Consider the following 115,343-nt stretch of genomic DNA (forward strand, 5'->3'; position numbering starts at 1 on the left):
GCTACCGCTTCGAGCGAACGGGAGAGATCAGCTTCCGGACGCCAGATTCAATATACAAGTAACCAAAGAAAGCAGCTCCCGATACGCCCGCGGTCACACGCAATTTGGGTAGTCCTCTCGTCCATCGTGGGCTGCCTAAAGAGTGCCCTCAAACACCTAATCGGGCTTGGCTCGCGCACGGTCTGTCACATCGCACCACACAACAAGGTGGTTCAGCACCAAATAGCTCCGGCCCGCTTCGCGGCCGATGGGTCAATCGGGGATGCATGTGCTTCTCTACTAACGTCTCCATCTCACCGCAAGTGCCGCACGTTGGTTTCCCTTGCATACCTGGCGGCAGCGCGTAGCGCTGTGCCGAAGCCATTTCGTGCTGAACCAGTGTCCTCAGCGTTTTCGGGCGGCGGACCGCGCGCGATCCAAGCCCCGTTATTGTGATGAGGGCACTCTTTAGGCGAGTGCCACCGTGGACGAGAGGACTACCCAAATTGCGTGTGACCGCGGGCTTAACGAGCTGCTTTCTTTGCTTACTTTCTTTGCAGCAGCAAAGAAAGTGAGTGCCGCCCCGCACAGGGGCAGTGCTAATAGACCGACGCGAAACCGGGATCCGGCGAAAAGCGAAGGCAAGAGCGAAAGCAAAAGAAAAAGCGAAAGCAACAAGCGAAAGCGAAAAGCAAAAACCAAAAACCAAAAACCTAAGCCTTAGGCACCCCTTCCTCAACAAGCAAAGCCACCGGCATAACCCCAAGCGCATCGCGCAAAAACAACCTCGCCCCATCGGCTTTAGGCGCATTAGGACTGAGCCAGTCAAACAAAGCCCTTGAATGCAGCGCTTCTGGCAACACGATGGCGGTATCGCCCCAACGCTCGGCCTCGACAAGCGGCACGTCGCGCCCGACGTCCAGCAGCGGCGCTGCAAGCCGCGTCGCAACAACGACAGCAAACGCGCTCCCCGCATGCCGCGCATACGCAATCACGCGCCCCGCATGCTCGCCCTCGACCTCGAGCGGCAAATACTCGCCCTGCGCAAACAACGACTCGCAATGCTTGCGCAATGCCAAAGCTCGCCGCACGATTGCAAGCTTGACGCGCCCATCGCGCCAGTTCGCCAATTGCTCCGAAGGCGGCCCTTGCTCTTCGATCTCGAGAAGCCACTTGCGACGCAACTCATAATCGACAGGCCGACGATTGTCCGGATCGACAAGACTGAAATCCCACAACTCCGTGCCCTGATAAAGGTCCGGCACGCCCGGCGACGTGAGCCGCAAAAGTGTTTGCTGAAAGCTGTTGATCGCGCCGAGCGGTCCGAGCCGCGTGATGAACGCCGATAACTCACGCAGAAAGCCATCGCGGCGCTGCGGCGCGACGATATCGAACAGAAAGTCCCTGCACGCGTTCTCATACGCTTCGTCGGGTGCAAACCAGCTCGTGCGCGTCTTCGACTCGCGCAGCGCCTTCAATTGCCATCCGGCGACACGTTCGGCGAGTTCGCGAACGCCCGCTTCGTCATCGGGCGCGAGTGTGGTCGGCCAGCATCCGACGAGCGTCTGATACAGCATCGCTTCCGCCGCCGGCCCCGGCGCCCAGTCGTCGATACCGGTGGTTTCGCCATGTCCGCCGCTCGGGCCGCGTCGCAATGGTGTGTTCAACGTCGACCATTGCCTGAGCGTCGCGGCCCATTCGTCGGGAATTTCGCTCAATGCAGCGATGCGCGCGCGCACGTCCTCGCCGCGCTTGTGATCGTGCGTCGCCGTGCAAAGCATCGCGTGCGGAAACGCATCGAGGCGTTCGCGATTGCCCGCGTGAAACGCATCGACGGACAACGCGAACTCGCCCGGATCGGCGCCCACTTCGTTGCGCGAAATCAGCCGTCCGTAGCGATAACACGCCGTATCCTCGACCGCCTTCGCCGCCACGGGCGATGTCAGCTGCGAGAACAGCGTCTGCGCCGCGCGACGCTGCGAGCCGCTCGACGACGGGGGATTCGGCCCCGCCTGCGCCTGATTGCGATCGCGCTCACGTTCGCGATTGCGCTCCGCCGCGCGATCCCGGCCGCGTTCGGGACGGTCGTTGCGTTCGCCACGCTCGGGCTGCGGCAGTTCATCGGGCAGCTTGCCGCCGAGCCATTGCGCGACCTGATCCAGCACCACATGGTCCGCACGCGCGAGCACCGCGCGCGCGGCTTCGAGCGCCTGCGCGAAAAAGTGCTCGTCATCGGGGCTGCGCACGCCGCCCACGGGATAGATGCGATACACCGGAAACTGCACGACGAGTTCCGCGACCGCGCGCCGTATCGACGTGAATGTGAAATCGCGCGTGGTCTGCGCATCGCGTGCAATGCGATGCAGCGCGCGCGTCACGCGATCCAGTTCCGCCGCAAGATTCTCCGCGAGTATCTTGCGGCGCGCGGCGAGCGCTTCGTCGGCGAAGCATGCGCTTTTGCCCGTGATCTCGGCCCAAAGCGCGGCAAGCGGCTCCGCGCCCGCCGGATCGTGCAGCAGCGCGCCGACATCGTTCATGAAGTCGTAACCGGTCGTGCCATCGACCTGCCAGTCGCGGCGCAACGGCTCGCCGCGCGCAAGAATCTTTTCGACGACGAAATACGTGCGCCCATTGCCATGCCGCAACGCCTCGGGCCGTTCCGCCGCCAACTCTTCGAGCCGCGCGCGCAGGCGCTGGCAATACTCGCGCGGTTCGGCGAGACCATCGACGTGATCGACGCGCACACCATCGATCAGGCCTTCGGTGAAGAGCCGGAACACGAGCGCATGCGATGCCTCGAACACTTCAGGCCGCTCGACGCGCACGCCGCCGAGCGTGCTCACATCGAAGAAACGCCGCCAGTTCACTTCGTCCGCGGCGGTGCGCCACCATGCCAGCCGATAATGCTGGCGCTCCAGCAGCCGATGCAGCCGGTCGCGACCCGCCGACGTATCCGGCGAGTGCGCCGCGAGAATCGCTTCGATCGCGGCCTGGCCGCCTTCCGTCTGCGCGATGGTGATGAGCGCGGTGCGCGCATCGGCGGCGCGCGGCTGATCGGCGGGCTGCGTCGTCAGGCCGACGAAGCGTTGCGCGAGCTCGGGCGCTTCCTGGAACACGGCGGGGTAATCGACCGGACAGACTGGAAACACGTTCGAGTAATACTCGATGACGAAGCGCCCTTCATCCGCGCGATACGCGAGCTTGATCTTGCCGCCCTGCAACTCGTCGCCGTAAGACGCGCCGAGAAACGGCGCGAGCACCTTGCCGCGCAAGGCGGGATCGGGCGAATGCCAGTCGACGTCGAAGAAGCGCGCATGCGCGGCATGCCGTCCCCATTCGAGGATGTCCTGCCACCACGCGTTCTCCGAGCCGCCCACGCCCATGTGATTCGGCACGATATCGACGATCAGTCCCATCTCGTGCGCGCGCAGCTTCTCGACGAAGCGCCGCAGGCCGTCCTCGCCGCCCAGTTCGGGATTGACCGCCGTGTAGTCCACGACGTCGTAGCCGTGCGTGGAGCCGGCGGTCGCGGTCGTGATCGGCGAGACGTACGCGTGACTCACGCCGAGCAGCGCGAAGTAGTCCACGAGCGCGGCGGCATCGTCGAAAGTGAAGCCCTTGTGAAGCTGAAGCCTGAGCGTGGAACGCGGTACGGTCATGGTGATTCGGGTTTCGATTTGGGTTCGTTCGGTTGCGCGGAACGCTTGCGCGCGGCATCGACGGCGAGCAGGCGATCGGCGAAGGCATCGTCGAGAAACAGTTCGTCGACGGGCCGCGTGATGCGCCTTCTCCAGTTCGGATGCTCGTCGATGGAGCCGGGCAGATTCGGCTGCTCCACGAGCGCGAGCAAATCTTCGAGCGGATAGGTGACGAGCGGCGCGGGCGTCGCGGCGACGAAGGCGAGCGCCTCATCGACGGGCGCATTGTCGATATCGGGCGCCTCCACGTCATCCGGTGCGATGCCCGCGTCCTGAAACGCGCGCCACAGATGCGCGCGATCTTCGCCGCGTTCCTCGAGCGCGGCTTCGACGGCATCGCGGCCATCGGCGCGCGCCATCGTCTGGCCGATCTTCGAGCGCCACACGATGTCCTCGCCGCGCCACCATCCGGTGACGGTCGGCAGATCGTGCGTCGTCGTCGTCGCGGTGACGCCGCTGTCCCATTCGCGCGGCGGTTTGAAGCCCGGCCCGTCCACTTCGCGCTCGAACCACAGCACACGAATGCCAAGCAAGCCGTGCTCCTGCAAGCGCTCGGTAAAGCCGGGCGGCACGGTGCCGAGATCCTCGCCGACGACGATCGCGCGATGCCGCCACGATTCGAGCGCGATCAGCCGCAGCATGTCCTCGAGCGGATAGCGCAGATACGCGCCGTCCTTCGCGCTTTCGCCTTCGGGCACGAGCCACAGCCGGCGCAAGCCGAGTATGTGATCGATGCGGATGCCGCCCGCGCATTTGAACGCGCAACGCAGCATGTCGATGAACGCGGCGAAGCCTTGCGTACGCATCGCGCGCGGCGAGAACGTCGTGAGTCCCCACGATTGCCCGGCCTGGTTGAATAGATCCGGCGGCGCGCCGACCGACACGCCCGTGAGCATTTCATCGCGATACGACCATGCGTGGCTGCCCGCGCTGTCGCAACCGACGGCGAGATCCGCGACGAGCCCGACCGCCATGCCCGCATCGCGCGCGGCGTGTTGTGCGTGCAGGAGTCCCTTCGCGGCAAGCCATTGCGTGAAGAGATAAAAATCGACCTCGCGGCGATGCGCATCGGCGAATTCCGTCACCGCGTCGCTGCGCGGATCGCGCAACGATTCGGGCCAGTTGCGCCAGTGACCTTCGCCGTTTTGCGCGATCTGCGCGGCCTGCAGCGCTTCGAAGCGCGCATGGTCTTCGAGCGGACGTCCGCCTTCCTCGACGAATGCGGCGAAGTCTTTCGCGAAGGGCGAATCGCGATCTTCGGAAAACGCGTCGAAGAGGGCGCGCAGAATCGCGAGGCGCGCTTTCGATGCGCGCGGCCAGTCGATCAGCGTCAGTCCTTCGAGTTCGGCGAGTTCCTTCGCGACGCCCGCTTTGTCGATCGCGGCGCGCGCGGCAGGCGCACCGAGCACCGCGGCAGGATCGACGTGCGCGATGTTGAGAAAGAGCCGCGACGACGGCGAATACGGGCTGAACTTGTTCGGCTCGGCGCTGAACATCGCGTGCATCGGGCTGATCGCGACGGCATGTCCGCCGCGCTTCGCAGTTTGCGTCGCGAGCGATGCGAGCGCGGTGAAATCGCCGATGCCGCCGTCGCCGTCACGCCGCAAGCCATACACTTGCGCCGCGACGCCCCACAGCGGCGGCGCCTTCGCCGCATCTTCGTGCAGCGTGCGCCACGCATCGTCGATGGTGTAGCAGCGCGCGGGCGCGACCGCGAGCGTCGTGCGATGGTCGTTGATGACGAGCGTGTGATAGCCCGGCTCCGCGATCGGCGAGAGCAGCGCGGTCTCGCCCTTCGGCGACGTGAAGCGCCCGTCGATCACTTCGCCGCTTTCCAGTTCGATGCGATAGCGCGCGCCCTGTTTCGCCGCCGACACCGGCAGCGCGATGCCGCGATCCACTTCGGCGGTGATGAGCGGCGGCAGCTTGCGGCCGCTCATTTCGGCATCGACGGCGTTCATGCTCTGCTTGATCTGCGTGGCGTTGCCACACGGCAGGCCGAGCTTCTCGAGCAGGATGCGCAGCGTCGTTTCAGGCACGCGCTGCGTGTTCTTGTGCGCGTCCTGCCATTCGATCTCGAAGCCCGCGCGCTCCGCGAGCGCCTCGATGCTGCTCACGGAACGCGTGGCGCCCGTCTGGGTCGTTTTCGTCGCGGCGGCGTTCACGAGACTTTTCCTTCCGCGGATGCCGGTTCGAAGCGGCGCGCGTCGTGCGCAATCGCATATTCGTTCACTTCGCCGGTGATCCACGCGAGGAACGTGCGAGCGCCGAGTTCGCCGTTACGCACGCGATCCTGCGCGCGCGCCGGCGTCTCAAAGATGATCTTGCCCGGCGGCTGCTTGTCGAGCGCGACAGCCGCGTCGCCGAGATTGAGCGCGATGTAGAGCGTTTCGCCGTCGCCGAGCTTCCAGCGCGCGACGAGCGCCTTGTCGCCGAGCACGTCCGCGCCGAGCGCTTTGGCGCCCTTCAGACGCGGCGTGATGAGCTTCGCGCGCACCGTCAACGCCGATCGATAGAAGTGCAGCCATTCGAGCCGGTCTTCTTCGTCCTGCTTGTCGCTGATCTTCGGCGAGGACATGTCGAACGTTTTCTCGTCGTTCGGATCGGGAATCTGCGCGCGGCGCTTTTCGTCGGTGAATGCGGAGAACTTCGCGAATTCCTTGCGACGGCCTTCGCGCACCGCATCGGCGAGTTGATCGTGATAGTCGGTGAAGAAGAGGAACGGCTGCCTCGATCCGTATTGCTCTTCCATGAAAAGCAGCGGAATCTGCGGCGAAAGCAGCAGAAGACCGGTTGCGGCGAAGAGCGATTCGTCGTCGGTCAATGCGCGCAGGCGATCGCCCATCGCGCGATTGCCGATCTGATCGTGGTTCTGCAGGAACGCGACGAAGCGCGTGGGCGGCAGATGCGCGCTCGGTTCGCCGCGCGGCTTGCCGTCATGAATCGGCGACGGATCGCCCTGATACGCGAAGCCTTCGCTGAGAATGCGCGCGAGCTTTTCGATCGGCTTGTCGGAATACGCGCCGTAGTAGCTCTCGTCCTCGCCGGTCAGCAGAACGTGCAGCGTGTTGTGCGCGTCGTCGTTCCATTGCGCGTCGAAATGCGCTTCCAGCAGATTCGCCGTGTTGTGCTCGTTCTCGAGCACGAGATGCACATGACGCCCCGCCTCGACGGAACTGCGGATGCGATGCGCCAGTTCGCGCAGCCATTCGTCATCGTTGATCGCGTGCACCGCGTCGAGGCGCAGGCCATCGAAACGATATTCGTTGAGCCAGTACAGGGCATTGTCGAAGAAAAAGTCGCGCACTTGCGGGCGCTCGAAGTCGATCGCCGGGCCCCACGGCGTGTTCACGCCTTCGCGGAAGAAGGTTTTCGCATACGCGTGCAGATAATTGCCGTCCGGTCCGAAGTGGTTGTAGACGACATCGAGAAAGACCATCAGGCCGAGACCGTGCGCGGTGTCGACGAGCCTCTTCAGATCTTCGGGACGGCCATACGCCGAGTCAGGCGCGTAGGGCAACACGCCGTCGTAGCCCCAGTTGCGCGTGCCGGAGAAATCGTTGAGCGGCATCAGCTCGATGGCCGTCACGCCGAGTTGCGCGAGTTCGGGCAGGCGCGCGGTGACGCCCGCGAAACCGCCCATCGCCCCGACGTGCAGTTCGTAAAGCACGGTTTCTTCCCACGGCCGGCCGTGCCAGTTCGTGTGCGTCCATCGATACGCGCGCGGGTCGATGACTTCGCTCGGTCCATGCACGTCCTGCGGCTGATAGCGCGAGGCGGGATCGGGCACGGCGAGGTCCTCGTCGAGCCGATAGCGATACAGCGTGCCCGCGCCGCCATCGGCTTCGGCTTCGAACCAACCGTCGCCGGTCGGCTGCATGTCGACGCGTTCGGGCGTGCCGCCCGCGCGCAGGATTTCCACTTGCACGGCATCGCGCGATGGCGCCCAGAAACGAAAGCGCGTGCGCGGATTGTCGCGTGCGGCGCCCGTCAGATGAGCGCCGAAAGGAAGGCAATACGCATATTGATGCTTGTGCGGATCGATCGGACGTTCGGACATGATTTCCTGCCTCTAATGCTGCGGTGGACTGCGTATGGGTTGTGCGTCAGTGAGGCGAATCGATCTCGGAATCGCGATGCGAGGGCATCGTGCCCGGATCGGGCGGCAATGCCGTCAGAAGACGCGGCCCCTGATGCGCGCCCGCCATCCAGACCGCTTGCCAGTCGGCATCGCCGGTCGGCTCGGCCAGCATCACCACGACGCTGTGCGCGGCCACTTCCAACTCGCTGCCGACGAGAGGCCGCGTCACCGAATCGGGCTCCGCGCTATCCAAGAGCACGTTCCATTCCAAGTGCGGCGCGGGCGGTGTGAACACGAGCGTTTGCGACGATGCATTGAACATGAGCAGCAGCACGTCGATTTCACCGTCGACGCCCGGGCCCGCGCGCCGCAGCGTGAGCGCGCGGCCTTCCGGGTCCTGCCATGCTTCGATCGCGAGCGCGTTGCCGCGTTCATCGAACCAACTGACATCGTAGAGTCCCGGCAGCACTTCGCGGTCGCCGTAAAGGAAGCGCGTTTCGCGCAACACCGGGTAGTTTTTGCGCAGTGCAATAACTTTCGCGACGAACTCCGCCATCTCGACGCCGGCGGGGCTTTGCGCCGCGTCCCAGTCGATCCACGAAATCTCGTTGTCCTGGCAATAGGCATTGTTGTTGCCCTGCTGCGTGCGGCCGAATTCGTCGCCGCTGAGAAGCATCGGCGTGCCGAGCGAGAGCAGCGTCGTCGCGATCATCGAGCGGGCGAGACGCGCGCGCACTTCGAGAATCGCGGGATCGTCGGTCGGACCTTCGATGCCCCAGTTCGCGCTGCAATTCTCGTTGTGGCCGTCGTTGTTGCCTTCCTGATTCGCTTCGTTGTGCTTGTGCGAATACGCGGTGACGTCCGCAAGCGTGAAGCCGTCGTGCGACGCGACGAAGTTCACCGACGCCCATGGTTTCCTGAAGCGCCGGTTGAAAAGTTCCGCCGAGCCGGTGAGACGCGCGGCGAGATCGGGGCGCATGCCGGCATCGCCGCGCCAGAAACGCCGGACGCCATCGCGATACTTGTCGTTCCATTCCGCGAAGCCCGGCGGATGATTGCCGACCTGATAGCCGTCCGGCCCGATATCCCACGGCTCGGAGATGAGCTTGCGCGTGGAGAGAACGGGATCCTGGCGCACGGCATCGAAGAAGCCCGAGCCGGGATCGAAGCCGTGGCCTTCGCGGCCGAGCGTGACGCCGAGATCGAAGCGGAAGCCGTCGATGTTGAACGCCGTGCACCAGTAGCGCAGCGAGTCCATCACCATCTGCAAGACGCGCGGATGCGACAGATTCACCGTATTGCCGCAGCCGGTTTCGTTGATGTAGTGACGTTCGTCGCCGGGAATGAGGCGGTAGTAGCTTGCGTTGTCGAGGCCGCGCCACGAGACGGTCGGGCCGAGTTCGTTGCCTTCGCAAGTGTGGTTATAGACGACGTCGAGAATCACTTCGATGCCCGCCGCGTGCAGTTGACGTACGGCGATACGCATTTCGTTGAGCCGATGCGTCGACAGATAGGAAGGCTCGGGCGCGAAGAACGCGGCGGTGTTGTAGCCCCAGTAATTCCTGAGACTGCGTTCGACGAGAAAGCGGTCGTTGAGAAACGCGTGCACCGGAAGAAATTCGACGGCGGTGATGCCGAGCTTCTGCAAGTGCTCGATGAACCAAGGCGACGATAGCGCGGCGAAGGTGCCGCGTTCGTGCTGGCGGATGTCGTGGCGCATCATCGATGCACCGCGCACGTGCGTTTCGTAGACGATGGTTTCGCCCCAGGGCGTGTCGGGGCGCACGTCGCGCGACCAGTCGAAGGCGTCGTCGGTGACGATGCATTTGGGCATCGCGGGTGCGGAGTCGCGGCGATCCATCGACATGTCGAGGCGATTCGAATGCACGCGATAGCCGAAGAGGGCGTCGGACCATCGCCAGGGGCCGACGAGCTTTTTCGCGTAGGGATCGAGCAGCAGCTTGTGGGGATTGAAGCGATGACCTTGCTGCGGCTGATACGGGCCATGCGCGCGAAAGCCGTAGACGGTGCCGGGGTGCGCGCCGGGGAGATAGCCGTGCCAGATTTCGTCGGTGCACTCGGGCAGGTCGAAGCGCATCAGTTCCTTGCGGCCGGTGCTGTCGAAGAGACATACCTCGATGCGATGAGCATTCGATGAGAACACCGCGAAGTTGACGCCCAGACCGTCCCAGTTGGCTCCAAGCGGGTAGGGCGCGCCCGGGAGCAACTTGTCGGGGAGTGCATTTGCCATGTTGGCGCATCCTTTTGGGGTTTTTCTGCCTTTGCTGTTTCCTGCTCTTGTTCTTCGTATTGCTTGCGCTTCTATGGAATCCCGGTTTCTTAGTGGTCTATCAGCACTGCCCCTGTGCGGGGCAACGCTGATAGACCGACGCGATTACGGGATCCGGCGAAAAAAAACCATCAATCGGCCCGCAACACGATGGTTGCCAACGGCGGTAATGTCAACGCCGCCGACTGCTCCCTCCCATGACTCGGATAGTCATCCGTATGAATCACCCCGCCATTCCCCATATTCGACCCGCCATAAATGGAAGCATCGGAGTTGAACACTTCGCTCCACCGCCCGCGCCGCGGCAACCCGATCCGATAAGCCAGACGAGGCACCGGCGTCATATTGCACACCACGACGACATCGCGCCCTTCGGCATCCGTACGCCGATACGCATAAACGCTATTCGCGTTGTCATCCCCGACGAGCCATTCGAAGCCGCGCGAATCGCTATCCAGCTTGTGCAACGCCGGCTCGCTCGTATAGAGATGATTCAGATCGCGCACGAGCTTCTGCAACCCGCCATGCATCGAATCATCGAGCAGATGCCAATGCGGCGATTCATCGTGATTGAACTCCGCGAACTGGCCGAACTCGCCGCCCATGAACAGCAGCTTCTTGCCCGGATGCGTCCACATGAAGCCAAAGTAAGCGCGCAGATTGGCGAACTTCTGCCATCGGTCGCCCGGCATCTTGTTGATCAAAGACCCCTTGCCATGCACGACTTCATCGTGCGACAAAGGCAAGACGAAGCGCTCGGAATACGCATACACCATCCCGAACGTGTACAGATGATGGTGATACTGCCGATACACCGGATCTTCCTGCATGTAGTGCAGCGTGTCGTGCATCCAGCCCATGTTCCACTTGAAGTCGAAGCCGAGTCCGCCGCTCTCGACATTTGCCGTCACGCCCGGCCATGCAGTCGATTCCTCCGCAACCGTGATCGCGCCCGGAATCTGCCGCACTTCATGATTCAGCCGCTTCAGGAACGCAATCGATTCGAGATTCTCTCGCCCGCCGTAAATGTTCGGCACCCACTCGCCGGCCTTGCGCGAATAGTCGCGATACAGCATCGACGCAACCGCATCGACACGCAAGCCATCGACGTGATAGCGCTTCAGCCACGCCAGCCCCGATGCGATCAGGAACGCGCTCACCTCGTTGCGGCCGAGGTTGTAGATCATCGTGTTCCAGTCCTGGTGATAACCCTCGCGCGGGTCGGCGTGCTCGTACAAAGGCGTGCCGTCGAACTGCACGAGACCGTGCGCGTCGTTCGGAAAATGCGCCGGCACCCAGTCGATGATGACGCCGAGCCCCGCCTCGTGCGCGCGATTCACGAACTCCGCGAACTGCTCCGGCGTGCCGAAGCGCGCGGACGGCGCGAACTGCCCGAGCGGCTGATAACCCCACGAACCGCCGAACGGATGCTCCGCGATCGGCATGAATTCGAGGTGCGTGAAGCCCATGCCCTTCGCATACGGAATCAGACGCTCGGCCAGCTCGTGCCAGTTCATGCCGCGATTGTCTTCCTCCGGCACGCGCAGCCACGACTCGGCATGCGCCTCGTATATGGTGATCGGCGATTGCGGCGTCTGCTTGCCGCCGCGCGTGTTCATCCACTCGGCGTCGGTCCATGCGTAATGATCGATCGCATCGGCATCCGCGACGACCGATGCCGTCGACGGCGGCTTCTCGCTCTGCATCGCGCACGGATCGGCCTTGAGCGGGAGCGTATGACCGTCGCGCGTGACGATCTCGTACTTGTAACGCGTGCCCGCGCCGATGCCCGGAATGAACAGCTCCCACACGCCTGCGTTGTGACGCAGGCGCATCGGATGGCGCCGCCCATCCCATGTGTTGAAGTCGCCGACCACCGAGACGCGCCGAGCATTCGGCGCCCACACCGCGAAGCGCACGCCCGCGACGCCGCCATGCGTGATGGGCCGCGAGCCGAGGCATTCGAGCACCGCATACGGATCGGCTTGCGAGAGACGGTGGAGCCATTCGTCGCTGAGCACAGGGCCGAACGAATACGTGTCGTGCGTTTCCTGCGGCGTGCCGTGCCAGTCGATCTTCAGGCGATACGCCGCCGGCCTCGTGACGAAGCCCGCGTAAAGCCCCGCATCGTGGATGCGCGCGAGCGAGCCGAGATGCTCGCCGTTGCCCGCATCCGCGACGCTTACTGACGATGCGCCCGGCAGGAACACGCGCACGACGTGCCCCAGATCGGTTTCGTGCAGGCCGAGCATCGAGAAGGCATCGGGATGCCGGGCCTCGACGAGTGCGTCGATATCGAGCGGATTGAGGCCGTGCGCGGGGTTCCTGGTATCCGCCGGATCGCTACGAGTGTTCATGGTGAGTTCCATCCGGATTGTCCTTGTTGGCTCCGAATACGGGTCGCGTGCCCGGAGCGGGCGGCTCGCCCGTATCTCCCAGCAGGCGGCTCGCGAGCGACGCGAGACCCCGCAACGGAAGGCCGATCCAGGTCGGCCGGTTCGCTGCTTCGTAGCGGATTTCGTAAGCGGCCTTCTCGATCAGGAAAAGATCGAGCAACGGCTGAAACACGTCTTCGGCCGCGATCGTTTCGGGCGACGTGGCGATCGCCCCGGTGTACTCCCGCAAAAAGCTCTCCTCGGCGAACGCGCGCAGGCGTTCGAACAGCGCCCGCTTGCGATCCGCCGTCTGCGCGGGCGCGTTTTCCGTCGTCGATTGCGCTGCCGCGCTCGCATACGACAGCGAACGCAACAGGCCCGCGACGTCGCGCAGCGGACTCGTCTTTTTGCGGCGTTCGTCGAGCGGTCGCGCGGGCTCGCCTTCGAAGTCGATGAGATACGCATCGCCTTGCGCCATCAGCACCTGGCCCAGGTGGAAATCGCCGTGGATGCGGATGCACAACGCATCGGCATCGGGCGCGACGAGCTTCTTGACCGTATCGACGAGCAGTTCACGCCGGTCGAGCAGGCTTTGCGCGAGGAAACGGTCGTGCTCGTTGAATTCGCCGATCTTCTGCGCGAGGATGTCGAGCGCCGATTCGAGCAGCTTCAGCGTGCCGTCGATCCAGCCCTCGACGTCCTCGGCCGATGCGCGCTGCGGCGAGAACGCTTCGTCTTCCGTCGGCGATGCGAGCGCGACGTGCAGTTCGCCCAGCCGCTTGCCGATGATGCCCGCGATGTTGCCGTAGCCCGCTAAACCTTCCGCCTGCGCGTCGCGTTCCTGCGCGTGCTCTTCGGATTCGACCGCGACCGCGAGCTCATCGACGGTGCGGCGCAGATAGTCGAGCGCGTAGTTCCACGCATCGCCCTGATTGTCGATGTAACCCTGCAGGATGATGAGCGTATGCGGCACGCCCTGCGGATCGACGCGCACGACTTCGCCGTAGAGCGGGCCGGTGTTCGCGTAGCCGAGTTGCGTCAGATAGCGGCTCATTTCCGCTTCGGGGTGAATGCCGCCCACGACGCGACGCACGAGCTTGAGCACGATCTTGTCGCCGATCACGAGCGAGCTGTTGCTCTGTTCGGCGGCGAGCCAGCGGATCTCGGGCGGATCGGCGGGATAGAGATTGAGCGTGTCGAAGAGCTCGGTCGGAATGAAGCGGATCTCGCTCTTTTGCACCGTCGGCACGACCGCGCGCTCCTTGAGCTTGCGGATCACGCCATAGGTGAATTGCGGCACCGAGAACGCATCGGTCAGATGCCCGATGTTGCGGTTGCGCCGCACGCGCGCGAGCGCGAGCTGCATGTAGAGCGGCGACGTCGTCTCCGTGCCCCACGCGATCGACAGCGGCAACACGTAGCGCTCGCAATGATCGCCGACATCGGCTTCGATCTCGGTGAACGCGAAGCCCGCGCCTTCGATCGTGGTCAGCGCGGCGAGGCGCACCGCATGCAGCTTCTGATCCTTCGATGCGAACCAGCGGCGCTTGCTCAGATAGTTCGGCAGCACTTCCGATTCGAGCAGCCGGACGTTTTCCGGCGTCGGGCCGGTCTGGCCGGCGCGAATCACCATCGTGACGAACTCGGGCAATTGCTCGGACGGCGCCTGCGCCCACGCGGGCCGCATGTTGCCCGGGCAAAGCTGGAACCACAGGAAGCCGTAGGGCGGGAACGTGAGCAGATACGTGAGCTTGCCGATAGCCGGGAACGGCGAATCGGCGGTCATTTCGAGCGGCACGGAGCCGTCGAATTCCGACAGATCCAGCTCCACCGCTTGCGGCGCACGCGAAAGATTCGCGACGCACAGGATCGGCGGCTCGCCTTCGAGTTCGCGCAGATACGCGAGGATCTTGCGATTCGCGGGCCGCAAGAAGCGGATCGTGCCGCGGCCGAACGCATGCTTCGAGCGCCGCACCGCGAGCATCTTGCGCGTCCAGTTCAGCAGCGAATGCGGATCGCGGCTTTGCGATTCGACGTTCACCGCGTCATAGCCGTAGAGCGAGCCCATCACGGGCGGCAGCACGAGTTGCTCGGGATCGGCGCGCGAGAAACCGCCGTTGCGGTCGGACGACCATTGCATCGGCGTGCGCACGCCGTCGCGATCGCCCAAGTGGATGTTGTCGCCCATGCCGAGCTCGTCGCCGTAATAGATCACGGGCGTGCCGGGCATCGACAGCAGCAGCGAATTGATGAGCTCGATGCGGCGCCGGTCGCGTTCCATCAGCGGCGCGAGACGGCGGCGAATGCCGAGGTTCAGGCGCGCGCGGCGATCGCTCGCGTATGTGTTCCACAAGTAGTCGCGCTCGGAGTCGGTGACCATTTCGAGCGTGAGTTCATCGTGATTGCGCAGGAAGATCGCCCATTGATTGGTTTCGGCGAGGTCCGGCGTCTGCCGCATGATGTCCGTGATCGGAAAGCGATCCTCGCTCGCGATCGACATATAGATGCGCGGCATCAGCGGGAAGTGGAACGCCATGTGGCATTCGTCTTCGTCGCCGAAGTATTCCTTCACGTCTTCCGGCCACTGATTCGCTTCCGCGAGCAGCATGCGGTTCGGATACTCCGCGTCGATGGTGGCGCGAATCTTTTTGAGGATCTGGTGCGTCTCGGGCAGATTCTCGTTGTTCGTGCCTTCGCGCTCGACGAGATACGGCACCGCGTCCAGCCGCAGCCCGTCGATGCCCATGTCGAGCCAGAAGCGCATCACAGAGAGCACTTCCTTGATGACCGCCGGGTTATCGAAGTTCAGGTCGGGCTGATGCGCGTAGAAGCGATGCCAGTAATACTGGCCCGCGACCGGATCGTGCGTCCAGTTCGAAGGTTCCGAGTCGATGAAGATGATGCGCGTCTCTTCGTACTTCTTGTCCGTGTCGGACCACACGTAGTAGTTGCGATGATTCGATCCCGGCTTCGCATGACGCGCGCGCTGAAACCACGGATGCTGATCCGACGTGTGATTGATGACCAGTTCGGTGATCACGCGTATGCCGCGCGCGTGCGCTTCCTGAATGAAGCGCTTGACGTCCGCGATGGTGCCGTAGTCCGGATGCACGTTGCGATAGTCGGCGATGTCGTAGCCGTCGTCGCGGCGCGGCGACGGATAGAACGGCAGCAGCCAGATCGCATCGACGCCCAGCTCCGCGATGTAGTCGAGCTTCGCGAGCAGGCCGGGAAAATCGCCGATGCCGTCGTTGTTCGCATCGAAGAAAGACTTGATGTGAACCTGATAGATGATCGCGTCCTTGTACCAAAGCGGATCGTCGTTGAGAATCGACGCCTTCTTGTTGCGCTTCACCCTTGTATCCACGTTTCGCTCCAATGTTCTTGGTGTGCTTTCGTACGTCGATGAATCACGCTGCGTCAGGCTGCGGCTTCGGCAAACCCCATGTCGGCGATATGCGCCAGATCGCGAATGGCAGCGAATGCGGATTGAGCCGCACATGCTGGCGCCGTCCGCGCCATTCGAATTGCTCGCCCGTCACCTGATCCTCGACCGCGATCGCGTCCCACTCATGCACGCCCCAGCGTTCGAGCGTCTGCCACGGCAGTTCGATATCCGCGCCTTGCTCGTTGAACGGATCGAGGTTGATCGCGACGAGCACGACGTTGTCGCGCGATGCGTTCGCCTTTTCGAAGAACAGGATGTGATCGTTATGCGCGGGCAGGAAGTTGACGCCCAAATGCGTCTGCAACGCGGGATTCGCGCGGCGGATGCGATTGAGCGCGGTGATTTCCGTGACGATGTTGCCGGGCCGGTTCCAGTCCCACGCCTTCAGTTCGTACTTCTCGGAGTCGAGATACTCCTCGCTGTTCGGCAGCGCCGCCGATTCGCACAGCTCGAAGCCGCTATACACGCCCCACAATCCGGATAGCGTGGCCGCCAGCGCCGCGCGAATCACGAAACCCGGCCGTCCGGAGCTTTGCAGGAAGCGCGGATTGATATCCGGCGTGTTCACGAAGAAGTTCGGGCGGAAGAATTCCTTCGCATCGGTCTGCGTGAGATCGTGCATGTACTCGAGAAAATCGCGCTTGCTCTCGCGCCAGGTGAAGTACGTGTACGACTGCGAGAAGCCGAGCTTCGCGAGACGGTTCATCACGCGCGGCCGCGTGAACGCTTCGGCGAGGAAGATGACATCGGGATGGCGCGCGCGCACGTCGCCGATCACCCATTCCCAGAACGGGAAGGGCTTCGTATGCGGATTGTCGACGCGGAAGATTCGCACGCCCGCCGCGATCCAGTGCAGGAACACGTCGCGCAACGCGAGCCACAGATCGGGTTTCGCGTCCTGCGCGTAGAAGTCCGGATTCACGATGTCCTGATACTTCTTCGGCGGATTTTCCGCATAACGCAGCGTGCCGTCGGGACGCCATGCGAACCACGTCGGATGCTCCTTGAGCCACGGATGATCCGGCGAGCATTGCACCGCGAAGTCGAGCGCGATCTCGAGCCCGTGTTCGTGCGCGGCTTCGAGCATGCGCTTGAAGTCGTCGAGATTGCCGAGTTCGGGATGCAGCGCGTCGTGGCCGCCTTCCTTGCCGCCGATCGCATATGGGCTGCCGACATCGCCCGGCTGCGCGGTCAGCGAGTTGTTCTTGCCCTTGCGGTTCGCGACGCCGATCGGATGGATCGGCGGAAAGTACAGCACGTCGAAGCCCATCTCGCGGATGCGCGGCAGCTTGCCGATCACGTCGATGAACGTGCCGTGACGATTCACGTCGTCGCTCATGGAACGCGGGAAGATCTCGTACCAGCTCGCGAAGCGCGCGGCGGCGCGTTCCGAATCGATGCGGTACACGACCGGATCGCGCGACAGGAACGGACGATGCCGCGCCGCTGCAACGGCTTTCGCGGTCGCGCTCGCGAGCACGAGTTCGAGCTTGCGCGCGTCGTCGGCCTTCGTGAATTCCTTGACGATCGCTTCGAGCGGCGCGCTGTCGCTGTCGGCATCGTCGGAGGTTTTGACTTCGGCGAGGATCAGCGCGAACAGATGCTTCGCTTCCTCGACTTCGAGCTCCACCGTCTGACCGGCCTTCAGCTTCTTCTGCATGTGATCGACGAGCGACGCGTAATCGTCGCGCCACGCCATCACGACGAATTCATGGCGGCCCACGCGTTCGAGCGGAATGCGCGTGCTCCACAGATCGAGGCCGGCGGGCTGCACGGCGGTCATCGGCGCTTCGTGCCACTCGGTTTCATCGGCGGCGCGCCATTGCACGGCGGCGGCGATCTTGTCGTGGCCTTCCGCGAAGATCGCTGCCTGAATCTCCACCGCCTCGCCGACGATGCGCTTCGCCGGAAAGCGTCCGTGATCGACCGAAGGCGTCACGCTCTCGATCGACACGCGCGGCGCGGCGATCGCCTCGGCGACGGACTTCTTGTCGGCGGCCTTCGCGCCGCGCTTCACTTGCGGCTGCGCGAGCAGGATGAACGGCTCGGCTTCCGCGCGATACAGGCGCACTTCGCCCGCCTTGAGCGTGAAGGGCGCGAGGCGCTCGGGCTTGCCCATCGTGTCGTCGATCAGCGCGAAGCGCGTGTAGTTGCCCGGCACCGATTCGAGCAGATGCAACGTATCGACGTGCACGGGCGCGACGAGATCGGGATTGATGACGGCGAGCACGGCGTCGCTGCTATGGCGCAGATCGCCGCCATCCGCGCGAATCAGCGCCGCGTAGGGCGTGCCCGCCCCCGTCAGCGCGCGCAGTTCGCCGACGCTCGCGAGCGTGCCGACGTTGCGCTGCAACTCGTTCGCACGCCGGATGCGCGCGGTGAGATCGATGCGCTTCTCGCTCTTCGCACGCTCGTATTCCGCCGCGATGCCGTATTGCGGCGACATCGGCAGGGCGACGCCGTATTCGAAGCCCATCGGCACCATGATGCCGGTGCCGAGCGCGGCGGCGGTGTCGAGCGCGCGCGTGTAGGCGCGTTCGACGAGCGCGGTGTCGCTCGTATCGGCGAGATCGCTGATGAGCCGCGCGCCGAACGGATCTTCCGGAAACGCGATGGGCGGTGCGATGCGCGACAGCGCCGCGTGCTCGTCGAAGAGCCACGCGCTCTTGAAGTCCCACCAGCGCGTCGATGCGAACACGGCGTCGAAACCGGCGTCGGCGAGACCGTGCAGATCATGCCGCGTGACGCCGACGGTCCACGCGAGCCAGCGCGTCTCCGGATGCTTTTCGCGCACCGCCGCGCCGAGCCTGCGCCACACATGCGCGGGCACCGCGTCCGGCGCATCGAAGCGAAACCCGCCCACGCCCGCATCGGCGAGCAGGTTCAGCTCGCGCGCCCACCATTCGGTCAGATGATGCGCGGCCTCGCCATCGGCGAAATTCGCCCACGCGACGTCGCGCTGACGCGGCGGCTTGCGCGGATCGAGGCGCGCATCCGCGCTTTCGAACGGCTGAAACCAGTGCTTGTTGTCCTGATAAAGCCCGCCTTCGGCGCTCACGCGGTCGATCACGATATCGACGAGCAGCGTGAGCTTGTGCTTTTTCGCGGCGTCGGCGAGCTGGCGCAGGCCGTCCGATGCGCTCGCATCGGATTCGAAGACGGAATGCAGCCGATGATGATCGGCGACCGCCTCGCGATGCCCGTTGCTGCCGGGCGTGAAGGGCGAGCCGATCAGGACGTGATCGAAGCCGAGCCCTGCCGCGTGCTCGAACTGGGCGGGCCAGTTCGCGAGCGGGCCGACGAGCAGGGGATCGATGAAGTAGATACGCGGCGCGTACGCATGAGGAGCTTGATGGTTTTCCATCGTTCGTCTTTTCCAGAGTCGTCCTGCGGTGGCGGGGATGCGGGCATCAATCGCGATCACGCTCACGGGCCAAACTGGCTGAAGAGCTGGTCCGCGCGTCACGAATCACGCGAACTCTCAGGCGGAACTCAGATTACACCTTGGCGCCGGATTTCGACGCCTGCCTGGCCGCGTTGTCGCGATGCACCGTGCATCGAATGCCTTCTTGCATCACGGTGGGCGCCACGGTCCCCAAGTGATTTCCTTCGGGCTCATGCACGGGCGGGACAGCACGTTGCGTGCCGCGCCCGGTTCGAACCCTGGTCGTTACTATGGAGCAACTGCCGCCGGCACGCTCACGCGGTGCGCGCCATCGAATGCGCGTCCTGTGCCCGTGCGGGCGTCGGCATGACATCGGCCACGCGGCGCGCACGCAATGCGGTGCGGCTCGGACGCGCGCCGCTCAGGCCGACGTACAGTGCGACCATCGTCGTCACGGCTTCGTTCCATCCGAAATCGCAGGACATCGCGTTGCGCTGCAACGCGCGCCACACTTGCGGACGCATGTAGGCGTCGAGCGCGCGGCTCGCGGCGTAGACGATATCGTCCGCGCGTTCGCCATCGAAGAGAAAGCCGGTAGGCGCGTGCGAGGAGCGCGGCGCGGGGACCGGCGCGACAGGCAGATCATGCGTGCCGTCGCGCAGCCGCGCCGATGGACGGAGCACGTCGCGCATGCCGTGCAGTTCGTTTTGCGCCGCATCGACGATCGTGTCGGCGAGGCCGCCCACGCGCGATGCGACCGGCAGCGTGCCGTAGCGCATCGCATACATCTGCGTGAGGCCGCACGGCTCGAAGCGGCTGCCGTGCAGAAGGATGTCCGCGCCCGCGTGCAGGGCATGGGCGCGCCGTTCGTCGTATCCGATATGCACGCCCACGCGATCCGGCCATTCCTGCGCGAGCTTCCTGAAACCGGCTTCGATATGCGCCTCGCCCTTGCCGATCACGGCGAGCTGCAGACGCGGATGTCGCGCGAGCAGACGCGGCAGCGCATCGAGCACGACATCGGCGAGTTTCTGACCGGTCATGCGGCTGCCGATCGCCATCAGCGGCGCGAACGGATCGACGGGCAAGCCGAACATGCGTTGCAGCGCGCGCTTGCACGCGTGCTTGCCGCGCATATCGTCGAAGGAATAGGTGCGTTCGATGAGCGGATCGGCGGCGGGATTCCACGTTTCTTCGTCGATGCCGTTCACGACGCCCGACAGCTTGTCGGCGCAGCTTTGCAGCACGCCTTCCATCAGATGACCGAAGCGCGGCGTGAGAATTTCGCGCGCGTAAGTTTCGGAGACGGTCGTTACGCGATCGGCGTGGACGATGCCCGCTTTCATCAGACTCAATGCGCCATAGAACTCGATGCTCTTCGGGTCGCTCAACGCATGCACGAGCCACTTTTCCGGCACGCCGAGCGACGCACCAAGCGAGAGCGCGTAGTTGCCCTGGAATGCGAGATTGTGGATCGTGAATACGCTCTTTGCGTGCACGTCCGCGTGCTTCATCAGAAGCGGCGTCAGGCCCGTGTGCCAGTCGTGTGCATGAACGATGTCCGGCTTCTTCACGCCGCGCACGCCTTGCGCGATCCGCACCGCGGCGGCGGAAAGCGTCGCGAAGCGAAGCGCGTTGTCCTGATAGTCGCGGCCCTGTTCGTCCTGATAAAGCCCGTCGCGCGCGTAGAGCGTGTCGCAGCGCAGCAGCAGAACCGGCACGCCGGTATCGGGCATGCGGCCGCGCAGCAGCGCCGCGTTGCCGCCGGGCAGGCCGGTGAGCGTGCCGATCTTGCTCAGGCCTTCTGCTTGGGCAATAGCGTTCGGATAGGCGGGAAGCAGGATGGTGGCATCGACGCCGGCTTCGCGCAGCGCGGCAGCATAGGCGCTGACCATATCGCCGAGTCCGCCGGTCTTGGCGAGCGGGACGGCTTCGGAGGCGACCAGCAGAACGTTCAAAGGCAAAATGGGCTCTCCTGTGCATGCGGAACGCACGAGCGCGAGGCCGCGCGAGCGAGTGCTGATCCGGGTTTCTTCTGATTGGGCTGGCGCAATGCAGCAATCGCTGTGCCACCGAGCGGGGGCGTGTGTGCGCTGCGGCACGTTCATTTCCGCCTATGGCAGGACGAGACCGCCGGCGCCCACGTCCCGCAGAGCAAGAAAGGCACGAACGTGCCGCGTGTAAAACTGACTGCGGCGCGCGCCGCGTTTTTACACGGCGCGTTCGATGAGCCGTTCGTCGAGCTTATGGCGCGCGCGTGACAGCGTCGTTTCAGCCGCCGACCATGCTCGCGGCGATGTTGATCGAAAGCCCGAGCACCGCGAGATTGAAGAAGAACGACAGCACCGATTGCGCGAGCGCCGTGCGGCGCGCCGACGTCGATGCAAGCGCGATATCGGCGGTCTGCGACGCGACCGCGATCGTGAAGGAGAAGTAGAGGAAGTCCCAGTAACCCGGCTTCAGATGACGGTCGGGAAATCTCAGCGCGGTATCGTTGTCCGGCGACTGATAGTAGTGCCGCGCGTAGTGGAGCGTGAACATCGTCGGGATCAGGAACCATGCGCCGAGCATCGTCGCGCCGGTGAGCACGTAATGCAGCACCGCGCCGGCGCCCATGTGCTTCGCGGTCGACAGCTCGACGACGATCGCCACGATGCTCGCAATCGCCGCGACGCTCACGACCATCAGCACGGTCGCGGCGTTTTCGTCTTCGCGCTCGGCGAGTTCCTGCACGTCGCTCTGGCGCGCGGACGCCATCTTCACCCAGATGAGCGCGAGGTAGAGCCACACGGCCGAGTCCCAGCCGATCAGCGCGCGCGCCGTCGGCCGCACGTGCGCCGGAACCAAAGCGGCGGCGACGCAACCAACAGCCAGGCCGATCAGCGCGCGCGGCCGGTTGCGCAGTACGGGCGGGAAGATCGGCTTCATTTCGTTTTGTCCGCATGTGAGGCAGGCATCGCCCGACGCTGCGATTATTGCCCGATCGCCTTTCAACAAGCTGAGTGCCAGAGATGACGTCGTTTGCGATGCGAAGGGGAATCATGGCGGGCGCGTGCGCGCTGCTCGTGCCGGCGCGCGCTCAGGAACCGCCCGCGAGCGGAATCGGCGCGTTTCTCGCCGTGTCGATGAAACTCACCGGCCGCACGCACTTCGATCCGCTTCTCGCCGAACGCGTGCACGCGGCGCTCGTCCGGCACGACGCGGACTTCGCCGCGAAGATCGCCGCGCTCGACAAGTGGATCGCGACGCACGGCGGCACGCCCACCGACATCATCACCGCCGCGCTCGAAGCCACGCGTCCCGAGCTTGCGAAGACGGTCGGCAGCGTGATGCGCGCGTGGTATCTCGGCGTCGTCGACGAGCCGCCGCATGTCGAAGTCGTTGCGTACGAACGCGCACTGATGTTCGATCCCGTCGGCGACATGCTCACGGTTCCCTCATACTGCCGCGGCGAGCCGGCCGACTGGGCGAAGAAGCCCTGAGCGCCGCGCATCGCCATTCAAGACAAGGGCACGCGCATGGCGGGTTCCACTTCGGCGGACGTCGTGGTCGTCGGCTCGGGCGTGGCGGGCAGTCTCGTCGCGTACCGGCTGGCGAAAGCGGGCGCGTCGGTGATTCTGCTCGAAGCCGGGCCGCGTCTTGCGCGCTGGCAGATCGTCGAGAACTTTCGCCGCGCCGCCGACAAGCGCGATCTCTGCGCGCCGTATCCGCTCGTGCGTCACGCGCCGCGCCCCGAGCCGATGAATCCCGGCGCCTATCTCGTCGATCGCGGCGCGACGTCGTACCAGCCGCAATATCTGCGGCTCGTCGGCGGGACGACGTGGCATTGGGCCGGCGCGGCGTGGCGCCTTTTGCCTTCTGACTTTCGCGTGAAAACGCTGTACGGCGTCGGGCGCGACTGGCCGTTTCCCTACGAGACGCTCGAACCGTGGTACGGGCAGGCCGAAGCCGATCTGGGCGTCGCGGGACCGGACATCGATCTCGGCTCGCCGCGCTCGACACCTTATCCGATGGACGCGCTGCCGCTCTCGTGGATGGACCGGCGCGTCGCCGAGGTGCTCGGCGCGCAGTCGTATCGCGTGGTGCCCGAGCCGATGGCGCGCAACAGCCGTCCGTACGACGCGCGCCCCGCGTGCTGCGGCAACAACAATTGCATGCCGATTTGTCCGATCGGCGCGCTGTATCACGCAGCGTCGCACGCCGACAAGGCCGAACGCGCGGGCGCGGCGCTCGTCGCGCAGGCGGTCGCGTATCGCATCGAGGCGAACGATCGCGGCGAGATCGTCGCGATCCATTGCAAGGACCCGAACGGCCTCTCGACGCGCGTGACCGGCAGGCGCTTCGTCATCGCGGCGAACGGCATCGAGACGCCCAAGCTGCTTCTGATGTCGACGTCCGCGCGGTTTCCGAAGGGCATCGGCAACGGCGCGGATCAGGTCGGGCGCAATCTGATGGATCATCCCGCCGCGAGCGTCAGCTTTCTCGCCAACGAGGCGCTGTGGCCGGGACGCGGGCCAGTGGAGATGTCGTCGATCGTCGATTTCCGCGACGGGCCGTTTCGCGCGCAGCAGGCGGCGAAGAAGCTGCATCTGTCGAACGCGGCGCCGACGCTCGCCGTCACCCGGAATCTGCTGGATAAAGGGCTGACCGGCGGCGAGCTCGACCGGCAGATTCGCGAGCAATGCGCGCGCAGGCTCACGTTCGGCAGCTTTCACGAGCAACGGCCGTCGAGCGAAAATCGCGTGATGCTGTCGGCGCAAAAGGACGCGCTCGGCTTGCCGCGCCCGGAAATCGCGTATTCGATCGACGATTACGTGCGCAAGAGCGCCGCCGACACGCACGCGCAGTTCGCGCGCATCGCCGGGATTTTCGAGGGCACGGAAATCGAGCACGACGATTCGCTCGGCGCGAGCAGCCACATCATGGGCACGGCGATCATGGGCCGCGATCCGAACGATTCCGTCGTCGATGACGAATGCCGCGCGCACGATCATCCGAACCTGTTCATCGCCGGGAGCGCGGTGATGCCCGCGGGCGGCTCCGTCAACTGCACGCTGACGATCGCGGCGTTGTCGCTGCGGCTCGCCGGCACGATCGAGGCGTCCCTGCGATGAAGGCGCGGCTCGCGTGCCTGATCGTTCTGCTGGCGTGCGCGTCCGGCGCCGCCCAGGCGCAAACCAGAGTCGAGCAAGGCGAATACCTCGTGCGCGCGGGCGGCTGCATGAGCTGCCATACCGCCCGCTCGGAATCCGCGCGGCCGTTCGCGGGCGGCAGGCCGATCCCGACGCCGTTCGGCGACGTGTTCGCGCCGAACATCACGAGCGATCGCGAAACGGGCATCGGCGCATGGACCGACGCGCAGTTCATCCGCGCGATGCGCGAGGGCATCGGCAGGAACGGCGAGCGGCTTTATCCCGCGTTTCCGTACACGTCGTACACGCTGCTTTCCGACGCCGATCTGCTCGCGATGCGCGCCTATCTCGCGACCGTGCCGCCCGTGCGGTCCGCGACGCCGCGCAACACGCTCGCGTTTCCGTTCGATCAGCGCTGGCTCATGGCGCTGTGGAATCTTCTCGAGTTTTCGCCGCGGCGCTTCGTGCCCGATCCGTCGAAGAGCGCGGAGTGGAATCGCGGCGCGTATCTCGTCGAAGGGCTCGGGCATTGCGGCGAGTGCCACACGCCGCGCAACGGCATCGGCGGGCTGATGGGAAGCAAGCGGCTTGCCGGGGCGACGGTCGCGGGATGGCAGGCGGGCAATCTGACGCCGGATCGCGTCGCGGGCATCGGCGCGTGGCGCGACGACGAACTGCTGCGCTTTCTGTCGACGGGCGCCGCGCCCGGCCGTGCCTATGCGCTCGGACCGATGGCCGAAGTCGTCGCGACTGGCACGCAGCATCTGACGCCCGCGGATCTGCGTTCGATGATCGTGTATCTGCGCGCCGTGCCGCCCGTCGCGGCGAAAGACGCGCGCGTGAGCGACCCGGCGCGGGCGGACACGACATCGATCGATTCGGAAGGCGTGCGTCTTTACGCCGCCGCGTGCGCCAGTTGCCACGGCGCGACAGGCGAGGGCAGCAAGCCGTTTCCGCCGCTCGCGCGTGATGGCGGCGCGGCGGCGGCGAGCAATCTCGTTCTCGTGATCCTGCGCGGCGTGAATCGCAAGACCCGCGATGCGCACGCGCTGATGCCCGCATTCGACCCGCAATTCACCGACGAGCAGATCGCCGTTCTGAGCAACTTCGTGACGCGTCAATTCGGCGATCCACGCGCGTCGATCGATGCGAAAGCCGTCGCGCGGCTTCGCGTCATCGGGCAATAACTGCGTTGCAAAAAGGTCGGGAACAGCACTTTTTACGTCGACCGGACGCGCCCCGGTAACGCCGCTGTAACGAGTGTGCGCGCGGCTTGCGTATTGCTTGCAAAAGCGATCCACCCCGCACACGGCGTCATTGACGAGCGCTATCATCGGCGCATGAATGGTCCTACCTATCCTATCGTCTGCAGGCATCCCGCCAATGATCTCGGCCGCGATTTCGTGGTCGGGGATCTGCACGGCTGCGTCGATGCGCTGCGTTATCTTCTGCACGAAATCGGTTTCGACGGCGCGCGGGACAGGCTGTTCTCCGTCGGCGATCTGGTCGATCGCGGCACGGATTCGCTCGCGGCCATCGATCTCATCGACAAGCCGTGGTTTTATCCCGTGCTCGGCAATCACGAGGATGCGCTGATCGCGGTCGCGACCGGCGCGATGCGCCGTCAATCGTGGTACGCGATCGGCGGCGCGTGGGCTGAAACCGTCCCCGACGATCAGCTTGCCGCGCTCGCCGCGCGGCTCTCGACGCTGCCGCTCGTGCGGATCGTCGGCGAGGGCGAGCGGCGCTTCAACGTGCTGCACGCGGAGTTCTTCGGCAACGACGCCGAACTCGATGCCGGCGACTATCACGAAGACGTCCGCGGGCAGATCCTTTGGGGCCGCAGCCTTGCGCTCGGTCACGCGGACCCCGGGCTGCAATTCGGCCTGTCGCCCACTTACTGCGGCCATACGCCGACGCGCGCGGTGAAGCAGATCGGCTCGCAGATTTACATCGATACGTGCGCGTTCGCGCCCGAAGGCCGGCTCACGATCGTGCAGGCCGGCACCGACGAGCGCTGGTCCGTAAAAGAGCGCTGGGCGTCGTCCGAAGGCGCGCGCGAACTCGCGCTGCCGTGACTCCGGTGCAACGCGGCACGCACGTTGCTCGAATCTTCGCCATCGATAGAAGACCAATCAGGCGAGGCGCGCGGTGGCGAAAATCGGAACGAACAACGAGACAGGCGGCGGCGCCGGCGACCGCCTGACGGTCGACGTGCAGGGCTGCCCGGATGATTTGCCGCCCGGCCTGCGCTACGTGGACGATTCGCGGCGCGGCTATACGCGCGAATGGATCGACGGCGCGTTCGCGTACTTCAACACGCAGGGCAAGCGCATCGACGACGAAGCCGAGATTCGCCGCATCAACGCGCTCGCGATTCCGCCCGCTTACACCGATGTGTGGATTTGCCCCGACTCGCGCGGCCATCTCCAGGCGACCGGACGCGATGCGCGCGGTCGCAAGCAATATCGCTATCACCTGCAATGGCGCGAAACGCGCGACGCGAACAAGTACGAACGCATGCTCGCGTTTTCGGCGGTGCTGCCGAAACTGCGCTCGCGGGTTACGCGCGATCTGGCGCTCGACGGCATGCCGCGCGACAAGGTGCTCGCGACCGTGGTGCGTCTGCTCGATACGACGCTGATCCGCGTCGGCAGCGAGGAATACGCGCGCGAAAACCGCTCGTACGGACTGACGACGTTGAGAAAGCGGCATCTGAAAGTGTCGGCGGGAACGTTGCGGTTCAAGTTTCGCGGCAAGAGCGGCATCGAGCACGATGTCGCCGTGAGCGACGCGCGGGTCGCACGCATCGTCAAGCGCTGCATGGATCTGCCGGGGCAGGATCTCTTCCAGTATCTCGATGAGGACGGCGAGCGCCATTCGGTTTCTTCATCCGACATCAACGAATATCTGCGCGAGATCACCGGCGCGGATTTCACGGCGAAGGATTACCGGACGTGGGCGGGCAGCGTGTTCGCGCTCGCGGCGCTGAGAAAGCTGAAATGGGAGACGGTGACCGAGGCGCGCAAGCATGTCGTCGGCACGGTGAAGGAAGTCGCGCAACTGCTGCGCAATACGCCCGCCGTGTGCCGCAAATGCTATGTGCATCCGGCCGTGATCGAGGCGTTCGAAGCCGGCGAGCTCGCCGAATCGATGCCCGCGTCGCGCCGTCACGGTCTCAAGACCGATGAAGCCGCGCTCGCGATCTTCCTCGAAAAGGAAGCGAAACGCCGCACGCGCGAGGCGGCGCGCAAGAACCGCAAAGGCGCGACGCCAAGCGACGCGCGCCTGACCCGGCTGCTGGGCGAATCGAGCCGCAAGGCGCGCGCGGGTGCGCTGAAATCGAGCGGCAAGAACGCGGCGTCGCAGGCGCTCGAGCAGGTCGGCAAGAAAGCGGCGAGAAAGGCGGCGCGCCCGGCGTCGAAGAAGCTCTCGCGCACGCGCACCGAAACGGCTGTGGCGATCGGCTCGGGAAGGTGAAACGTTTGCCCGTTCAGCCGACCTGATTCAGCTCGAACACGTAGTCGATCGCCTCGCCGTTCCAGTTGTATTCGAGATACGCCGCGTGCCGGCAGTCGCGCAGCATCGTCGTGCGCAGGGCGGCGAGGCATTCGCCCTGCGGATCGCGCACCGAGGGATACACGATCCCCGGCGCACCGGCCGCCCGCACCGCGCGTCCGAGCGCCTTGCCCGGGCCGTAGTCGTCCGGCGCGAGGATGCGCGGATCGAGGCCCGTTCGCGCGATCGCGTCGCCGCGCAGATCGACGACATCGCCGTGCGCCCGCACTGTGTAGAGACGCATCTGCTGGCGCGTCGGCGCTTCGTTCGTCGCGGCGAGAAAAAGCCCGGAGTGATAGCGCGTTTCCGCGATCGCCGTCTGCCGGTCGCGGCCGCAGTAAAAGACGCCGTAGCTGCCGTCCGAGAAACGGCTGCCGTTCGGATTCAGATGCGTGAACGCCGCCATGATCGGCCCGCAGCCCGGCCCGAAACAGCGCTCTTCCGCGGGCACGAGATCGAGTTCGCCGATTTCGGTGCGCAGGCGGTCGTTCGTCATCGCCTCCAGTGCGTAGAGCGCTTCGAAATCCTGCGGCGACGCCACGCGATCGAAGAGATTGACGGCAGGAAAGCGCGTGGGAATCACGCGATACGCCGGCGACCAGTCGAGCAGACTGTGCGGCCACTGTTCGCGCCAGTTCGGTGTGTCCTTGCTGAATGCAATTCCCATCACGCCCAGCCGCCTCGCATCGCGTCGAGATATTGGCGCACGGCGACGAGATCGCTGATATTGCCCGCCAGCAGCCGATCGAGCGCCGGACGCCCGCCGAACGGCGGCGCGGCATTGGGGCGGCGGATCCAGGTATCGGCGGCTTTCGGATCGGGGAGAAGGATTTGCAGCGCCTTGTAGATGCCGAGAATCAGCGAAAGGCGCTCGAGCGTGTCGCGAGCGAGGCGGGCGGATTCGGGGTCCTGCTTCCATTTGAAATAGGTGGAGCGCCCCGGCGAGCCGAGCAGCGTGATCTGCTCCTCGGCGGATAGCGCCCAGTCGCGGGCGATATTGAAGAAGGCGCGTAGACCGGCAGCGGATAGATCACCCGAATCCAGCGCCGGACGCGGCACCGGACGGCCGGCCGACGCATGTTCGGCGCGTGCGGCGTTGGGCATGTCGTTAAGTCTCCAAAGGAACTTTGCAACAATATTAGTCCACATTTGGATTAATGCAAGCCCGCCATGCGCTTTTTGACTCGAAGCGCCGGATCAGTCTTCGTCGTCGGTCGGGCCGTAGCGGCGGCCCGGTACGTGGGATTTGAGCGCATCGGCGATTTGCGACGGCGTGCAGTCGGCGGGAAAGACGCGTCGCTGCACGCGCTGGTCGGTCTTCGACGCCCATTCGACCATTCGGTAAGGCGCGCCCCACGGCGGCTCGACCGGCAGGGAAAGACGGCATTCGCGCAGGGTGAGCGCGTATTGTTTGCGCATCGTCGGAGCGAGATTGGCGAAGCTGCGGCGCGCGGCGGTGTTGGCTGGCATGGCACGTTCCTCACGGTGATGGCTCGGCCGTCCGGTGCGGACGGCGGCAACGGAGCCGGATCGCGAGACGAGTGTGTCGGCGCAGAATTAAGAGGGACTTAATCGCGCGCGACGCCGCATCGATGCGCGGCAAAACGCCGCTGCACGCCGCCGAAGGCCGATGCATGCGCCGGTCAAGAGGCGCTTCGGCATTTTCGCCACGACGCGCGCCGCCTGTTTGCCGCGGCGTCGGCTTACTGTATATTCGTACAGCTTGTCCGCAACAGGAGCTCGCCGATGAACCCACGCAACGATCCGCTCGAAGCCGCTGCGCTCGAACGTTTCATGCGCGCGACGCGCGCGGTCAACGTGGCGTTCGACGCCACGCGCGGCGAGCCGGATTTCGAGCGGGACGGGCGCTCCGTCGCGCGCTCGATCGAGCGTCTCGACGCCGCGTTGCTCGAGCTGGAAACATCCGAGCAGACGCTCGACGCCATCCTCTCGCGCAGAGCGGGCCACTAACCGTTGGAGCGAATCACTTGAAGCGCGTATTCCTGATCGTCGTTCTTCTGATCGGCTCGTCGTCGCTTTTTGCGGCCGAGCGCTACACGGAAGTCTGGAATCCTCCCGAAGCACAGTCCGTCAAGGGCAAGAGCAAGACGCACGCGGCGCCGCAGACGGCAGCCAAAAAGAAGCACAAGGGCGCCACGTCCGTGAAGCAGGTCGCCGATAAAGCCGCTATCGAACAGGCGCCGGTCACGCCGCGTTCGAAGGCATCGTCGCCGAAGCAGAGCGAGCCGGTCATCCCGCGCAAGATCGAGCCGAACGGCCAGGTGATGCGCGTCTAGACCGCGGCCGCAATTGACAAAAAGGGGCGTCCCGCCGGGAGCGCCCCTTTTTTCTTACGCGGCCAACAACAGCCGCGCGATGTCACAACCGACCCATCAGCAACAGAACGATCACTACGATCAGCACGACGCCGACGATCCCGCTCGGCCCGTAGCCCCAACTGCGGCTGTGCGGCCAGGAAGGAATGGCGCCGATCAAGAGCAGGATCAGGATGATCAGCAGTATGGTTCCGATCGTCATTTCGACTTCTCCTTATTCAAATGATCGCGTGACGGATCGGCGTCCGGCGCAGCCTCCCAACTGTCATCGACAGTCATGCGCCGAAGGAGCGGCGGTTCGTGGCCGCCGGCACGATCAGTCTTGCGATCGACGACTGCATACGAGCAATGGCCGTGCCAGTAGCGACGAAAGCCCGCGGCATCAGGCATTGCGGGCAGTGAGCGAACGTGCGCCAGCGCAGACGAATGTCGAAAAGGAGAGGCGAAACGAGGCGGGACGGGCAAAACTTGCACGGCGCGCGAAAGCCTTCGCGCGCCGCTTTTTACGCAAGCGATCCGCTCAGAATAGGCCGCGGAACGCCCAGAACAGCAGGCCCGCGAGCGCGATCGAAACCGGCAGCGTCAGGATCCACGCGAGCGCGAGGCTGCGCACGGTGCGCCATTGCAGGCCGGAGCCGTTCGCGGCCATCGTGCCCGCGACGCCCGACGACAGCACGTGCGTCGTGCTGACGGGCAAGCCGTAGACATCGGCGGCGCCGATGGTCAGCATCGCGACGAGTTCCGCCGACGCGCCTTGTCCGTACGTCAGATGCGTCTTGCCGATGCGCTCGCCGACCGTCACGACGATCCGCTTCCACCCGACCATCGTGCCCAATCCGAGCGCGACGGCGACGGCGACCTTCACCCACGTCGGGATGAACTTCGTCGCGTGGTCGAGCTGCTTCTTGTAGTTGCCGAGCACGGCGTCGTCGTCCTTGGAAAAGGCGGGCGCTTTCTGCTTCTCCATGATGCGCAGTGCCTCCGACGCGATGTACATCTCGTTGCGCACGTTGCGGACGTTGCCCTGCGGCACTTCGGCCATCGTTTGGCTCGGGCGGATCTGCGCTTCGATCGAGTCGACGACGCGCTTCAGCGACGCGATCGTGTCCGGCGCGAGCGTCTTCGTCTGCACGTATTTCTCGACCTGGGCGCGCGCGTCGGCGGCGGGCGGAGCGCCGTTGCTGTAGCGCTGCAATACGTCCGATGCGCTGCGGCTCACCGCGACGAACGTCTGCGTTTCGCTCGCCGTCACGGCCTTGTTCAGCGCGTAGGCGGTCGGCACGGTGCCGATCAGGATCAGCATGATGAGGCCCATGCCTTTCTGGCCATCGTTCGAGCCGTGCGCGAACGACACGCCCGTGCATGTCAGGATCAGCAGACAGCGGATCCAGAACGGCGGCGGCGTGTTCTTCTCCGGCTCTTTGTAGAGCGCGGGCACGCGCACGACGAGCTTCAGCACGTAAAGCAGAAAACCCGCGAGGATGAAGCCGACGAGCGGCGAAAACAGCAGCGACTTGCCGACGGACATCGCCTGGCTCCAGTCGACGCCCGACGTGCCGTTCGTGCCGTGCAACAACTGGTTCATGAGGCCGACGCCGATCACCGAGCCGATCAGCGTATGCGAACTCGACGACGGCAGGCCGAGCGCCCAGGTGCCGAGATTCCAGATGATCGCCGCGATGAGGAGCGCGAAGACCATCGCGAAGCCCTGCGAACTGCCGACGCCGATGATCAGTTCCACCGGCAGCAATTGCAGGATGCCGAACGCGACCGCGCCGCTCGAAATCAACACGCCGATGAAATTCCATGCTCCCGACCAGACTACCGCTAAGTTTGGCGTCAACGAGTGCGTGTAAATTACAGTGGCGACAGCATTCGCCGTGTCATGAAAACCGTTGACGAATTCGAAGCCGAGCGCAATCAGGAGCGCGACGCCGAGCAGAATGTATGGAAACGCCGACGATTCGCGCACCGGCGCGAGATCTTCGAGCAGATGCAGGACGCAGTACACCGCGCCCGCGCCGATGGCGAGCAGAAAGAGCAGTAGCGCGAGGCGTTGTCCGAGCGTGCGGCCCGTCTGGGATTGAGGAAAGGCAATCTGGTTCATGAACGCGTCCTTGGGGCTGGTCCTGCGCGAGGTCGTATCGGAAAGGTGAAAAAGCAGACGAGAAGCGTTTCAGAAGCTCAAATGGGCATGTTTCCCGGCGCGTGTGTCGATTTCATGAATCGGGAAACGGCAGCCATTTCGTATGAATTGACGGGCGGCGTCAGATCGCCCGGGGAGACTTCATGACGATGTGGATCGAGGTGACGCTGCACGCGCATCGATCGGACGATGGAGCCGAGGACGCGCTGCATCGCGTGGCCGCATTCGCGGGCGCGGAACCCGTCCGGACGCGCTTCACGACGCGCGAGATTCCGCTGAAAACGCCGCGATGGCGGTTGTCGATCGAAACGCTCGAGGGCGCGCGCACGCTGTGCGCCGTGCAAAAAGAGAGCGTGCCGATGCCCGGCTTCACGCGCTATCGGACTTTCGCGCGGCCCGCGGGTGAGGATCTGGCGGCGTCGCTGGTCGAATTCGCGCATGCCGACGACGCGCTCGCCGAGCCGCTCGCGAACGCGCATCGGGATATGGCGGCGGACTCGGAAGCCGGGCGCGAGATCGAACGCATCGAATGGCGCGTCGATGCCGGCGGCGCGGACATTCTCGCGTCGCTCGAAACTTCGGAAGAGGAACCGCCGATCTTGCGGCTCGCGGCGCCCGCGGTGAACGGCGCGCTGGACGCCGTCTTCGGGCTCGCTGGCGAGGTGATCGACGCCGCGCCGTTTTTCATCGCGCCGGACGACGAGCACGCATCGCAAGCGGAACCTGTGCATGCCGCGAAACTCGACCTGCCGCGCACGGCGACGCGCCGCGAAGCGTTCGTCGCCATCGCGGCGTCGGTGGCGGGGCAGTGGTTCGGCAACGCGGCCGCGTCGCGCGCGGGTCTGGGCGACGAGCACGTGCATCAGTTGCGCGTCGCGCAGCGTCGGCTGAAGACGCTGCTGAAGCTCTTTCGCGACGATATCGACGACACGTGGAATGCGTGCATCGCGCCCGATCTGAAGTGGTTCGGCGACCTGCTCGCCGATGCACGCGACTGGGACGTCTTCACCGACAGGACGCTGCCTGCCTACGCCGAATCGGACGACGACGCCACGCGCTGGCAACCGGTCATCGCCGCTGCGGACGTGAAGCGCCGCGTCGCGCGCGACAAGGTGCACGACGCGCTGGCGTCGAAGCGCCATGCACGCCTGATGCTCGCGTTCGTCGAATGGCTCGCGCGGTTCTCATCGCAGGAAGACGAGTCGCCGATGCGCTTTGTCAGCTTTGCCGAAAAACGCATCCGCAAGGACTACCGGCGTATCGCGCGCGCGCCCGATCTCGCGTCGCTCGAAGCGCATGAGCGGCATCGCGTCCGCATCCATGCCAAGCGCCTGCGATATGCGCTCGAATTCTTCCGCTCGGTGACGTCGCGGAGAACGCGTACCGACACGGCGAAGCTGCTCGGCGAATTGCAGACGGTGCTCGGCGAAGCAAACGATGCAGCCGTCGCCGCCGATCGGCTCGCGGCGCTCCCCGAAGCCACCGATTATCAGCGCGGTTTCGCGCGGGCCTGGGGTGCGGCGTCGGCGCGCAAGGACGCGCGCGAAGGCGAGCGGCTGCTGCGTTCGATGCACCGTCCGCGTGCGAAGGCATCGATATAATCCGTCCCATTGTTTCAGCACGATCACAGAGGCTAGAGATGAGTAAAACAGCACCGTCGAAGGTGCGCGATCCGCTGGAACTCGGTGGCTCCGTATGGCTGCGCAGCGGCACGGAGACGCTCGGGGGCGCGGCGCGCATTGCGCTTCTGGCCGCGATCCGCGACACGGGATCGATCACCGCCGCGGCGAAGGCCGTGGGCATGAGCTACAAGGGCGCGTGGGACGCCGTCGACACCATGAACAACCTTGCCGGCGAACCGCTCGTGACCAGCGCGGCGGGCGGCAAGGGCGGCGGCGGCACAACGCTCACGCCGTCAGCGTTGCGTCTCATCGACACGTATCACGCGATCGAACGCGAGCATCGGAAATTTCTGGAACGGGCGGGCGCGGCCATCGAAGGCTTCGCCCACGATTGGGAACTGATCGGAAGATTGGGAATGAAAACAAGCGCACGCAACCAACTGGCCGGCAAGGTGACGAAGGTCACGCGTGGAGCGGTGAACGACGAAATCGAACTCGGCTTGCCCGGCGGGCAGACGATCGTCGCGGTCGTCACGCACGAGAGCACGCAGGCGCTGGGCCTGAAGGAAGGCAGCGATGCGTTCGCGCTTATCAAGGCGTCGTGGGTCATGCTGATGGAAGACACCGGCGCAAAGCTGTCGGCGCGCAACCAGTTGCGTGGCACGGTTGCCAGTCTGACGAAGGGCGCGGTGAACGCGGAGGTTTCGCTGTCGCTCGACGGCGGCACGACCATCACCGCGATCATCACGAACCAGAGCGCGGACACGCTCGGCCTGACGCAAGGTCAGAAGGCCGTTGCGGTGATCAAGGCGTCGAGCGTGATTATCGGCGTGAACGATTAAGGCATCATGCAGTGAACGCAGCGGCCGCGTCAGGCGGCCGCGCGGTCGTCCTGCGGCAGTTCAGTGCGGCGTTCCGGCGCGCGAAATTTCTTCGACTTCCAGCTTGCCCGCACATACGGACGCTCATGGCCCGACAGCCCGAGCGCGATTTCCGTGATCCATTGCTGCGTCGGCACGGGCACGCCGTGCAGCGCCACGACGACCGCCGCGAGACTCGCGGCGACGGGCGCCGGCGCGAGCCTGCCGGACTCGGCGCGCCACGTGAACCACACGAACGCGAGCGCGACGACCGCGCCGAGCGCGCAACCAGCGACCACTTCCGATACCGAATGCGCGTCGAGCACGACGCGCGACACGCCCACCCATACGCCCAGCAACAGACCGAGCGCGACGCCGATGGCGCGCCACGCGCCGCGCGCCGGCAACAGCGCGACGAAAATCGCGACGGGCAGCACCGCTGTGGACATCAGCGCATGTCCGCTGACGCCGGTGAAGTCGAGATGGCGCACGCCGATACCCCAGCCGATAAACGCGATCTTGCTCAACGCGACGAGGCCGCTCGCCGCGCCGAGCAGTGCGAGCCACGCGACAGAATATTTCCATCGATAGCCGACGGCGAGCCATGCGGCGACGATGAGGGCCACCGGCCCCATCACGCCGACGCTGCCGAGCGCGGTCACGGAGATCCAGGCGGAAACGGGTAGGTCTACGGTCATTGGTTTTCTGGGAATAAGGGTTGCTGCAGTGCGGCAGCGGCGAGGGGGCCGTTCTGCCGGCGGCTGGCGCTTCGACACGCTGCCGCAAATTCGCTCCAGTATAACGCTTGGGAACATACTGAATTATCCGACATTGCTTAAAGCGAGTTGACGGTTACATCGCGTAACTATCGTCTAATTTCGGGTATCTTCGCGATTTGCTGTTAATTCATCCCGAGATCTGTACGCTCAAGGCAGGTAATCCAGCCGTTTTGATGTTATTGTGCAATGCACAACACGGCGCGCGTTTTCGTCGCGCCATCCCATTGCATGAAGTGGAGGACCCAGCCGAAATGTCCAAAAGCCTTACCAAGCTCTGGTTGCGCGGCTTGAGACGCCTGGTCGCCGGCCAAGTCGAAGCGATCCGCACACCCAAGCCCCGTGCGGCGGCCAAGCCCGCGCGCGCGAAAACCGTCAAGTCGAAACTGAAATCGGGGGCGTCTGCGAAGGCGGCAACAGCGCCCCGCGCCAGCGCGCGTCCCGTGCCGCGCGAATCGCGTGTGCGTCCGCGCGCGTCGGCGTGGGCGCGCGGGAAGTGGGCGCGCTCGTATCATTCGGCCCCGCCGACGAGCGGCCGCTTCGTCAATCACATGTCGTACGCGCTCTATCTGCCGCCGAAAGCCGGGTCCGAGCCGGTTCCGCTCGTGGTCATGCTGCACGGTTGCAAGCAGAACGCCGACGAATTCGCGCAAGGCACGCGCATCAATCTGCTTGCCGATCGATACGGATTCGCGGTGCTGTATCCCGAGCAATCGAAGCACGATCACGCGCATCGCTGTTGGCGCTGGTATGACGATTCCGGTAGCGCCGGCGGTGGCGAAGCTGCGTCCGTCGTCTCGCTGGTGAACGCGATGGTCGAGCAGCACGATCTGGATCCGGAGCGCGTCTATCTTGCGGGCATGTCCGCCGGTGCGGGACTCGCGGCGCTGCTCGCCGTGCGTTATCCGCACGTGTTCGCGGCCGTCGGCCTGCACTCGGGCGTGGTGTTCGGCGAGGCGCGTTCGGCCATCGGCGCGATGGACGTCATGCGCCGCGGCGCGCGCAGCGATCCCGTCACGCTCATCGACGCGGCTGTCGACGTTCGCGATTATCCGGGCATGCCGGCGATCATCGTGCACGGAGAACTGGATTCGGTGGTCGCGGCCGCGAACGCCGAGCAGCTCGCCAAGCAGTTTCTGCGGCTGAACGGCTTCATCGACGCCGCAGGCAATCGCCGCGCGGGCGAGGCGCGCGAGGAAGCGCATCCGGATGGTGTCGTGACGGACTATTTCAAGAACGGCCGACGCGTGGTGAAGACGTCGATCGTGCGCGGCCTGGGCCATTCATGGGCCGGCGGCGACGATACCGTCGCTTTCCACTCGTCCAAAGGACCGGATTCTTCAGCGGTGATGTGGGAGTTTTTCAAGCACCAGCGGCGTCCGAGCGAGGCCGCGCGCGATGCGTACGTCGCCTGACGCCGGGCGCGCGGTGTTGCAGGTGTTGCAATTTAGTCTTTAGTATCAGCGTTCTAGCGATTAGGGCTGGCGTTGGATCAGGGATTACCCTATAATCCGCTTCATAGGTAGTAACCCCAGTATTCAAGCGAGGCCCACCATGTTCCTGCTCAGCCGCATTTTCCTGTTCCTGACCAAATCCGCCGATGAACGCGATCGCGCGCGCGACGACGCTTATCTCGCCGAAGCCACGGACATCTACGATCTCGAATATCGTATGAAGAAGCTGGATCAGCGTGCTACGGCGCGTCACCCGGCGTGGATGTCGAACTAAGCTCTGCCTTCGACGGTTCTCGAACATGCCGGCCTTTTAGGCCGGCATTTTTGTTTCCGCTCGCGTCGTCTCAGACGAGCTTCACGCGCACATCCACGTTGTTGCGTGTCGCGTTCGAGTACGGGCAAACCTTGTGTGCTGCATCGACCAATGCCTGAGCGTCGGGCGCGTCGAGGCCCGGCAGCGACACGCGCAGCTCGATATCGAGCTTGAATCCGCCTGCATCGTTGGGACCGACGCCCACGTCCGCCGTTACGCTTGTATCGGCCGGCACTGCGCGCTTTTGCTGACCCGCGACGAACTTCATCGCTGAGAGAAAGCAGGCGGAATAGCCCGCAGCGAACAATTGCTCGGGATTCGTACCCGGTGCGCCCGTTCCGCCCAGTTCCTTCGGCGCGCTCAACTTCACATTCAATTGCTCGTCCGAGGAAATGGCGCGGCCATCGCGTCCGCCGGTGCTGGTTGCCGTCGCCTTGTACAGGATGCTCATCGTTTCTCTCCTTATGTTTCGGTAGTCAGATCAATGTTGCGTTCACCACGGCGTAAATATATCGCGCTATTAATTAGTGTGCAAATTAAAATTCGACGATGGGGCCGTTAGCGTGTTGCTATCGGTTCGGATCAGTTGTCGATGTACTCGCCGAGGGAGGCGCGCAGCCGCACCAGATCGTTGCGCAGACGCAGCATCGCGTCGATGTCCGAACCGGAGGCGCAGTAGATTTCGCTGGGAATCGCGCGGGCGGCTTGTTTCAGCGCGGCGCCGGCGTCGGTCAGTCGGATGTGAACCTGGCGCTCGTCTTCCACGCCGCGCACGCGCTCGACATAGCCCTGCGCTTCGAGACGCTTGAGAAGCGGTGTCATCGTCGCGGAATCGAGCGAGAGACGCGCGGCGATTTCCTTGACCGTGAGGTCGTCGGATTCCCAAAGCACGAGCATCGCCAGGTATTGCGGATACGTCAGCCCGAGCTTCTCCAGCAGCGGCTTGTACGCCTTCGTCATCGCGAGCGAAGTCGAATAGAGCGCGAAGCACAACTGCTGATCGAGTTCGAGCGGAAACTCAGGCAAAACGTTTGACGAGGTCATGACAGAGGCGCGGCGAAAGGCCGGGATGGCCGATCTCGCTAGTGTACGTGCAATGCTTCGCGCACGAATCATCGCCGCGCCCGTTCGAAGAGCGCGGCATCCGGTCAAGCCTTGGGCGTGCCCGGTGCGTCGGGAATGTCCGGCGAATCGGGGGACTGCACGCCGAAACAGCCGCGATAAGTCGCGTAGAACGAGCAATACAGCGCGGTCGTGACGATGATCGATGCCGGCATCAGCACCGCGAGCGCCATTTCCTGTCCCACGCCGAGCGCCTGCATCAGCGTGGTCAGGCCGAACGAGACCGCGAGCGCGATCACGATCCACAGCACGCCGTAAAAAATGAACGCGCCGCGATTGCGCCAGCACGAGACGAGGCTGAAGAACAGCGCCTTCGCGGGCGGCACGTCGTGCCACGCGACGAGGATCGGCGCGAACCAGAACAGCATCGCGATCGGGACATAGCACGCCATCGCGACGAGCACCGCGAGCGGACTGAAGCTCGCGGCAACCGTTTCCGGATCGCCGCTCGGGCCGTCGCCCATCATGATGCGGAGCAGCGTGCCGCCATCCACGAGCGCCGACGCCATGAAGATGACCATCATCGCGACGATGTACAGCGCGCCCAGCGCGAGCAGCCTGCGCGCGACGACGCTGCCGTACGAGCGGAATCCGTCGACGAGAATGGTCGGCCAGACGGGCTTGCCCGCGATCGTGTTGCGGCACGCCGCCATGAAGCCGACCGCGACCCCCGGAATGAACAGCAGCGGCAGCAACGGGCCGACGAGCGGCACACGGGAGATCAGCGTCATCACGAACAGATACGCGAAGAACACCGTGAGGAAGGCAAACGGGTTGCGGCGGAACAGCCAGATGCCCTGACGGAACCACACGTAGCCGGTCTTGGCCGGAACTTCGATCAGTCGCATGTTGCTGGTTATCGATTGGCGGGAGAAGCGGCTTTGACGCGTTCGCGCAGAATGCGTTCGAAATGGCCGGGATCGTGCGCTTTGAGCATTTGGGCTTCGCGCGGGCGATGAAAGTCGAAAAGGCGCGAAACCCAGAAGCGCATCGCGCCGGCGCGCAGCATGTCGTTCCAGTGACGCTCTTCGGCGGGCGTGAACGGACGCACCGTCTGATAGGCGCGCAGCATCGCATCGACGCGCGCGGGATCGAGCACGCCGGTGGCGAGATCGATGCACCAGTCGTTGACCGTTACGGCGACATCGAACAGCCACTTGTCGACGCCCGCGAAGTAGAAGTCGAAGAAACCGCCGAGGCGCGCGTGCTCGCGGCCGTGCGCGAACAGCACGTTGTCGCGGAACAGGTCGCAATGGCACGGGCCTTCCGGCAGCGACGCGTAATCCGCCGAGCCGAAAAATTCAGCCTGATGCGCGAGTTCGTCTTCGAACAATGCCCGCTGCTCGCCGCTTAAAAATTCGGCGATCGACGGCGCCTTCTGCTGCCACCATGAAAGGCTGCGCAGATTCGGCTGATGCTGCGCAAAGTCGCGCCCCGCGAGATGCATGCGCGCGAGCATCTGCCCCACTTCGATGCAATGCGCGGACGTCGGCGCGAGTTCGGGCGCGCCTTCGAGCTTCGTCACGATCGACGCGGGCTTGCCATGCAGCATGCCGAAGAGCGAGCCGTCGCGGCGCGGCATCGGATCGGGCACGGGCACGCGATGCGAAGCCAGATGGCGCATCAGATCGAGATAGAACGGCAGTTGCGTTGCCGTGAGATTCTCGAAGATCGTGAGCACGTACTCGCCGTGCGTCGTCGTGAGAAAGAAATTGCTGTTCTCGATGCCCGACTGGATGCCGCGAAATTCGACGACATCGCCGAGATCGTAGTCTTGCAGCCAGTCGCCGAGGTCGGCGTTGGTGACGGGAGTGAAGACGGCCATGCGGGAAACGTCGGTCAGGTTGGACGGCCAGGAAGAGGCCGGTGAACGGTGGCGCCGGGCATGCAGCCACGGTGCCGCGACCCGCCCGGAAAGAGCGGGTCCGAAGCCATCTTTAAGTGATCAGTAATGCAGGTTGATCGACGGCAGGCGCGTACTGGCCTTGCCGTTGTCGCGCACTTGCGGCGACGTGTCGGCGGGCGCGCTCATCTGATAGCGCGTGCCGAAATTGGAACGCACGTCGATTTCGACGGGCTTGCCCTTGTCGCGGAATTCGGTGATCTCGGTGCCGTTGGTGCTCAGCTCGTGATAGCTCGGTGTGCGCGGCGGCGAAATCTCGACTTTCGAGCTGACGTTCGCGGGCGGACGGTTGATGGATTTCAGATCGGGCAGGCCCGCCGCTTCTTCCGGCGACATTTTCTGCACCGCCGGTTGGGGTTCTGCGTTCGCGGCTTGCTGCGCCGGCTGCGCGAATGCGCCGAAGCTTGCTGCGGCGAGGACTGCCGCGGCGGCGGCGCAAAGGTGCGGCTTCATGATGGTTCTCCAGGCGATGGCCGGATTCTAACAAAACGGTTGCTGACTGAGCGGCGCGCGCGCAGCCAACGCCTTATTTTGCGCCGCTTTCGCGAAATTTGACTTCGAACGTCAAAAACGTGTTGCGAGGTGTGATCGCACGCACTCACGTGAGGAGGGACTTCATGGTCCGCACATTCTTCCGTGTTAATGTCGATTCATTACGAGGGCATCGAAGAAAGACACAAGATCATGACAAACGACCGGACTCAAAGCACGCAGGGCACGCCTGCCAACGATTTTCCGACCGAATCCTTCGAAGATCCCGCTGCGGCGGTCGCGCGTCTGTCGGCGATCTATGAAGCGAATACCGCATTTCTGCGCGATGCATTCGCGCGCTATCGCCGCAACGAGCAGTTCACGCATCGCGTGCGCGCGTGCTATCCGTTCGTGCGCGTGCGTACCGAGCTCAACTCGCAGATCGATTCGCGGCGCTCATATGGCTTCGTGGCGGGGCCGGGCATCTACGAAACGACGCTGACGCGTCCCGATCTTTTCGGCGATTACTATCGCGAGCAATTGCGACTGCTGACGAAGAACCATCACGTCGGGCTCGAAGTCGGTGTGTCGGCGCATCCCATTCCGATTCACTTCGCGTTCGCGGAAGGCATCCATCTCGAAGGCGATCTCGATCGCGACCGGCTGCTCGCGATGCGCAATATCTTCGATACGCCCGACCTCGCGCTGCTCGACGATCGCATCGTCAACGGCACGTACGAGCCGGGGCCGGGCGAGCCGCACCCGCTTGCTCTCTTCACGGCCGCGCGCGTCGATTTCTCGCTGCATCGGCTGAGGCATTACACGGCCACGTCGCCCACGCACTTCCAGAATTACGTGCTGTACACGAACTACCAGTTCTATATCGACGAGTTCGTGAAGCTCGGCCGCACGATGATGTCGCGCGCCGACGACGAGGAAACGCGCGCGTATCGCAGCGCGTATTCATCGTTCGTCGAACCGGGCGATGTCGTCACGTACAACGCGAATCTCGGCGAGCAGCCGGAGGAAGGCGCGCAGCCCGCGCGTCTGCCGCAGATGCCCGCGTATCACCTGAAACGCGCGGACGGCAGCGGCATCACGATGGTGAACATCGGCGTGGGGCCGTCGAACGCGAAGACGATCACGGATCACATCGCGGTGCTGCGTCCACATGCGTGGATCATGCTCGGACATTGCGCGGGGCTGCGCAATACGCAGCGTCTCGGCGATTACGTGCTGGCGCACGGCTATGTGCGCGAGGATCACGTTCTCGATGACGATCTGCCGCTTTGGGTGCCGGTGCCTGCGCTCGCGGAAGTGCAGGTTGCGCTGGAGCGCGCGGTGGCGCAGGTGACGCAGCTCGAAGGCGTCGAACTGAAGCGCGTGATGCGTACGGGCACCGTCGCGAGCGTCGATAACCGCAACTGGGAGTTGCGCGATCATCGCGAGCCGGTGCGGCGTTTGTCGCAAAGCCGCGCGGTGGCGCTCGATATGGAGAGTGCGACGATTGCGGCCAATGGATTCAGATTCCGCGTGCCGTACGGAACGCTGCTATGCGTGTCCGATAAGCCGCTGCACGGTGAATTGAAGCTGCCGGGAATGGCGGATCAGTTCTATCGCGCGCAGGTGGATCAGCACTTGCAAATCGGCGTCAAGGCGATGGAACTGCTGCGCGAGAATGGGTTGTCGAAGCTGCATTCGCGGAAGTTGCGCAGCTTCGCGGAAGTGGCGTTTCAATGATGCCTTCTGCGTGAGACGATGCGAGCGGTTCATGAAACCGCTCGCATCGAGTCTCGATTAAAGATAGAACATCCGATCCTCATCCGACTTGCTCTCAGCCGGCTGTTCGACCGATTCCTCGCGATCCTCATAGAAGCGCAACACGGCTTCGAGCACCTGATCCGGATCGTCGATGACTTGCATCAGGTCGAGATCCTTTTCGCTGATGACGCCGTTGGTCAGCAACGTGTTCTTGAACCAGTCGAGCAGGCCGGCCCAGAACTCCGCGCCGACGAGCACGATCGGAACGTGACGTGACTTCTTCGTCTGGATGAGCGTGAGCACTTCCGCGAGCTCGTCCAGCGTACCGAAGCCGCCCGGCATCACCACGACCGCGTCCGAGTTCTTCACGAACGTGACCTTGCGCGTGAAGAAGTGACGGAAGCGGAGCGAAATGTCCTGCCACTGATTGCCCGATTGCTCGTGCGGCAACTCGATGTTCAAGCCGACCGAAGGCGACTTGCCCGCGTGCGCGCCTTTATTCGCCGCTTCCATGATGCCCGGCCCGCCGCCGGATATGACGGCGAAGCCCGCGTCGGAGAATTTCTGCGCGATTTCGATCGTGAGCTGATAGTACGGCGACTCCGGTTTCAGACGCGCCGAACCATAGATGCTGATGGCAGGGCGGATCTCCGAGAGGTACTCGGTCGCCTCGATAAACTCTGCCATAATCGTGAACATCTGCCACGATGCGCGAGCCTTCTTGGCCGTCGCGCGCTCTTGATCTGCGAGCGATCGCAGACTCGGAATCACTTTTCTCTTGTTCATAATGCCTGAAGAACTAAGTCTTGAAGGTAAGACCCTGCTATTGGTCGACGGTTCTAGTTACTTGTACCGGGCCTACCATGCAATGCCGGACTTGCGAGGCCCCGACGGCGGGCCCACCGGCGCTCTGTATGGAATGATCAACATGCTGCGGCGCTTGCGGCGCGAAATCAATGCAGAGTATAGCGCGTGCGTATTTGATGCCAAAGGCAAGACTTTCCGCGACGACTGGTACGCCGACTACAAGGCCAACCGCCCTTCGATGCCCGAAGACCTCGCGAAGCAGATCGAGCCGATCCACGTCGCCGTGCGCGCGCTCGGCTGGCCGCTCGTGATGATCGAGCGCGTCGAGGCGGACGACGTCATCGGCACGCTCGCGGTCGAAGCCGAAAAGCGCGGCATGAAGGTGATCGTGTCGACGGGCGACAAGGATCTGGCTCAACTCGTGACGGATCATGTCACCCTCATCAATACGATGACCAACGAAACGCTCGACCGCGCCGGCGTGCTCACGAAGTTCGGCGTGCCACCGGAGCGCATCGTCGACTATCTGTCGCTCATCGGCGATACCGTCGACAACGTGCCGGGGGTCGAAAAATGCGGTCCCAAGACAGCGATCAAATGGCTCACGCAATACGAAACCCTTGATGGCATCGTAGAGCATGCGAACGAGATCAAGGGTGCGGTAGGAGACAATCTGCGCAAGGCTCTGGACTTCCTGCCGATGGCGCGAAAGCTCGTTACCGTGCACACGGAATGCGACCTCACATCGCAAATCGAATCGATCGATGCGACGCTTCAATCGCGTCCCGAGTCGCGCGACGAACTGCGCGACGTGTTCCTGCGTCACGGCTTCAAGACGTGGCTGCGCGAAGTCGAAATCGCCGATGCCGTCGAAGGCCCGACCGATACGCCGCCCGCCGAAGTCACCGAAATCGTGCATCACTACGAGACGGTGCAGACATGGGAGCAGTTCGATGCGTGGCTCGAGCGCATCAATGAAGCGGAGCTCACATCGTTCGATAGCGAAACCACGTCGCTCGATCCGATGACCGCGCAGATCGTCGGCATGTCGTTCTCGGTCGAGCCGGGGCATGCGGCGTACATTCCGGTCGCGCATCGCGGGCCGGACGCGCCCGAGCAACTGCCGCGCGACGAAGTGCTCGCGAAACTCAAGCCGTGGCTCGAAGATGCATCGAAGAAAAAGGTCGGGCAGCATCTGAAGTACGACGAGCAGGTGCTCGCCAATTACGGCATCGAAATGCGCGGCGTCGAGCACGACACGCTGCTGCAATCGTACGTGCTGGAATCGCATCGTCCGCACGACATGGACAACCTCGCGTTGCGTCATCTCGGCGTGAAGACGATCAAGTACGAAGACGTCGCGGGCAAGGGCGCATCGCAGATCGGCTTCGATGAAGTGCCGCTCGACAAAGCCTCCGCGTATGCGGCCGAAGACGCCGATATCACGTTGCGTCTGCATCAGGCGCTCTATCCGCAAGTGGCGCAGGAGGAAGGCTTGTTGCGCGTGTATCGCGACATCGAAATGCCGACTTCGCGCGTGCTGCGCAAGATGGAACGAAACGGAGTCCTGATCGATCGCGAACGGCTCGAAGCGCAGAGCAACGAGATTGCGAAGCGGCTCATCGATTTGCAGGCGCAGGCGTACGAATTCGCGGGCGGCGAGTTCAATCTCGGCTCGCCGAAGCAAATCGGCCAGATCTTCTTCGAGAAGCTGCAATTGCCGGTCGTGAAGAAAACGCCGAGCGGCGCGCCTTCCACCGATGAAGAAGTGCTGCAGAAGCTCGCCGAAGACTATCCGCTGCCGAAGGTGCTGCTCGAGCATCGCGGGCTGTCCAAGCTCAAGTCCACTTACACGGACAAGCTGCCGCGCATGGTCAACGCATCGACGGGACGCGTGCATACGAACTATGCGCAGGCCGTCGCGGTGACGGGGCGCTTGTCGTCGAACGAGCCGAACTTGCAGAACATTCCGGTGCGAACGGGCGAAGGGCGGCGCATTCGCGAAGCGTTCATCGCATCGCCGGGCTGCAAGATCGTATCGGCGGATTACTCGCAGATCGAGCTGCGCATCATGGCGCACATTTCCGGCGACGAATCGCTGATGCGCGCGTTCAGGGAAGGCGAAGACGTGCACCGGGCGACGGCGTCGGAAGTGTTCGGCGTCACGCCGCTCGAAGTCGACAACGATCAGCGCCGCATCGCGAAGGTCATCAACTTCGGCCTGATCTATGGCATGAGCTCGTTCGGGCTCGCGTCGAATCTCGGCATCACGCGCGATGCGGCGAAGCTTTATATCGACCGCTATTTCGCGCGTTATCCCGGCGTTGCCGCGTACATGGAAAATACGCGCGTGATCGCGAAGGCGAACGGCTTCGTCGAAACTGTGTTCGGCCGGCGTCTGTGGCTGCCCGAGATCAATGGCGGCAGCGGGCCGCGCCGTCAGGCGGCGGAGCGCGCGGCGATCAACGCGCCGATGCAGGGCACCGCCGCCGATCTCATCAAGCTCTCGATGATCGCGGTGCAGGACTGGCTCGAAGCGTCGGGCATCGGCGCGAAGATGATCATGCAGGTGCACGACGAACTCGTGCTCGAAGTGCCCGAAGAGGCGCTGCCCGAGGTCAGGAAGCGCTTACCTGAACTGATGTGCGGCGTCGCGAAGCTGAAAGTGCCGCTCGTCGCGGAAGTGGGCGTCGGCACCAACTGGGAAGAAGCGCACTGAAATTCCCGGTGCAAGGACATATGCGCGGATGTCGCATATGTCCGACATGTTGGTGACTCGCTTGTGACTGTCACCGAAGCTCCGCACAATGTTTCAATCGAGGAAGATAAGCACGAAGGCCGATCGAATATAAAAGCACAGGGAGAGTTCCATGCATCGCTTCATCATCATCGGCGGAGGCGCAGGCGGCCTCGAACTCGCAACTCGTCTCGGCGACCGTTTCGGCTCGACGGATTCCAAAACGCCGCCGAAAGCGCAAGTCACGCTCGTCGACCGCAACCCGACGCATATCTGGAAACCGCTCCTGCATGAAGTCGCGGCGGGCAGCATGGATCCCTTCACGCAGGAACTCGAATACGCGGCACAAGCCCTGTGGCACGGCTTCGAGTTTCAGCAGGGCGAACTCGTCGGACTGAATCGGGCGGCGAGGCGCATCACGATCGGCGCGTTGCGCGACGAAGAAGCCGGCGAACTGCTGCCCGAGCGCGAGTTGGAGTACGACACGCTCGTCATCGCGATCGGCAGCACGACGCATTTCTTCGGCGTCGAAGGCGCGCAGCAGAATTCGATCGCGCTCGATACCGTCGGTCAGGCGGAGCTCTTCCGCAAGCGCCTGATCGCGGCCTGCATGCGCGCGGAGCATTTCGCACCGGAACCCGTCGCGGCGGGCGTGGACGAAGTCGACGAAGAGCCCGGCGTCGATCCCGTGCCGCGCATTCAGGTGGCGATCGTCGGCGCGGGCGCGACGGGCGTCGAATTGTCGGCGGAATTGCGCAATACCGCGCAAGTGCTTTCCGCATACGGCTTGCACAAGCTCGATCCGAAGCACGATATCGGCATCGTGCTGATCGAGGCCGGGCCACGCATTCTGCCCGCATTGCAGGAACGCGTGTCCAGCGCGACGGCGGAACTGCTGATGAAGCTCGGCGTAAAGCTGATGACGGGCGAAACCGTCGCGCAGGTCTCGCGCGACACGATCCGCACGGCGAGCGGCAAGACGATTCGCGCGGATCTCACAGTCTGGGCGGCGGGCATCAAGGCGCCCGCGATTCTCAACAATCTCGACGGACTTCCGACCAATCGTCTCGGCCAGCTCGTCGTGCGCCGCACGCTGCAAACCGAAACCGACGAGAACGTCTTCGCGCTCGGCGATTGCGCCGCGTGTCCGTGGCCCGGCAACGAGCGCAACGTTCCGCCGCGCGCGCAGGCCGCGCATCAGCAGGCGAGCTTCCTCTTCAAGTCGTTCGAGCGGATGTTGCAGGGCAAGCCGTTGCCCGAGTACACGTATCGCGATTTCGGCTCGCTGGTGTCGCTCGGCCATTACAGCGCGGTCGGCAATCTGATGGGCGGGTTGATCGGCGGCAACATGCTGATCGAAGGCCTCTTCGCGCGCTTCATGTACATGTCGCTGTATCGCCTGCATGTGGCCGCGCTGCACGGCTATGCGCGCATGGTGCTCGATACTGTCGCGCACTGGCTGCGCCGTTCCACCGCCCCGCGTGTCAAGCTGCACTGACGGAACAGATCCGCTGCGCCGTTCGTTTAAAGCTGTTTAGAATGAGCGGCGCGCTTAATGCATAACGCGCGTTCATCGTCGTGCAGCGCCGCGCGTCGTGACGCCTTGATCGCGTCGCGCGGATTTCAACGATCCTCGCCGTCGCGCGATCGAGTACGCGCCGCGACGGCATTGCCGCGGGAGCTTCGTATGCTAGACCCTGAAGTCGACAGCCTCATTCCGCACGTCCCGTTCAACCGACGCAATTTCATCAAGGCGACCTTCGGCACCGGCTTCGCGGCCGCCGTGCTGCCGGTGTCCGCGCAAACCGTTCACACCGACAGCGATGGGCTGGAAGCCGGCGCCATCGGCATACGCGGCGCGGATGGCACGCTCGTGCCGGCGTACCGCGCGCAGCCCAAAGGCAAGACGCATTTGCCGGTCATCATCGTGATTCACGAGATTTTCGGCGTGCACGAGCATATCGCCGACGTCTGCCGGCGCTTCGCCAAGCAGGGGTATCTCGCCATCGCGCCGGATCTCTACACGCGTCAGGGCGATGCATCGGCCTACAAGTCGATGCAGCAGCTCAACGAACAACTCGTGTCGAAAGTGCCCGATGCACAAGTGATCTCCGACATCGATCAGACGGTCAAATGGGCGGGCGAGCATGGCGGCGATCCGAAGCGCGTCGGCATTACCGGGTTTTGCTGGGGCGGGCGCATCACCTGGCTCTATGCCGAGCACAATCCCAATGTGAAGGCGGCCGTGGCGTGGTACGGACGGCTCGTCGGCAACAAGACCGAAAACACGCCGGCCAATCCGATCGACCTCGCGAGCCAGCTCAAAGTGCCGGTGCTCGGCCTATATGGCCGGCAGGATCAGAGCATCCCGCAGGATACGATCGAGCAGATGAAACAGGCGCTCGCGAACGACCCGCCGCCCGCGAAAGACTCGCAGTTCGTCGTGTACGACGACGCGCCGCATGCGTTCTTCGCGGATTATCGGCCGAGCTATCGCAAAGCCGACGCCGAGGACGGATGGAAGCGCGCGCTCGCGTGGTTCCGCGAGCACGGCGTCAAATAACGGCGTTCACGGATTCGGGCCGGTCGCGACGGGCCGGCCCGGATCGGCGCTCCACTCGCTCCACGAGCCGGGATAGAGCGCCGCGCCGTGCAGGCCGGCGATCTCCATCGCGAGCGCGTTATGGCATGCCGTCACGCCCGAGCCGCATTGCAGGACGACGCGGTCCGCCGGCGTCGTGCCGACGAGCGAACCGAACGCCTCGCGCAGTTCGTGCGCGGTCTTGAAGCGGCCTTCCGCCGTCAGATTGTTCTTGAAAAAGTGATTCAGCGCGCCGGGAATGTGCCCGCCGACAGGATCGATCGTCTCATTCTCGCCGCGGTAACGATCGGCGGCGCGCGCATCGATCAGCAGATGATCGCGCGTGCCGATGCTGCGCTCGATCGCCGGGGCGTCGATCGTCACCTGAAGCGGCGCGCCGGCCTTGAACGTGCCCTGCGTCTTCGGCGGTACGGCGGTATCGAGCGGATTGCCCGCGGCTTCCCAGGCCTGCAGGCCGCCGTCGAGCAACGCGACGGAATCGTGCCCGAGCCAGCGCAGCAGCCACCAGAGACGCGCGGCGTACATGCCGCCGTGGGCATCGTACGCGACTACTTGCTGGCCCTCGTTCAGGCCGAAGCTGGCCAGTTTGGCGACGAGCGCGGCGCGCTCCGGCAGCGGATGACGCCCGTTCGTGCCCGTCTTGACGCCGGACAGATCTCGATCCAGATGAAGATAGTGCGCGCCGGGAATATGCCCTTGCGCATAGGCCGCTTCGCCGGATTCGGGCGCGGCCAGATCGAAGCGGCAATCGAAGACGAGCATGCTGCCGGGCGCGGCGGCGAGCCGTTCGGCGAGATTCGCCGCCGAGATGAGCGTGGTGTAGTGGGTGTGCGGCATGACGGCTCCTGTGCGTCGCTCATGTGCGAGACTTGAACCGTTAGTCTAAACAAAAAGGCGGGCCTGAAAGCCCGCCTTTTCGTAACTCTGGCCGAACGGCCTATATCAGATCGCGCCGAGCTGATGCCGCAAGAACTCGTGGAAGTGCTGCATGCCGGATTCCATCGGGCTCTGATACGGCCCGACCTGATTCTCGCCGCGCGACATCAGCGCGCGCCGGCCCGCGTCCATGCGCTCGCCGATTTCGTCGTCCTCACGCGCGGTTTCCATATACGCAGCGCGCTCGGCCTCGATGAACTCACGCTCAAAAAGCGCGATTTCCTCGGGGTAATAGAACTCGACGATGTTCGTCGTCTTCTGCGTGCCTTGTGGAATCAGCCACGAGACGATCAGCACATGCGGATACCACTCGATCATCAGACCGGGGTAATACACCATCCAGATCGCACCGAACTCGGGCGGCGCGCCGTTGCGAAAGCGCAGGACTTCGTCGTGCCACTTGCGATACGTCGGGCTGCCCGGCTTTTCCAAGTTCTTGTGGACGCCCACGGTCTGGACGCTGTACCAGTCGCCAAATTCCCACTCGAGGTTGTCGCACGACACGAAGCTGCCGAGTCCCGGATGGAACGGCGCGACGTGATAGTCCTCGAGATAGACTTCGATGAACGTCTTCCAGTTGTAATTGCACTCGTGCACTTCGACGTGATCGAACATGAAGCCCGAGAAGTCGAAGTGCTTTGCGGTGCCAAGCCGCGCGAGATCCGCGGCGACGTTGCGGCCCTCCGATTCGAAGAGCAGGCCTTGCCAGTTCTGCAGCGAAGTCTTGCCGAGGTTCAGGCAAGGCTTGTCCGCGAAATGCGGCGCGCCGAGCAGTTGACCGTTGAGATCGTAGGTCCAGCGATGCAGCGGGCAGACGATGTTGTCCGCGCTGCCGCGGCCATTGAGCATGATCGCCTGGCGATGGCGGCACACGTTGGACAGCAGTTCGATATTGTTCTGCTGATTGCGGACGAGCACGCGCCCTTCGCCTTCGCCCGGAAGCGCGAAATAGTTGCCCGCTTCGGGAACCATGAGTTCGTGCCCGACGTAGCGTGGACCTTGCTTGAAAAGTGTGTCGAGTTCGCGCGTAAGAAGCGCTTCGTCAAAGTAAGCCGTGACTGGCAGCTGACTGTGAATGGCGTTCAGCTGCAATGCATTGCTCAGATTGGACATTCCCACTCCCGTTAAGACGTGAAAGCAGTGAACAACCCAACCATCGAAGATTCGATTTAGGGAGCCCGCGATTATACCGAAATCCGCATCCTTGGGGTGCTTAAGGTCTTGATTTGGGTATAAATTGTCGCGAGAGTTCCTCGCAATCGTTGCGCCCGCGCGCTTGAATCGCACGTTCCTTCCCGATTGGCGGAGAATCCGGCAAAGCAATCTCGACGGTCCCGCGTGGACGGGATGCGGGTCGAAAATTTGGCTTTTGCCGTAGAATGTGCGACTTGGTTCCAAAAATTCAATTGCACATCCACGATTCATGGCGAAGACCGCTGTCCAGGAAACAGGCGAGCAAACCGGCGCAAGCGCACAGAGCGCGGACGCCGCCCCGCTTCCCGAGAATTACGAGGCGGCGCTGGCAGAACTCGAATCGCTCGTCGCGCGCATGGAAGAGGGCGCGCTGAGCCTCGAGGAATCGCTTGCGGCATACCGCCGCGGCGCAGCGCTTGTCGGCTTTTGCCAACAGCAACTCGAAAAAGTTGAGCAGCAGGTACGCGTTCTCGATGGCGAGACGCTCAAACCGTTGCCCGCCGAGGTGCAGCGCGCCACGCAGGGTGCCGGAGCGACGAACGACGACGGGGACGACGACCTATGACCTTCGAACAATGGATGCGCGCGACGCTCGATCGCGTCGAGACGGCGCTGGAACACTATCTTCCGGGCACGGACGTCGCGCCGGCGCGCCTGCACGAAGCCATGCGCTACGCGGTGCTGGGCGGCGGCAAGCGCGTGCGGCCCCTGCTCGTCCACGCGGCGGGCGAGCTGACCGGCGCGAGCGCGCAGGCCGTCGAAGCGGCGAGCGCGGCACTCGAGATGATCCACGTCTATTCGCTGGTGCATGACGATATGCCCGCCATGGATGACGACGCGTTGCGTCGCGGCAAGCCTACCGTACACATCCAATATGACGAAGCGACGGCACTGCTCGTCGGTGACGCGCTGCAATCGCAGGCGTTCGTCGCATTGACGGCGGAAGGCAACGGTTTGAGCGATGCCCAGCAAGCCGCGCTCGTGCGCGAGCTGGCGGTCGCGAGCGGCTCGCTCGGCATGGCGGGCGGTCAGGCGATCGACCTGGAAAGCGTCGGCCGCAAGCTGTCGCGCCCCGAGCTCGAGACGATGCATCGCAAGAAAACAGGTGCGCTGCTGCGCGCATCGGTCCGCATGGGCGCGCTCGCGGGCACGCATCCGGGCGCGGAAGCGCTGACGTCGCTGGATCGGTATGCGGCAGCGATCGGTCTCGCATTCCAGGTCGTCGACGACATCCTGGACGTCACCGCCGATTCCGCCACGCTCGGCAAGACCGCCGGCAAGGACGCGCAGCACGACAAGCCCACTTACGTATCGATCATCGGGCTCGATGCGTCGCGCGAACTCGCTGCGCAACTGGGCCGCGACGCGCACGCCGCGATCGAGCCGTTCGGCGCGCGCGGCCAGCGTCTCGCCGAGCTTGCCGACCTGGTCGTGAACCGGGTGAATTGATTGTTGAACGCGTGACGAACCCCACGGTGCGAAGAAAGAAACAATCGCACCGAACGAATCACGCCAGTTTTCCTAAAATGGGACGACGATGTACGACTTGCTGAAAACCATCGACGATCCGGCCGATCTCCGCGCCCTCGATCGCCGCCAATTGCAACCGCTGGCCGACGAGCTGCGAGCCTACGTGCTCGATAGCGTGTCCCAGACGGGCGGCCATCTGTCGTCCAATCTGGGCACGGTGGAGCTGACCATCGCGTTGCACTATGTGTTCGATACGCCTAATGACCGCATCGTCTGGGACGTCGGTCATCAGACGTATCCGCACAAGATCCTGACCGGCCGCCGCGATCAGATGCCGGGGCTGCGCCAGCTCGGCGGCATCTCCGGTTTCCCGCGCCGCGCCGAATCCGAATACGACACCTTCGGCACCGCGCATTCGAGCACGTCGATTTCGGCTGCGCTCGGCATGGCGATCGCCAACAAGCTGCAGGGCGACAACCGCTTTTCGATCGCCGTGATCGGCGACGGCGCGATGACCGCGGGCATGGCCTTCGAAGCGATGAACAACGCGGGCGTCGCCGACGACGTGCCGCTGCTCGTCATCCTCAACGACAACGACATGTCGATTTCGCCGCCGGTCGGCGCGTTGAATCGCCATCTCGCGCGTCTGATGTCGGGCCGTTTCTACGCCGCCGCGCGCGCGGGCGTCGAACGCGTGCTGCGCCATGCGCCGCCCGTGCTCGATCTCGCGCGCAAGCTCGAAGAGCACGCGAAGGGCATGATCGTCCCGGCCACGCTATTCGAGGAGTTCGGCTTCAACTACATCGGCCCGATCGACGGTCACGATCTCGATTCGCTGATCCCGACGCTGCAGAACATCAAGGAACTGCGCGGCCCGCAATTCCTGCACGTCGTCACGAAGAAAGGCCAGGGCTACAAGCTCGCGGAAGCCGATCCGGTGCTGTATCACGGTCCGGGCAAGTTCAATCCGGCTGAAGGCATCAAGCCGTCGACGGCGCCATCGAAGAAGACTTACACGCAGGTGTTCGGCGAATGGCTGTGCGACGCCGCAGCGCAAGACTCGCGCGTGGTCGGCATCACGCCGGCGATGCGCGAAGGCTCGGGCATGGTCGAGTTCGAGAAGCGCTTCCCGGACCGCTATTTCGATGTCGGCATCGCCGAACAGCACGCGGTGACCTTCGCGGGCGGCCTGGCCGCGGACGGCATGAAGCCGGTCGTCGCCATCTATTCGACCTTCCTGCAACGCGCGTATGACCAACTGATCCACGACGTCGCGCTGCAGAATCTGCCAGTCGTGTTCGCGATCGATCGCGCGGGCCTCGTCGGCGCGGACGGCGCGACGCACGCGGGCAACTACGATCTCGCGTTCCTGCGCTGCATCCCGAACATGACGGTGATGGCCGCGTCGGACGAAAACGAGTGCCGCCAGATGCTCTACACGGCGCTGCAGCAGCCGAACCCGACGGCCGTGCGCTATCCGCGCGGCGCGGGCACCGGCGTGGCGACGGTCAAGCAGATGACCGCGATTCCGGTCGGCAAGGGCGAGATTCGCCGCGAGTCGTCGCAAAAGCTGGGCTCGGGCAAGCGCATCGCGATTTGCGCGTTCGGCACGATGGTCGCGCCGTCGCTCGCCGCCGCCGAGGAACTGGATCTGACCGTCGCCAACATGCGCTTCGTGAAACCGGTCGACGCCGATCTGCTGCGCGAACTCGCCGCCACGCACGACGCGATCGTCACGATCGAAGAAGGCACGATCATGGGCGGCGCGGGTTCCGCGTGCGTCGAAGCGCTGCTTGCAAGCTCCATCGTAAAGCCCGTGCTGCAACTCGGCTTGCCGGACGTGTTCATCGATCACGGCGATCCGGCCAAGCTGCTGTCGAGCGTCGGACTGGACGCGGCTGGCATCGCCAAGTCGATTCGCGAGCGCTTTATCGACGCAATCGAAAGCGCCAACGCAGGGAAGCTGACGAAGCGCGTCGCCTGACGACGCTTCGCTCGAACGGCGCGCTCGGGGTGCGCCGTGCATCAACGCTTTGGCACACGGCGCGGGCATCGTCCCGCGCCGTGTGCGCTTGAACGTATCGACCCGCTCGCGTCTTGCGCGACGCGCGGCGCATAAGGACAAAACAAATGAATCAGATGAATCCCGCCTTCGTGATGCCCGACGTCCAGAGCACGCCCGACACGCGTCAGATCGCGATTCAGCGCGTCGGCGTCAAGGGCGTGCGCTATCCGCTGACGGTGCTGACGGAAGACGGGCTGAAGCCGACCGTCGGCGTATGGAACCTCGACGTGCATCTGCCCGCGGAACAGAAGGGCACGCACATGTCGCGTTTCGTCGCGTTGCTGGAAGAGAACCGGCTGCCGGTCGATCAGCACGCGCTGCGCGGATTGCTCTCGCTGATGCTGGCGAAGCTCGAAGCGCACTCCGGCCGTATCGAAGTGACGATGCCGTACTTCGTCATGAAGACCGCGCCGGTCTCGGGCGTGAAGAGCTTGCTGGACTACGAAGTGACGTTTATCGCCGAACGGCGTGACGGCGACACGCGCATGTCGATCAAAGTGCTCGTGCCGGTGACGAGCCTGTGCCCGTGCTCGAAGAAAATTTCGCAGTACGGCGCGCACAACCAGCGCTCGCACGTCACGATCGCGGCGGAATTGGCCGACGAGATGCCGGTCGAGGAACTGATCCGCATCGCCGAGGAAGAGGCGTCGTGCGAACTGTGGGGCTTGCTGAAGCGTCCGGACGAGAAGTTCGTCACCGAGCGCGCGTATGAAAATCCGAAGTTCGTCGAGGACCTCGTGCGCGATGTCGCGACGCGCCTGAACGCCGACGCGCGCATCGTCGCCTATACGCTCGAAGCCGAGAACTTCGAGTCGATCCACAATCACAGTGCGTATGCCGTGATCGAGCGCGACAAGCGCCGCGACGCCTGAACGTCTAGGCAAGCGCCGTTTCCGCGGAAACGTGCGCTTCCCGCACCGATTCCACCACGAGCGACGCCAGCCGCTCGACGAGCGGCGAGCCCTTTCCCGACGCGCGATGCAGCGCGAGCGGAATCGACGGCAGCGCGGGCAAACCGCCTTCGCCGCCATCGAGCGGACGAACGGTCGACGGCAGGCCGTAGCTCGTTCGCACCGTCACGCCGAGTCCCGCCGCTGCCGCCGCCCACAGTCCGGACAGGCTCGGGCTCGTGAACGCCACACGCCATTTGATGCCCGCACGGTCGAGCGCCGCCGCCGCCGCGCTGTGGAAGAGACACGGCCGATCGAAAACGATGAGCGGCAAGGGCTCGTCGGCGTCGAAATGCCAGGGAACGGTCGATGACGCGATCCAGCGCATCGGCGGCGCGGCGATCGGCTCGGGCAGATTCGACGCCTGACTTTCATCCGGCACGCCCGCCGCGCCCCACACGAGCGCGAGATCGAGCTGCGCGCCGCCGATGCGCTCCAGCAGTTCCGTATTGCGCGCGACGCGCGCTTCGATCCGCACTTTCGGGTGCGCTCGCGCGAAGCGTCCGAGCACATCGGGCAGCACGACTTCGCCGAAATCTTCCTGCAGACCGAGCCGGATCCAGCCTTCCAGATCGACGCCGCGAACCGCGACTGCGGCTTCGTCGTTCAGCTCGACGAGCCGCCGCGCGTAGTTGAGCATGACCTCGCCGGCATCGGTGAGTGCGAGCCCGCGTCCCGATTTGCGAAACAGCGGTGTGCCCGCCTGTTCTTCCAGCTTGTGAATCTGGGCGCTGACGGCGGACGTCGAACGCCCGACGCGATCGGCTGCTTTCGCGAAACTCCCGAGGTCCACGCCCGCGACGAAGCTGCGCAACACCGCGAGGTCGAAGGTTGTCTGGCTCATGATGACAGTCCCGATTTGATGAACGGTCCGTCGCAAACTTTGCGATTTTCAGGATGATGTTAAGCGTTCAAACTGGCCCCAGTCAACTTTTCGATGGACTGCGACATGGCCATTTCTCTCGCTTTGAACACCAAAACCGCACTCGGCGATGGACACCGCTGGAAAGTGCTCGGCGTGGGCGTCGCGGCGAACGCGAGCGTGTCGGCGGCGGCGACGGGCTTTCCGACGACCGCCGTCTGGGTGCGCGGCGCCTACCATCTGAGCAACGGGCAACTGGGCGTCGTGCTGGGCGCCCTAGGCTTGGGCGTCGCGCTGTCCGAATTGCCGTGGGGCGTTCTCACCGACAAGTGGGGCGACCGTCCCGTCCTGCTGACCGGTCTTTTTTCGACGGCCGCGGTGCTCGTCGCGATGACTTTGTTCGCGACGCCCGCGACGGCGAGCTTCGGCTGGCTCGTCTTCGCGATGTGCGCGCTCGGCCTGCTCGGCGGCAGCGTCAATGGGTCGAGCGGACGCGCGGTGATGGCGTGGTTCGGCGAAGGCGAGCGCGGCCTCGCGATGAGCATTCGCCAGACGGCTGTGCCGCTCGGCGGCGGCATCGGCGCGGCGTTGCTGCCGTGGCTCGCGTCGTCGCATGGTTTCGGGGCGGTATTCGGCGCGCTCGCCGCGATGTGCGCGCTGTCCGGCATTTTCGCCTGGCGCTGGCTTCACGAGCCGGCTGAAGCAGTTCATCGGGCGATTCGGAGCGCAGGCGCCGCGCCGCTGAAAAACGCGCTGGTCTGGCGCGTCGTGCTGGGCATCGGCATCTTGTGCGTGCCGCAGTTCGCGGTGCTGAGTTTCGCGACGATCTTCATGCACGACGCCGCGCAATTCGGCCTGACCGCGATCAGCGCGACGATGGCCACGCTCCAGATCGGTGCGATCGCGATGCGCGTCTGGAGCGGCCGCCACACCGACCGGCACCGCAACCGCCGCACGTACCTGCGCGTATCGACGATCGTCGCGTGCGCGTCGTTCGTCGTGCTCGGTATCGCGACGGCGCTCGGCGCGGTCCATTGGCCCGTTTTGCTCGCGGCGATGCTGATTCTCGCGGGCGTCTGCGTGTCGGCATGGCACGGCGTCGCGTACACGGAACTGGCGACGCTCGCGGGCACCGAACGCGCGGGCACCGCGCTCGGCATGGCGAACACGGCGGTCTTCGTCGGCTTTTTCGTGACGCCGCTCGCCATTCCGCACGTGCTCGCGATCGGTTCCTGGCCGATGGTCTGGCTCGGGGCGGGCGTGTGCGCGTCGCTCGCGTGGCCGTTGTTTCCGAGGCCCGCGCGCGCTTAAACTGGCCGTCCACGTCATCACCACCACGCGGAGCGCATCTTGATTCTCATCGGCCAATACGATTCCCCGTTCGTGCGGCGCGTCGGCATCGCGCTGAAGCTCTACGACATGGCGTTCGAGCATCGCCCGTGGTCGGTGTTCGGCGACGCCGACAAGATCGCGCCGTACAACCCGCTGTGCCGCGTGCCGACGCTCGTGCTCGATTCCGGCGATACGCTCATCGAAAGCACGATGATCCTCGACTATCTCGACGCAGAGGCGGGCGATGCGCGCGCTTTGATTCCATCGGGCGGGCCGGAGCGACGTCAGGCGCTGAAGGTCTGCGCGCTCGCGACCGGTCTCGCCGACAAGGCCGTCGCGCTCGTCTACGAACGCGTGCTGCACAAGGAGAAATCGCAGGCGTGGCTCGATCGCTGCACGGGGCAGGTCGAGCGTGTGTTGAATGCGCTGGAAGCGGACCGCGCTGCGCGCGCGACGCCTTACTGGTTCGGCGATGCAATCGGCCACGCCGATATCGCCGTGGCCTGCGCGCTGCGCTTCGCGCGCGAGGCGCATCCGGAAATTTTCAGCTCGACGCGCTGGCCGACGCTCATCGGCCATAGCGATCGCTGCGAAACGCTGCCCGTCTTCAAGGCGATCGTGCAGCCGTTCAATCCGCCTCGATAAAGTGGCTCAGGCGCGCGCGAGCGACGTGAGATCCCAGCGCGGCTTCACGGTGAACGCGTAGTCGCGCACGGCCTGCTCCGGCCAGCGCGACAGGCGCAGCGCGCCCGCGAGCGCGATCATCGCGCCGTTGTCGGTGCATAGCGAAAGGTCGGGGTAATGCACGTCGAAGCGGCGCTTTTTCGCCGCCGCCGACAGCGCCTCGCGCAACTGCCGGTTCGCGCCGACGCCGCCCGCCACGACGAGCCGCTTCAACCCCGTTTTCTTCAGCGCGGCGAGCGATTTAGCGACGAGCACGTCCACGGCCGCATCGACGAAACCGCGCGCGAGATCGGCCTTGGCCTGCTCGCAGACGTTGTTGCCGAGCTTGCGGCTGTGCGTGAGCACGGCGGTTTTCAGGCCGCTGAAGCTGAAATCGAGATCGCCGGAATGGAGCATCGGGCGCGGCAGCGCGACCGCGCCGGACGTGCCGAATTCCGCGAGCCGCGACACTTCCGGCCCGCCCGGATAGCCGAGGCCGAGCAGCTTCGCGGTCTTGTCGAAGGCTTCGCCGGCGGCGTCGTCGAGTGTTTCGCCGAGCGTCTCGTAGACGCCGACATCGGTCACGCGCATCAACTGCGTGTGTCCGCCGGACACGAGCAGCGCGACGAACGGAAAGGGCGGCGGCGCGTCGACGAGCAGCGGCGACAGCAAATGCCCTTCCAGATGATGGATGCCGACGGTCGGCTTGTCCCACGCCATCGCCAGCGCATTCGCGATGCTCGCGCCGACGAGCAGCGCCCCCGCGAGCCCCGGCCCTTGCGTGAACGCGATGGCGTCGATGTCGCCGCGCTGTGCGCCGGACTTGTCGAGCACTTCCTCCAGCAGCGGCAGCGCGCGGCGGATGTGATCGCGCGAAGCCAGTTCGGGCACGACGCCGCCGTAATCGCGATGCATCGCGATCTGCGAATGAAGGGCGTGCGAAAGCAGGCCGCGCTCGGTGTCGTAGAGTGCGAGGCCGGTTTCGTCGCAGGAGCTTTCGATGCCTAGAACTAGCATGGATTCAATGCGTTAGAGGAACAGAAAAGTATAGCAGCGGGCGTGATCGAGCGTGTCGAAGGTAAAATGCGCGCCATGGAATCCTTCGATATCGCCGTCATCGGCGCGGGCGCGGCCGGCATGATGTGCGCGGCCGTGGCCGCTCAATCCGGACGCCGCGTCGTCCTCATCGACCACGCAGAGCGTCTCGCCGAAAAAATCCGCATCTCCGGCGGCGGGCGCTGCAACTTCACGAACATCAACGCGCAGCCGGCCAATTTTCTGTCGGCGAATCCGCATTTTTGCCGCTCCGCGCTCGCCCGCTACACGCCGCGCGATTTTCTCGCGCTGCTCAAGCAATACCGCGTGAAGTGGCACGAGAAGCACAAGGGCCAGCTCTTCTGCGACGACTCCAGCGAGACCATCATCGGCGTGCTCAAAAGCGAGTGCGATGCCGGTCGCGTCGCGTGGCGGCGTCCCGTCGCCGTGCATGAGGTCCGTCACGACGGCGCGCGTTTCGCGCTCGATACGAACGCGGGCACGATCGGCGCGGCGGCGCTCGTGATCGCGACCGGTGGCCTGTCGATTCCGAAGATCGGCGCGACGGATTTCGGCTATCGCGTCGCCAAGCAGTTCGGCCACAAGCTCGTCGATACGCGTCCGGCGCTCGTGCCGCTCACGTTCACGTCCGCCGACTGGGCGCCGTTCGCGCAGCTGTCGGGGCTTTCGCTGCCGGTTCGCATCAGCACGGGCAAAGGCAAGACGCGCGGCGAATTCGACGAAGACTTGCTGCTCACGCATCGCGGCGTGTCGGGGCCGGGCGTGCTGCAGATTTCGAGCTACTGGAACACGTCGGAGCCGATTCACGTCGATCTGCTTCCCGACCTCGATCCGACCGCCATGCTGATCGAAGCCAAAGCCGGCTCGAAAAAGCAGATCGGCAATTTTCTGGCCGAGCACGTTCCCGCGCGTCTCGCGCACGCGTGGCTCGAAGCGCAGCGCGTGCCGGTCGACGCGCGCCTCGCCGATCTGCCGGATCGCACGCTGAAAGCGATCGGCGCATCGCTGTCGGACTGGACGCTCACGCCGAGCGGCACCGAAGGCTATCGCAAGGCGGAAGTCACGCGCGGCGGCGTCGACACGCGCGAGCTTTCATCCGCGACGATGATGAGCGAGCGCGTCGCGGGGCTGTATTTCATCGGCGAGGCGGTCGATGTCACCGGCTGGCTCGGCGGCTATAACTTCCAGTGGGCGTGGGCTTCGGGCGTCGCCGCGGGCAAGGCCGCCGCGGAGTACGCGCGAGACGCGGCGACGACCGCCTGAGGGCGTCCGTCCGGGGGTTTTGGCGAGTCTCGAAACGCGGACCCGTTTGCTATACTCGGACGGTCATCGGAGGATTCTCTCCGCTTTCCGCTGGCGCCAGGAAGGCTGTCTGCTAATCCCGCTTGAGGAGGCGTTCCCAAGCGGGTTTTTGCTTTCGCGGGACCGCCGCGCGCCGGCCGGAATTCAAACTTTCGCAATTGCACCGGGTGAACGATGAGCCTCAAAGACCAGATCAACGACGACATGAAGACTGCCATGCGCGCGAAGGAAACCGAGCGTCTCGGCACGATTCGCCTGCTGCTCGCGGCAATCAAGCAGCGCGAAGTCGACGATCGCGTCACGCTCGACGACGCGGGCATCACCGCCGTCATCGACAAGATGATCAAGCAGCGCAAGGATTCGATCAGCCAGTTCGAAGCCGCGAGCCGCACCGATCTCGCCGACAAGGAGAAAGCGGAGCTGGCGGTGCTGGCGGCGTATATGCCCGAACAGCTTTCCGCCGAAGCGATCGCTGCCGAAGTCCAGGCAGCCGTCGCCGCGACCGGCGCCGCCGGGCCGCAGGACATGGGCAAGGTGATGGGCGTGCTGAAGCCGAAGCTCGCCGGCAAGGCCGACATGACCGCCGTCTCCGCGCAGGTGAAAGCCGCACTCGCCAAGTAACGCCCGCAGCTTTCGATCGGTGATTCCGCACGCTTTCCTGCAGGATTTGCTCAACCGCGTCGACATCGTCGACGTGGTGGGCCGCTACGTCCAGTTAAAAAAGGGCGGCGCGAATTTCATGGGCCTTTGCCCATTTCACAACGAGAAAAGCCCGTCGTTCACGGTCAGCCCGACCAAGCAGTTCTATCACTGCTTCGGCTGCGGCGCGCACGGCACCGCGATCGGCTTTCTGATGGAGCACACCGGGCTCACGTTTCCCGAGGCCGTGAAAGACCTGGCGCAAGGCGCCGGCCTGACGGTTCCACAGGAGCCTTCCAACTCGTTCCGCGGTGGCGGCGGCGACAGCGCACCGAGCAAGGCGGTCAGCGTCGCGTTGACGGACGTCATGCAGACGGCGTGCGATTTCTATCGCAAGCAGTTGCGCGGCGCGCCGAACGCCATCGAATATCTGAAAAAGCGCGGCTTGACCGGTGAGGTCGCCGCGCGCTTCGGGCTCGGCTACGCGCCGGATGGCTGGCAGAACCTCGAGGCGGCCTTTCCCGATTATCGGGATGAAAACCTGGTCGAGTCGGGTTTGGTGATCGTCAGCGAAAAAACGGATTCTCAAGGACAGGCGCGACGTTACGATCGTTTTCGCGAACGCGTGATGTTCCCGATCCGCAATGTGAAGGGCAACGTGATCGGCTTCGGCGGGCGCGTGCTCGACGGGGGCGAGCCTAAATATCTGAACTCGCCGGAGACGCCGCTGTTCAGCAAGGGCAGCGAGCTGTACGGCCTGTTCGAAGCGCGCTTGGCGATTCGTGAACTGGGTTACGTGCTCGTCGTCGAAGGGTATATGGACGTCGTCGCGCTCGCTCAACTGGGTTTTGCGAACGCCGTGGCGACGCTCGGCACGGCGTGTACGCCGATCCACGTGCAGAAGCTGTTTCGTCAGACGGATACCGTCGTCTTCAGTTTCGACGGCGATTCGGCCGGGCGGCGAGCCGCGCGTCGCGCGCTGGAAGCGGCGCTGCCGCACGCTGCGGACAACCGGACCATCAAGTTCCTCTTTCTGCCGAAGGAGCACGATCCGGACAGCTACGTGCGCGAGTTCGGCACGGACGGGTTCGGCGAGCAGGTCGATCGCGCGATGCCGCTGTCGCAGTTCCTGCTGAACGAGGTACTGAACGACAAGGAGCTGGAGCAGCCCGAAGGCCGAGCGAAAGCGCTCTTCGACGCTAAACCGCTGCTGCAGGCGCTGCCCGCAAACGCGTTGCGGGTGCAGATCCTGCATATGCTCGCGGACCGGCTCGACACGCCGTTCACCGAAATCGCCGCGCTATGCGACATCGATTCGCGCGCTGCGGCCGTCGCGCGGGCAAACGTGCCGAAGAGCGAGCGGCGCCGCGTCACCGGACAGGAACAGCGCGCGCTGCGCAATCTGGTGATGTATCCGGGCATCGCGGTTTCGCTCGATCAGGACAGCGAGCGCACCCTCGTAACGATGACCGAGCACGGCGAATTGTTCAGCGAAGTGATCTCGCACGCGCGCGAACTCGGCGATGCCGCGCAGTTCCAGTTGCTGTCGGAGATCTTGAGAAATGCAGCAAACGCGCCCACATACGACGATATCTTTCAGGAAATTCTCGCCTATGATGAAAACGTTCGCGATTTGCTGATGCGCGATCCGTCCGATGAGGACGCGGCGCAGCGAGTCGAGGAACAAAAGCGTCTGCTGGCGGAAGAATTGCAAGCAACAGTGGTGAAGCTGAGGCACGACAGCTACCGGGCGCGGCTGGATCAACTGGCGCGGCAATCGAGTCTGTCGGCGGAAGAGGTCGCGGAGTTCTCGGAGTTGTCGGCGAGAGTGGCGCAGATCAAGGCTGGGCGGGGCGCCGGCGCGGATGGCGCAAGGTGAGAATGCTATAATAAAAAGTTCAAGTGAATTGCTTTTTGTCAACTGTTCAGGCGCTTTCGTCGTTTTTTCACGGTAGATGGGCGGCAGCAGTCGAGCAGTGGGCAAAGGGCATGTGAAGTTGTTTGCAGAGGGAAGCGAAGCAGGAAGGCGCTGGCTGAATGGGCCGTAGGCGACGAAGGTGGCACACGCCGCATAAGTCACACGAAACGGGCCGATAAGCACGCCGGCGAACAGACGGGCGCAAGGGAAGCGGCTGCTATCGAGGGTAGGGCGAGGAGACGATTCACACTCGTCCGAACCGCGATGGCGCCCCGGGCAGGGCACGCAGGACGAAGCAGCGTGCGCGTATTGGGTATTCACGGTTCCATCGGCTGTTGTCCAGCAGCCGCGAGTCGAGACTAAAGCCGGTATGGCGAACTCCATGACGAAAAAGCTGAACGATGTATCCGTCGAAGACGACGCAATGCAAAACGCAGAGTCTGGCGCCGCTCCTGCGGCGAAGGTCGAAAAGGCGAAGGCCCGCGATCGCCGCGCGAAGGAAAAAGCGCTGCTGAAGGACGCGTTCTCGTCGAGCGCGCCCGGCACCGTCGAGGAATTGGAAGAGCGGCGCGGCAAGCTGCGCGCGCTCATCAAGCTCGGCAAGGAGCGCGGCTTCCTCACCTACGGCGAGATCAACGACCACCTTCCGGACAACTTCACGGAAACCGAGGCGATCGAAGGCATCATCAGCACGTTCAATGACATGGGCGTGGCGGTGTACGAGCAAGCGCCCGATGCCGAAACGCTGCTGCTGAACGACAACGCGCCGAACGCGTCGTCCGACGACGAAGTCGAGGAAGAGGCCGAAGTCGCGCTTTCCACGGTCGATTCCGAATTCGGCCGCACGACCGATCCGGTCCGCATGTACATGCGCGAGATGGGCACCGTCGAACTGTTGACGCGCGAAGGCGAAATCGAGATCGCGAAGCGCATCGAAGACGGCCTCAAGCACATGGTCATGGCGATCTCCGCGTGCCCGACGACCATCGCCGACATTCTCGCGATGGCCGAGCGCGTGCAGAACGAGGAAGTGCGCGTCGATGAACTCGTCGACGGCCTGATCGATCCGAACGCGCAGGACACCGATGGCTTCTCCGAGCAGGAAGCGGAAGCGATCGAATCGGAAGAAGAAGAGACCGCGGAAGAGGGCGAAGAGGAAGAGGAAGAAGAGGACGACGGCAGCGCGCAGGCAAGCGCGAACGCCGCTCAACTCGAAGCACTCAAGCTCCAGTCGCTCGAGAAGTTCGCGCTCATCAGCGAATGGTTCGACAAGATGCGCCGCGCCTACGAGAAGGAAGGCTATAAATCGAAGGCATATCTGAAGGCGCAGGAAGCCATTCAGACGGAGCTCATGAACATTCGCTTCACCGCGCGTACCGTCGAGCGCCTGTGCGATACGCTGCGCGCGCAAGTGGACGAAGTGCGTCAGGTCGAGCGGCAGATCCTGCATACGGTTGTCGACAAGTGCGGCATGCCGCGCGCCGAGTTCATCACGCGATTCCCCGGCAACGAGACGGATCTCGAATGGTCCGACAAGGTCGTCGCCGAGGGTCACGAGTACAGCGCGGTGCTGGAGCGCAATATTCCGGCGATCCGCGAGCAGCAGCAGCGTCTGCTGGATTTGCAGGCGCGCGTCGTTCTGCCGTTGAAGGATCTGAAGGAAACCAACCGTCAGATGGCGGCGGGCGAGTTGAAGGCGCGTCAGGCGAAGCGCGAAATGACGGAGGCGAATCTGCGCCTCGTGATTTCCATCGCGAAGAAGTACACGAATCGTGGCCTGCAGTTCCTCGATCTGATCCAGGAAGGCAACATTGGCTTGATGAAGGCGGTGGACAAGTTCGAATATCGTCGCGGCTACAAGTTTTCGACGTACGCGACGTGGTGGATTCGTCAGGCGATCACGCGTTCGATCGCGGATCAGGCGCGCACCATTCGCATTCCGGTCCACATGATCGAAACGATCAACAAGATGAACCGTATTTCGCGGCAGATCTTGCAGGAGACCGGGCTCGAGCCGGATCCGGCGACGCTCGCCGAGAAGATGGAAATGCCCGAGGACAAGATCCGCAAGATCATGAAGATCGCGAAGGAGCCGATCTCCATGGAAACGCCGATCGGCGACGACGACGATTCGCATCTCGGCGATTTCATCGAGGATACGAACACGGTGGCGCCGTCCGATGCCGCGCTGCATGCATCGATGCGCGACGTCGTGAAGGACGTGCTCGATTCGCTGACGCCGCGCGAGGCGAAGGTGCTGCGCATGCGGTTCGGGATCGAGATGAGCACGGATCACACGCTGGAAGAGGTCGGCAAGCAGTTCGACGTGACGCGTGAGCGGATTCGCCAGATCGAGGCGAAGGCGCTGCGCAAGCTGCGGCATCCGAGCCGGTCGGACAAGTTGAAGTCGTTCCTCGAAGGCAACTGACGGGACTTGTTTTGAGAGGCGTTGTGAGGCAAACTCGCTACCCTTCGTAGTCGCCTCGCGCAATGATCTGAAGTGACAGGAAGCGCCGTTTGCGGCGCTTTCTTTTTGCACGCTCTGCCTGCACAGGGCCGGAAGCTTAACTGGTATAAGCTGTCGACTCATAATCGACCGATAGTGGGTTCGAGCCCCACCCGGCCCACCAGCACTTGCTCAAAAGTATCAGGGGGTTAGCGGATTTGCGTCCCTGATAAGGCGCTTTCGGGGACACTCGGGGACAAAGTGGGTCACGTGACCCACTCGGGCTTTTTGACACTCGCGCATCTCACCGCCGCCGGTTCAAGAGACGTTCACGCTTGCCGATACGCTTGAGCATATTTGCGAGATCGCCGAGGAGCGCGGCGTGCTATGCCTGTCGAGCGAATGCAGAACGATATGCAGGTACTGGCAGCAAAACATAGCGGGCGCTGTGTTTCGAAGCACTATACCGATGCGCAAACGTCTCTGCTTTGGCAGTGCGAAGAAGGACATCGCTGGCGTGCCAAGCTCGGTAAGGTCAACAGAAGCCGGTGTCCGGTGTGTGCCTTCGATCGCAAGCGTCTGGGCATTGGAAACACGCACGAAATTTGCCGCAGGTTACGGCGGAAAGTGCCTGTCCGACGATTACACAAACAATAGTGTCCTATTGCGCTGGGAATGTGCAAAGGGGCATACGTGGCAGGCGAAGCCCGTGAAGATCATGATCGGCCATTGGTGCCGGACTTGTGCGGTCGAACGGACACGTCTAGGCGTTGAGAAGATGCACGACGCCGCTGCGATGCACGGTGGCAAGTGTTTGTCGGAGACCGACGTCAACACCATCACGCCGTTGGAATGGCAATGCATGGACGGGCATACCTGGAGTGCAAGGCCCGAGAGCATCATTCGGACCGGAAGCTGCTGTCCGGTGTGCCGAGCGGTGAAAATAGCGCAGGCCAGAAAAATCCGGCTTAAATTTGAAGAAGGTTTCGAAGGGCAAAGTCCCGATTCTGCTGTGAAGAGTCCGGATTGGTTCTCTGATGGCGCTGGTGGGTCAAACGCGGTGACGCTTGCGGGTCAGGGGCGATCTCGCCCCTGACAGCTCAGCCAACTCAGCCCAGGCGATACACCCTCGAAACCGTCCCCCGAAACAACGCCTGACGTTCCTCAGCACTTGCCTGTGAAGTCAATCGCTTGAACGCGTTCCAGCCGTTACTGAACGGGTAAGAACCCTTATCGACCGGAAAATTGCTTTCGAACATGCAGCGATCCGCGCCGAACGCTTCGATGCAGGTCAGCATCCACGGCTTCCAGGCTTCGGACAATTCAATCGATGAAGGTGGCCGCTCACCTTTTTCGAAGTCGAAACCGTTGATACGCATTCCGAGTCCGCCCACCTTCACATAAACGTTCGGCAACCGCGCAAGTTCGCGCATCGAACGCGACCATGCATCAAAGACCTCCTTGCGCTGATCCGCGTAGCTGGCGATTCTGACCACTCCCCCGCAGTGATTGACGATGAACGGCGTGTCGGGATTTGCCTTCGCCAAATCGAACAATTCGGGAAGCTGAGGGAAGAACAGCCATGCGTCGTAGGAGAGGCCCAAGGCTTTCAACTGCGCGACGCCCGCACGATAACCGGAGTCGAGCAGAAGCCCGCGAGGAACTGCCGAAAGCGGGTTCACTAGCGTGGCGTCCGCATCCCAGGTTACGAGGTGCCGTACACCGCGCAAGCGGCCGTCGCCGGCCTCGAGTTCCGCTTCGAGTACGTCTCGCACGGCAGCGCCGCGACGGAGATCCGCGTATCCGACGATGCCCTTCGCTACCTGCGGCTTCTCTTCCTGCATCGGCGCGGTGACTTGAGCCACATACTCCACTTCGCCGATCGGCCGCATCGGTTCCGGACCCGTGGTGCGGTACCGCGTAAGCGCCTGCATGAAGACAGACGCGGTAATGTTGTGCCCGGACCGTGCATCCTCGAGATACTCGTCGAGCAAATACGTCCAACCCGGGCGCTCATAAAAGTGGTGATGCGCGTCGATGATCGGCATCTCCGGTTCGAGCGCCGCTTCCGTTCCGGATGCAAGCCACTCTGCCCGAACCGGCAGGTAATTGCTGGTCGTACTCATACTGCGCGTTTCCTCTTTGGCGAATGCGTGGCGCACGCTCAGCGCGGGCATCGCGATGGATGCGGCGACCGCGCCAAGCAGCCGGCGCCGGTGAATCGATTGAAGAGTTTGCATGGTCACTTTCCCTTGTTGAACGCGTAGAGGGAAAGCGTCAGCAACGTCGTGAACGCGAGTACGACGGCCAGACCGATCATGCCCGCGGTGAACGTGCCGAAACTATCCTTCAGATAGCCGACCAGATACGGACCGGCAAAGCCGCCCAGCGCGCCGATGGAGTTGATCAGCGCCAGTCCGCCGGCGGCCGCCTGACCCGACAGGAACCGGGCAGGCAGCGTGTAGAAGATCGTTCGGCCTGCGATGGTGCCGATCAACGCCAGCGTGATGCCCGTCAACGCAGGCACCAGTTGCTGAAAATATGTCGAGATGCCGAGCGCGACCGCGCCGATGAAAAGACCAGCCGCGAGGTTGGCGATATGGCCACCGCGGCGATCGACGCGCTTCGCCCACCACAAGAGCGCGATGGTCGCGAAGAAATACGGCACCGCCGATACCCAGCCCGTCTGCGTCACGCTCATGCCGTGCGCCTTGAGCATCTGCGGCAGCCATATGCCGATGCCGTAGGAGCCCATCGTGAAGCCGAAGGAAATCATCGCGAGGATGTACATCCGCACATCTTTGAGCGCTGCGCCGAAATCCTTTTTCTTCTGGCTCGCAGTGCCCTCGCGATCGAACGCGCTTTGCAGCGCCTGACGCTCCTCGGGCGAGAGCCACTTCGCATCGGCGGGTTTGTCCGCGAGCATCTTCAGGACGAAGAAGCCGAGAATGCACGCCGGCAGGCCTTCGACGATAAACATCCATTTCCAACCGGCAAGGCCGAGCAAGCCGTCCATCTTCAGCAGCCAGGTCGACAGCGGTCCGCCCACTAGCGACGAAAGCGGCGTCGAGACCGTGAACCATGCGAGCACCCGAGTGCGATAACTGGCCGGAAACCACACTGCGAGGAAGAAGATCACGCCAGGGAAGAATCCGGCCTCGCCGATTCCCAGCAGAAGACGAATCACGTAGAAGCTCGTCGGTCCAACCGCGAGCGCCGTCGCGGCGGCGAAGAAGCCCCACGTGATCATGATGCGCGCGAGCCATCGCCGGGCGCCGAAGCGATACAGCGCCAGGTTGCTCGGCACTTCGCACAGGCAATAACCCGCGAACATGATGCCCGCGCCCCAGCCGAACTGCGTCGCGGTCAAGCCGAGGTCGCGGTTCATCGTCAGCGCGGCGAACCCGACGCTGGTGCGATCGAGATAGTTGAAGAAATAGGCGAGCGCAAGCAAGGGGATGAAACGCCACGCGGCCTTTCTGACGGCCTGCTGTTCGAGCGTCGTATCGACCGCGCTCTCGGCCGTCATGTTCGATGAAATGGATGTCATGCTTCGTCTCCGGACGGAACACCCAACGCGCGGGCTCATGCCGGCCTACGCGAAGCGGCGTTCCTTTTATGCTGTTGTGCTCAGGCGCTCGCCAGTTCGTTGGCGGAGGGACTGGAAGGATCGTGGGAAAAGGCCGCCTGGCACTTCACGATGCCGGCGTCCGCCAACTGCCTCAGGTCTTCCGATGAGTAACCCAGCTCCAGAAGCAGCGCCTGCGTGTCCTGACCCAGCGAAGGCGGACCTGCGCGAAGTCGCAGACGCTCGCCGCCAAGGGTCAAAGGCAGCAATGCGGTCTTCGTCTGTACTGCTTTGCCCGCGCCGCTTGCGTCGGATGGCAGGGTGACATCGGCAAGTCCGTCCGTTGCGAGCAGATGCGGATCGTCGAAAAGATCCTGCGGCTTCGTGATCGGCGCGTACGGCAGCCCGCAGCGCTCGAAGATGGCGCCGATCTCGGCAGCAGTGAACGCTTCCATGTGGGCGCGAAGCCGCGGCATCAGCCATTCGCGGGCTTGCACGCGCTGATTGTTGCTGGCGATACGCGCGTCGGCCTTCAGATCGTCGAGGCCGAAGGCATCGCAGAAGAGCGCCCATTGCGTATCGGAGACGACCGCCAGGAAGATCTGATCGCCGTTCTTCACCGAAAAGACGTCATAGACTGCCCAGGCCGAAATGCGGCTTGGCATCGGCGCGGCGGTTTGTCCCGTCACGGCGTATTGCATCATGTGCTGCGCCACGAGAAACACGTTGTTCTCGAACAGGGCGCTCTGCACCTCTTGTCCGCGGCCGGTCCGCTCGCGTTGTGCCAGCGCCGCCATTGCGCCGATCGCGCCGAACATGCCGCCCATGATGTCGTTGACGCTCGTGCCTGCCCGCAAAGGTCTGCCTTCGGGACCGGTCATGTACGCGAGACCGCCCATCATCTGCACGACTTCGTCGAGCGCGGTGCGATGGTCGTAGGGACCGGGCAGGAAGCCCTTGTGCGACACATAGATCAGACGAGGATTGAGTCTGGACAAGGCCGAATAGCCGAGGCCGAGCTTGTCCACGGTGCCGCTCTTGAAGTTCTCGCTGAAGACATCGGCGTTCGCAAGCAGCTTGTGCACGATCTCCACGCCGCGCGGGTCCTTCAGATCGACGGCGATGCTTTTCTTGTTGCGGTTGAACGTGCTGAAGAAGCCTGCTCCCGAGCCTCGCAGATTGCGGGTGCTGTCGCCGGTGATCGGCTCGACCTTGATCACTTCCGCGCCGAGGTCTGCCAGCACCATGCCGCACGTCGGCCCCATCACCATGTGCGTCATCTCTACGACGCGCACGCCGCTGTACGGCAAGGACTGATCCGATTGCACTTCGCTCATTGCGCCGCTCCCAACAAACAGCCTTCCGGCTGGGGCGCACTCGGCGCGCGCCCGTCTGCGTACGAGAAACCTTTCGGCAATCCCGCGTCCTGTACGTGTCCGTAGAGCGCTTCGCCCGGAAGCGCCTGTGCGAGGATCGAGCGCGCGGCAATGAGCTTGTCGATGTCCATGCCCGTGTCGTAGCCCATCGCCTCGAGTAGAAACGCGAGGTCTTCGGTAACGATGTTCCCCGTCGCGCCCGGCGCGTAGGGACAGCCGCCGAGGCCCGCCTGACTCGAATCGATCGTGGTGACGCCGGCATCGAGTGCCGCCACGACATTTGCCAGGCCTTGACCGCGCGTGTTGTGGAAATGAGCGCCGCCCGCCTTCGCGCCGACTTCCGATTGCAGCCGGCGAAACAGGCGGCGAACCTGAACGGGGTTGGCATAACCGCTCGTATCGGACAGGCCGATTTCGTCGACACCGCATTCGGCCATCGCGAGGCACATGCGCATCGTCTGGTCGTCGGTCACGGTGCCCGCGATCGTGCAGCCGAATGCGACCGATACACCCGCTTCGATTTCTGTTCCGGGGAACTGCTCATCGCGCAGCGCGACGATGCTGCGCACCTCATCGATCAACTGCGCGGTCGTTTTGCGGACATTAGCCAACGCGTGTTCATCGGTGACGGACACCGGCAACGTGACTTTATGGACGCCGGCTTCGAACGCGCTTTGCGAGCCGCGCAGGTTCGGCGCCAGTACAGCGACACGAAGGTCCGGAATGGATAACGCGTGAGCGACGACTTCGCGGATATCGGCCATTTGGGGCAGAAGTTTCGGCGGAACGAACGATCCCACTTCGATCTCCTTGAGTCCCGCTGCCGCCAGCGCGGATATCCATTCGAGTTTCGCGGACGTCGGCATGACGCTTCGGATGCTCTGCAAGCCGTCGCGCGGGCCGACTTCGCTGATCAGTATTCGGCGATGTGAGGCGCTCATTTCGCTCCTTAGTTCTGTCAGATAGACCTGTGTTTTGTTAGAGAGAACTTTAGGCGAAGACGTCTATCACTGAAAGCGGGGTTAACCCCGGATTTCAGAACTAGAGTTCTACCGGATAGAACTGTATAGTCGTGGAATTTGATTCGGGAGCGGTGCATGACCAAGGAAGACCAGCCGTCCGATACGAACGAGGCGTCGAGCGGCGTCGCCGTTCTTGACCGGGCGTTCGCCATACTCAATGCCTTCGGGCCGACCGACGACCGGCTGACCCTGACCGAGCTTTCACGCCGGACCGAGCTTTATAAGAGTACGGTTTTGAGACTGCTCGGCGCTTTGGAGCATGGCGGATTCATCCGGAAGCTGAGCGACGGGCAATACGCAATCGGTCATCAGCCGTTGCGGCTTGCGACGCTCTATCAGCGGTCGTTTCAGGTGGGGCCTGTGATCGAACCGTTGCTTCAGCAGTTGAGCCGGGACTTGGGCGAAACGGCCAGTTTCTACGTACGCCAGGGCGATCAACGTCTCGTGTTGTATCGCGTCGAACCTAGCCGCAGCGTTCGGGTATCGATTCGCGTCGGAGAGGAGTTCGCGATCGATAAGGGCGCCTCCGGCAAAGTCCTGCTCGCGTTCTCGGAGACACAGGATCCGCGCTGGCAAGAGATCCGCGAACGGCTATGGGCCACCTCGTTTGGCGAGAGGGATCCGGAAACGGCATCGGCCTCGGTGCCCGTGTTCAATTCGACCGGCGAGTTGCAGGGCGCGTTGACGCTTTCAGGACCAAAGGGCCGTTTCGATGCTCCGGCGGTCATCGATGCAGCATTGGCGATGTTGCTCGATAGCGCGCGGCGAGCGACCGTCGCACTGGGCGGAAACGGATCGAGATATGACGCGAGCATCGCGAGCTTCGTGAAAGCGCCGCCAGCCGCCGATGGAAGCGAGCGCTCTGCCTGAAGGACGGCAGTCACATGCTTTCACGCACACGCCGCACGGATGAAGTCGGGAATCTCGACGGCTTTCAGCTTTCCATCGGCTTGTTTGACACACAGCGCGCGCGTCGCGCGAAATTCGCAGATCAGCGTTTCACCGCGCACGATCCGATGCCGCTGAACGTAACGCGGCCGCATAGCACTTGCTAGATCGATCTACTTGCCTTAGAGTCTTTTGACCAGGCCGAGCGTGCCCTGACCGCCCCGCCCAGGTCGATGCACGAACAATCTGCTCGCCGATAACGCGACCCCGACGCGGCCGCCGCGCTCGGCCTCGCGGGCAAACGTGGCCCGCGTGATCCGCACGATGGCTGCGTCGACGGCGGCCCGATGATCCAACGTTTCTGAGGTGAACCATGCGTGAACTTAACGGGCGCGGCGATCTCTGCTGCATCAACACGGGCACGCTCGGCTATCGCGAGCCGATCGAAGTGACGGCCGGACGCATCGCCGAACAGGGCTTCGGCTGGATCACGCCGTGGCGTCAGGAAATCGACGAAAACAATCCGCAAGCAGCCGCCAGTGCGATCCGCGCGGCCGGCCTGAAGGTCGGCGCGTATTGCCGCACGGCGTATTTCGCGGCCAACGACGCCGCGGGCCGTCGCGCCGCGATCGATTCCAACCGCCGCGCGCTGGAAACGGCAGCCGTGCTGGGCGCGCCGATGCTCGTCGCCGTCGTCGGCGGATTGCCGCCCGGTTCGCGCGATATCGACGATGCACGCGAGCAGATTCTCGACGGCCTCGCCGCCTTGCAGCCGACGATGAACGAAACAGGCGTGCGCGTCGCGCTCGAGCCCTTGCATCCGGTGTACGCGGCCGATCGCAGCCTGCTCAATACGCTCGACCAGGCGCTGGACTGGTGCGACCGGCTCGACCCGTCGCGCGAGGGAGGCTTCGGCGTGGCCATCGACGCTTACCATGTCTGGTGGGATCCGGCGCTGATGCCCGCCATCGCGCGCGCGGGCGACCGGATCCTCGCGCTGCACGTATGCGACTGGCTGGTCGAAACCCGCGATCCGTTGCAGGACCGCGGAATGATGGGCGATGGCGTCATCGATCTCAAGCGGCTGCGCGCGGCGGTGGAAGCCGCCGGTTACGACGGTCCCGTCGAAGTGGAGATTTTTTCCCGGCTCGACTGGTGGGCGCGCCCGGCCGACGAGACGTTGCGGATCTGCCGCGAGCGCCTGTTCGAGTGCTGCTGAGCATCAACGTCCGACGTAAATCGGCGGCCGCTTCTCGCTAAAACTGCGGATGCCCTCCGCGGCATCCTCGGTGCTCGCGGCGAGCGCGCCCGCCATCGCTTCGAGTGTCGAGCCGGTTTCCTCGCCGCTGGCGGCGTTGAGCAACTGTTTGGTCAGTTGCAGCGCCACCGGCGCGCGCGCCGCCATGTCCAGCGCCAGTCGATGCGCACGTTCCAGCACGCGGTCCTGCGGCACGACCTCGTGCACAAGGCCGCACGCCCGCGCGTCCGCGGCCGTCACGCGCGCGCCGCTCAAGGCGAGGTATTTTGCGTGGCTCGCGCCGGTCAGACGCACGAGCCGCTGCGTGCCCGACCAGCCGGGGCAAGTCGCGATCGATGCCTCCGGCAGCGCGAAACGGGCCTCTTCGGCCGCGATACGCACGTCGGCCGTGATCGCCAGTTCCAGCCCGCCGCCGAAGGCATGACCGTTGATCGCCGCGATCACGGGCTGACGCAGCCGCGCCCATTGGTCGAAGACCTGATGACCTCGCCGCACCCAGTGGCGCCACATGTCCAGCGGCCTGAGCGCGGCCCATTCGTTGATGTCCGCGCCGACGCAGAACGCCTTCACGCCGCCGCCCGCGAGGATGACGACGCGCGTCTCATCGTCGGCTTCGATCGCGCGGGCCGCATCTTCGAGTTGATCCAGCATGGCGGGCGTCAGCGCATTGAGCTTGTCCGGCCGGTTCAGCGTGACGATGGCGACAGCCGCATCGCGAACGATGGAAACGAAGCGATCAGTCATGGCGTCCTTCGCGAGGTTTGAGCCGGAGTCCGAAGGGCGCATCGGTGAAAAGCGCTCCATCCATCTGACGCAGATCCGAGGCGACCTTTAGCGCAACCTCGGCCTGATCCAGAATGTCGCGCTGCAAATCCACGCCGGGAGCGATCTCGCGCACGGTCAGCCCGTCATCGAGAAGATCGATGACGCAGCGTTCGGTCACGTAGGTCACGCGCTGCCCGCGCTCGCGCCCCACGCGGCCGCAGAACGTGATCTGCTCGGCCGTCCGGACGAACTTGCGCGTGCGGCCTTCCTTGACGATCGCGAGCCTGCCGCCGCCGACTTCCAGCTGCGCGCCCGCGGTGAAAAAGCCCGAGAACACGATGCGGCGCGCATGAGCGGTGATATCGACGAAGCCGCCGCATCCCGCCGTCAGATACGGTTTCGACGCGAGCCGGGAGACATTCACGCTGCCATCGGCGTCGACTTGCAGAAAGGACAGCAGTGCGATGTCGAAGCCGCCGCCCTGAAAATACGTGAACTGATTCGGCGACGCGACGATCGCGTCCGCGTTCGATGCGCAACCGAAAGCGAACCCGAGCAAAGGCATGCCGCCGACCGCGCCCTGTTCGATCGCCCACGTCACTTCGCCGTGCAAGCCTTCCTCGAGCAGGATGCGCGGGACATTGGCCGAAATGCCGAAGCCCAGATTGGCCGCGTACCCATGCGCGAGCTCCATCGCGGCGCGGCGGGCGATGACCTTCTCCGGTCCCCACGGCGTCGGCTCGAAGGAATCCATCGGAAGCGTGATTTCGCCGCTGATCGCGGGATCGTAGGGCGTCTGCGTGGTCTGCCACTGGTCCGGATCGACCACGACGTAATCGACCAGATTGCAGGGCAGCCGCACGTCGTGCGGCCGCAGCGTGCCGGATTTCACCACGCGCTTGACCTGCGCGATCACGATGCCGCCGTTGTTGCGCGCGGCCAGCGCCTGATCGATGCCGCCCAGCAGCGCGCCTTCGTGTTCGTAGCCGAGATTGCCCGCTTCGTCGGCCGTGGTCGCGCGGATGATCGCCACGCGCGGCGCGATCGCCGGGAAGTAGAGCCAGTCATCGCCATCGAAGGACACCTTGCGCACGACCGGACGCGCGGCGGCGGCGGCGTTCATCGCGCAGCCCTGTAAATCGGGATCGACGAACGTGCCCATTCCGACCTTGGTCAGCACGCCGGGACGCTTCGCGGCGGCGTCGCGGTGCATGTCGAACAGGATGCCGCTCGGAACGTTGTAGGCCTCGATTTCGTTGTCGGCGATCATGCGCCAGATGTTCGGCATCGGCAGCGACGACGGGCCGCTCGGATACGAGCCCGCGAGCGTGCGCGCGAGCAGCCCGGGCCGGGCGAGATGATCGATGCCCTTGACGCCGTACATGTCGCCCGCGGCGATCGGGTTCAGCGTCGTGAGGTCGCGCGGCTGTCCCTCGCGCTCGAAGCGCTCGCCGATGGCCGCGAGAATCTTGTCGGGGCAGCCGAGCGCGCTGGACGAGCTGATGCTGACGACATCGCCGGTTCGCACGAGCCTGGCCGCCGCGTCCGCGGTAATGAGCTTTCTCATGTTTTTATCGATGAAGGTCGAACAGCGCTGCGCCGCGCTTCATCGCGTTGCGGGCGATGATGCCGCGATGAATCTCCGAGGTGCCGTCGAAGATGCGATAGACGCGCGCATCGCGGTAATAGCGTTCGATGGCCAGCTCCTTGCAGAAGCCCATGCCGCCGAAGACCTGCACCGCGCGATCGACGACGCGCCCAAGCGTCTCGGAAGCCTGCACCTTGACCATTGAAATCCAGTCGCGCGCGTCCTGTCCCGCGTCCATCATGCTCGCGGTGTTGAGCAGCATCAGCCGCGCCGCGTTGATCTCCATCACGCTGTCCGCGATGAGTTGCTGGATCATTTGAAAATCGCCGATGCGCGTGCCGAACTGCCGCCGTTCGCCGGCGTACTCGATCATCATTTCGAGCACGTGCGTCGCCTTGCCGATGCCGCGCGCGCCGATCAACGCGAGGCGCACGCGGCCGAGCATGTTCATCGCGAGTTTGAAGCCTTCGCCCTGTCGTCCGATGAGGGCCATCGGCTCTAGCGGGACGTCGTCGAAGAAGAGTTCGTGGTGCGGCGTGCCGCGAAGACCCATCATCCGTTGATCGCGGCCGACAGTGAAACCCGGAAGATTCTTGTCGACCGCGAAGAGCGAGATTTCCTTCTCGCCGGTGCGGGCCGAGACGAGAAAGAAATCGCTCCATTGCGCATCGCTGATGAAGTGCTTGCTGCCGTTCAGCGCCCAGCCGAACGACGTCTTGCGCGCCGTGGTTTCGATGCCCTGGGCGTCCGAACCCGCGCCCGTTTCGGTGATCGCGAGGCCGCAGGTTCGCGCGCCGGCAATCGCCGGTTTCAGCCAGCGGTCGATCTGTTCGCCTTCGCAGGCGAGCAGCGCGTCGTAGACGTTGCCGAACGCGCGCCGCACGAGTATGTCGGAGCTGTGGCCGAACTGCTCCTCGCATAGCATCGAATCGACCGTGTTCAGTCCGCCGCCGCCGAGTTCGGCGGGCATGTTCACCGCATAAAGACCCAGCGCACGCGCCCGCGCCTGCAAGTCGCGGGCGATCTCGGGCGCGAGCGCGCCTTCCTCTTCCACTTGCTGTTCGAGCGGCTGCAACTCGGACCGGACGAAGCGGCGCGCGGTCTCGATCATCATTTTCTGCGTGTCGCTCAGCGTGAAGTCCATCGAGCTCTCCGATTCGAGTTTTAGTCAGCACTGGTCGCGGCGACACGCAGCGACGGATGCAACGAGACTTCGAAGGGCATACGTTCGAGCACGTCGCGAACGAGGTCGACGCCCGGCGCGATTTCGATCAGCCGCAAGCCTTCGGGCGCGAGTTCGAAGACGGCACGCTCGGTGACGTAAAGCACTTGTTGGCCGTCCGCGCGGGCGCGCTTGCCGCTGAACGTGATGTGGCGCACTTGCTCGACCAGCTTCGGGACCGCGCCGTGACGCCGGATGCGCACTTGCCCGTCTTCCAGCTCGACTTCAAGCCCCTTCGCCTCGAACGTGCCGCAAAAGACGACCTTGCGCGTGCGCTGCGTGATGTCGACGAAGCCGCCCGGCCCGACGATGTTCTCCCCCAGCCACGAGACGTTGACGTTGCCTTGCGCGTCGAGTTCGCCCATGCCGAGGAACGCGATATCGATGCCGCCGCCGCTGAACAGGTCGAACTGATCGGTGGACTTGAGGATCGCGCTCGCATGGCGCGTGGCGCCGAACAGATCGCCGCCCAGCAGTTCGCCGTTGTGCGATCCCTGCTCGATCACGGTCCAGCTGATGTCCACGCCTTCCGCATGCGCCACCGCGGGAATGCCATCGGGCAAACCGTAACCGAAGTTGACGCACGCGCCGGGTTCCAGCTCCTTCGCGGCGCGTTTCGCGATGATGTAGCGGATGCCCTCGGGCAGCGGCGGCGGCATGCGCGTGGCGGGCGCGGGCGCTTCGCCGCTGATGGCCGGATCGTAGTGCCCGGTGGTCGTCTGCTTCTGATCCGCGTACACGCAGATATCGTCGACGAGAACGCCCGGCACGGTGACCGCGCGCGCCGGCGTGATCGGCGTGGCGCATACGTCGCGCACCTGCGCGAACACGCGGCCGCCGCGGTTGTGCGCGGCGAGCGCGGCGGCGAAAGCGTCGATATCGGCCGGCTCTTCGCGCGATGTCAGATTGCCCTGCATGTCCGCCGTGGTGCCGCGCACGATCGCGAAGTCGATTTCGAAGGGCTTGTACCAGAGCAGTTCCTTGCCGCCCAGCGTGACGACTTCGACGAGATCGTCCCGCGCGCGCAGGTTGACGCGCCCGCCGCCGTGGCGCGGATCGGCGAAGGTATCGAGGCCGATGTGCGTGACGAGCCCGTGGCGGCCCGCGCCGGCTTCGCGGATCAGCGTCTGGATCACGCCGGCGGGCAGGGTGTAGGCCTCGATGCGTTCCTCGCGCGCGAGCTTCTGCATCGGCTTGGACCAGGTCCAGTGGCCGCCGATCACGCGCTTCACCATGCCTTCGTGCGCGAAGCGGCTGATGCCGCTCTTGACGCCGTCGCCGATGCCGAGGCCGTGGATCAGCGTGAGATCGCGCGGATGGCCCGTCGCGAGAAAGCGGCGCTCGATGGCTTCCGTGATGTGATCGGGTTCGACGAGTCCGCCGCCCGAGCCGCTCAATACGACGACCGCGCCGTCGAAGATCGCCGCCGCCATGAAATCCGCATCGGTCAGGTGTGCACGCTTCATTTCATCGGTTCTCGTTGTCCGTCCGTGCGCCCGCGCGGACCATCAGCACGTTGATTCCGTCCTGGATCAGCACGCCGTCCTGGTTGTGTACTTCGACCTGCAAACGCACGATGCCGCGATCGGAGCGGCGCGTCGGACGCTTGTCCAGCACGCGGATGCGCCCCTGGACGCGGTCGCCGATCAGCACCGGCTTGTGAAAGCGATACGTCCACTCGAGCGTCGCGACGGCGGCGAAGCGCGTCGCCGCGCGGTTCTTGAGGCCGTCGAGCATGGCGAGGCACAGCAGACCGTGCGCGACGCGGCCGGGAAAGCCGACATCGCGGGCGAATTCGTCGTCCATGTGGACATCGAAGAAATCGCCCGAGATGCCCGCGAACTGCACGACATGGCTTTCGGTGACCACGATGCCCGACGTCGTGAAGCCGAGGCCGGGCTCGATCTCGTCGAAGAGCAGGGGATGGCTCATGCGGTTCCTTATCAGTCGAACTCGGGCGCATACGGCACCCGTTCGCGATTGACGATGCGGTAATTGGTGTCGTTCAGCGCGTCGATTCGATGCATGTCGATGCTCGACAGCGTGAAGTCCATCACGTCGAAGTTGGCCTCGATGTTCCTGCGCTGCGTCGACATCGTGTTGATCGGGACGCCTTTCTGGAGAATCCAGCGCAGCGCCACCTGCGCACCCGACTTGCCGTAGCGCGCACCGATTTCCTCGAAAAGCGGATAGTTGAAGATTTCGCCGCGCGCGACCGAGCAGTACGACGAAAGCGGAATGCCGGTCTCGATGGCGGTATCCATCAGCACACGCTGGTTCAAGAGCGGATGGAACTCGACCTGATTGGTGACGAGCGGCAGCGCGGTCGCGGCTTTCGCGGCGCGCATCATCGCGGCGTTGAAGTTGCTGACGCCGATATGACGCGTCAGGCCCGCGCGCGCCGCTTCTTCGAGGCGCCGCACGGAAGGCGCGACGTTGCCGTCCGCGGGCGGCCAGTGCAGCAGCAGGACGTCGGCCTGCTCGATCTTCAGCTTCTCGAGGCTTTCGCGCAGCGACGGCATGAAACGTTCGTCGGAATCGTTGGCGGGCGCGATCTTGGTCGTGATGCACAACTCGTCGCGCGGGATGCCGATCGCCCGCAGCGACGAGCCGACGCCGAGTTCGTTGTCGTAGAGCTGCGCGGTATCGATCGCGCGATAGCCGGTTTCGATCGCGTCCGTCAGCGCGTCGCGCAGTTGCTGTCCGTTGAGCGGCCAGGTGCCGAAAGATCGTTGATGCGTGCGTTGGAAAAGTATGTTCATGGTGTCGTGACATCAGAAGACGGCGGCCGTCTTCGCGAAAAAGGCGCGGATGCCGAGCTCCGCGTCGGGACTGGAGCGGACCGCGAGCGCGGCCGATGTATAGGCTGCGTGCGGATCGTCGTGGTCATCGACGATCAGCGCCTTGGCGAGCGCGGCGGCGCGCGGCGATACGCGGCACAGGCGCGCGGTCCATTCCTGCAACTGCGCTTCGACTTCCTGCGGCGTGCAGACCGCATTGACGATGCCCCACTGCAGCGCGGTCGATGCATCGATCTCCTGCGACAGCAGCACCGCTTCGAGCGCGCGCCCGCGGCCCGCGATGCGCTGCAAGCGGTCGCCGCCCTCCCAGCCGGGAATGGCGCCGATGGAAACTTCCGGAAAGCGCAGGCGCGCGCCGGTGCCAGCGAGCCGCAGATCGCAGCACAGCGCGAGTTCCAGGCCGCCGCCGAAGCACAGTCCTTCGATGACGGCCACGGTCGGGCAGCGCAGCCGTTCGAAGCGCCGGAACACCGCGTTGCCTTCGCCGACCCATTGCGTCGCGAATGTCTCCGGACTCAGCGCCGACCATTCGCGGATGTCGGCGCCGGACGAAAACACGCCGCCCGGCGTGCCGCGCAGCACGACGGCGCGAATGCCGTCGTCCCGATTGATTTGCGCGATCTGCTCGTCGAGCGCGGCCAGCATCGCGAAGTCGAGCGCGTTGGCCTTGCCCGGATTGCTGAGTTCCAGCACGAGCACGGCATCTTCGCGACGCGAGAGAATGTGTCCCATCGATGGTTCCTCGGTCGTCGTGGTCACAGGCGCGGAACGGAGAGCGCGCCGTCGACGTTGAGCACGCTGCCCGTCGCGAACGCCATCTGTCCGCAGACGAGCGCCGCGACGGCCGACGCGACGTCCTGCGGCGCGCCCCAGCGCTTCATCGGGACGATGCCGCCGGCGATGCGTTCGTCGTAGCGCGCGGCGACGCCTTCCGTCATCGGCGTGCGGATGATGCCGGGGCGCACTTCGAATACGCCGATTGCGAGCGGCGCGAGGCGCAGCGCGAACAGCTTGGTGAGCATGCCCAGCCCGGCCTTCGACATGCAGTATTCGCCGCGCTCCGTCGACGCGAGTTCGGCGCTGACCGACGACACCGAGACGATGCTGCGCGAATCTTCGCTGCCGATCGCGGCCATGTGGCGCGCCACGGCCTGCGTGAGAAAGAACGTGCCGCGCATGTTGATATCGACGACGCGGTCATAGGACTGCTCGTCTACCTCCAGCAGATCGCCGCGCTGCCCGGCCGAGACGCCCGCGTTGTTGACGAGACAGGTGATCGGCCCGCAGTCCGAAACGATGCGCTCGACGAGCGCGCGATGGGCGGCGCTATCGGCGAGATCGTGCCGGTAAAAGCGTGCGCGCGCGCCGTGCGCTTCGACGGCGGCCATCGTTTCGTTCGCGTTGTCGTCATCGATGTCGATCAGCGCGAGATCGAACCCGCGCGTCGCCAGCTCGATCGCGATGCTCGCGCCGATGCCGCGGCGCGCGCCGGTGACGAGCGCGAGCGGCGGGGCGCGGCGCGGCGTCAGTACAGGAGATGAGGTAGCCATTCGGAGAACGCCGGCACGAAAGCCAGCAGCAGGATGGTCACGAACATGATGGCCATGAATGGCAGCATGGGCCGCACAAGATTCACCATTCGGATGTTGGCGACGCCGGTGACGATGAAGCAGGCCGTGCCGATGGGCGGCGTCACGAGCGAGATGCCGACGATGGCGATGGCGAGAATCGCGAAATGGATGTCGCTGAAGCCGGCGTCCTGCGCGATCGGCAGGAATAGCGGAATCAGCAGGATGAGCGCGGGAATGCCGTCGAGCAACGCGCCCAGCAGCCAAAACACGACCACGATGAACACCGTGAAGACGAACTTGTTGCCGGTCAGTTGCGTAGCGAATTCGGCGACCTGCTCGCCGACCGAGTTGTACGCCAGCATGTATCCGAGAATCTGCGCGACGCCGACGAGCGACAGCACGATTGCGCTGGTGCGGCCCGCCTTGATCAGAATGCCGAGCCATGCGCGGTTCGGAATGGATCGCTGCACGAGCGTGATGATCGTCACGTAGGCCACCGCCGCCGCAGCGGACTCGGTCGCCGTGAAGAAGCCCATGAAGATCCCGCCCAGGATGATGATCGGCGCACCGAGCGCGGGGATCGCGAGCATGAACGCGCGGCCGAGCTCGCGCACGCTGAAGTGGACCGGCGCGACGGGCGGCTCGGAGCGCGCGCGATACATGATGATGAGCATCTTCGTGATGCCGACCAGCAGGGCAGGCAGCGTCGCCGCGAGAAAGAGTTTCGTGACCGACATGTTCGCGACCGTCGCCAGCACGATGATCGTGATCGACGGCGGAATCAAAATGCCCGTGCCGGCCGCCGCCGCGATAATCGCGGACGACCATTCCTTGCGATAGCCGGCTTTTTCCATCGACGGCAGCATCGCCGAACTGATCGCGGCGGCATCCGCGTTGACGGAGCCGCTCAAGCCGGAGAAGACCATCGTCGAGGCGACGGCGGAAACGCCGAGCCCGCCGGGCACGCGGCCCACCAGCAGATTCATGAAGTTGACGAGGCGCCCGGCCGAGCCCGAATGAAAGAGAATTTCTCCGGCGAGGATGAACAGCGGCACCGCGAGCAGCGTGAACGAATCGACGCCGTGATACATCGCCTGCGCGATGTTGGTCAGCGGCAGGCCTTGCATCAGGCCGTCGATGGTGCCGACCGCGCCCAGCGAAGCGATGATCGGCGCGCCGGCGACGACGAATAGCGCGAGCAGTCCGACGGTCAGAATCATTGCGTCCTCGTCTCGGTATGGCCGTGGCCGTGTTGCGCGCTTTCGAGGTTAGCGTGGGCGGCCAGGTCCCATGCGTGCGCCGCGAGATGCAGCAGACCCAGCGCGCTGCCGGCGGGAATCGCGGCGAACGATATCCATTGCGGGATGCCGCTCGGCGTCATCTGGTTGAGCCCGAGCTGCATGAACTGCCAGCCGCCCCAAGTGAGCGCCACGAGCAGGAAGCCCATCAACAGCATCTGCGCGAATGACGCCAGCGCGAGCCATCGGCCGCTCAGCTTGTCTTCGAAGAGTTCGAAAGCGACGTGCACCTTGTCGCGCACCCCGACCGCGATGCCGATGAAGGTCATCCAGATCATCAACGTGACGCTGACCTCGATGTTCCACGAGAGCGAGACGTGGAAGACGAAGCGGGACAGGATGCCCGCAAGAACGACGCAGAAGATCGCGAAAACCAGGACCGCTATCAGCAGGTCTTCGACGCTCGCGAGCACGCGCAACGCCGCAACCTTGTTGATGCTGTCCCGTGGCTCGCGCGAACGCGGATCGGGTTTCATGTCGGGAACCTCCGGCGGTTATCCGAGGGCGGGCAGGTAGGTGCCCAGTTCGGCGAAGTTGGCGCGGTACTTCGTATAGATCGGCTTGACCGCTGCCTGGAACGCGGGAAGATTCGCGTCGTTGAACGCCACGCCCGCCTTCTTCGCTTCGGCCAGATACTTCGCATCGGAAGCCAGCCACAGATCGCGTTCGTGCTGCTGAGCCTGCGCGGCGGCTTCCTTCACGGCGTCCTGTTTCTTGGGGTCGAGCGAGTCGAACCACTTCTTGCTGGCGAGCATCGGATCGATCGAGAAGAAGTGATTCGTGTACGAGTAGTGCTTCGCCACCTCGCTGTGATGCTGCTGAACGAAGAACGTCACCGAGTTCTCCGCACCATCGACGACGCCCTGCTGCAACGCGGAATAGATTTGCGTCGTGTCGAGCGGCGTCGCTTGTGCGCCGAGCTGGTTGAACGTCGCGATCATGATCTGATTGCCTTGCGTACGGATCTTCAGGCCCTTCAGATCGCCGGGTTCGTTGATCGGACGCGTGCGGTTGTAGACGCTGCGCAAGCCCGAGTCGAACCAGCCCAGCAGCACGAAGCCGAGATTGTCGAGGATGCCCGCATAGGCCTTGCCGAGCGCACCGTCCTGAGCCGCGAAGAGCGACTTCCGGTCGGGAAACGCGAAGGGCATCGCGAAGAGTCCGAGACGCTTGTCGTAGCCTTCCAGGTCCGCCACGTTGGTCACCGTGACTTCGAGCGTGCCGTTGCGCAGTTGCTCGTTCATGCGCGTGTGGGAGCCGAGCACGCCGTCCGGAAATACGCGCGCGTCGAAGCCGGTCGTTTCCTTCAGACGCTTGGCCATCAGATTCTCGGTGATGACCTCGGGATTGTGGCGGTCGACGACATCGCCGATGCGGATCGTCGGGGTGTCGGCGCTCGCCAGGCGCGGCAGGCAACCCGCGGCCGCCGACGCAGCCGTGAGCATCAAAATCTTGCGGCGAGAAAGCAGATAGTCATGCATGTCTCGGACTCCTATGGGTCTGATGTCCATATTGCATTGCGACGAAAAAGGCGCGAAGAGACGCTGCCGATGCGACTGCGAAAATCTGTTAGATCGATCTACTACAGGGTAAAAGCTGCGCGGATACGGTGCAAGGAGATTTTTATAAGGGAAACCCGAACGGAGCACGTCCGGGTATGAAGCGCTTATTTGCGCGCGCCGCAGGTTCCGCGGATGACGAGAACCGGCTCCGAGACGATGCGCGTGGGCGTGCGCGAAGGCTCCGTCATGCGCTTGAGCAGCAGATCGGCGGCGGCGCGGCCGATGTCGTCCTGCAAGACCTGGACCGTGGTCAGCGGCGGCTCCCAGAGCTCGGCTTCCGGCACGTCGTCGAAGCCTACGACGCCGAAGTCTGCGCCAGGCTCGATGCCGTGGGCGCGCAGTCCGAGCATCACGCCGAACGCGACGATGTCGTTGCCGCATACGACGGCCGTCGGCGGATTCTTCAGCGCAAGCAGTTCGGTGATGATGCGCTTTCCGTCGTGACGCGTGAGCGGCGACGGCACGAGCAGCCGTTCGTCGAGTTTGATCTTCGCGTCGCGCAGCGCGTCGCGATAGCCCTCGGCGCGGTCGCTGCCGGTCGACGCGCGCATCACGCCGCCGATCATCGCGATGCGTTTGTGCCCGAGCGAAATCAGATGCGAGGTCGCGAGCGCCATGCCGCGACGATTGTCCACGCCGACGTAATCGGCCTTGAGGCCCGGCACGTAACGCGAAGCGAAGACGCACGGAATGCCCCACGCGAGCACCTGACGCATCTGCGCGGCCGTCGTCGATTCGGTCGGACAGACGATGAGACCGTCGATATTGTGCTGCCGCACGGTATCGAGAAAGCGGCCTTGGCGTTCGAGCGATTCGTCGGTGTTGCCGAGCAGCGTGATGAACCCTTGCGTGCTCAGGCTCGCCTCGATGGAGCGGACGAGCATCGTGAAATACGGATTGGCGAGGTCGTTGACGACGACGCCGACGGTGTTCGTCTGATTGCTGCGCATGCCCGCCGCATGGCGGTTGTAGACGTAGCCTTTGCGCTTGAACGCTTCCAGCACGCGCTCGCGCGTGGCTTCGGAGATGCGCGGGCTGTTGCGCAGCACGAGCGAGACCGTTGCGCGGGACAGGCCGAGATCGTTTGCAATATCCAGCAGCGTGACGGGAGAACCTGGTTTGCCTCGGGTCATTGGAACGGTCGATGAGTCGTATGCCCGGAGTGTATCCGAATCGGCCGCGAGATCCGTCTTCCGGTCAGCCATGCGCGATGCCGAAGAACGCGGCGACGATCTCCGCCTGATTCTCCAGCAGATGACGCCCGAGATGGATGCGGTGGCCGCGTTCTTCGGCCTGACAGAGCAGTTGTGTGCGTTCAGGCTTCATGATGATGTCCGCCACCAGCACGCGGCGGTCGAGCCGGGCGATGTCGAACGGCAACGGATCTCCGGCCGCCATGCCGCACGGCGTCGCGTTGACGACCATATCGACATCCGCGGGACTGGCGCTTCCGGCCGAGACGTTCACATCGGGATAAGCGTGCGCAAGCTCCGCGATCAGCGCGTCCTGCTTCGCGCGATCCACATCGATCAATTGCAGCGCTTTCACGCCCGCGCGGGACAGCGCATGCGCGAGCGCTTTTCCGGCTCCGCCCGCACCCGCCTGAAACACCGACATGCCGCGCGGCTCGTGGCCCTGTTTTCGCAGTCCGCGCGTGAAGCCTTCGCCGTCGTACATCTCGCCGACCCATTCGCCCGATTCGACGCGGCGCATGCAATTGATCGCGCCCACTTTCCGCGCAATCGGCAGGAGCCGGTCGACGAGGCCGGTCATCGATATCTTGTGCGGCACCGTGACGACGATGCCATCGAGATTGCCGATCGTCTTCAGTCCGGCGATGGCGGTCGCGAGCGACGCGGCGGGAATCTGCATCGGCACGAGCACCGCGTTCACGCCCATGCGCTGGAATATCTCGTTGAAGACGAGCGGCGAGCGCGCTTGCGCAATCGGATCGCCGACGATGGCGAAGAGGCGCGTGTCTCCGGAAACAGCGGCGTTCAGTGCGAAAGTCATGATGACGAGTCCGGGTTGACGATCATGAGTCGATGCTCATCCGACGAGGCGATCAGCGCGTCGATCAGCAGATGCGCATTCAAGGCGCTGCGCAATGACGCGACCGGCTCGATTCCGTGCGTGGCGGCGTCGATGAAATTGGCGATCACGGCCTGATGGGCGTGATGAGAGAAGGCCATCGGGTTCGCGCCTGAACCGAGCGAAGCGGTTTCGCCTTCGTCGAGCGTGGTGCCGTCCATGTACTGCACGACGAGCCTGCCGCCGCCGAGCGTCGCGCTGCCGTTGCTGCCGCTCAATTCGATGCGTTCGGGAAAGCCGGGAAAGATGGCCGTGCTGGCGTGCAGCGACGCGACGCAGCCGCTTCGGTATCGCATGACGCCCGCGACGGTGTCCTCGCATTCCATGCGGTGCGCGCGGCTCGTGATCGCGTAGGCGAACACTTCGTCGGGAAGGCCGACCAGCCACAAGAAAAGATCGAGCGTATGGATGGCCTGCGTCATCAGCACGCCGCCGCCGTCGCGCTCGCGCGTGCCGCGTCCGGGTTCGTCGTAATAGGACTGCGGACGCCACCACGGAACGGCGATGCTCGCGCTGTGGATGTCGCCGAGCGCGCCCGCGTCGAGCAATTGACGGAGCTTGCGCGCTGCGTCGCGCGTGCGATGTTGCAGCACCGCAGCCGCGACGATGCCGCGTTGCTCGCATAGCGCGACCAGCTCGCGCGCGCGGGACGTGGTGACGTCGATGGGCTTCTCGACCAGCAGATGTTTGCCCGCCGCCGCGATCATCGCGCCGAGTTCGAGATGCGTGTTCGGCGGCGTCAGCAGCAGCACGCCGTCGACGTTGTCATCGGCGAGCGCGGTGTCGAGATCGAGCGTGACGCGCGCATGCGGCAATTGTCGGGCGAAAGCGCTTGCGCGTTCCCGCGACCTCGCAACGACATACCGAACGGTCGCGCGGTCCTGCAAGGCCAGCAGACTCGCCAGATGCGGCGCGGATGCCATGCCCGCGCCGACGACTGCGAGCTTGAAACCGGTCTCGTTCATGTCTATTGTCTCCGTTGAAAGACAATAAGGTAGATCGATCTAATTGTCCAGCCGCCGATGACATCGACGGGAAAGATTCACTTGGTGTATTTCGCGAGCACCACGACGGAGAAAGAGTTCATGAACTGTTCGACGCGCTCGAAGCCGCCCGCGTCCTGTGCGAATACCGACAGGCTGTCGACGAGGTGCGTGAGCAGGAAGATCAGGTCTTCCTTCGGCGTGTCGCGCTTCAGCTCGCCGGTGCGGCTCGCATGCTCGACGGCGACTTCGACGGCCGCGTGGATCTCGGTCGTGAAGCCCGCGAGCGCCGCGCGCGCCTCGTCGGTCAGGACGTCGCTTTCCAGGCGCAGCCGGCCAATCAGACTCCACGGCCTGCGCGTCTTGCCGCCGGGATTGTATTTGCGGAACAGATTGCGGTTGTAGGCGACTTCCGCCTGCAGCTTCTCTCGCAGCGACAGCGTTTCGTCGAGCCAGATTTTCTTCTGTCCCGCGGTGGCGCCGGCCACGTATTCCTTCACCACTTCCTCGACGAGACTGTTCTTGTTGCCGAAGTGATAGTGGATGTTGGTGGTCGTGATGCCGAGCTCCTTCGCGATCACGCCAAACGTTGTCTTGTGATAGCCGTGCGCGATCAGGAGCTTCTTCGCCAGATCCTTGATGCTGTCGTACATCGGAGATTTTTTGGGCGCGGCGCTTGTTTTGTCGGTCTTGTCGTTCTGACTCAACGGTTCATCTCGGTGGGGATCGGACTGCCGGCTCGGCCTCGAACGAGGCGAAGCAACGGACGGGGATGCTGCGGAATTTGCGGTTGATTTTACACGACCCCCATTTGTCGATCTCTTCGCCGCCTTCTCCGCAAACGACTGCGCGCGTTCCATTTTTCGCCTCCCGAAAATCTCGTTGCGTAGTGCCCGGAAATGATGTTAATGTCCACTCAACGTACTTACTAGTAAGTAAGTATAAGGGAATACTAGAATGGGACATCACTGCTTCGGCAGTGAAAAAAAAGGAGGCGCGATGCAGGAACACATGGTGGTGCGCAAACACGGCGCGGTCGCGGAGATCGTCATCAATCGACCGGAGAAGATGAACGCGATCACGCCCGAGATGACGCAGACGCTCGCCGGCATCCGGCAGGACATCGAGCGTGACGAAGCGATCCGCGCGGTGCTGCTGCGCGGCGAAGGCGAGCGCGCATTCAGCGCGGGAAGCGATCTCCATTCGCTCAAGACGTATCGCACGACGTGGGAGTTTCGCGCCCGCACCGATTACGCGATGGTCGTGCGCGAATTCACCAAGCCCGTCGTCGCGGCATTGAAAGGCTGGGTGTTGGGCGGCGGCCTGGAAATGATGCTTGGCGCCGATGTCCGCGTCGCGGGACAAAGCGCGAAGTTCGGCGCGCCTGAAGTGGTGCGCGGTTGGGTCGGCGGCGGCGGTGCGTCGCAAATGCTGCCGCGCCTCATCGGCTACGGGCAGGCCATGCGCCTTCTGCTGACCGGCGACACTATCGATGCGAACGAGGCGCTCCGCATCGGCCTTGTCGAGATGGTGGTCGAGGATGCGGCCGTCGTCGAAACCGCGATGGCGCTGTGCCGCAAGATGGCCGAGTTCAGCCCGATCGCGACGCAGTCGGTCAAGGCGGCCGTGCGCGCATCGCTTTCGATGAGCGTCGAACAGGGCATTCGCTACGAGAACGAGCTGACGTCGCTGTGCTTCGCCTCGGGCAACTACGAGGAGGGCGCCAACGCATTCGGCAATCGCGCAAGCCGGAACTGATTCGCGGACAAGTACGTCACGTCGAACATAACCAGACCAAAGAGAAGCAGGAGACAGCGCCATGCAAGTCGCACATGCGCAGAACGCAGACCGCAGGAACATCCGACGCGCCGTGTTCGCGTCGACGCTCGGCACCATCATCGAATGGTACGACTATGGGCTCTATGCAGCGGCATCGGGCCTCATCATCAACAAGCTGTTCTTTCCGCAGTTGTCGTCGCTTGCGGGCACGCTCGCGGCGTTCGCGACCTTCGCGGTCGGCTTCATCATCCGGCCGGTTGGCGGCATCGTCATTTCGCATATCGGCGACAAATACGGCCGCAAACCCGCGCTCGTGTTCTGCGTGACGATCATGGGCGCGGCGACCGTCGGCCTCGGCATATTGCCGACGTGGCAGCAGGCAGGCGTGATCGCGCCGATCCTGCTCGTGCTGCTGCGCATGATGCAGGGCTTCGGCGCCGGCGCGGAACTCGCCGGCGCAATCACGCTGATCGCCGAATACACGCCGCCGAGCCGGCGCGCGTTCTTTACGTCGATTCCGAACGCGGCGACCAACTTCGGCGTGATGATCGCGATCGCGACCTTCCTGATGATCTCGTACGTGCCGGAAGACATCCTGTTCACGTGGGCGTGGCGCGTGCCGTTCATCCTGTCGCTCGGGCTGTTCGGCGTCGCGATCTACATCCGCTCGAAGCTCGATGAAACGCCCGAATACGTCGCCGCGATGGAGAAGGCGAGCGCGAAGGCCAAGGCCGAGAAAGTGCCCGTCGCGGACCTGTTTCGCAACAGCCGTCGCGAGTTGCTGTGCGGCTTCTTCGCGATGGGCGGCCATCAGGCGCTCAGCTATGTGCTCAATACCTTTGCGCTGAGCTACATGACCAACACGGTCGGCATGGCGAAGGCTGACAGCCTCGTCGTACTGATCATCGCGCTGGGCTTCTCGCTTTTCTGCGCGCCCGTCGGCGGCATGCTCGCGGACAAATACGGCAGCGGCAACGTGTTCGCCGCCGGCGCGATGATCGCGCTCGCGCTCGTGTGGCCGCTCTTCCGCGCCATCGATTCGAAGGACATCGTGCTCGCCACGATCGCGATGAGCGCGGTCTATGGAATCAGCTGGGGCTGCACCTGCGGCGCACAGGGCGCGTTCCTGTCGAATCTGTTTCCGACGCAGTACCGCTTCTCCGGCATCGCGATGTGCCGCGAGTTTTCCGGCGCGCTGATAGGCGGGCCGACGCCGTTCATCGCGACCGCGCTCGTCGCATACGCGGGCGGCAAGCCGACTTACGTGATGGTGTTCCTCGCCGTCTTCTGCCTGCTCACGCTGATCGCGGCGCTGTTCGGCAAACGCCTCTCGCGTCATCGGGACGATCAGCCCGTGTTCCAGGAATCGCATTCGGCAATCTGACGCCGATGCGGGCATCGACGCAAACACAGACAATACCGGAGTAGATGACATGCAAATTTTGACCGCCGACCAGGCTGCATCCCTGCTGAAGGATGGCGATACCTTGATGATCGGCGGATCGGGAAGCGGGCACGCCGTGCCGGAAGCGCTGATCGAGGCGCTCGAGCGGCGCTTTCTCGCGCAGGGCGAGCCGCGCCGGATCACGTCGTTTCATCCGGTCGGCCTCGGCGATCGCGGCGAACGCGGCGCATCGCGGCTCGCGCATACGGGGCTGCTCAAGCGTGTCGTATGCGGCACGCTGGTCGATTCGCCGGCGCTCGCGCAGATGGCGCTGAACAAGGAAGTCGAAGCGTGGACACTGCCGCAGGGCGCGCTCTCGCAGCTCACGCGCGAGATGGCGGCGGGGCGGCCGGGGCTCGTCAGTCATGTCGGGCTGCATACCTTCGTCGATCCGCGCAATGGCGGTGGGCTTCAGGGCGCGCCGAGCGATGACGAACTCGTCAGCCTGATCGAGCTCGACGGCCGCGAGTGGCTGTTCTACAAGCCGTTCGAAGTCGATGTCGCTTTTCTGCGCGGCACGACGGCGGACGAAGACGGCAACATATCGATGGAGCATGAAGCCGTTTTCGCGGACATGCTCTCGATGGCGCAGGCGACGAAGCGCAACGGCGGTGTCGTGATTGTGCAGGTGAAGCGGCTTGCGAAGCGCGGCACCTTGCCCGCGAAGACGGTGAAGATTCCGGGCATGCTCGTCGACGCGGTCGTCGTTCAGGAGGATCAGCCGGTGACGTATCAGACGGCTTACGATCCGTCGTTTACCGGCGAAATGCGTATTCCGCTCGGCGGTTTTCCGCGCCTTCCGCTCGACGAACGCAAGATCATCGCGCGGCGTCTCGCGATGGAACTGAGCATGGGCGCGGTGTGCAACGTCGGCTCGGGCGTGTGCACGGGCATCGGCCTCGTCGCGGCGGAAGAGGACGTGCTGCATCACATCGTGCTGACGAACGAGCAAGGGCTGATCGGCGGCGCGCCCGCGGCGGGACTCGATGCCGGCGCCGCGCGCAACTACAGCGCGATCGTCGACATGCCGTATCAATTCGATTTCTACGATGGCGGCGGCATCGATATCGCGTTTCTCTCGGCGGTCGAGATCGACGCGCAGGGCAGCGTCAATATCAGCCGCTTCGCGAACAAGCTGATCGGCGTGGGCGGGTTCATCAACATCAGCCAGAACGCGCGCAAGATGGTCTTCGGCGGCACGTTCACGGCGGGCAACCTGCAAGTGTCCTGCGAAGGCGGCAAGCTGCAGATCCTGAAGGAAGGCGCGCATCGCAAGTTCGTGTCGAAGCTGCAGCAGGTGTCGTACAGCGGACCTTTCGCGCAGGAGCGCAAGCAGACGACACTCTTCGTCACCGAGCGCGCGGTGTTCCGCGCCATCGACGGCGCGCTCGAACTGATCGAGATTGCGCCGGGCATCGATCTCGAGCGCGACGTGCTCGCGCACATGGCGTTTCGCCCCGTCATCTCGCCCGATCTCAAGCTGATGGACGAGCGACTCTTCCGTCCCGAACCGATGGGCCTCGATGCCGTGATGGCGTCGCAAGGCTGGCCGTGTCATCCGCGGCTTGCTGCGTTAGCGGGGGGCGAGCGGTGAAGCGCGAGTTGCAAGCTCTTCGAATCGATGGATCGACGCGCCTCTTCGGCATCGTCGGCAGTCCGGTGACGCAGGTGAAGACACCGCAACTGATGAACGCGCTCTTCGACGCAAGCGGCATCAATGCGACATGCCTGCCGTTCGATGTGCCCGTGAACGTGTTCGAGCCGGCCGTAGCCGGACTTCAGGCGCTCGGCAATCTCGATGGCCTGGTCGTCACCGTGCCGCACAAGGTGCGCGCGATGGCGATGGTCGACGACATGTCGGACGCGGCGCGGCGCGTCGGCGCGATCAACGTGATGCGGCAGCAGCCGGATGGCACCTGGTACGGCGATATGTTCGACGGCACAGGCCTCGTGCAGGGACTGACGCGTCTCGGCTTCGAGGTTCGCGGCCAGCGCGTGAAGCAGCTCGGCGCGGGCGGTGCGGGCGCCGCGGTCGCGCACGCGCTGGCCGAGGCGGGCGCGGCGAGCATCGCGTTGAGCGATCCGCAGCGCGAGCTGTCCGAGCAGTTGTCGGCGCGACTGAACCGCTTCTATCCGGATTGCGAGGCTCGCGTCGATGTCGATCCGGCGAATGTCGCGGGCATGGATCTGCTCATCAACTGTTCGCCGGTCGGCATGAAGCCGGGCGATGGCATGCCGGCTTCCTTTGGCGCCTTTTCCGAAGCGATGCAGGTCGTCGACATCATCATGACGCCCGCCGAAACGCCGCTGCTGAAACATGCGCGGCAGTGCGGCTGTCGCGCGACCAACGGACGGCCGATGATCGACGGGCAGCTCGCGGCGTTCGCGACGTTTTTCGGCATCGACATGCCCGCAGCGTTCCCTATCCTTTTCGACGCGCCTATCCGGACCTGACTACCATGCATATCGTTCTTCCGACCGCTTCCGGCGAGTTCGAAAACTACACGCTCAAAGGCGATCCGATCGGCGGCGCGCCGGCGGGATCGACATTCAACCGCATCGCCTATTCCGCCGCGCACGTCGTGGCCGATCCGCTTCGCAGCGGCGAACTGAATCAGCCCGCCGCACTCGACTGGGCGCGCACGATCGAATATCGGCGATATCTGATCGGCCAGGGTCTCGGCATCGCGGAGGCGATGGACACCGCGCAGCGCGGCATGGGCCTCACATGGGACACGGCGCTCGAGCTCATCGAGCGGACGATGCAGGAAACGCGCGACATGGCCGGTGCGCGGATCGCGTCGGGATGCGGCACGGACCATCTTCCCGCGCAGTCGGCCACGTCGTGCGATGACGTCATCCGCGCCTATGCGACGCAGCTCGAAGCGATTCAGCGCACGGGCAGCCGGGTGATCCTGATGGCAAGCCGCGCGCTCACCCGCGTGGCGCGAAGTCGCGATGACTATCTGCGTGTGTATGGCGAAGTGCTCGCGATGTGCGACAAGCCCGTGATCCTTCACTGGCTCGGCGACATGTTCGATCCGGAGTTGAAGGGATACTGGGGCAGCGACAATCTCGACGAAGCAGCCGACGCGTGCCTGACGGTCATCGCGGAGAACGCTGGCAAGATCGACGGCATCAAGATTTCCCTGCTCGACGATGCCCGCGAGATTGCCTTCCGGCGACGCCTGCCCGAAGGCGTCAGGATGTATACGGGCGACGATTTCAACTATCCGTCGCTCATCAAGGGCGATGAAGAAGGTTACTCGCACGCGTTGCTCGGCATCTTCGATGCGATCGCGCCGGCTGCATCGCAGGCGCTCGCGGCGCTCGCTGCAGGCGATCTCGCGCAATACGAGCGGGTTTTCGCGCCGACGGTGGCGCTCTCGCGCCACATCTTTCGCATGCCGACGCAGTACTACAAAACGGGCGTCGTCTTTCTCGCCTACCTGAACGGATTTCAGCCGCATTTCTTCATGCTCGGCGGTCACCACGGCGCACGTCCGCCGGTTTATCTCGCGGACGTGTTCCGTCTCGCCGATAAGGCCGGCCTGCTGCGCAATCCCGATCTCGCGGTTCAGCGAATGCGGCTCGTCATGCAGACGCTCGGACTTTGAACGCCGACTTTCTTGAAGGCACATTACAAGGACAGATGGAAGACATGACCCAATTACAGAACGAAGAAGCCGCCGTACAGCGCGGGCGTTTGCTCGCGCCTGGCATGTATGACCTGAACGACCTCGAGATAGGCGATCATTTCGTCACGTCGGGCATGACGTTGACGGAAGCGCATATCGTCAATTACGCGGGTGTATCGGGCGATATGTACGACATCCATCTCGACGATGTGGCCGCGCAGCAGGCGGGATTTTCCGGCCGGATCGCGCACGGACTGCTCGGCCTCGCGCTCACCGATGGTCTGAAGACGCGCTCACCGGTGCGCATGAGCGCGCTGGCGACGTTGGGATGGAACTGGTCGTTTCGGGCGCCGCTTCATATCGGCGATCGCATTCAGGTCGAAATCGAAGTCGTCGGTAAGCGGGTGACGAAGCGCATCGACCGAGGAATCGCGACGCTGAAGCTGCGCGTGCTGAATCAACTGGGGAACGTCGTGCAGGACGGGGAGACGCTGCTGTTGATGCAGAATCGGGGTTAGTTTTCTCAAATATTCGATACGCGCGACGATTGCCCATCAGCGGACGTTAACGATCATCGTTTGACCGAAGCTCGGGCGGTCGAGCCCGATGCGCGCAACCAGTTGTGTCATGACCTCCCACTCCGCACCGCCTCTGCGAGCACGAGCAACGTGCAGAATTGCAGTTTGGGTGCGCGTCACTGCGATCGCTGCGATCGCTGCTTTAACCTGGACATGCTAAAGGCTGGGTGCAGTTTCCATGTCGAGCGGGCCCACCTCCGATCAGTGCCGCAAGCGTCTTCGGACCATTCCTAAATGACAATGACGTCGCTCCGAGCGACGGAATATTAGGTCACAATCCCCGGCTAAATTGTCCCGATTCGGAATGCCAAGCGATTGCGCGATGCAATCCTCGGGTCGTTAAAACGTCTACCTAAGTTGTCGTCGAAGGTGGCGCTTATCAGGGAGAGTGCTTTCGCATGTCAATGGTATTGCCAAGTCAGGCCTACGGCCTCCAGTTGAAGCCCCACCCCGCGCCCATCTCAGTATTGAGCTTCAATGGCGAGGCGCAAATTAGCGCGCTCTACAAGTTCAATATCGAATTTACGAGCCCCGTCGCCGATATTCCGATGGATCAGGTCGTTGGGCGGTCTGCGGTGTTGACCATCGCCCCCATCGATCCTCAAGAAGCTTATCTGCGGCAGATGTTCGGTGAACGATGGAAGGACTTCAGCAAGGCGCCGGAGCCTAGCGTCACGCATGGCGTCATTGACAGGTTTGAGACGCTCGGCACATCGGCCGATGAAACCCGGTATTGCGTCACCCTGGTGCCGAAGATCGCGGAGTTGGCGAGAGGCCGCACATGCCGATTGTTTCAGAAGCAATCGGTCGTCGAGATCATCACCGATACGCTGCGCCACTACGATTATCGCCTCGGTGTCGATTTCGATTTCAAGAGTCTGCGCGGCACGTATAAGCGGCTCGAATACGAGACTCAGTTCTACGAGACCACGTTCGCGTTCATTCAGCGCCTCTGCGCCGAAGCGGGCATCTGGTTTCGCTTCGAGCAGAAGAGCGATCGGACGGTGATCATCTTCGGGGATGATCTGGATGCTTATGCCCGCAAGCAGCGGGTGGTTCCGTATCGCAGCCACTCGGGGCTGGAAAGCGTGGGCGCCGAATCGATCCGTTCGCTCAGGACGATCACGCAGCGCGTGCCCGAGGCGGTGCAACTGAACGACTACAACCATCGTCAGGCGGACGTCAATCTGTTGGTCGAGGAGAACACCGCGCGCGCGGACAAGACCACCGATGGCGTCGATGGGACGTGGGGCGAGCATTACGAAACGCTGGAGGAAGGTCGCCAGATCGCGCGTCTGCGCCATGAAGCGCACATCGCCACCCAGATCAGCTATCGCGCTCGGGGCAATCCGTTCTCGCTCGAAGTGGGCGAGGTGATCCGGCTGGACGTGAATCCCAAGGATGCGCCCAACGGCCTGCTCGTTACGTCGATGCGTTGCGGCGGCGGCCGGGGGGTGTCGTACTGGAACACTTTTCGGGCGATCCCGGCGGATCGCAAGTGGCGCACGAGCATCGACGTGATCGAGCGTCCCAAGGCCGAAGGCATCTGGCCGGCCAGGGTGGATTCTCCCGGCAACTATCACTATGGCTATCTGGATGAAAAGGGACGGTATGTCGTCAAGATGCCGTTCGATCTGGACGAGTGGAGTCCGGGGGGCGCGAGCCGTCCTATTCGTATGGCCAAGCCTTATGCGGGGGCGGACTACGGTCATCACATGCCGTTGATCCACGGCACGGAGGTGGCGCTCAGCCGTTACGACGATCCGGTGCTCGGCTACTACGAAGCCGAGATGCGCTATCTGCGCGAGTCCGGGCGCGAATTCGCCCGCGCGCATCCGGACCGTGCGCGCATGCTCAATCTGGACCGCGTCGGCGACCGCGATCCGTATGTCGAGCGGCTCTACGAAGGCTTCGCGTTCCTGACCGGCCGTCTGCAGCAGAAGCTCGACGACGAACTGCCCGAGTTGACCGAAGGCCTCGTCAGCCTCTTGTGGCCGCACTATCTGCGGATGATTCCGTCGTTGTCGGTCGTGGAGCTGATTCCGCTCGGCGAGAAGATGCAGAGCACGATTCTCGTCCCCGCGGGCGTGGCTGTACGGTCCGCGCCGATTCCGGTCCCGAAGGACGGCGGTGAAGGCATCACGCCCGAGACGGTGCAGTGCCTCTATCGCACGACGCAGGCCGTGACGCTTCAGCCGATCCAGATCGCGCGCGCCGGCCCCGCCGTGCGGCACGACGGCAAATCGGTCATTCGCATCGCGTTCGAGCTGGATCGTTCGACGCGTCGGGCGGAAACGGATCTGTCCCGCATCCGCCTTCACTTGAGCGCGGAACTTCCGACGGCTTTCGCGATGCATCTGGCGCTTACCCGCCATGTCGAATCGGTCGAATGGCGCGTGCCGGAAATACGCGATGGCGAGGCGCGCGCGCTCTCGGGCGTCACGCTCGAAGCAGCGGGTTTCTCGCCGGAAGACCGCCTGTGGCCGAAGGCGGACGCCGCGTTTTCCGGCTATCAACTGCTGCTCGAATACTTCACGTTCCGCGAGAAGTTCCTCTTCGTCGATATCTGCGGATTCGATCTCAATCAGCTTCCCGAAGCATCGACGCAATTCGAACTGGAGTTCGTGCTCAAGAAGGCGTATCCGTCAGACCAGCGTTTCACGAAGGACAACGTGCGCCTGTTCTGTTCGCCGGTCATCAATCTGTTTCAACTCGACGCGGAAACCGTCACGATCGATCATCACGAGACCGAGTATCGCGTGGTGCCGGCAGGCTATCAGGGCGGGCACGTCGAAACGTATTCCGTCGACGCAGTAGAGTCGTTCGATCACCTTACCTCGGAGCGCTACGAGTACGTGCCGTTCGCGACCTTTCGGCATCGCGGCGGGATGCTGCGGCACGAGTCGCCCGAGCGGTATTTCCATACGCGGGTGCGCGCGGGGCTGGATGGTTTGCATGAAACGTGGCTGATCTTGGGCGGCAACGCATGGGAGTCGATGGCGGATCTGCCCGAGGAAAGCCTGTCGCTGCGCGTGACCGGCACCAACGGGCTGCTGCCGCGCAAGGGCCTGCGCGAAGCACGTCTGGACGAACTCGCCGAGAGTACGCCGAACGTCGGTGGCGTGCGCAATCTCGTGGCGCCCACATTACCGCTCTATCCGCCCACGGGCGACCGCTTTCAATGGCGCGTGCTGTCGCATCTCGCGCCGAACTTCCTGTCGATGATGAACGCAGAAGTGCTGCGTGGCGCCCTCGCGCTCTACGACTGGACCAACGACGAGTTGAACCGAAGGCGGCTGGCGGGCATCCTGCATGTGTCGGAGGAATTGCTCGAAGAGATCACGGGCGGCGCGGTCGAGCGCGGCGTGCTGGTCGAAGTCACGCTGGATTCGCAAGCGTTCTCGGGCGACGGCGATGTGATGTTGTTCGGGGAGCTGCTGCATCGCTTCTTCGAGCTGTATGCAGAGGTGAACCTCTTCACGAAGCTCGCGCTGGTGACGCTGCCATCGAAGGCGCGCATCGAATGGCCGCGCAGCAAGACGCATCGGGCGCCGCTATGAAGCCGCGCGATTTTCCGAATGTCGAGCCGCTGGTCGCGGCGTTGCTCGCACGCGCCCCGCGCATGAACTTCATGCAGTTGTGCCGGCTGTTCGAAGCGAGCGCGCCGGATCGTCCCGGTTTCGGTGAACGCGATACGCCCGCGCACGAGCCGGTGCGTTTCCGGTCGCGCGCGCGCATGGGTTTTCCCGCTGGCGAAATCGCTGCCGTCGAGTTCGATGACCTCGATGACGGCGGATACGGCGAACCGCTGCCGCCGACGATCCGCACGACCTTCATGGGCCTGTACGGCGTAGACGCGGTGATGCCGACGCACTACCTCGACGACATCGCCATGCGCGAGGAAGGGCACGAAGCCGTCGAAGCGTTTCTGGACCAGTTCAATCACCGGTTCGTGACGCTGTTGTATCGCGCGTGGAAGAAGTACCGCTATCCGGAGACCTTCCGGCACGGCGGCGCCGATCCGTACTCAAGGAACCTGCTGTGTCTCGCCGGCTTCGGCTGGGGCAATAAACCCGCGCGTGCGGGCTTGCCCGACTCCCGCATGCTCGCGCTTCTTGGTCTGCTCATTCAGCGCACGCGCACGCCGGAAGGGCTGGCGGGCGTGATCGCTTTGGGTGCGCCGGGCGTGGATGTGCGCGTCGACGAATTCTGGCCCGTGGCGAGGCGCGCGGGACAAGGTCAGCCGCTAAGCGCGAAAGCGATGATGGAAGGCAAGCCACGCGGGTTGGGCGGCGGCTACGTGCTCGGCAAGCGCGTGCATTACCGCAGTCGCGCGGTGCGCGTGACGCTGCGTCCGACGAACGCGCAACAGGCGCACGACTTGTTGCCTGGTGCGTGGCTCCATCGCGATTTGATGGCCCTGGCGCGGCTCTATATCGGCACGAAGGCGGACGTGCATCTGCGCATGCAGATGTCCTCGCGATTCACGCCCGAGCCAATGGTGGGCAAAGCGCGTGCGCCCGTATCGCCGCGTCTGGGCTGGACGGTGGTGCTGCCCGTTCGGCAGGAACGCGAGATCACGGTCGAGTTGGGCGTCTGCGAAGCGTTTCCGGCACCGCAGCCGAACCCGTACCTCGAACCGCGTGCCGCATGAGAGGCCGAATGATGTCGAAACCGAATCAAATGGCCTGCGCGGTGTTGCTCATTCTCGGGCTGTCAGGCTGCGGCCTCTGGCAGGCGACCTCCGACGGAGCCACGAGCGCTTATCAAGCGATGACCGACTGGCGCGTGAAAGCGGTCGACGTCGACATGCGCGCCCGTGCCGACCTGAATCCGGACGCTTCGGGCCATCCGCATCCGGTGGCGGTGCGCGTCTATCAGTTGAAGGATCGCGCGCGCTTCGACAGCGCGTCGTTCAACGAGCTCCTCCACCACGACCGCAGCGTGCTTGGGCGCGATCTGCAAGCGAGCGTGTCTGCCGTGGTCAATCCCGGCGCATCGGCGAGCGTGTCGCAGCCGATGCAAAGGAGACCGCGTTCATCGCGATTGCCGCGTTCTATCGGAACGCCGATCAGGCGGGCGGCTGGAAGCAGGTCATCGCGGCCAGGAAGCTCCCTGACGACGCGCCGGTAAAGCTGACGCTGGCGGACAGCAAGCTCGATATGGAAAGCAAGGCGAAGGCGGGCAAGAAATGACGCGCGGCAGCGTCTGTCGTCGCCATCGTAGCTAAAGGGCGGTCGCGACAAAAGACCGATGGCTTCAAACATCAAACCGAATCGAAATCGACAATAAACGCGGAGTTGAATCAGCTGACTCAGCCTGGCGTGTTTGTGAGCGCCCCAGCCTCGATCGGCCTCGCTTCTGGTAAAAGCGTGCAAGTCTCCGCACGCGACAACATTACTGCGGTAGCGGGTAAGAACTTCGACGTCAGTGCCCTGAAGCGTTTCAGCGTAGCTGTTGGCGAAGCTGTATCGCTGTTTGCTCAGAAGATGGGCATCAAGTTGTTCGCAGGACGTGGTTCGATCGATATCGAAGCGCAAACCGATGCGATGTCCCTTCTTTCAGCCAAAGACTTGACCGTCTCGAGTGCTGATGGCTCGGTCCGGGTTAAAGGGAAGCGCGAGATCGTCCTTGAGTCGGGAGGCGCGTTTATTCGAATCGCTGATGGCAACGTCACGATCGGCGGACCGGGCGATCTCATTCTGAAGGTCATCACGATGCAAAAGCAGGGCGCGGCGACACTTCACGAGGCAACAGCCGTACTGCCCAAGCCGGCTGGACTCTTCGACGAGCAATTCACGCTGCGCGATGAGCACTCGGGCGAGATTCTTTCGTACCACCCCTACCGGATAGAAACTGCAGATGGGGAAATTCACGAAGGCATCACGGACGTCGAGGGGCGTACCGTGCGCGTATACACCGGAAAAGGGCAGGGATTGAATATTTTCAAAGGTTGATCATGAGCGACATACTTGCAACCCCGACAAAGCCTATTGGAACCGGCGCCACCAACAGCAGCAAGCCCGGCAGTAGTAACGTCGATGTGAAGGTACCTGCTGAGCCACTGTGCTTTTTGCGACCTGAAATGGGCGAGGTGATCGTTGTTCCTGCGGAAGACGCAAATGCAGTGCGAAGCCAATACAACAAGCTGAGCGACATGATGGCGGAGCTTCACTCTGCAAAGGACGTGCGTAAGAAGGGCACGCGGTCGATCAACAGCAACGATGAAGAGAACATTGGTACGCTCGACGCATCGGTGAGCGGGTTTGCTGGCATCAAGGCCGAAGGTTCGTTGACCGGGAGCCTCGAATGGCGCAATCCGGAAAGCAAGGAGAAGGAATTCATTGAGGTAGCGAGCATTACGCCGTCTGTCGGTGGCTACCTTGGTATCGCCGGGGATGCGAAGTTCAGGTGCGAATTCGATGCGGATCGTGGCATGTTCATGCTCACCGCGCACGCTGGTTTGTGCATTGGCGTAGGGGCCGAAGGTGGAATTTCGTTCAGTGTCAGCGCCTTACAACTAGGCAAGTTCGTAATGTGCTTGCAGTACAAGCTCGTGTATTGGCAGTTCAAGAATCTCGAGATCATTGAGGAGAGAGCTTTTCAGGCGTTGTATAAGCTGGCCTTTTTAGCGGTGCAAACAGGGAAAGCAATGGAGCTGTTCTATATGCGAGGGATTAAATTCATCGACGATGCTGTCGCAGACGCGAACGAAGCTTTTGCGAAAGCTCAAGCTCGCCGAGACCTTGCGCAGCGGCTTCTCGACAAACCAGAGGCACTCCGCTACGCTCCGCCAGAAGCCAAAGGCATGCTGATCTATCAATTGACGCGCCACGGGACTGCGGCCGAGGCAGCTAACCAGCAATGCGGCACAACAGATTGAACGAATTACGCGGCGATGGCCTCGTCGCCCGCGCGACCCGGAGCGTGAACTCGGCGCTCTTTTTCATCGGCGCGCTTACGCTCGCCGGCTGCGGCGCATGGCAGGCCACCAAGGACAGCACGGTAAGCGCAGCCGAATGGCTCTTCACCACGCAAGTCAAGTCGATGAACGTCGAACTGAACGGTCGCGCCGCGTTGAACGAGAACGCGACCGGCCAGCCGCTTTCGACGGTGGTGCGGTTCTATCAACTCAAGGATTCGAAGACCTTCGCGCAACTCGAATACGTCCAGTTGCAGAACGCCGATCTCGAACTGCTCAAGACGGATCTCGTCGCCACCAAGGACGTCGTGCTGCGCCCGGGCGCGAGCGCGAGCGTTGCCGAACCGATGCAGAAGGACGCCGAGTACGTTGGCGTAGTGGCGTTCTTCCGCTCGCCGAGCAGCAACGGCGTGTGGAAGCTGTTGATTCCGAAGAAGCAGTGGAAGGACACCACCCTTATCTCCCTGCAATCAGTGCGAGTTTTGAGATGGTAGGAGCGCGCCGGATCTAGGCCTATCGGACGAATCAGAGAAATTTGGGACAAGAGTCGATTCCGCGGCCTGCGCTATATCCGCTCATACATTCCGCCCTATATAAACAATAAAAATGTTTTGCTTTCATAGATGGTTCTTCTCCCTCAACATGAAGTGATCCGAAAAAGCACTGGAGCGAGACATGGAAAGCACCGCGGATTTGAAGCGCTATGAATTGCTGATCAATGGCGAGTTCGTCCCGCCGAGCGGAGGCGACTACTCGACGAACCTCGATCCTTCGAACGAGAATCCGATCGCCCACGTCGCGCAAGGCACATCCGCCGATGTCGACCGCGCGGTGCAGGCGGCGCGCGCCGCGCTCAAGCCGTGGAATGCGATCCGCGCCGCCGAACGCGGCCGAATCCTGATGAAGCTTGCCGATCTCCTGCGCGAAAATCAGGAAGAACTCGCGGCGCTCGAAAGTCTCGATGCCGGCAAGCCGATCTCCGGTGTACAACGCCAGGACGTGCCCGCCGCCATCGATACGCTCGCCTACTATGCCGGCTGGTGCGACAAGATCAACGGCCAGGTCGTGCCCGCACGCCCCGACGCGCTGACCTACACCGTGCGCGAGCCGGTCGGCGTCGTCGCGGCGATCGTGCCGTGGAATTTCCCGCTGATGATCGGCATGTGGAAGATCGCGCCCGCGCTCGCGTGCGGCTGCACGCTGATCGTCAAGCCGGCCGAAATCACGCCGCTTTCGGCGCTGATGGTCGGGCGGCTCGCGCTGGAAGCCGGCGTGCCGCCGGGCGTGCTCAACATCGTGACCGGCAAGGGCTCGGTCGTCGGCGATTCCCTCGTCGCGCATCCGGGCGTCGACAAGGTGACGTTCACCGGCTCGCCGTCCGTCGGGCGCGGCATTCTGCAGGGCGCGGCGGGCAACTTCAAGCGCGTCACGCTCGAACTAGGCGGCAAGTCCGCCAACGTGATCTTCGCGGATGCGAACATCGACGGCGCCGTGCGCGCGGCCGCATCGGGCATCTTCTTCAACGCGGGGCAAGTCTGCTCGGCGGGCTCGCGCATTCTCGCGCAGCGCGCCGTCTACGACGAAGTCGTCGAGCGCCTCGCCCAGCGCGCGCAGACGATCAAGCTCGGCGATCCGTCCAAACGCGAAACCAACATGGGCCCGCTCATTTCCGCCAAGCAGATGAAGAGCGTGCTCGACTACGTGGACATCGGCACGGGCGAGGGCGCCTCGCTCGTGACAGGCGGCAAGCGCGCGGGCGAACGCGGCTATTTCGTGGAGCCGACGGTGTTCGCCAACGTCGAGCACGAGATGCGCATCTCGCAGGAAGAGATCTTCGGGCCGGTCGCGAGCGTGATTCCCTTCGACGACGAAGCCGACGCGCTGCGCATCGCCAACGGCACCGCGTACAGTCTCGCAGCGGGCGTCTGGAGCGCGGATATCGGCCGCGTGCATCGCATGGCCGCGGAATTGAAAGCGGGCACGGTCTGGGTCAATACCTACGGTTTCACGGACGTGCGCCTGCCGTGGGGCGGCGGCGGCGACTCGGGCTTCGGCCGCGAACATGGCGACGTCGCCATCGAGAATTTCACCGAGCCGAAGGCGGTCTGGGTGGCGCTGACGCCTTGACGGAATGAACGCCGCGGCCAACCGCGGCGAAAGGGAAACGGGCGGTCCGACTCATCGAACCGCCCGTTTGGATCGGAAAGACCCGTCAGACGCGCGCCGTTTCCTCGTTGCGCGCCCGCCAGAGCCGCGCCCGCTGCGTGCTGTCTTCATATTGGACCGTGTTTTGCCGGCAGGCTTCGATTGTCGAATTCTTGCGCTCGACGATCGCCTGGCAAAGAAACTCGGCGCTGTAGGCCGTCAGCAAATGCGGAGAATGGGTTGCGATGTACTGTGCGATCTTCCCGTAATCGCTATCCGCCGATGCCAGCGCGCGATACGTCTGCACATCCCAGCGGAACATCAGGTCGAGTTCTTCGAAAGCCGTGTTGAACGCGCAGACTTGCGCCTGAAGTTCGCGGTCATCGTCGTGCGTTGCATGGATCATGATCGTCTCCTGTATGGCCGTGGGGCTTGAATGCAGGATAGAAAAGTCGATCCATATACGATAGTTAAAGTTTTTTCGCTTATCTATTCAGAAAGAATTATGCGTTCGGTTTGCCCGTCTTCGCGACGATTTGCGTGATCGCTTCGATCTGCGCTGCGCCTTCTTCGATCAGAAACTGCTTGAACGCAAGCGCCACCGGCGGTAGCCGCTTGTTGTTCCGATGCACGACGAACCAGCTGAGCATCACGGGAAAGCCCTCGATATCGAGCACCGCCAGCTTTCCGACCTGCAATTCCATGCTGATCGTGTGCGCGGACAAGAAGCTCAGGCCCATGCCGGCGATCACCGCCTGCTTGATCGTCTCCGTGCTGGTGATTTCCATCGCGACGTTAAGGTTCGGCAGCCGTCCGCCGAATCCTTCTTCCATCGAATTCCAGGTGTCGGAGCCACGCTCGCGCACGATGAACGGTTCGTCGGCGAGCGCTTCGAGCGGCAAGTTCCTCCGTCCGACGAGCGGATGATCCGGCGGCGCGACGATCACGTACGGATGGGGCGCGAATGAGACGTTCACCGTGTCCATATCGCGCGGGGGGCGGACCATCACGGCGAGATCGGTGAGATTGTCGGACAGCTGATGCAGCAGTTCCTCGCGATTGTGTACCGCGAGATTGAGCCGGACATCGGTATTGCGCTGCGTGAACGCGGCGAGCAAGCGGGGGAAAAAGTAATCGCCGGCGCTGATCACCGCGACGTTGAGCGTGCCGCCCGCGATGCCTTTGAGTCGGGCCATCGCATCGTCGGCTTCGCGGAATTGCTCCAGAATCGCGCGGCTGTAGTGAAGCATTTCATTTCCGGCCGGCGTCAGATAGATTTTCTTGCCGAGCTGCTCGAACAGCGGCAGCCCGGCGTGCTCCTCCAGTTGCTTCACCTGCGTCGAAACAGCCGGCTGCGTAAGGTAGAGCTCTTCAGCGGCGCGCGAGAAACTCAGTCGACGGGCGACGGTCTCGAAGATCTTGAGTTGACGCAGGGTGGCGTTGCGCAGCACAGCAATCCCTCATCCATTAACGATCACTAATTTATACAATAATTTTTTCTAACTTTCCTTAATCGTTTTTCTCCCCCACGATGCTTTCACGTCCGCGAAAGTTGTAAGGCGGACGGTTGCGCCAAGAGCGAACCGGCCACGCCAGACCCCAGGCATCGGCCAGTTTGCCGCAAAGCAACACGAGCACACTCGCAGCATGGAAGCCTGCAAAGGCTGCACAACCCATCCGGACTTTATTGGGAATCGCTTTGAAATGATTCTTCGATCGCCTGAAGCGGATGTTTGCCGGATGTGCGAATCGATCGCCCACCTCAAAACGCGCGACATGCGCAATACCCGTGACCGGCGGCCTCACGCCCATGCCGCCTGGACCGAGCATTTCCCCTGACCGACCGCTCGCCGCCGACGCACCGCGCCGGCTTCTCGCAGCACATCAAGCGCCGTACGAGCGCTAAGACAGATAACGGAGACAGACATGGCAAGCGCAGACACGGTTGTGTCCGGGCAATCGCACGGGCGTCACCACAACAGATGGATCCAGCTCGCAGTCGGCATCGTATGCATGGGGCTGGTCGCCAACCTCCAGTACGCATGGACTCTTTTCGTCGTTCCGATGGATGCGAAGCACCATTGGGGTCAAGCGGCGATTCAAACCGCCTTCACCATCTTCATCGTCACTGAAACGTGGCTCGTGCCCGTCGAGGGCTGGCTCGTCGATAAATTCGGACCGCGTCCGGTCGTGATGGGCGGCGCGCTTTGCGCCGCCATCGGCTGGATGATCGACGCCCACGCCACCACGCTCACGCATCTGTACATCGCCGCCGTGGTCGCAGGTATCGGCGCCGGTTGCGTGTATGGCACCTGCGTCGGCACGGCGCTCAAGTGGTTCCCGGACAAGCGCGGTCTCGCGGCGGGCCTGACCGCTGCTGGCTTCGGCGCGGGCGCGGCTGTCACGGTGATTCCGATCTCGAACATGATCCAGAGCTCAGGCTACGAGCACGCGTTCATGTTCTTCGGCATCCTGCAGGGCGCGTGCATCTTCGTGCTCGCGCTGATGCTCGTGCGGCCGAATCCGCCGAAAGGCATCGTGCCGGCCAAGCGCATCGTGTCGACGAAGATCGACTACACGACAGGACAGATGGTGCGCTCGCCGCTCTTCTGGGTGCTGTATCTGATGTTCGTGTTCGTCGCGGCGGGCGGCGTGATCGCGACCGCGCAGTTCGGGCCGATCGCGAAGGAATACGGCTTCGCCAAGATGCCGGTGAATCTGCTCGGCGTAACGCTGCCGCTGCTCGCGATGACGCTGTCCATCGACAATCTGTGCAACGGCTTCACGCGTCCGCTGTGCGGCTTCATCTCGGACAAGATCGGCCGCGAAAACACGATGTTCATCATCTTTCTCGGTGAAGGCGTCGCGCTGCTCGGGCTGATGGAGTTCGGCCACAATCCGTATCTCTTCATGCTGTTCGCGGCGATGACGTTCCTCTGCTGGGGCGAAATCTTCTCGATCTTCCCGGCGACCTGCGCGGACACCTTCGGCAGCAAGTACGCCGCCGCCAACGCGGGCACGCTCTACACCGCGAAAGGCACGGCGTCGATGCTGGTGCCGCTCGCTTCGGTGCTCGCGTCGATCGGATCGTGGAACGCGGTGTTCATCACGGCGGCGGTGACGTCGATCGCGGCGGGACTGTGCGCGAAATTCGTTCTCGCGCCGATGCGAAAGCGCTGGATCGAAAACACGCTCACGGAAGAGTCGTCGGCCGAATCGTCGATCAACGCGTCGTTACGGACCGGCTCGATTCAATGAAACAGGGCACGCCGACGTTGAGCGTATCGCTGCATCAACTGAGGCTTTTCGTCACCCTCGCGCGGCATCGCAGCTTCACGCGCGCGGGCGACGATCTCGGCATCACCCAATCGGCGGTGAGCCGCAGCATTCGCGAACTCGAAGATGAAATCGCGCTGCGGCTCTTCGATCGCACGACGCGTCAGGTCGCGCTCACCGAAACCGGACGCAAGCTCCTCGCCCGCATTGCGCCGCTCGTCGAGGAACTGGAAGCGACTCTGCGGCCGCGCGCGCAAGAGGGCGGCGAGCCGGGCGTCGTCAATCTCGCGAGCAGTTGCGCTCTCACGGCGAGCGTTTTGCCCGCGATGCTCGCATCGTGTCGCGAACGTCTGCCTGAAGTCACGATCATCGTGATGGATCGGCCGCAAAACGCCGTGCTGCAACTCGTGCGTTCGGGCGAGGCGGAACTGGGCGTCGCGATCGCGCCCGACAATCTCGACGAACTCGCCGCCGAGCCTCTTTTCGCCGATGGACTTGCTGCCGTCGTCAGCGCGTCACATCGACTGAGCGCGGCGGCGGGCATCGACTGGCAGCAGTTGCGCGGCACGCCGCTTCTCCTGCTCGACGATGACACCGGCAGCCTGGGCGCCATCGAGGCTGCGCTCGCGCTGCACGGCGTCGCGGGCGCGGTGCGCCAGAAATTCACGCAAGCTGCCGCGGTTGCGCGCATGGCGGAAGCCGGCCTCGGCGTCGGTATCCTGCCGATGCACGCGCGCGCTGCCATCGACTGCGCGCAGACGCGCATCATCCCGCTCGTGCCGGACACGTCGCGCACGATCATGCTCGTACGGCGCAAGAGCCGCGCGCTGCGCTCGAGCGCGGCGAACGTCTGGTCACACATCGTCGCATCCTCGTCGCATACTTTCATCTCGGGTCAGGCCGTCGAGGTCTGACCGACTTCTTGCCGCTGAAGGAAGCCCGCCGCGCATCTCGCGCATGCGGGTTTTCGCTCGTCTGCGAGCGCACGATTCGCCTTGTCCTGTCTGCACTCGGAATGTAGTATCTTGTATATCAGAGAGATATAAAGCTACAACCCTCAGGAGACGAACCATGAAGATCTGCGTGTACGGCGCCGGAGCGATCGGCGGCTATATGGGCGCGCAACTGGCGCGAGCGGGTGCGGACGTCAGTTTCGTCGCGCGCGGGCCGCATCTCGCGGCGATGCAGGCGAACGGCGTCAAGCTCCGGATCGATGGCGAGGAGCACACCGTCAAGGTGCGCTGCACGAACAATGCCGCCGAACTCGGCCCGCAGGATTACGTGATCGTCGCGCTGAAGGCGCATTCGATTCCGGGCGTCGTCGATCTGATTCCGCCGCTGCTCGGCCCGGAAACCGCGATCGTCACGGCCGTCAACGGTCTGCCTTACTGGTATTTCTACAAACACGGCGGCGAGCTCGAAGGCACGAAACTGCAGAGCGTCGATCCTGGCGGCCGCCAGTGGGACGTGTTCGGTCCGGAACGCGCGATCGGCTGCGTGCTGCTGCCGGCGGCGGAAATCGCGGAGCCGGGCGTCATCGAACATCACTACGGCAAGAAATTTCCCATCGGCGAGCCGAGCGGCGAAATCACGCCGCGTCTGCAGGCGCTGCACGACATGATGGCGAAGGCGGATATGGAAGCGCCGATGCGCGACAACATCCGCGATGAAATCTGGCTGAAGCTCTGGGGCAATCTGTGCTTTAACCCGATCAGCGCGTTGACCGGCGCGACGCTCGACGTGCTCACGAGCGATCCCGGCACGCGCGCGCTCTCGAAGGCGATGATGCTGGAGGCGAAGGCGATCGGCGACAGGATCGGCGTGAATTTCCGCGTCGACGTTGAGCGGCGCATCAACGGCGCGGGCGCGGTCGGCGCGCACAAGACGTCGATGCTGATGGACTGCGAGGCCGGACGCCCGATGGAAATCGATCCGCTGATGACGGTCGTGCAGGAAATCGGCCGCCTCGTGCACGTCGAAACTCCGATGCTCGATGCCGTTCTCGCATTGATCAAGCTGCGCGAAGGCGTGAATCAGGGCACGGCGAAGCCGCTGCCGCTCCCGCAATCTCAAAAAGCCGCCTAAACTGCAGACGAAGGGACCAGCGTTGTTTCTGATATACAAGATGCAAAATACTTGCGTGCTGTTGCGATGCAGCATATACTGAGGGCTCTTGAGTGATTCAACTGGAGCCTGAAATGAGCATCGCCCTGCTGGTTGTTGTCGGATTCGCGCTGGTTGCCGTTGGTGTAGGTGTTACGTTTATGATTGCGTCGGCCGTGCCGCAAAGCATGCTGCAGCGCGCACAGGATCACGGTCGCTTCGCCGGTCTCGCGGCGGATGACCAGAACGGCGGTTCGGGCAAGCGTGTCGACGCTCGCCGTCCGCACTTGGGAAATCAAGCCATCAATGCCATCTGATACTCAATCCGTAGATAGTCCGGAAGTTCGCCCCGATGTACGTCCGCCCGGGCTGACGCTTTCGCTGGAGCCGATCAATGCCACGGTTTCGCTGCGCGATCAGGCGTACGCGAAGCTGCGGCAGGCGATCGCCGAGGCGGACATCTATCGTTCGCGGGAAGAAATCCGTCTCGACGAGAAAGAACTGACCGAAGCGCTCGGCGTGTCCCGCACGCCGATTCGCGAGGCCATGACGCTGCTCGAGCAGGAAGGTTTTCTGCGCACGGTGCCGCGCCGCGGCGTCTATATCTTGCGCAAGACCAAGCGCGAGATCGTCGAGATGATTCACATGTGGGCGGCGCTGGAAAGCATGGCGGCGCGCCTCGCGACGCAGCGCGCGACGGACGAGGAAATCGCCCATCTGCGCCACATGTTCGACAATTTCCGCGACTCGACGCCCGCCGAGCATATCGACGAGTATTCGGAAGCGAATATCGCGTTCCATTCGGCGATCGTGCGGCTGTCGAAGTCGGAAATCATCTTCGACACGATCAAGAACATCTTCGTGCACGTCCGCGCGATCCGTAAGATGACGATCTCGCAGAGCGATCGGGCGTCGCGCTCGATCGTCGATCACATGCGGATCATCGAGGCGCTGGAGAAGCGCGACACGGAGCTGGTCGAGCGGCTCGTGAAGCAGCATTCGCTCGATCTGGCGGCGTTCGTCGAGGCGAATTGCGACTTTCTGGACTGATGACGGAGTGAGTTGGAAAGCGAAAAACCGCATGGCGTTCGCCGTGCGGTTTTTTTATTTCGTCGTCGATCGAAACGGTGATGCGCGAAGCGGATAGTCGTCGCTCGGCGGCGCGCCGCGCGTCTCGACGGGCACGAAGCCGGGCGCATGACTCGGAGCCGGCGCGACGGCTTGCGATGTCGCGAACGACAGGGCAGTGACCTGGCCGATGCGCAAGGCCACCGCCATCGCAGAGTCGAGGTAGACGAACATGGCGCGGAAAAAAGGCGCAAGTCTATCGATGCTGCCCTTTCTCAGCAATAGCGCGCGCCCTTGCGCGGCCCGCGCCGGTTGCCCGCGTGACTAACGCATCGCGTGCAGCATCGTTTCGCCGAGCGCGGCCGGCGAATCGGCGACGTGAATGCCCGCCGATTTCATCGCGTCGATCTTCGCGCTGGCCGTGCCCGATCCGCCCGAGATGATCGCGCCCGCGTGACCCATGCGGCGTCCCGGCGGCGCGGTCGTTCCGGCGATGAAACCGACCACTGGCTTCGTCGTCTTCGCGTCCTTGAGAAACTGCGCGGCTTCTTCCTCCGCCGATCCGCCGATCTCGCCGATCATGATGATGCCCTCGGTCGCATCGTCCTCCAGAAAGAGCGACAGGCAATCGATGAAGTTCGTCCCGTTCACCGGATCGCCGCCGATACCGATGCACGTCGTCTGCCCGAGGCCGGCCGCGGTCGTCTGCGCGACGGCCTCATAGGTCAGCGTGCCCGAACGCGATACGACGCCGATCTTCCCCGGCCGGTGAATATGCCCCGGCATGATGCCGATCTTGCACTGCCCCGGCGTGATGACGCCCGGACAGTTCGGCCCGACGAGCCGGCTCGACGAACCGCTCAACGCGCGCTTCACGCGCAGCATGTCGAGCACCGGAATGCCTTCCGTGATGCAGACGATGAACGGCACCTGCGCGTCGATGGCTTCGAGAATCGCATCGGCGGCGAAGGGCGGCGGCACATAGATGACGGAGGCGTCGGCGCCCGTTTTCGCGACGGCATCGGCGACGGTGTCGAACACGGGCAAGTCCAGATGCGTCGTGCCGCCTTTGCCCGGCGTCACGCCGCCGACCATGCGCGTGCCGTACGCGATCGCCTGTTCGGAATGAAACGTGCCTTGCGCGCCGGTGAAGCCCTGGCAGATGACCTTCGTATCTTTATTGATGAGAACGCTCATTGGGCCACTCCTTGAGCGACGGCGCTGACGATCTTGTCGGCGGCATCGGCGAGATTTTCGGCGGGGATGATGGTGAGACCGGACGTGCGCAGAATCTCGCGGCCCGCATCGACATTCGTGCCCGCGAGGCGCACGACGAGCGGCACGCTCAGATCGATCTCGCGCGCGGCCGCGACGACGCCTTGCGCGATCACGTCGCAGCGCATGATGCCGCCGAAGATGTTGACGAGAATGCCCTGCACCTTCGGGTCGCGCAGGATCAGCTTGAACGCGGTCGCGACGCGCTCCTGGGTCGCGCCGCCGCCGACGTCGAGAAAGTTCGCCGGCTCGCCGCCGTAGAGCTTGATGATGTCCATCGTGGCCATCGCGAGGCCCGCGCCGTTCACCATGCAGCCGATATTGCCGTCGAGCTTGACGTAGTTCAGACCGTGCTTCGCCGCTTCGATTTCGGCGGGATCTTCCTCGTCCTCGTCGCGCAGTTTCTCGATGTCGGGATGGCGATACAGCGCGTTGTCGTCGAAATTGAGCTTCGCGTCGAGCGCCATCACGTCGCCGGAGCCGGTCACGACGAGCGGATTCACTTCCACGATCGACGCATCCAGATCGACGAACGCCTGATACAGCGCCGTGATGAACTTCGACGCAGCCTTGATCTGATTGCCGGTGAGCCCGAGTCCGAACGCGATCTGGCGCGTGTGAAAGGGCTGAAGCCCGGTCGCCGGATCGATCGCGACCTTGAGAATTTTTTCCGGCGTGCGATGCGCGACTTCCTCGATCTCCATGCCGCCTTCCGTCGACGCCATGATCGTGATGCGCGAGTTGGCGCGATCGACCAGCATGCCGAGATACAGCTCGCGCGCGATATCGCAGCCTTCTTCGACGTAGAGCCGCTTCACTTCCTTGCCCGCCGGCCCCGTCTGCTTGGTCACGAGCACGGACGCGAGCATTTTCTGCGCGTTCTCGCGCACTTCGTCGACCGACTTCACCACGCGCACGCCGCCTTTTCCGTCCGGATCGTTGGCGAAGCGCCCGGCGCCGCGGCCGCCCGCGTGAATCTGCGACTTCACGACCCAGACGGGTCCGGGCAGCGCGCGCGCCGCATCGGCGGCCTCCGTCGCGGAAAAGGCGACGCGGCCCTCCGGAACCGCGACGCCGTACTTTCGCAGCAGCGCCTTCGCCTGATATTCGTGGATGTTCATCTCGTCTCCTGATGTCCTCTGATGGGAATGAGCGAGCCGAGCAACAGCATCGTCGGCGCGCTGAAATACTGTATATCAGATTTCACGACGCGCAAAAACTTTCGTTTGCGGGCTTTTGCAGCGATAAACGAGTGCTTAACGGGCCGAGGCGGACGACGGTGATTGATGCACTGCAGAATTAAAAGTCGGTCGAGCGTTGCTCACAGCGGCGTTCAAGGGATCGTGCGCTGCATCACAGGGTTTTCATCGACCGGCGGACGGTTGACTAATACTGTGTGTGGAATATTGTATATCACAGGAGCGGGTCGCTTTGCGGTCCGACGGTCTACGCGCTCCGGGCACGACGGCGCGGGACGATGTACAAATAATTGTGAATCTATAAACGTCGAAAGAGAGTGGGAGACAAAGCCATGACGGTGAACACATCTGGCAAGGCGCTGGACGGCGTGCGAATCCTGGACTTCACGCACGTTCAGTCGGGACCGACCTGCACGCAGTTGCTCGCGTGGTTCGGCGCCGACGTCATCAAGGTCGAGCGCGCGGGTTCGGGCGACATCACGCGGGAGCAGTTGCGCGATATCCCCGACGCCGACAGCCTCTACTTCACGATGCTCAACCACAACAAGCGCTCGATCACCATCGACACGAAGAATCCGGAAGGCAAGAAGGTGCTCGAGACGCTCGTGAAGAAGTGCGACGTGCTCGTCGAGAACTTCGCCCCGGGCGCGCTCGATCGCATGGGCTTCACGTGGGAGCGCATCCAGGAACTGAATCCGCGGATGATCGTCGCGTCGGTGAAGGGCTTCGGCCCGGGACCGTACGAAGATTGCAAGGTGTATGAGAACGTCGCGCAGTGCGCGGGCGGCGCGGCGTCGACGACCGGTTTCGAAGACGGTCCGCCGACCGTCACCGGCGCGCAGATCGGCGATTCGGGCACGGGCCTGCATCTGGCGCTCGGCATCGTCACGGCGCTGTATCAGCGCAACACGAGCGGACGTGGTCAGAAAGTGCTCGCCGCGATGCAGGATGGCGTGCTCAATCTCTGCCGCGTGAAATTGCGCGACCAGCAGCGCCTCGAACGCACTGGCGTGATGAAGGAGTACCCGCAATATCCGAACGGCACGTTCGGCGAAGCCGTGCCGCGCGCGGGCAACGCATCGGGCGGCGGCCAGCCGGGCTGGATTCTCAAGTGCAAGGGCTGGGAGACCGATCCGAACGCGTACATCTACTTCATCACGCAGGCGCCGGTCTGGGGTGAAATCTGCAAGGTGATCGGCAAGGAGGAATGGATCGATCATCCGGATTACAAGACGCCGAACGCGCGCCTGCCGCATCTGAAGCAGATTTTCGAGGAAATCGAGCGCTGGACGATGTCGAAGACCAAGTTCCAGGCGATGGAAATCCTCAACAAGCACGACATACCGTGCGGCCCGATCCTGTCGATGAAGGAAATCGCCGAAGAGCCGTCGCTGCGCAAGACGGGAACGGTCGTCGAAGTCGATCATCCGGTGCGCGGGAAGTATCTGACGGTCGGCAATCCGATCAAATTGTCCGACAGTCCGACCGAAGTCGTGCGCTCGCCGCTGCTCGGCGAACACACCGACGAAGTCATGGCCGAACTCGGCTACACGCCGGATCAGATCGCCACGCTGAAGAGCCTCGGCGCGATCTGAGCACATTGCCTTGCACTGACGTCCGCCTTCGAAAGAGGGCGGCGCAGGCCCCTGCACGCCCCTATAACGGAGACGCACCAAATGAACAGCACGGTTGCCCAGGACCGCGGCGAAGCAGCCAATTCATCCACGCACGCGGCGGCGGTCGTTCCGCTCCACGCGCCGGACGCGAAACGCCGCGTCGCGGAAGTGTTCGCCCGAGTGAAGGCGGAAGGCCGCACGTCGCTGACCGCGCCGGAAGGCAAACTCGTCTGCGATGCATACGGCATCGCGGTGCCGCAGGAAGGCGTCGCGAAATCGGCGGACGATGCCGCGAAGCTCGCGTCGTTCATCGGCTTTCCGGTGGTGCTGAAGATCGTTTCGCCGGAAATCCTGCACAAGACCGAAGCGGGCGGCGTGCTCGTCAACCTGAAGAATGAAGCCGATGTGCGTGCCGGTTTCGACACGATCATCTCGAACGCGAAGAAGTACGACCCGAAGGCGACGCTTGTCGGCGTGCAGGTTCAGCAGATGGTCGGCGCGGGGCAGGAAGTCATCATCGGCGCGGTGACGGACCCGTCGTTCGGCAAGCTGATCGCGTTCGGTCTCGGCGGCGTGCTCGTCGAAGTGCTGAAGGACGTGACGTTCCGGCTCGCGCCC

Annotated in this window: 98 protein-coding genes and 1 tRNA gene (1 of these 99 running past the window's edge); 49 read left to right on the forward strand and 50 right to left on the reverse strand. The window is 63.8% G+C overall.

Annotation, left to right across the window (positions count from 1 at the left end; all coding sequences use genetic code 11):
* Positions 1–692: 692 nt before the first annotated feature.
* From treY to NCR93_RS14460, 9 genes are all read right to left on the reverse strand, one after another.
* Positions 693–3,638: a malto-oligosyltrehalose synthase gene (gene treY, locus NCR93_RS14420; protein ID WP_250440377.1), complete on the reverse strand. Its 2,946-nt coding sequence runs from the start codon at positions 3,636–3,638 to the stop codon at positions 693–695.
* Positions 3,635–5,842 carry a 4-alpha-glucanotransferase gene (gene malQ, locus NCR93_RS14425; protein ID WP_175982526.1) on the reverse strand — a complete coding sequence of 736 codons (2,208 nt, stop codon included), beginning with the start codon at positions 5,840–5,842 and terminating at the stop codon, positions 3,635–3,637. Before malQ ends, treY begins: the two co-directional genes overlap by 4 nt.
* Positions 5,839–7,737, reverse strand: a complete 1,899-nt coding sequence (treZ, locus tag NCR93_RS14430) for a malto-oligosyltrehalose trehalohydrolase (protein WP_175982525.1) — start codon at positions 7,735–7,737, stop codon at positions 5,839–5,841. The genes malQ and treZ overlap by 4 nt, the downstream gene beginning before the upstream one ends.
* 46 nt (positions 7,738–7,783) lie before the next feature.
* Positions 7,784–10,009: a glycogen debranching protein GlgX gene (gene glgX, locus NCR93_RS14435; protein WP_175982524.1), complete on the reverse strand. Its 2,226-nt coding sequence runs from the start codon at positions 10,007–10,009 to the stop codon at positions 7,784–7,786.
* Positions 10,010–10,179: 170 nt separating this feature from the next.
* Entirely contained in the window at positions 10,180–12,405 is a 2,226-nt protein-coding gene (glgB, locus tag NCR93_RS14440; protein ID WP_175982523.1) for a 1,4-alpha-glucan branching protein GlgB, read from the reverse strand.
* Entirely contained in the window at positions 12,392–15,802 is a 3,411-nt protein-coding gene (treS, locus tag NCR93_RS14445) for a maltose alpha-D-glucosyltransferase (RefSeq protein ID WP_051079077.1), read from the reverse strand. Before treS ends, glgB begins: the two co-directional genes overlap by 14 nt.
* A 31-nt stretch (positions 15,803–15,833) precedes the next feature.
* Positions 15,834–19,235: a maltotransferase domain-containing protein gene (locus NCR93_RS14450; protein WP_175982522.1), complete on the reverse strand. Its 3,402-nt coding sequence runs from the start codon at positions 19,233–19,235 to the stop codon at positions 15,834–15,836.
* 335 nt (positions 19,236–19,570) lie between these two features.
* Complete coding sequence (gene glgA, locus NCR93_RS14455) at positions 19,571–21,220, reverse strand: glycogen synthase GlgA (RefSeq protein WP_175982521.1); 1,650 nt, start codon at positions 21,218–21,220, stop codon at positions 19,571–19,573.
* A gap of 307 nt (positions 21,221–21,527) precedes the next feature.
* Positions 21,528–22,184, reverse strand: a complete 657-nt coding sequence (locus NCR93_RS14460; protein ID WP_008354009.1) for a DUF1345 domain-containing protein — start codon at positions 22,182–22,184, stop codon at positions 21,528–21,530.
* A gap of 98 nt (positions 22,185–22,282) precedes the next feature.
* On the opposite strand from NCR93_RS14460, the gene NCR93_RS14465 reads away from it, so the two are divergent.
* From NCR93_RS14465 to NCR93_RS14485, 5 genes are all read left to right on the forward strand, one after another.
* Complete coding sequence (locus NCR93_RS14465) at positions 22,283–22,738, forward strand: sugar dehydrogenase complex small subunit (RefSeq protein WP_239295364.1); 456 nt, start codon at positions 22,283–22,285, stop codon at positions 22,736–22,738.
* 36 nt (positions 22,739–22,774) lie between these two features.
* Positions 22,775–24,370: a GMC family oxidoreductase gene (locus NCR93_RS14470; RefSeq protein ID WP_250497175.1), complete on the forward strand. Its 1,596-nt coding sequence runs from the start codon at positions 22,775–22,777 to the stop codon at positions 24,368–24,370.
* A complete protein-coding gene (locus NCR93_RS14475) occupies positions 24,367–25,575 on the forward strand; it encodes a cytochrome c (RefSeq protein WP_175982518.1) in 1,209 nt (402 codons plus the stop codon). The genes NCR93_RS14470 and NCR93_RS14475 overlap by 4 nt, the downstream gene beginning before the upstream one ends.
* 153 nt (positions 25,576–25,728) lie before the next feature.
* The gene (locus NCR93_RS14480; RefSeq protein WP_081851854.1) at positions 25,729–26,466 is read left to right on the forward strand and encodes a metallophosphoesterase; all 738 of its coding nucleotides are present in this window, start codon (positions 25,729–25,731) and stop codon (positions 26,464–26,466) included.
* 73 nt (positions 26,467–26,539) lie between these two features.
* Entirely contained in the window at positions 26,540–27,868 is a 1,329-nt protein-coding gene (locus NCR93_RS14485; protein WP_175982517.1) for a DNA topoisomerase IB, read from the forward strand.
* Positions 27,869–27,881: 13 nt separating this feature from the next.
* On the opposite strand, the gene NCR93_RS14490 is transcribed toward NCR93_RS14485, so the two are convergent.
* From NCR93_RS14490 to NCR93_RS14500, 3 genes are all read right to left on the reverse strand, one after another.
* Positions 27,882–28,613, reverse strand: a complete 732-nt coding sequence (locus tag NCR93_RS14490; protein WP_175982516.1) for an RES family NAD+ phosphorylase — start codon at positions 28,611–28,613, stop codon at positions 27,882–27,884.
* On the reverse strand, positions 28,613–29,050 hold the full coding sequence (locus tag NCR93_RS14495) for an MbcA/ParS/Xre antitoxin family protein (protein ID WP_008353999.1): 438 nt from the start codon (positions 29,048–29,050) through the stop codon (positions 28,613–28,615). Before NCR93_RS14495 ends, NCR93_RS14490 begins: the two co-directional genes overlap by 1 nt.
* Positions 29,051–29,143: 93 nt before the next feature.
* Positions 29,144–29,416, reverse strand: a complete 273-nt coding sequence (locus NCR93_RS14500) for a DUF2866 domain-containing protein (protein ID WP_008353997.1) — start codon at positions 29,414–29,416, stop codon at positions 29,144–29,146.
* Between the two features lie 276 nt (positions 29,417–29,692).
* Here NCR93_RS14500 and NCR93_RS14505 point away from each other — a divergent pair, with 276 nt between their 5' ends.
* Both NCR93_RS14505 and NCR93_RS14510 read left to right on the forward strand, forming a co-directional pair.
* Entirely contained in the window at positions 29,693–29,917 is a 225-nt protein-coding gene (locus NCR93_RS14505; protein WP_175982515.1) for a hypothetical protein, read from the forward strand.
* Between the two features lie 17 nt (positions 29,918–29,934).
* Complete coding sequence (locus NCR93_RS14510) at positions 29,935–30,243, forward strand: hypothetical protein (protein WP_175982514.1); 309 nt, start codon at positions 29,935–29,937, stop codon at positions 30,241–30,243.
* 82 nt (positions 30,244–30,325) lie between these two features.
* Here the strand turns inward: NCR93_RS14510 and NCR93_RS14515 are convergent, their stop codons facing one another.
* Together NCR93_RS14515 and NCR93_RS14520 are read right to left on the reverse strand one after the other, a co-directional pair.
* Complete coding sequence (locus tag NCR93_RS14515; protein ID WP_008353994.1) at positions 30,326–30,484, reverse strand: DUF3309 family protein; 159 nt, start codon at positions 30,482–30,484, stop codon at positions 30,326–30,328.
* Between the two features lie 318 nt (positions 30,485–30,802).
* The gene (locus NCR93_RS14520; protein ID WP_175982513.1) at positions 30,803–32,389 is read right to left on the reverse strand and encodes an inorganic phosphate transporter; all 1,587 of its coding nucleotides are present in this window, start codon (positions 32,387–32,389) and stop codon (positions 30,803–30,805) included.
* Between the two features lie 182 nt (positions 32,390–32,571).
* On the opposite strand from NCR93_RS14520, the gene NCR93_RS14525 reads away from it, so the two are divergent.
* Together NCR93_RS14525 and NCR93_RS14530 are read left to right on the forward strand one after the other, a co-directional pair.
* Positions 32,572–34,029, forward strand: a complete 1,458-nt coding sequence (locus tag NCR93_RS14525; protein WP_175982512.1) for a CHAD domain-containing protein — start codon at positions 32,572–32,574, stop codon at positions 34,027–34,029.
* Between the two features lie 38 nt (positions 34,030–34,067).
* On the forward strand, positions 34,068–34,892 hold the full coding sequence (locus NCR93_RS14530; RefSeq protein ID WP_034471893.1) for a TOBE domain-containing protein: 825 nt from the start codon (positions 34,068–34,070) through the stop codon (positions 34,890–34,892).
* A 29-nt stretch (positions 34,893–34,921) separates the two neighbouring features.
* Here the strand turns inward: NCR93_RS14530 and NCR93_RS14535 are convergent, their stop codons facing one another.
* Complete coding sequence (locus NCR93_RS14535) at positions 34,922–35,608, reverse strand: phosphatase PAP2 family protein (RefSeq protein ID WP_175982511.1); 687 nt, start codon at positions 35,606–35,608, stop codon at positions 34,922–34,924.
* A 332-nt stretch (positions 35,609–35,940) separates the two neighbouring features.
* Here NCR93_RS14535 and NCR93_RS14540 point away from each other — a divergent pair, with 332 nt between their 5' ends.
* Both NCR93_RS14540 and NCR93_RS14545 read left to right on the forward strand, forming a co-directional pair.
* Entirely contained in the window at positions 35,941–37,101 is a 1,161-nt protein-coding gene (locus NCR93_RS14540) for an extracellular catalytic domain type 1 short-chain-length polyhydroxyalkanoate depolymerase (RefSeq protein WP_008353987.1), read from the forward strand.
* 139 nt (positions 37,102–37,240) lie between these two features.
* Positions 37,241–37,414, forward strand: coding sequence for a DUF3563 family protein (locus NCR93_RS14545; RefSeq protein ID WP_008353986.1), 174 nt, complete (start codon positions 37,241–37,243; stop codon positions 37,412–37,414).
* A gap of 70 nt (positions 37,415–37,484) precedes the next feature.
* Here the strand turns inward: NCR93_RS14545 and NCR93_RS14550 are convergent, their stop codons facing one another.
* The 5 genes from NCR93_RS14550 to NCR93_RS14570 all read right to left on the reverse strand — a co-directional run bounded on the left by NCR93_RS14550 (position 37,485) and on the right by NCR93_RS14570 (position 40,931).
* Entirely contained in the window at positions 37,485–37,904 is a 420-nt protein-coding gene (locus tag NCR93_RS14550) for an organic hydroperoxide resistance protein (protein WP_175982510.1), read from the reverse strand.
* 131 nt (positions 37,905–38,035) lie between these two features.
* Positions 38,036–38,497 carry a MarR family winged helix-turn-helix transcriptional regulator gene (locus tag NCR93_RS14555; RefSeq protein WP_175982509.1) on the reverse strand — a complete coding sequence of 154 codons (462 nt, stop codon included), beginning with the start codon at positions 38,495–38,497 and terminating at the stop codon, positions 38,036–38,038.
* 104 nt (positions 38,498–38,601) lie between these two features.
* Positions 38,602–39,423 (reverse strand): BPSS1780 family membrane protein, encoded by an 822-nt coding sequence (locus NCR93_RS14560; protein ID WP_250532255.1) that lies wholly within the window; start codon positions 39,421–39,423, stop codon positions 38,602–38,604.
* A gap of 8 nt (positions 39,424–39,431) precedes the next feature.
* A complete protein-coding gene (locus NCR93_RS14565; protein ID WP_008353980.1) occupies positions 39,432–40,400 on the reverse strand; it encodes a homoserine kinase in 969 nt (322 codons plus the stop codon).
* Positions 40,401–40,520: 120 nt separating this feature from the next.
* Entirely contained in the window at positions 40,521–40,931 is a 411-nt protein-coding gene (locus NCR93_RS14570) for a hypothetical protein (RefSeq protein WP_008353979.1), read from the reverse strand.
* Positions 40,932–41,162: 231 nt separating this feature from the next.
* Here NCR93_RS14570 and NCR93_RS14575 point away from each other — a divergent pair, with 231 nt between their 5' ends.
* Entirely contained in the window at positions 41,163–42,689 is a 1,527-nt protein-coding gene (locus NCR93_RS14575) for an AMP nucleosidase (protein ID WP_008353978.1), read from the forward strand.
* Between the two features lie 57 nt (positions 42,690–42,746).
* On the opposite strand, the gene NCR93_RS14580 is transcribed toward NCR93_RS14575, so the two are convergent.
* Positions 42,747–43,496 carry an LOG family protein gene (locus NCR93_RS14580; protein ID WP_008353977.1) on the reverse strand — a complete coding sequence of 250 codons (750 nt, stop codon included), beginning with the start codon at positions 43,494–43,496 and terminating at the stop codon, positions 42,747–42,749.
* 1 nt (position 43,497) lies between these two features.
* On the opposite strand from NCR93_RS14580, the gene polA reads away from it, so the two are divergent.
* The 3 genes from polA to NCR93_RS14595 all read left to right on the forward strand — a co-directional run bounded on the left by polA (position 43,498) and on the right by NCR93_RS14595 (position 48,817).
* Positions 43,498–46,236, forward strand: coding sequence for a DNA polymerase I (polA, locus tag NCR93_RS14585; RefSeq protein ID WP_008353976.1), 2,739 nt, complete (start codon positions 43,498–43,500; stop codon positions 46,234–46,236).
* 151 nt (positions 46,237–46,387) lie between these two features.
* Complete coding sequence (locus NCR93_RS14590; RefSeq protein ID WP_175982508.1) at positions 46,388–47,752, forward strand: NAD(P)/FAD-dependent oxidoreductase; 1,365 nt, start codon at positions 46,388–46,390, stop codon at positions 47,750–47,752.
* A gap of 189 nt (positions 47,753–47,941) precedes the next feature.
* Positions 47,942–48,817 carry a dienelactone hydrolase family protein gene (locus tag NCR93_RS14595; RefSeq protein WP_175982507.1) on the forward strand — a complete coding sequence of 292 codons (876 nt, stop codon included), beginning with the start codon at positions 47,942–47,944 and terminating at the stop codon, positions 48,815–48,817.
* 6 nt (positions 48,818–48,823) lie between these two features.
* Here the strand turns inward: NCR93_RS14595 and NCR93_RS14600 are convergent, their stop codons facing one another.
* Positions 48,824–49,693 (reverse strand): sulfurtransferase, encoded by an 870-nt coding sequence (locus NCR93_RS14600; RefSeq protein WP_175982506.1) that lies wholly within the window; start codon positions 49,691–49,693, stop codon positions 48,824–48,826.
* A gap of 105 nt (positions 49,694–49,798) precedes the next feature.
* On the reverse strand, positions 49,799–50,905 hold the full coding sequence (locus NCR93_RS14605) for an aromatic ring-hydroxylating oxygenase subunit alpha (protein ID WP_175982505.1): 1,107 nt from the start codon (positions 50,903–50,905) through the stop codon (positions 49,799–49,801).
* Between the two features lie 310 nt (positions 50,906–51,215).
* Here NCR93_RS14605 and NCR93_RS14610 point away from each other — a divergent pair, with 310 nt between their 5' ends.
* From NCR93_RS14610 to folE2, 4 genes are all read left to right on the forward strand, one after another.
* Positions 51,216–51,551: an exodeoxyribonuclease VII small subunit gene (locus NCR93_RS14610; protein ID WP_008353969.1), complete on the forward strand. Its 336-nt coding sequence runs from the start codon at positions 51,216–51,218 to the stop codon at positions 51,549–51,551.
* The gene (locus NCR93_RS14615) at positions 51,548–52,435 is read left to right on the forward strand and encodes a polyprenyl synthetase family protein (RefSeq protein ID WP_008353968.1); all 888 of its coding nucleotides are present in this window, start codon (positions 51,548–51,550) and stop codon (positions 52,433–52,435) included. The genes NCR93_RS14610 and NCR93_RS14615 overlap by 4 nt, the downstream gene beginning before the upstream one ends.
* Before the next feature lie 88 nt (positions 52,436–52,523).
* Positions 52,524–54,440, forward strand: coding sequence for a 1-deoxy-D-xylulose-5-phosphate synthase (gene dxs, locus NCR93_RS14620; protein ID WP_008353967.1), 1,917 nt, complete (start codon positions 52,524–52,526; stop codon positions 54,438–54,440).
* Between the two features lie 146 nt (positions 54,441–54,586).
* Complete coding sequence (gene folE2 / locus NCR93_RS14625; protein ID WP_175982504.1) at positions 54,587–55,393, forward strand: GTP cyclohydrolase FolE2; 807 nt, start codon at positions 54,587–54,589, stop codon at positions 55,391–55,393.
* Positions 55,394–55,397: 4 nt separating this feature from the next.
* Here folE2 and NCR93_RS14630 read toward each other — a convergent pair whose 3' ends face one another.
* A complete protein-coding gene (locus NCR93_RS14630) occupies positions 55,398–56,315 on the reverse strand; it encodes a LysR substrate-binding domain-containing protein (protein WP_175982503.1) in 918 nt (305 codons plus the stop codon).
* A 105-nt stretch (positions 56,316–56,420) separates the two neighbouring features.
* Between NCR93_RS14630 and NCR93_RS14635 the strand changes: the two genes are divergently transcribed.
* Complete coding sequence (locus NCR93_RS14635) at positions 56,421–57,644, forward strand: MFS transporter (protein ID WP_175982502.1); 1,224 nt, start codon at positions 56,421–56,423, stop codon at positions 57,642–57,644.
* 39 nt (positions 57,645–57,683) lie between these two features.
* Positions 57,684–58,310, forward strand: a complete 627-nt coding sequence (locus NCR93_RS14640; RefSeq protein ID WP_175982501.1) for a glutathione S-transferase family protein — start codon at positions 57,684–57,686, stop codon at positions 58,308–58,310.
* Between the two features lie 6 nt (positions 58,311–58,316).
* Here the strand turns inward: NCR93_RS14640 and tsaD are convergent, their stop codons facing one another.
* Positions 58,317–59,345, reverse strand: a complete 1,029-nt coding sequence (gene tsaD, locus NCR93_RS14645) for a tRNA (adenosine(37)-N6)-threonylcarbamoyltransferase complex transferase subunit TsaD (RefSeq protein WP_175982500.1) — start codon at positions 59,343–59,345, stop codon at positions 58,317–58,319.
* A 75-nt stretch (positions 59,346–59,420) separates the two neighbouring features.
* On the opposite strand from tsaD, the gene NCR93_RS14650 reads away from it, so the two are divergent.
* The 6 genes from NCR93_RS14650 (at position 59,421) to NCR93_RS14675 (ending at position 66,785) form a co-directional block, all read left to right on the forward strand.
* A complete protein-coding gene (locus NCR93_RS14650; protein WP_175982499.1) occupies positions 59,421–60,647 on the forward strand; it encodes a BaiN/RdsA family NAD(P)/FAD-dependent oxidoreductase in 1,227 nt (408 codons plus the stop codon).
* 213 nt (positions 60,648–60,860) lie between these two features.
* Positions 60,861–61,307 carry a GatB/YqeY domain-containing protein gene (locus NCR93_RS14655; RefSeq protein WP_008353959.1) on the forward strand — a complete coding sequence of 149 codons (447 nt, stop codon included), beginning with the start codon at positions 60,861–60,863 and terminating at the stop codon, positions 61,305–61,307.
* 19 nt (positions 61,308–61,326) lie between these two features.
* A complete protein-coding gene (dnaG, locus tag NCR93_RS14660) occupies positions 61,327–63,204 on the forward strand; it encodes a DNA primase (protein WP_008353957.1) in 1,878 nt (625 codons plus the stop codon).
* 409 nt (positions 63,205–63,613) lie between these two features.
* Positions 63,614–65,671 (forward strand): RNA polymerase sigma factor RpoD, encoded by a 2,058-nt coding sequence (rpoD, locus tag NCR93_RS14665; protein WP_075583507.1) that lies wholly within the window; start codon positions 63,614–63,616, stop codon positions 65,669–65,671.
* 125 nt (positions 65,672–65,796) lie between these two features.
* Positions 65,797–65,873: transfer RNA gene (locus tag NCR93_RS14670), tRNA-Ile, on the forward strand.
* A gap of 525 nt (positions 65,874–66,398) precedes the next feature.
* The gene (locus NCR93_RS14675) at positions 66,399–66,785 is read left to right on the forward strand and encodes a hypothetical protein (RefSeq protein WP_175982498.1); all 387 of its coding nucleotides are present in this window, start codon (positions 66,399–66,401) and stop codon (positions 66,783–66,785) included.
* Positions 66,786–66,798: 13 nt separating this feature from the next.
* Here NCR93_RS14675 and NCR93_RS14680 read toward each other — a convergent pair whose 3' ends face one another.
* The 4 genes from NCR93_RS14680 to NCR93_RS14695 form a co-directional block, all read right to left on the reverse strand.
* Entirely contained in the window at positions 66,799–67,929 is a 1,131-nt protein-coding gene (locus NCR93_RS14680; protein WP_239295363.1) for an amidohydrolase family protein, read from the reverse strand.
* Between the two features lie 2 nt (positions 67,930–67,931).
* A complete protein-coding gene (locus tag NCR93_RS14685) occupies positions 67,932–69,239 on the reverse strand; it encodes an MFS transporter (protein WP_175982496.1) in 1,308 nt (435 codons plus the stop codon).
* An 80-nt stretch (positions 69,240–69,319) separates the two neighbouring features.
* On the reverse strand, positions 69,320–70,594 hold the full coding sequence (locus NCR93_RS14690; RefSeq protein ID WP_175982495.1) for a CaiB/BaiF CoA transferase family protein: 1,275 nt from the start codon (positions 70,592–70,594) through the stop codon (positions 69,320–69,322).
* Entirely contained in the window at positions 70,591–71,574 is a 984-nt protein-coding gene (locus NCR93_RS14695) for a hydroxymethylglutaryl-CoA lyase (protein WP_008353950.1), read from the reverse strand. Before NCR93_RS14695 ends, NCR93_RS14690 begins: the two co-directional genes overlap by 4 nt.
* Before the next feature lie 156 nt (positions 71,575–71,730).
* On the opposite strand from NCR93_RS14695, the gene NCR93_RS14700 reads away from it, so the two are divergent.
* Both NCR93_RS14700 and NCR93_RS14705 read left to right on the forward strand, forming a co-directional pair.
* Positions 71,731–72,525 carry an IclR family transcriptional regulator gene (locus NCR93_RS14700; RefSeq protein WP_008353949.1) on the forward strand — a complete coding sequence of 265 codons (795 nt, stop codon included), beginning with the start codon at positions 71,731–71,733 and terminating at the stop codon, positions 72,523–72,525.
* A gap of 391 nt (positions 72,526–72,916) precedes the next feature.
* Positions 72,917–73,762, forward strand: coding sequence for a sugar phosphate isomerase/epimerase family protein (locus NCR93_RS14705; protein WP_008353948.1), 846 nt, complete (start codon positions 72,917–72,919; stop codon positions 73,760–73,762).
* Positions 73,763–73,765: 3 nt separating this feature from the next.
* On the opposite strand, the gene NCR93_RS14710 is transcribed toward NCR93_RS14705, so the two are convergent.
* The 15 genes from NCR93_RS14710 to NCR93_RS14780 form a co-directional block, all read right to left on the reverse strand.
* Positions 73,766–74,545 carry an enoyl-CoA hydratase/isomerase family protein gene (locus NCR93_RS14710; protein ID WP_034471896.1) on the reverse strand — a complete coding sequence of 260 codons (780 nt, stop codon included), beginning with the start codon at positions 74,543–74,545 and terminating at the stop codon, positions 73,766–73,768.
* Positions 74,538–76,133, reverse strand: a complete 1,596-nt coding sequence (locus tag NCR93_RS14715; RefSeq protein WP_175982494.1) for an acyl CoA:acetate/3-ketoacid CoA transferase — start codon at positions 76,131–76,133, stop codon at positions 74,538–74,540. Before NCR93_RS14715 ends, NCR93_RS14710 begins: the two co-directional genes overlap by 8 nt.
* A 4-nt stretch (positions 76,134–76,137) precedes the next feature.
* Complete coding sequence (locus NCR93_RS14720; protein WP_008353943.1) at positions 76,138–77,298, reverse strand: acyl-CoA dehydrogenase family protein; 1,161 nt, start codon at positions 77,296–77,298, stop codon at positions 76,138–76,140.
* 20 nt (positions 77,299–77,318) lie between these two features.
* Positions 77,319–78,842, reverse strand: coding sequence for an acyl CoA:acetate/3-ketoacid CoA transferase (locus NCR93_RS14725; protein WP_175982493.1), 1,524 nt, complete (start codon positions 78,840–78,842; stop codon positions 77,319–77,321).
* Between the two features lies 1 nt (position 78,843).
* Positions 78,844–79,308 carry a MaoC family dehydratase gene (locus NCR93_RS14730; RefSeq protein WP_175982492.1) on the reverse strand — a complete coding sequence of 155 codons (465 nt, stop codon included), beginning with the start codon at positions 79,306–79,308 and terminating at the stop codon, positions 78,844–78,846.
* Between the two features lie 11 nt (positions 79,309–79,319).
* On the reverse strand, positions 79,320–80,138 hold the full coding sequence (locus NCR93_RS14735) for an aldo/keto reductase (protein ID WP_008353940.1): 819 nt from the start codon (positions 80,136–80,138) through the stop codon (positions 79,320–79,322).
* Between the two features lie 12 nt (positions 80,139–80,150).
* On the reverse strand, positions 80,151–80,909 hold the full coding sequence (locus NCR93_RS14740; protein WP_175982491.1) for an enoyl-CoA hydratase/isomerase family protein: 759 nt from the start codon (positions 80,907–80,909) through the stop codon (positions 80,151–80,153).
* A gap of 23 nt (positions 80,910–80,932) precedes the next feature.
* Complete coding sequence (locus tag NCR93_RS14745; protein WP_008353938.1) at positions 80,933–81,727, reverse strand: 3-ketoacyl-ACP reductase; 795 nt, start codon at positions 81,725–81,727, stop codon at positions 80,933–80,935.
* Positions 81,703–82,968, reverse strand: a complete 1,266-nt coding sequence (locus tag NCR93_RS14750; protein WP_008353936.1) for a TRAP transporter large permease — start codon at positions 82,966–82,968, stop codon at positions 81,703–81,705. Before NCR93_RS14750 ends, NCR93_RS14745 begins: the two co-directional genes overlap by 25 nt.
* A complete protein-coding gene (locus tag NCR93_RS14755; protein WP_008353934.1) occupies positions 82,965–83,522 on the reverse strand; it encodes a TRAP transporter small permease in 558 nt (185 codons plus the stop codon). Before NCR93_RS14755 ends, NCR93_RS14750 begins: the two co-directional genes overlap by 4 nt.
* 18 nt (positions 83,523–83,540) lie before the next feature.
* A complete protein-coding gene (locus NCR93_RS14760; protein ID WP_008353932.1) occupies positions 83,541–84,527 on the reverse strand; it encodes a TRAP transporter substrate-binding protein in 987 nt (328 codons plus the stop codon).
* Between the two features lie 185 nt (positions 84,528–84,712).
* Positions 84,713–85,741: a LacI family DNA-binding transcriptional regulator gene (locus NCR93_RS14765; RefSeq protein ID WP_008353929.1), complete on the reverse strand. Its 1,029-nt coding sequence runs from the start codon at positions 85,739–85,741 to the stop codon at positions 84,713–84,715.
* A 64-nt stretch (positions 85,742–85,805) separates the two neighbouring features.
* On the reverse strand, positions 85,806–86,621 hold the full coding sequence (locus NCR93_RS14770; RefSeq protein ID WP_175983091.1) for a shikimate dehydrogenase family protein: 816 nt from the start codon (positions 86,619–86,621) through the stop codon (positions 85,806–85,808).
* Positions 86,618–87,664: a Gfo/Idh/MocA family protein gene (locus NCR93_RS14775; RefSeq protein ID WP_175983090.1), complete on the reverse strand. Its 1,047-nt coding sequence runs from the start codon at positions 87,662–87,664 to the stop codon at positions 86,618–86,620. The genes NCR93_RS14770 and NCR93_RS14775 overlap by 4 nt, the downstream gene beginning before the upstream one ends.
* Before the next feature lie 77 nt (positions 87,665–87,741).
* Entirely contained in the window at positions 87,742–88,335 is a 594-nt protein-coding gene (locus NCR93_RS14780; RefSeq protein WP_033536083.1) for a TetR/AcrR family transcriptional regulator, read from the reverse strand.
* 346 nt (positions 88,336–88,681) lie between these two features.
* On the opposite strand from NCR93_RS14780, the gene NCR93_RS14785 reads away from it, so the two are divergent.
* The 13 genes from NCR93_RS14785 (at position 88,682) to NCR93_RS14845 (ending at position 104,170) form a co-directional block, all read left to right on the forward strand.
* Positions 88,682–89,440, forward strand: a complete 759-nt coding sequence (locus NCR93_RS14785) for an enoyl-CoA hydratase/isomerase family protein (RefSeq protein WP_008353925.1) — start codon at positions 88,682–88,684, stop codon at positions 89,438–89,440.
* Positions 89,441–89,501: 61 nt separating this feature from the next.
* Positions 89,502–90,845, forward strand: a complete 1,344-nt coding sequence (locus tag NCR93_RS14790) for an MFS transporter (protein ID WP_008353924.1) — start codon at positions 89,502–89,504, stop codon at positions 90,843–90,845.
* 49 nt (positions 90,846–90,894) lie between these two features.
* Entirely contained in the window at positions 90,895–92,499 is a 1,605-nt protein-coding gene (locus NCR93_RS14795) for an acyl CoA:acetate/3-ketoacid CoA transferase (RefSeq protein ID WP_175983089.1), read from the forward strand.
* 8 nt (positions 92,500–92,507) lie between these two features.
* Positions 92,508–93,359, forward strand: a complete 852-nt coding sequence (locus tag NCR93_RS14800; protein WP_239295360.1) for a shikimate dehydrogenase family protein — start codon at positions 92,508–92,510, stop codon at positions 93,357–93,359.
* Positions 93,360–93,364: 5 nt separating this feature from the next.
* The gene (locus NCR93_RS14805) at positions 93,365–94,522 is read left to right on the forward strand and encodes a dihydrodipicolinate synthase family protein (protein WP_175983087.1); all 1,158 of its coding nucleotides are present in this window, start codon (positions 93,365–93,367) and stop codon (positions 94,520–94,522) included.
* Between the two features lie 44 nt (positions 94,523–94,566).
* Positions 94,567–95,061: a MaoC/PaaZ C-terminal domain-containing protein gene (locus tag NCR93_RS14810; protein WP_239295359.1), complete on the forward strand. Its 495-nt coding sequence runs from the start codon at positions 94,567–94,569 to the stop codon at positions 95,059–95,061.
* Positions 95,062–95,519: 458 nt separating this feature from the next.
* Positions 95,520–98,681, forward strand: a complete 3,162-nt coding sequence (tssF, locus tag NCR93_RS14815; protein ID WP_239295358.1) for a type VI secretion system baseplate subunit TssF — start codon at positions 95,520–95,522, stop codon at positions 98,679–98,681.
* Positions 98,645–99,775, forward strand: a complete 1,131-nt coding sequence (gene tssG / locus NCR93_RS14820) for a type VI secretion system baseplate subunit TssG (protein ID WP_175983085.1) — start codon at positions 98,645–98,647, stop codon at positions 99,773–99,775. The genes tssF and tssG overlap by 37 nt, the downstream gene beginning before the upstream one ends.
* A gap of 8 nt (positions 99,776–99,783) precedes the next feature.
* Entirely contained in the window at positions 99,784–100,254 is a 471-nt protein-coding gene (tssJ, locus tag NCR93_RS14825; protein ID WP_350029158.1) for a type VI secretion system lipoprotein TssJ, read from the forward strand.
* A 167-nt stretch (positions 100,255–100,421) separates the two neighbouring features.
* Positions 100,422–101,078 (forward strand): DUF2345 domain-containing protein, encoded by a 657-nt coding sequence (locus NCR93_RS14830; RefSeq protein WP_175983083.1) that lies wholly within the window; start codon positions 100,422–100,424, stop codon positions 101,076–101,078.
* Between the two features lie 2 nt (positions 101,079–101,080).
* Positions 101,081–102,004 carry a hypothetical protein gene (locus tag NCR93_RS14835; protein WP_175983082.1) on the forward strand — a complete coding sequence of 308 codons (924 nt, stop codon included), beginning with the start codon at positions 101,081–101,083 and terminating at the stop codon, positions 102,002–102,004.
* A complete protein-coding gene (tssJ, locus tag NCR93_RS14840) occupies positions 102,001–102,537 on the forward strand; it encodes a type VI secretion system lipoprotein TssJ (protein WP_239295357.1) in 537 nt (178 codons plus the stop codon). The genes NCR93_RS14835 and tssJ (NCR93_RS14840) overlap by 4 nt, the downstream gene beginning before the upstream one ends.
* A gap of 181 nt (positions 102,538–102,718) precedes the next feature.
* Entirely contained in the window at positions 102,719–104,170 is a 1,452-nt protein-coding gene (locus NCR93_RS14845; protein ID WP_175983081.1) for an aldehyde dehydrogenase family protein, read from the forward strand.
* An 85-nt stretch (positions 104,171–104,255) separates the two neighbouring features.
* Here NCR93_RS14845 and NCR93_RS14850 read toward each other — a convergent pair whose 3' ends face one another.
* The 3 genes from NCR93_RS14850 to NCR93_RS14860 all read right to left on the reverse strand — a co-directional run bounded on the left by NCR93_RS14850 (position 104,256) and on the right by NCR93_RS14860 (position 106,018).
* Entirely contained in the window at positions 104,256–104,594 is a 339-nt protein-coding gene (locus NCR93_RS14850) for a hypothetical protein (RefSeq protein WP_008353905.1), read from the reverse strand.
* Between the two features lie 97 nt (positions 104,595–104,691).
* On the reverse strand, positions 104,692–105,636 hold the full coding sequence (locus tag NCR93_RS14855; protein ID WP_175983094.1) for a LysR family transcriptional regulator: 945 nt from the start codon (positions 105,634–105,636) through the stop codon (positions 104,692–104,694).
* Between the two features lie 61 nt (positions 105,637–105,697).
* Positions 105,698–106,018, reverse strand: coding sequence for a hypothetical protein (locus NCR93_RS14860; RefSeq protein WP_175983080.1), 321 nt, complete (start codon positions 106,016–106,018; stop codon positions 105,698–105,700).
* 96 nt (positions 106,019–106,114) lie between these two features.
* On the opposite strand from NCR93_RS14860, the gene oxlT reads away from it, so the two are divergent.
* The 5 genes from oxlT to NCR93_RS14885 all read left to right on the forward strand — a co-directional run bounded on the left by oxlT (position 106,115) and on the right by NCR93_RS14885 (position 110,617).
* Entirely contained in the window at positions 106,115–107,446 is a 1,332-nt protein-coding gene (oxlT, locus tag NCR93_RS14865; protein WP_008353903.1) for an oxalate/formate MFS antiporter, read from the forward strand.
* On the forward strand, positions 107,443–108,378 hold the full coding sequence (locus NCR93_RS14870) for a LysR family transcriptional regulator (RefSeq protein WP_008353902.1): 936 nt from the start codon (positions 107,443–107,445) through the stop codon (positions 108,376–108,378). Before oxlT ends, NCR93_RS14870 begins: the two co-directional genes overlap by 4 nt.
* 157 nt (positions 108,379–108,535) lie before the next feature.
* The gene (locus NCR93_RS14875; protein ID WP_008353901.1) at positions 108,536–109,549 is read left to right on the forward strand and encodes a 2-dehydropantoate 2-reductase; all 1,014 of its coding nucleotides are present in this window, start codon (positions 108,536–108,538) and stop codon (positions 109,547–109,549) included.
* 113 nt (positions 109,550–109,662) lie between these two features.
* A complete protein-coding gene (locus tag NCR93_RS14880; protein WP_051079075.1) occupies positions 109,663–109,884 on the forward strand; it encodes a hypothetical protein in 222 nt (73 codons plus the stop codon).
* Positions 109,874–110,617: a GntR family transcriptional regulator gene (locus NCR93_RS14885; protein WP_008353900.1), complete on the forward strand. Its 744-nt coding sequence runs from the start codon at positions 109,874–109,876 to the stop codon at positions 110,615–110,617. Before NCR93_RS14880 ends, NCR93_RS14885 begins: the two co-directional genes overlap by 11 nt.
* Positions 110,618–110,671: 54 nt before the next feature.
* On the opposite strand, the gene NCR93_RS14890 is transcribed toward NCR93_RS14885, so the two are convergent.
* The 3 genes from NCR93_RS14890 to sucC all read right to left on the reverse strand — a co-directional run bounded on the left by NCR93_RS14890 (position 110,672) and on the right by sucC (position 113,031).
* Positions 110,672–110,869, reverse strand: coding sequence for a hypothetical protein (locus tag NCR93_RS14890; RefSeq protein ID WP_175983079.1), 198 nt, complete (start codon positions 110,867–110,869; stop codon positions 110,672–110,674).
* 90 nt (positions 110,870–110,959) lie between these two features.
* The gene (sucD, locus tag NCR93_RS14895; RefSeq protein WP_008353897.1) at positions 110,960–111,832 is read right to left on the reverse strand and encodes a succinate--CoA ligase subunit alpha; all 873 of its coding nucleotides are present in this window, start codon (positions 111,830–111,832) and stop codon (positions 110,960–110,962) included.
* Positions 111,829–113,031 (reverse strand): ADP-forming succinate--CoA ligase subunit beta, encoded by a 1,203-nt coding sequence (sucC, locus tag NCR93_RS14900; RefSeq protein ID WP_175983078.1) that lies wholly within the window; start codon positions 113,029–113,031, stop codon positions 111,829–111,831. The genes sucD and sucC overlap by 4 nt, the downstream gene beginning before the upstream one ends.
* A gap of 410 nt (positions 113,032–113,441) precedes the next feature.
* Here sucC and frc point away from each other — a divergent pair, with 410 nt between their 5' ends.
* Together frc and NCR93_RS14910 are read left to right on the forward strand one after the other, a co-directional pair.
* Positions 113,442–114,704, forward strand: a complete 1,263-nt coding sequence (frc, locus tag NCR93_RS14905; RefSeq protein WP_008353895.1) for a formyl-CoA transferase — start codon at positions 113,442–113,444, stop codon at positions 114,702–114,704.
* An 81-nt stretch (positions 114,705–114,785) separates the two neighbouring features.
* Positions 114,786–115,343, forward strand: the 5' end (the start) of a protein-coding gene (locus NCR93_RS14910) for an acetate--CoA ligase family protein (RefSeq protein ID WP_239295355.1). The gene runs 1,650 nt beyond the window's last position; 558 of the gene's 2,208 nt are visible here — the first part of the coding sequence; the start codon lies at positions 114,786–114,788; its stop codon lies off the right edge, out of view.

Source organism: Caballeronia sp. ATUFL_F1_KS39 (assembly GCF_023630985.1).
In the GTDB taxonomy this organism is placed as follows: Bacteria; Pseudomonadota; Gammaproteobacteria; order Burkholderiales; family Burkholderiaceae; genus Caballeronia; species Caballeronia zhejiangensis.

Coding starts and splice junctions, on each gene's coding strand:
- treY (WP_250440377.1), bottom strand. CDS start 3,638: ATGACCGTACCGCGTTCCACGCTCAGGCTTCAGCTTCACAAGGGCTTC.
- treZ (WP_175982525.1), bottom strand. CDS start 7,737: ATGTCCGAACGTCCGATCGATCCGCACAAGCATCAATATGCGTATTGC.
- glgX (WP_175982524.1), bottom strand. CDS start 10,009: ATGGCAAATGCACTCCCCGACAAGTTGCTCCCGGGCGCGCCCTACCCG.
- glgB (WP_175982523.1), bottom strand. CDS start 12,405: ATGAACACTCGTAGCGATCCGGCGGATACCAGGAACCCCGCGCACGGC.
- NCR93_RS14450 (WP_175982522.1), bottom strand. CDS start 19,235: ATGGAAAACCATCAAGCTCCTCATGCGTACGCGCCGCGTATCTACTTC.
- NCR93_RS14460 (WP_008354009.1), bottom strand. CDS start 22,184: ATGAAGCCGATCTTCCCGCCCGTACTGCGCAACCGGCCGCGCGCGCTG.
- NCR93_RS14465 (WP_239295364.1), top strand. CDS start 22,283: ATGCGAAGGGGAATCATGGCGGGCGCGTGCGCGCTGCTCGTGCCGGCG.
- NCR93_RS14470 (WP_250497175.1), top strand. CDS start 22,775: ATGGCGGGTTCCACTTCGGCGGACGTCGTGGTCGTCGGCTCGGGCGTG.
- NCR93_RS14475 (WP_175982518.1), top strand. CDS start 24,367: ATGAAGGCGCGGCTCGCGTGCCTGATCGTTCTGCTGGCGTGCGCGTCC.
- NCR93_RS14480 (WP_081851854.1), top strand. CDS start 25,729: ATGAATGGTCCTACCTATCCTATCGTCTGCAGGCATCCCGCCAATGAT.
- NCR93_RS14490 (WP_175982516.1), bottom strand. CDS start 28,613: ATGGGAATTGCATTCAGCAAGGACACACCGAACTGGCGCGAACAGTGG.
- NCR93_RS14495 (WP_008353999.1), bottom strand. CDS start 29,050: ATGCCCAACGCCGCACGCGCCGAACATGCGTCGGCCGGCCGTCCGGTG.
- NCR93_RS14500 (WP_008353997.1), bottom strand. CDS start 29,416: ATGCCAGCCAACACCGCCGCGCGCCGCAGCTTCGCCAATCTCGCTCCG.
- NCR93_RS14505 (WP_175982515.1), top strand. CDS start 29,693: ATGAACCCACGCAACGATCCGCTCGAAGCCGCTGCGCTCGAACGTTTC.
- NCR93_RS14515 (WP_008353994.1), bottom strand. CDS start 30,484: ATGACGATCGGAACCATACTGCTGATCATCCTGATCCTGCTCTTGATC.
- NCR93_RS14520 (WP_175982513.1), bottom strand. CDS start 32,389: ATGAACCAGATTGCCTTTCCTCAATCCCAGACGGGCCGCACGCTCGGA.
- NCR93_RS14525 (WP_175982512.1), top strand. CDS start 32,572: ATGACGATGTGGATCGAGGTGACGCTGCACGCGCATCGATCGGACGAT.
- NCR93_RS14530 (WP_034471893.1), top strand. CDS start 34,068: ATGAGTAAAACAGCACCGTCGAAGGTGCGCGATCCGCTGGAACTCGGT.
- NCR93_RS14535 (WP_175982511.1), bottom strand. CDS start 35,608: ATGACCGTAGACCTACCCGTTTCCGCCTGGATCTCCGTGACCGCGCTC.
- NCR93_RS14540 (WP_008353987.1), top strand. CDS start 35,941: ATGTCCAAAAGCCTTACCAAGCTCTGGTTGCGCGGCTTGAGACGCCTG.
- NCR93_RS14545 (WP_008353986.1), top strand. CDS start 37,241: ATGTTCCTGCTCAGCCGCATTTTCCTGTTCCTGACCAAATCCGCCGAT.
- NCR93_RS14550 (WP_175982510.1), bottom strand. CDS start 37,904: ATGAGCATCCTGTACAAGGCGACGGCAACCAGCACCGGCGGACGCGAT.
- NCR93_RS14555 (WP_175982509.1), bottom strand. CDS start 38,497: ATGACCTCGTCAAACGTTTTGCCTGAGTTTCCGCTCGAACTCGATCAG.
- NCR93_RS14560 (WP_250532255.1), bottom strand. CDS start 39,423: ATGCGACTGATCGAAGTTCCGGCCAAGACCGGCTACGTGTGGTTCCGT.
- NCR93_RS14565 (WP_008353980.1), bottom strand. CDS start 40,400: ATGGCCGTCTTCACTCCCGTCACCAACGCCGACCTCGGCGACTGGCTG.
- NCR93_RS14570 (WP_008353979.1), bottom strand. CDS start 40,931: ATGAAGCCGCACCTTTGCGCCGCCGCCGCGGCAGTCCTCGCCGCAGCA.
- NCR93_RS14575 (WP_008353978.1), top strand. CDS start 41,163: ATGACAAACGACCGGACTCAAAGCACGCAGGGCACGCCTGCCAACGAT.
- NCR93_RS14580 (WP_008353977.1), bottom strand. CDS start 43,496: ATGAACAAGAGAAAAGTGATTCCGAGTCTGCGATCGCTCGCAGATCAA.
- polA (WP_008353976.1), top strand. CDS start 43,498: ATGCCTGAAGAACTAAGTCTTGAAGGTAAGACCCTGCTATTGGTCGAC.
- NCR93_RS14590 (WP_175982508.1), top strand. CDS start 46,388: ATGCATCGCTTCATCATCATCGGCGGAGGCGCAGGCGGCCTCGAACTC.
- NCR93_RS14595 (WP_175982507.1), top strand. CDS start 47,942: ATGCTAGACCCTGAAGTCGACAGCCTCATTCCGCACGTCCCGTTCAAC.
- NCR93_RS14600 (WP_175982506.1), bottom strand. CDS start 49,693: ATGCCGCACACCCACTACACCACGCTCATCTCGGCGGCGAATCTCGCC.
- NCR93_RS14605 (WP_175982505.1), bottom strand. CDS start 50,905: ATGTCCAATCTGAGCAATGCATTGCAGCTGAACGCCATTCACAGTCAG.
- NCR93_RS14610 (WP_008353969.1), top strand. CDS start 51,216: ATGGCGAAGACCGCTGTCCAGGAAACAGGCGAGCAAACCGGCGCAAGC.
- NCR93_RS14615 (WP_008353968.1), top strand. CDS start 51,548: ATGACCTTCGAACAATGGATGCGCGCGACGCTCGATCGCGTCGAGACG.
- dxs (WP_008353967.1), top strand. CDS start 52,524: ATGTACGACTTGCTGAAAACCATCGACGATCCGGCCGATCTCCGCGCC.
- folE2 (WP_175982504.1), top strand. CDS start 54,587: ATGAATCAGATGAATCCCGCCTTCGTGATGCCCGACGTCCAGAGCACG.
- NCR93_RS14630 (WP_175982503.1), bottom strand. CDS start 56,315: ATGAGCCAGACAACCTTCGACCTCGCGGTGTTGCGCAGCTTCGTCGCG.
- NCR93_RS14635 (WP_175982502.1), top strand. CDS start 56,421: ATGGCCATTTCTCTCGCTTTGAACACCAAAACCGCACTCGGCGATGGA.
- tsaD (WP_175982500.1), bottom strand. CDS start 59,345: ATGCTAGTTCTAGGCATCGAAAGCTCCTGCGACGAAACCGGCCTCGCA.
- NCR93_RS14650 (WP_175982499.1), top strand. CDS start 59,421: ATGGAATCCTTCGATATCGCCGTCATCGGCGCGGGCGCGGCCGGCATG.
- NCR93_RS14655 (WP_008353959.1), top strand. CDS start 60,861: ATGAGCCTCAAAGACCAGATCAACGACGACATGAAGACTGCCATGCGC.
- rpoD (WP_075583507.1), top strand. CDS start 63,614: ATGGCGAACTCCATGACGAAAAAGCTGAACGATGTATCCGTCGAAGAC.
- NCR93_RS14680 (WP_239295363.1), bottom strand. CDS start 67,929: ATGCAAACTCTTCAATCGATTCACCGGCGCCGGCTGCTTGGCGCGGTC.
- NCR93_RS14685 (WP_175982496.1), bottom strand. CDS start 69,239: ATGACATCCATTTCATCGAACATGACGGCCGAGAGCGCGGTCGATACG.
- NCR93_RS14690 (WP_175982495.1), bottom strand. CDS start 70,594: ATGAGCGAAGTGCAATCGGATCAGTCCTTGCCGTACAGCGGCGTGCGC.
- NCR93_RS14695 (WP_008353950.1), bottom strand. CDS start 71,574: ATGAGCGCCTCACATCGCCGAATACTGATCAGCGAAGTCGGCCCGCGC.
- NCR93_RS14700 (WP_008353949.1), top strand. CDS start 71,731: ATGACCAAGGAAGACCAGCCGTCCGATACGAACGAGGCGTCGAGCGGC.
- NCR93_RS14705 (WP_008353948.1), top strand. CDS start 72,917: ATGCGTGAACTTAACGGGCGCGGCGATCTCTGCTGCATCAACACGGGC.
- NCR93_RS14710 (WP_034471896.1), bottom strand. CDS start 74,545: ATGACTGATCGCTTCGTTTCCATCGTTCGCGATGCGGCTGTCGCCATC.
- NCR93_RS14715 (WP_175982494.1), bottom strand. CDS start 76,133: ATGAGAAAGCTCATTACCGCGGACGCGGCGGCCAGGCTCGTGCGAACC.
- NCR93_RS14720 (WP_008353943.1), bottom strand. CDS start 77,298: ATGGACTTCACGCTGAGCGACACGCAGAAAATGATGATCGAGACCGCG.
- NCR93_RS14725 (WP_175982493.1), bottom strand. CDS start 78,842: ATGAAGCGTGCACACCTGACCGATGCGGATTTCATGGCGGCGGCGATC.
- NCR93_RS14730 (WP_175982492.1), bottom strand. CDS start 79,308: ATGAGCCATCCCCTGCTCTTCGACGAGATCGAGCCCGGCCTCGGCTTC.
- NCR93_RS14735 (WP_008353940.1), bottom strand. CDS start 80,138: ATGAACATACTTTTCCAACGCACGCATCAACGATCTTTCGGCACCTGG.
- NCR93_RS14740 (WP_175982491.1), bottom strand. CDS start 80,909: ATGGGACACATTCTCTCGCGTCGCGAAGATGCCGTGCTCGTGCTGGAA.
- NCR93_RS14745 (WP_008353938.1), bottom strand. CDS start 81,727: ATGGCTACCTCATCTCCTGTACTGACGCCGCGCCGCGCCCCGCCGCTC.
- NCR93_RS14750 (WP_008353936.1), bottom strand. CDS start 82,968: ATGATTCTGACCGTCGGACTGCTCGCGCTATTCGTCGTCGCCGGCGCG.
- NCR93_RS14755 (WP_008353934.1), bottom strand. CDS start 83,522: ATGAAACCCGATCCGCGTTCGCGCGAGCCACGGGACAGCATCAACAAG.
- NCR93_RS14760 (WP_008353932.1), bottom strand. CDS start 84,527: ATGCATGACTATCTGCTTTCTCGCCGCAAGATTTTGATGCTCACGGCT.
- NCR93_RS14765 (WP_008353929.1), bottom strand. CDS start 85,741: ATGACCCGAGGCAAACCAGGTTCTCCCGTCACGCTGCTGGATATTGCA.
- NCR93_RS14770 (WP_175983091.1), bottom strand. CDS start 86,621: ATGACTTTCGCACTGAACGCCGCTGTTTCCGGAGACACGCGCCTCTTC.
- NCR93_RS14775 (WP_175983090.1), bottom strand. CDS start 87,664: ATGAACGAGACCGGTTTCAAGCTCGCAGTCGTCGGCGCGGGCATGGCA.
- NCR93_RS14780 (WP_033536083.1), bottom strand. CDS start 88,335: ATGTACGACAGCATCAAGGATCTGGCGAAGAAGCTCCTGATCGCGCAC.
- NCR93_RS14785 (WP_008353925.1), top strand. CDS start 88,682: ATGCAGGAACACATGGTGGTGCGCAAACACGGCGCGGTCGCGGAGATC.
- NCR93_RS14790 (WP_008353924.1), top strand. CDS start 89,502: ATGCAAGTCGCACATGCGCAGAACGCAGACCGCAGGAACATCCGACGC.
- NCR93_RS14795 (WP_175983089.1), top strand. CDS start 90,895: ATGCAAATTTTGACCGCCGACCAGGCTGCATCCCTGCTGAAGGATGGC.
- NCR93_RS14805 (WP_175983087.1), top strand. CDS start 93,365: ATGCATATCGTTCTTCCGACCGCTTCCGGCGAGTTCGAAAACTACACG.
- NCR93_RS14810 (WP_239295359.1), top strand. CDS start 94,567: ATGACCCAATTACAGAACGAAGAAGCCGCCGTACAGCGCGGGCGTTTG.
- tssF (WP_239295358.1), top strand. CDS start 95,520: ATGTCAATGGTATTGCCAAGTCAGGCCTACGGCCTCCAGTTGAAGCCC.
- tssG (WP_175983085.1), top strand. CDS start 98,645: ATGGCCGCGCAGCAAGACGCATCGGGCGCCGCTATGAAGCCGCGCGAT.
- tssJ (WP_350029158.1), top strand. CDS start 99,784: ATGATGTCGAAACCGAATCAAATGGCCTGCGCGGTGTTGCTCATTCTC.
- NCR93_RS14835 (WP_175983082.1), top strand. CDS start 101,081: ATGAGCGACATACTTGCAACCCCGACAAAGCCTATTGGAACCGGCGCC.
- NCR93_RS14845 (WP_175983081.1), top strand. CDS start 102,719: ATGGAAAGCACCGCGGATTTGAAGCGCTATGAATTGCTGATCAATGGC.
- NCR93_RS14850 (WP_008353905.1), bottom strand. CDS start 104,594: ATGATCCATGCAACGCACGACGATGACCGCGAACTTCAGGCGCAAGTC.
- NCR93_RS14860 (WP_175983080.1), bottom strand. CDS start 106,018: ATGCTCGGTCCAGGCGGCATGGGCGTGAGGCCGCCGGTCACGGGTATT.
- oxlT (WP_008353903.1), top strand. CDS start 106,115: ATGGCAAGCGCAGACACGGTTGTGTCCGGGCAATCGCACGGGCGTCAC.
- NCR93_RS14870 (WP_008353902.1), top strand. CDS start 107,443: ATGAAACAGGGCACGCCGACGTTGAGCGTATCGCTGCATCAACTGAGG.
- NCR93_RS14875 (WP_008353901.1), top strand. CDS start 108,536: ATGAAGATCTGCGTGTACGGCGCCGGAGCGATCGGCGGCTATATGGGC.
- NCR93_RS14880 (WP_051079075.1), top strand. CDS start 109,663: ATGAGCATCGCCCTGCTGGTTGTTGTCGGATTCGCGCTGGTTGCCGTT.
- NCR93_RS14885 (WP_008353900.1), top strand. CDS start 109,874: ATGCCATCTGATACTCAATCCGTAGATAGTCCGGAAGTTCGCCCCGAT.
- NCR93_RS14890 (WP_175983079.1), bottom strand. CDS start 110,869: ATGTTCGTCTACCTCGACTCTGCGATGGCGGTGGCCTTGCGCATCGGC.
- sucD (WP_008353897.1), bottom strand. CDS start 111,832: ATGAGCGTTCTCATCAATAAAGATACGAAGGTCATCTGCCAGGGCTTC.
- sucC (WP_175983078.1), bottom strand. CDS start 113,031: ATGAACATCCACGAATATCAGGCGAAGGCGCTGCTGCGAAAGTACGGC.
- frc (WP_008353895.1), top strand. CDS start 113,442: ATGACGGTGAACACATCTGGCAAGGCGCTGGACGGCGTGCGAATCCTG.